We start from the raw sequence: 113,055 nt of genomic DNA, 5'->3' as shown, positions 1-113,055 counted from the left end.
GCGCGTCGGAGGCGGCGGTCACCGCGCTGCGCTTTCGGCCGAAGGGCGCGATGAAGGCGGGCAGTGCCTTTACCCTGTCGTTCCCCTACCTCGTGCGCTGATCGCTCCAGCCGAGACCCAGCGCCTTCTGGAGCGACACGAAGTCGCCGGTAAGGCTGGCGAGGCCGGATGACAGGTTCTGCTCCGCCGCCACGCGGCTGCGCTCGGCGTCGAGCGTGTCGATCAGCGTCGCGGTGCCCGCCTGGAAGCGCTGGCGCATCAGCGCGGCCGCCCGGTCGGCGCTCGCCTTGCTGCGCATCAGGCTGGCCACCGTATCGCGGCGGTGGCCGAAGCGGGACAGCGAGTCCTCGGCATCCTTGAGCGCGCCGAGCACGGCGGCGCGATATTGCGCCTCGGCTTCGTCCCGCTGCCCCTCGGCCTGTTCGATGCGCGCGCGGTTGCGGCCAAAATCGAGGAAGTTCCACTGCAACATCGGCGCACCGACCGCGAGCAGCTTGTCGGGGCTGATATCCGACAATTCGGTGCCGCCGATGCCGATCAGCCCGAGGATGTTGAGCCGCGGAAAGCGCGCCGCATCGGCGACGCCGACCTGCGCGGTACGCTGCGCCAGCTGGCGTTCGGCGGCGCGGATATCCGGCCGGCGCTGGAGCAATGCGGCGGGATCGCCCACCGCCACCTGCGCCGGCGGCAGCGGCACCGGCCCCGCCGGCGTCAGCAGCGCGTCGAGCGAGCCCGGCTCCGCGCCGGTCAGCACCGCCAGCGCATTGAGATAGCTTTCCAGTTCCGCCTGGAGCGGCACGATCTGGCCGTTGGTTGCCTCCAGCTGCCCGCTCAGCCGCTCGACATCGAGCGCCGAGGCGGCACCGCGATCGAAACGCTGCCGGGTGAGGTCGAGCATCTGCTTCTGCATGTCCGCCGACGCCCGGGCGAGGGCGATCCGCTGCTGCCTGTCGCGCAGGTTGACATAGGCCTGCGCCACCTCCGCGGTCAGGCTGACCTGTGCGTCGGCAACATTGGCCTCGGCCGCCTCCGCCTGCGCGCGGGCCGCCTCGACCTGCCGGCGGCGGCCGCCGAACAGATCGACCTCCCAGCTCGCATCGAAGCCGAGATTGTAGAGGTCGAGCGCGCTGGCGCCGCCGCCCGAGCCGCTGCTGCCCGCTTCGCTGCCGCCGCTGCCCGACCCGCCGAGGTCGAGGCCCGGCACGCGGGCATGCGCGTAGAGCGCGGAGGCATTCGCGCTCGGCGCCTGGTTGGCCCGCTCCAGCCGCAGCGATCCGCGCGCCTGCCGCAACCGCGCCTCGGCGACCGCGATGTTCGGGTTGGCCGCCAGTGCGCGCGTCTCGAGGTCGGTCAGCGTCGCATCGCCCAGCTGCGTCCACCAGGCGGCGACCCCCGGCGCGGCAGGCGTCGCGGCCGGGCCGCCGCGCGCGAAGCCCTTGGCGGGGGCGGAGAGCGTCTGCGGCGGCCCGGCATAATTTGGGCCGACGGTGCACGCCCCCAGCAGGAGCGCGAGCGAAAGAAGGGGCAGGGTACGCATCATCGCCTCAATGCATCGCCGCGACTTTGCCTTGCGGCAGCGGACGGAGGAACAGGACGAGCGGCACGACACAGCAGATGCCGACCGACAGGAGCCAGAACAGATCGTTGTAGGTCATCACCAGCGCCTCGCGCTGGATGGTACCGCCGAGTTGCTGCAACGCGGTCGCGCTGCTGCGCAGGTAATCCTGCACCACCAGCGAATTGGCGTTGACCAGATCGTCCAGCCGGCGGCTGTGCAGGTAGCTGCGCTGGTCCTGCAAGGTCGCGATGCCGGCGAGCGCGAACGATCCGCCGATGTTGCGCGCCGCGCTGAACAGGCCGGCGGCGTCTCCCGCCTCAGAAGGCTTCACCGACGCGATCGCCGCCTGGTTGAGGAACACGAAGCCGAGGATCGTGCCGACGCCCCGCAGCAGCTGCGAATCGGTGAAGGCGCTGCCGACCGAATCGGCGGTGAGCGTCGTGTCGAGGTGGCAGCTCAGCGCCATCAGCAGCAGCCCGGTCGCCACCGCCAGCCGGATATCGAGGTGCCGGATCATCAACGGCACCAGCGGCATCATCAGCAGGCTGGGGATGCCGCTCAGCAGCACCACCTTGCCCGATTGCAGCGCGTTGTAATCGGCGATCGCGGCGAGGAACTGCGGGATGACGTAGCTGCTGCCGTAGAGCACCATGCCGAGCACCAGGCCCATCGTCGCCACGCTGCCGAACTGGCGATCGAGCAGCAGCCTGAGCTTCACCACCGGATTCTTGGACAGGAACTGCCCGGCGAACAGCATCGCAAGGCCGAACAGCGTGAGCGCGGTCAGCTTGATGATGAGCGCGGACTGGAACCATTGTTCGCGCTGCCCCTCTTCCAGCACCACGGTGAGGCCGCCGAGCCCGAGCGCCAGCCCGGCGATGCCGAGCCAGTCCGCCTTCAGCAATTCGCCGAGATGCGCCTTCTGGTGCGGCAGCCCGACCAGCAGCAGCACCAGCAGCAGCGCGCCGACGGGGATGTTGAGGAAGAAGGCGTAATGCCAGCTGACGTTCTCGGTCAGATAGCCGCCGATCAGCGGCCCCAGCACCGGGCCGAGGATCGCGGTGACGCCGAACAATGCGGTGCCGATCGGCTGCTGCGATCGCGGCAGGCGCGTGGCGATGATCGTCATCGCCGTCGGGATCAGCGCGCCGCCGGTGATGCCTTGCCCGGCCCGCCCGATGATCATCATCGTCAGCGTCGTCGACAGGCCGCAGACCACCGAAAAGGCGGTGAACAGCACGGAGGCGATCAGCAGGAAGGTGCGCAGGCCCAGCACCCGCTCCAGCCAGGCGGCGAGCGGAATGATGATGATCTCGGCGACGAGGTAGGAGGTGGCGATCCACGTCCCCTCCGTGCCGCTCGCGCCGATTTCGCCCTGGATCACCGGCAGTGCCGAATTGACGATCGAGATGTCGAGCGTCGCCATCAGCGCGCCGAGGCTGCCCGCCGCCACCGCCAGCCACGCACCGAGATCGGCGCGTTCCGGCGGCGCGTCGGCCCCAGTGCCGGCTCGGGCGCCGGCCTTACCCTTCGCCGCTGCGCGGTTCGCCGCAGGTGCGGCGGCGCTCATCGGCCGCGCGCCTCGTTATGCTGGTTCTGCCCCTCGCGGATGCGCTGCAACTGGCCCTTGGCGGAGCGGGTGTCGACGGTCGCATCCACCGACATGCCCGGCACCAGCAGCGCCTTGGTCTGCGCGTCCGCGTCGATCGCGATGCGTACCGGGATACGCTGCACGATCTTGGTGAAATTGCCTGTCGCGTTCTGCGGCGGCAGCAGCGAGAATTGCGCGCCCGTTCCCGGCGACACGCTCTGCACATGGCCGTGGATCTCGACACCGGGCAGCGCGTCCACCTCCAGCGTCACCGGCTGGCCGATGCGCATCAGGCCGAGCTGCGTCTCCTTGAAATTGGCGGTGACGTAGAGCTGCTGGACGGGAACGATCGACATCAGCCGCGTGCCGGCCTGAACATATTGGCCGATCCGCACCGTCTTGTCGCCGACTCGGCCGTCGATGCTGGCGCGCAGCACGGTCGCGCCCAGGTTGACGTTGGCTGCGGTCAGCTGCGCGCGGCTGGCCTCGCCCTGCGCCTGCGCCTGCTGCACCTGCGCCTGCAACGTGCCGACCCGGCGCTGGGCGCTGGTCAGCGCGGCCCGGGCGGAGGCGACCTGCGCATCGGCCTGACGCGCCTGGTTCTGCAATTGCGACAATCGTTCGCGCGTTTCCGCGCCCGAGGCGGCGAGCGGCTGGTAACGGGCGACCTCGCTGTGCGCGAAGGCCGCATCGCTGCGAGCGGCGGCCAGATCGGCGCTCGCCTTGGTGATCGCAGCCTGCTGCTCGCGGATTTGCGCGCGCACGCCCTCGGCGTTGGCACGCGCTACGTCGATCTGCGCCTCCACCTGCGCCGCCTGCGCACGATAATCACGCGCGTCGATGCGGAGCAGCGGCTGGCCGGCCTTCACCTGCTGGTTGTCGGCGACGAACACCTGATCGACATAGCCCCACACCTTGGGCGAGATCGTCACAGCATCGGCCTGAACATAGGCATCGTCGGTGCCCTGCATGAACTTGCCGACGCTCTGATAGCGGACGTACCACAGCACGCCGCCGATCACCGCGACCGTCAGTACCAGCAGCAGCACGATGCGCACGCGCGGGTTCTTGAGCGGGGAGGGCTTGGCGGCCTCGTCCTGCGACTCGGCGTCATCCTGCTGTTCGGATGCGTCCTGCTGCTGCTCTTGCTCGGCCATTCGCTTCATCTTCATGCCATCGGAGCCGCGTAGATGCTCGCACTTGCAGCATAGTGCAAGACCATTTAATGAGGGTCCTCACTTATGGCCTGTTTCGAAGACCTTGCCTCGACCCTGTTCGGCCTGCAGCTGCGCATGCAGCGGCTGATGAATCGCCGCATGGCGGAGCAGGGCGCCTCGCTCGCGCGTACCAAGCTGTTGTTGTTCCTGCAGCGACGCGGTCCGGCGCGCGCGGCCGACATCGCCGAATTCTTCGACAACGCGCCACGCACGGTGACCGAGGCGATCGACGGGCTGGAACGCGACGGGCTGGTGATTCGCTCCCCCGACGCCCGCGATCGTCGGGTGAAGCAGGTGTCGATCACCGATCAGGGGCGCCGTGTGATCGCCGACACCGAGCCGCTGCGGCAGGGGTTGATCGACGGCGTGTTCGGCGTGCTCGATGCGACCGAGCGCGCGCAACTGGCCGCGATCCTCGACAAGCTGCTGCCCGCGCTCGATGCCGAGGAAGCGCTAAACCGCGGCTAACACAGCCTATTGCATCCGATCCGGCCTGTGTTACGCTCTCCCCCTGCCGCCAGAAGAGCGGATGATGGGAGAGGTGCTGTGGACCGGTATCAGCCGACCTTGTGCCAATGCGGTTTCGGCGTCCTGTGCTGCGCGAGCGGTGTGGCGGCGTCGATCTGCGCGATGACGTTCATGCTGCTGGGCTGATCCGCCCGCGGCCAATGCCGGTGCCCTAGCGCTGCGCCTCAGCAGCAACGCCCGCCGTTGCGCCCGCCGTACCGCGCCTCCTGCCGGTTGCGGAAGAACGCCGTCTCGCTCATCACCGGCGCGTCCGGATGCGCTTCCGCCATGTGCGCGCAATAGGTGCGGTAGGACGGCACGCCGACCATCAGCCGCCCCATGTCGGCCAGCGCCTGCCAGATGCGGCGCACCGTCATATCGTCGCCGGGATTTCGCTGACGCTCGGCCGGTCGATCCGCCGCGCGGCGCGGCAGGTGCGGATGCCATAGCCGATGATCGACACCACCACCGCCAGGAACAGCGCGCACAGCGCGGCGTCGATCCGGTCGTTGACGACGATCCGCTGCATCTCGCCCGGCGACTTGGCGGGAGCGAGCAGTTCGCCACGCGCCGCCGCCTCGGCGAAGCGGCTGGCATGCGCCAGAAAGCCGACGCGCGGATCGGCGGCGAACAGCTTCAGCAGGCTGGCGGTGACCGTGCACAGCACCAGCCACGTCGCCGGCAGGATCGTCACCCAGGCATGGCGCTCGCGCTTCATCCGGAACAGCACGGCCGTCGCCAGCACCAGCGCCACCGCGGCGAGCATCTGGTTGGAGATGCCGAACAGCGGCCACAGGGTGTTCACCCCGCCCAGCGGATCGGTGACGCCCTGGTAGAGGAAGAAGCCCCAGGCCGCGACGCACAGGCCGGTGCCGATCAGCCCCGGCACGAACGAGGTCGCGTTGCGGAACCCCGGCACGGCGAGCCCGATCAGGTCCTGCAGCATGAACCGCCCGGCCCGCGTGCCGGCATCCACCGCGGTCAGGATGAACAAGGCCTCAAACAGGATGGCGAAATGATACCAGAAGGCCATCATCGCCCGCCCGCCGATCAGGCTGCTGAAGATATGCGCCATGCCGACCGCCAGCGTCGGCGCGCCGCCGGCACGACTGATGATCGTCGTTTCGCCGACGTCCCTGGCGGTCGCCGCGATCGTCTCGGGCGTGATCGCAAAGCCCATCGCACTCACCGCGGCAGCGGCGCTGGCGGGATCGGTGCCGACTACCGCCGCCGGGCTGTTCATCGCGAAATAAACGCCGGGATCGATCACCGAGGCGCCGACCAGCGCCATGATCGCGACGAAGCTTTCCATCAGCATCGCGCCATAGCCGATGAAGCGTGCGTCGCCCTCGCTGGCGATCAGCTTGGGCGTGGTGCCGCTGGCGATCAGCGCGTGGAATCCCGACACCGCACCGCAGGCGATGGTGATGAACAGGAAGGGGAACAGCGATCCCGACCATACCGGCCCGCTGCCGTCGACGAAGCGGGTGAGGGCGGGCATCCGCATCGGCGGCGCGACGACGACGATGCCGATCGCCAGCGCGGCGATCGCGCCGATCTTGAGGAAGGTCGACAGGTAATCGCGCGGCGCGAGCAGCAGCCAGACGGGGAGCAGCGAGGCGATCGCACCATAGCCGATCAGGATCCAGCACAGCTGGACGGGCGTGTAGGTGAACCACGGCGCGAGGCTGGCCGATGCGGCGACATCCTGCCCATAGACGATCGCCAGGATCAGCCCGACGAGGCCGATCAGCGACACTTCACCGATCCGCCCCGGCCGCAGCCAGCGGGAATAGACGCCCATCAGCAGCGCGAGCGGAATGGTCGCGGCGACGGTGAACATGCCCCATGGGCTGCCGGCGAGCGCGCGCACGACGATCAGCGCCAGCACCGCGAGGATGATGACCATGATCGTGAAGGCGCCGAACAGCGCGATGGTGCCGGGCACCGGCCCCATCTCCATCCGGATCAGTTCGCCGAGCGAGCGCCCGTCGCGCCGCATCGACAGGACCAGCACCATGAAATCCTGCACCGCACCCGCCAGCACCACGCCGGCAAGGATCCACAGCATGCCCGGCAGATAGCCCATCTGCGCAGCGAGCACCGGGCCGACCAGCGGCCCCGCCCCGGCGATGGCGGCGAAATGGTGGCCGAACAGCACGCGCCGATCGGTGGCCACGAAGTCGAGCCCGTCGGGATGCCGCACCGCCGGCGTCGGCCGCGCCGGGTCGAGCCCGACGACGACTTTGGCGAGGTAGAGCGAATAGAAGCGATAGGCGATCAGGTAGACGGACACCGCAGCCACGACGATCCACACCGCGTTGACCGCCTCGCCGCGCGCCGTGGCGACGATGCCCAGCGCGGCGGCGCCGACCAGTGCGAGGACGATCCAGCCGATCCTGCCAGCGATGCTCACCCGTCGCGTCTCCTTCCAGTGGCCGTCTCGCACCTTCGGAAGGGTGAGGGCGAACGGGGTCTAGGCCGACCTCACCCCGCCCGCAACCCGAGCCGCTCCCGCCCGTTGGTGCCACCATGACCGATCCCGCGCGCCCGCTCAGATTAGGCTTTCCCGTCAAGGTGATGGGCAAGCCCGGCTTCAAGAGCAACGATACCCGCCGCTGGCAGAAGGGGCCGCACCTCAAATGCTCGCTGGAGGAGGTCGATCGCATCCTCGACTATCTCGCCGGCGTCGGCCTCGACATGTATCGCCTGTCCTCGGATCTGGCGCCCTACGCCACGCATCCCGACCTGCCGCAATTCCACGACATGGTGGCGGAAAGCGATGCCGAGCTGCGGGCGTTCGGCGTCAAGGCGCGGGCACTGGACATGCGCTTGTCCTTCCACCCGTCGCAATATGTCCTGCTCAACAGCCCCGATCCGGCGCTGACCACCAAGAGCATCTGGGATCTTGCCAGCCAGGCCGAGATGCTCGACCGCATGGGCCTCGACGACGAGGCGGTGCTGGTGACGCATGTCGGCGGCGTCTACGGCGATCACGAGGCGAGCCGCGCGCGCTGGATCGAGGGGTGGAACGCCTGCCCGGAGCATGTCCGCCGCCGGCTGGTGCTGGAGAATGACGACATCCGCTTCTCCGCCGCCGACGCGCTCTGGCTGCACGAGCGGACGGGCGTGCGGCTGATCTTCGACTATCAGCATTTCTGGTGCCTCAATCCCGAACGGCTCGACATGCGGGACACGCTGGAACGCTTCCTCGCCACCTGGCCCGACGGCGTGCGGCCGAAGATCCATTTCTCCTCCCCCCGCACCGAAATGCGCGAGCTGAAGCCAAAGGTCACCGCCAAGGACCGCGCCAGCGGCAAGGTGGTGAAGAAGGGCGAGGTCACCAAGGCACCGGTGAAGGCCAACGCGCGCGTCAAGACCGTGCTGCGCCCGCCGATCTGGACCGGCCATGCCGATTTCACCAACCCGTTCGAATTCGCCACCTTCATGCGCATGGCCGACGGGCTGGTGTTCGACGTGATGATGGAGGGCAAGGCAAAGGACGTCAGCCTGCTCAAACTGCGCCCGGACCTGCTGCGCTTCGCCCCCGATGTGGCGGCACGGTTCGGGATCGAGCCGGACGATGCCGAAGCGCTGGCGAAGGACGAGGCGGCGCTCGACCGCGGTGTGGCCACCGACGAGGAACCGGACGTCGACGAGGGCGTGCAACTCGCCGCGGAGTAACCCAAATTCCTCCCGGCACGGGGAGGGGGACCGCTCGGCGGAGCCGAGTGGTGGAGGGGCAGCCCCAAGCACATTCGCCCGTGGCTGCCCCTCCGTCACCGCTACGCGGCGCCACCTCCCCGTACCGGGGAGGATTTCAGCGTACGCGGTTCGCCAACTCACCAATCCTCCCTCGCGTCAGCGGGGGAGGGGGACCGCGCCGAAGGCGTGGTGGAGGGGGCGGCTCCGCAAGCACTACGTTCGAAGCGTATCTCTCCCTGCGCCAGCGCCGGCGCGCTGCCACCTCCCCGTGGCGGCAGGGCTATCGCATATGCGCTGTCTGATCCGGGGTAGTGTTCTTCAATCCTCCGTCATGCCCGACTTGGTCGGCATCCACCGTGCCGTACACCAACATGCTATCGATTTTGCGGCACGGTGGACCCCGGAACACGTCCGGGGTGACGAAGAATACCGGGATGGCACGCCCCGTCACCCGAAGCCGGCAGCCATTATCGCATAGGCGATAGCCCTGCCCTTTCGGGGGAAGAGTGAAGGTCAATTCACCCGGTTCGCCACCAGATCGTCCACCACCGCCGAATCGGCCAGCGTCGAGGTATCGCCCAGGCTCGACGTATCGCCCTCGGCGATCTTGCGCAGGATGCGGCGCATGATCTTGCCCGACCGCGTCTTGGGCAGTGCCGGTGCGAATTGCAGCTTGTCGGGCGTCGCGATCGGCCCGATCTCCTGTCGTACCCAGGCGACCAGGTCCTTGCGCAACGTATCCGATGCCTCGCGCCCGGCGTTGAGCGTCACATAGGCGTAGATGCCCTGGCCCTTCACGGCATGCGGCATGCCGACCACCGCGGCCTCCGCCACCGCCTCGTGCAGCACCAGCGCGCTTTCCACCTCCGCGGTCCCCATCCGATGGCCGGAGACGTTGATGACATCATCGACCCGGCCGGTGATCCAGTAATAGCCGTCGCCATCCCGGCGGCAGCCGTCGCCGGTGAAATACTTGCCTTCGTAGGTGGTGAAATAGGTCTGGAAGAACCGGTCCTGATCGCCCCACACGCCGCGCATCTGCCCCGGCCAGCTTTCGGTAATGCAAAGATTGCCCTGCGCCTCGCCGACCAGCGGCGTGCCCTTGTCGTCGACCAGCTGCGGCGTCACGCCGGGCAGCGGCTTGGCGGCGGAGCCGGGCTTCATCGGCACCGCGCCGGGCAGGGGGGCGATCATGATCCCGCCCGTCTCGGTCTGCCACCAGGCATCGACGATCGGCGCACGGCCTTCGCCGACCACATCGTGATACCAGCGCCACGCCTCCGGATTGATCGGCTCGCCTACCGATCCCAGCAGCTTGAGCGAGGCACGGCTAGTCCTGGCGACGAACGCGTCGCCCTCCTTCATCAGCGCGCGCAGCGCCGTGGGGGCGGTGAACAGCGTGTGCACCTTGTGCCGGTCGACGACCTGCCAGATGCGGCTCGCGTCGGGCCAGTTCGGCAGCCCTTCGTACATCAGCGTCGTCGCGCCGTTGGAGAGCGGGCCGTAGAGGATATAGCTGTGGCCGGTGACCCAGCCGATATCGGCCGCGCACCAGAAGATCTGCCCCGGCTTGTAGTCGAACGCGATCTTGAAGGTATAGTCCGCCCACAGCAGATAGCCGGCCGAGCTGTGCAGCACGCCCTTGGGCTTGCCGGTCGATCCACTGGTATAGAGGATGAACAGCGGGTCTTCGGCTGCCATCGGCTCTGGCGCGCAATCGGTGCCGGCCGATGCCGCCGCCTCGTGATACCAGATGTCGCGCGGCCCCATCGCCACCTCGGCGCCGGTCGCCTTGACGACGACGACCGTCTCCAGCGTCGGCGCCCGCGCCGCGGCTTCGTCGACGCAGGCCTTCAGCTTGATCCGCTTGCCGCCCCGGCGGCCCTCGTCGGCGGTGACGACGATCTTCGATCCGCAATCCTCGATCCGGCCGGCGAGCGCGTCGGCGGAGAAGCCGCCGAACACCACCGAATGGATCGCGCCGATCCGCGCGCAGGCGAGCACCGCATAGGCCGCCTCCGGGATCATCGGCATGTACAGCGTCACCCGATCGCCCTTGCCGACGCACTGGCCTTTCAGCACGTTGGCGAAGCGGCATACCTCGCCATGCAGCTCGCGATAGGTGATGTGGCGCGCCTTTTCGCCCGGCTCGTCCGGTTCCCAGATGATCGCGACGGTATCGCCGTTCCTGGCAAGGTGCCGGTCGAGGCAATTGGCCGCGACGTTCAGCCGGCCATCGGCGAACCATCGGATGTGGAAGTCGGCCTTGGCGAACGACCAGTCGCCCGCGATCGTCGGTTCGGTGATCCACTCCAGCCGCTTGGTCGCCTGGTCGAGCCAGAAGCCGCCGGGATTGCTGGACGCCGCCTCGTACAGCTCCTCATAGGTCTTCGCATCGAGGCTGGCGTTGGTCCAGTCGCCGCTGATCGGGTAGATTTCAGGATCGGTCACGAAGCGCTTCCCCGCCTAAGTATCGCGGGCGCCGAACGACACCCGCGCGCCTGATTAGTCAAGCCGCCCGGCGCATGCCAGCCGCGTCGAGTCGACGCTATCGCGTGCCGCTGGAAACCGGAAAGGCCCCCAGCGGCACCGGGACGTCTGCGTAGGGGCTATCGACCCAGGAACGTCAGCAGGTCGTTGGTGAGGCGGTCGCCATGCGTCGCGAAGAGGCCGTGCGGCGCACCGTCATATTCCACCAGCTGGCTGTTCGCGATCCCCTCGGCCGCCGCGCGGCCCGCGGCGTCGATCGGCACCGTCTGGTCGGAGGTGCCATGGATGACGAGCGTCGGCACCTTGAAGGCGGCGAGATCCGGCCGGAAGTCGGTATGCCCGAACGCTTCGGCACAGGCCAGCGTCGGCTTCAATCCCGCCTGCAGCGCCGTGGCGGTCGCCTGGTCGAGCACGTCGTCGCTGACCGGATGGCTGATGACACCGACGCCGAAGAACTGCTTGAAGAAGGTGTCGCGGAAGAAATGCGCGCGGTCCTTCTGGATATTGGCGCCGATCTCCGCCAGCTTCTCCTCGGGCGTGCCGTGGGGATTGTCGTCGGTCTTCAGCATATAGGGCACGACCGACGAGACGAGCGCCGCCGCGATCACGCCCTTGCCGCCGTGGCGGCTCATGTAGCGCGCGACCTCGCCGCCGCCCATCGAGAAGCCGACCAGCGTCGCCTCGCTGTCTGCACCCGTCGCCGCCATGACATCGGCCAGATCGTCGGCCAGCGTGTCGTAATCGTAGCCGCTCCACGGCTGGCCCGAACGGCCGAAGCCGCGGCGATCATAGGCGATGGCGCGGAAGCCCGCATCGGCCAGTGCCATCATCTGCGGGTCCCAGCTGTCCGCCGACAGGGGCCAGCCGTGCAGCAGGATCACCGGCCGGCCCTCGCCCCAATCCTTGACGTAGATGTCGGTGCCGTCGCGCGTCTTGATGTAGGGCATGGAAAAAAATCCTTCCGGTTCTTCGTGCAGGTTAACCGTGCACGGCCGCCGCTGTTCCGCCGCGCGGGCTGGCGTTGGCCGCCTGCCACTGTCAGCATCCGTACCGGAACCGAATCGAGGATAGACGGACATGCGGATCATCCTGGCGGCATCGCTGCTGGCGCTGGCGACGGCAGCCTGTTCGCCGGGTAAGCCGGCGGCGTCGAACGACACGGCACCGGCGGCCACGGCAACGCCGGCCGGCGCGACCAACTGGGGCCAGTTTCGCGACGGCTTCATCGAAGGCTGGTTCAGGCTCGATCCCGCCTTTGCCGTCTATGAAGGCGTGCACCGCTTCGACGGCCGGCTGCCCGACTGGAGCGACACCGGCCTGAAGCGCCAGGCCGCCTTCCTCCACCAGGCGATCGATCGCGCCCGCGCGTTCGGCGATGCCGACCTGTCGCCCGAGGAGCGGTTCGAGCGGGCCTATCTGATCCGCGTCGCGGAGGGTAAGCTGTTCTGGCTGGAGGATGCCGACCAGCCGCATCGCAATCCGGCCTATTATATCGGCGGCGGGCTCGACCCCAACGTCTATATCGCCCGGCCCTATGCCGATGCCCCGACGCGGATGAAGGCGCTCATCGCCTTCCTCGGCCGCGTGCCGGCGGCGGTGCAGGCGATCCGCACCAACCTCAAGACGCCGATGCCACGGTCGTTCGTCGATTACGGCGTCGCCGGCTTCAACGGCTTTGCGGACTATTATGCGGGCGACGCGATCAAGGCGTTCGCCGGGGTCGCCGACCCCGCCCTGCAACAGCAACTCGCCACCAACGCCGCCGCCGCCGCCAGGGCGATGCGCGGCCTCGGCAGCTGGCTGGCGAGCCAGCGCGCCACGGCCAACACCGATTTCGCGCTCGGCGCCGATCGCTTCCAACGGATGGTGCGATCGACCGAGGGCGTCGACACGTCGCTCGACGCGCTGGAAGCCGCCGGCCGCGCCGATCTCAAGCGCAACCAGGAAGCGCTCGCCGCCGCCTGCAAGCTCTACGCACCCGGCGGTACCATCCCGGCGTGCATCGACAAGATGAACGCCGACAAGGCGCCGGACGGCCCGGTCGCCGAGGCGCGCCGGCAGATCCCGATGCTGCGCGCCTTCGTCCAGCAGCACGACCTCGTCACCATCCCCGGCACCGAACAGGCCAAGGTGGAGGAAAGCCCGCCGTACAACCGCCAGAACTCCGCCTATATCGACCCCGCCGGTCCGTTCGAGAAGAACGTGCCCTCGATCTACTATATCTCGCCGCCAGATCCCGCCTGGGACCAGAAGACCCGCGATGCCTTCGTGCCCGGCCGCAACGACCTGCTGTTCACCTCGGTGCACGAGGTGATGCCGGGGCATTTCCTGCAATTCCTCCACAGCAACCGCGCGCCGTCGATGCTCGGCCGCGTGTTCGTCGGCTATGCCTACGCCGAGGGCTGGGCGCATTATACCGAGGAGATGATGTGGGAAGCGGGGCTGGGCGACCGTGCGCCGGGCGTCCACGTCGGCCAGCTCAGCAACGCGCTGCTGCGCGACTGCCGCTTCCTGTCGGCGATCGGCCTGCATGCCCGCGGCATGACGCAGGAACAAAGCCTCCGCATGTTCCGCGAGCAATGCTATCAGGACGAGGGCAACGCGCGTCAGCAGGCGGCGCGCGGCACCTACGATCCCGCCTACCTCAACTACACGCTTGGCAAGCTGATGATCCGCCGCCTGCGCGCCGACTGGACCGCCCCCCGCGGCGGGCGCAAGGCGTGGAAGGCGTTCCACGACCGGTTCCTCAGCTACGGCGGCCCCGCCATCCCGCTCGTCCGCCAGCAGATGATGGGCGAAGCCGAACCGCGCGCGGTGTTCTGAGCCGAAACGAAAAAGGGCTCGGCAGCCTGACGCTACCGAGCCCCTTCACCCGTCGGAACGAAGGCTTACGCCCAGTTCGCCATCTTCTGCTCCAGGTTGGAGCGCACCGCCTCGAAGAACTGCTCGGTGGTCATCCACGGCTGGTCCGGACCAATCAGGATCGCGAGATCCTTGGTCATCTGGCCGTTCTCGACGCACTCGATGCAGACGCGCTCCAGCGTCTCGGCGAAGCGGGTGACGTCCGGCGTGCCGTCGAACTTACCGCGATACTTCAGGCCGCCCGTCCAGGCGAAGATCGAGGCGATCGGATTGGTGCTGGTCGCCTTGCCCTGCTGATGCTGGCGATAGTGGCGGGTGACGGTGCCGTGCGCGGCCTCGGCTTCCACCGTCTTGCCGTCCGGCGTCAGCAGCACCGAGGTCATCAGGCCCAGGCTGCCGAACCCTTGCGCCACCTGGTCCGACTGCACGTCGCCGTCGTAGTTCTTGCAGGCCCAGACGAATTCGCCGTTCCACTTGAGCGCGGATGCGACCATGTCGTCGATCAGGCGGTGCTCGTAGACGATGCCAGCGTCCTTGAACTTGTCCTTGAACTCGGCCTCGAACACCTCGGCGAACAGGTCCTTGAAGCGGCCGTCATAGGCCTTGAGGATCGTGTTCTTGGTCGACAGGTACACCGGCCACTTGAGGTTGAGGCCATAGTGCATCGACGCCCGCGCGAAATCGCGGATCGAATCGTCCAGGTTGTACATGCCCATCGCGACGCCCGACGAGGGGAACTGGAACACTTCCTCCTCGATGACCGTGCCGTCTTCGCCTTCGAACTTCATCGTCAGCTTGCCGGCGCCCGGCACGCGGAAGTCGGTGGCGCGATACTGGTCGCCGAAGGCATGGCGGCCGACGACGATCGGGTGCGTCCAGCCCGGGATCAGGCGGGGCACGTTCTTGATGACGATCGGCTCGCGGAAGACGACGCCGCCCAAGATGTTGCGGATCGTGCCGTTGGGCGACTTCCACATCTTCTTGAGGCCGAATTCCTCGACGCGTGCCTCGTCGGGGGTGATCGTCGCGCACTTGACGGCGACACCGTACTTCTGCGTCGCCTTGGCCGCATCGACCGTCACCTTGTCCTCGGTCGCGTCGCGATGCTCGATGCCGAGGTCGTAATAATCGAGGTTGATGTCGAGATAGGGCTTGATGAGCCGTTCACGGATCCATTCCCAGATGATCCGCGTCATTTCATCGCCGTCGATCTCCACGACGGGCGTCTTCACCTGAATTTTGGCCATACGATCTTCCTACGGGGGGATTTTGCCGACGCGTCTAGGCACAAGCGGCGAGGGGATCAACCGTCGGCAGTTCCCGACGTTGTGTTGCACGAACGACACGGATACACCCTGTCCCATGTCATCGCTCGAAAAGCCTCCCCACACGCCGCTGCCGACGACAACGGTCAAGTGGCGTTTCCCCTCCGTCCATCCCGAAGGTCACAAATACGCCGCGATCGCGCTCGGCATTACCCTGCTGGGCACGCTGCTGACCAAGGTGCTGTTCTGGCCGCTGCTGGCGGTGGTCGTCTGGGTGCTGACCTTCTTTCGCGATCCGATCCGCACCACGCCAACCGGCGAAGGTCTCGTCATCGCGCCGGCCGATGGCCTGGTCACCATGATCCAGAAGGTGCCGGTGCCGCGCGAATTGGTCGGCGAGCTCGGCGACGCGCCGCTGACGCGCGTGTCGATCTTCATGTCGGTGTTCGACGTGCACATCAACCGCACGCCCATCGCCGGGACGATCCGCCAGGTCGTCTATATCAGCGGCAAGTTCCTCAACGCCGACCTCGACAAGGCGTCGGACGAGAACGAGCGCCAGCACATCGTCGTCGAAGGGCGTGATGGTCGCCGCATCGGCTTTACGCAGATCGCGGGGCTGGTCGCGCGCCGGATCGTGCCCTTCGTCAAGCCGGGTGATATGGTCGCGACCGGGCAGCGGATCGGCCTGATCCGCTTCGGCAGCCGCGTCGACGTGTTCCTGCCCGACGACATCGTGCCGCAGGTGACGCTCGGCCAGCGGTCCATCGCCGGTGAGACGGTGATCGGCCGCGTCGGCGGTGTGCCCGTCACCGGCATCGCGCAATAATGGCCTCGCTTCCCCCGCGCCGCCGCGCTCCCCGACGCCCTCGTGGCCTGCCGCTTCGCGCTGTCGCTCCCAATGCGGTCACCGCGCTGGCCTTGTGTTCGGGGCTCAGCGGCGTGCGCTTCGCGATCGGCGGAGAATGGCAGAGCGCGGTCACGATGATCATGGTCGCCGGCGTGCTGGACGGCCTCGACGGGCGCATCGCCCGGATGCTGCACGGCGAGAGCCGGTTCGGCGCCGAGCTCGATTCGTTGTCCGACGCCATCTCGTTCGGCGTGGCGCCCGCGCTCATCATGTATCTCTGGTCGCTTGCCGCGCTGCCCCGACTCGGCTGGATCAGCGCGCTGATCCTGGCGGTATTCTGCGCCTTGCGTCTCGCCCGTTTCAATGCCGCGATCGATGCCGACGACCAGCCGCACAAATCCGCCGGCTTCCTCACCGGCGTACCCGCGCCCGCCGGGGCGGGACTGGCGATGCTGCCGCTCTATTTCTGGTTCTGGACCGATCAGCCCGTCTTCGCGTCACCCTGGCTGGTCGCGCCCTGGGTGGCCTTTGTTGCGCTGCTGATGGTGTCGAGCCTCGCCACCTTCTCCTGGACGTCGCTACGCCTGCGCAGGACCGTCCGGTTCGAGGCTATTGCCGTTGTCGTATTGCTCGGCGCCGCGCTGGTATCGGCGCCCTGGCACACGCTGAGTGCGATCTGTGTCGGCTATCTGCTCACGATCCCGTTCAGCATCGCGAGCTATGCCCGCGTCAAGCGACTTCGCGCAGGCGGCGAACGCCCGCCGGCACCGGAGCCGACGCCCAGCGCCTGACGGCGATGCGGCGCTCGGCCGAGGCGAGCTGCGACAGCGGGGCGAAAGCGGGTTCGATGTTGCCGGCGGCGAGGCGGACGATCCGCTGCCATTGCGGCGCCACCGTCGCGGCGATCACGCCGATCGCGGTCAGGAACGCAGCGGCGAAAACCAGAACACTGATGAATGCAACCATCGGACCAACTCCCTGCCAGGTGCGCGAGCAGCCTGTGGATAACTCGCTTAACCATTCCTTAGTCAGTGAGTTCCGCCCGGGTTCCATTTTTCCCGTTTCGAGCGCATCGCCGCGTCGATAAACTGGGTTAGAATCCGGTCGTCCACTGTCTGGCCGCGTTATGTTCCATATTCGTTCCAGCTGTCAAGCGGCGAGGACCATCTTGCGTCCGACGCGCGCAGCCGCTAAGGGCGCGCACCTCAACCCCGCATGGGAAGCATCATAGCCCGGTGCGTGTGGCCTTTCGCCGCCGTCATCCGCTTCCCAGAGGCTCAACCGGAAGGAGTTATCCCTATGGCGGCACCCGTCGTCACCATGCAGCAGCTGATCGAGACCGGCGCGCACTTCGGCCACCAGACGCATCGCTGGAACCCGAAGATGAAGCCCTACATCTTCGGTGATCGCAACGGCGTTCACATCCTCGATCTCTCGCAGACCGTTCCCCTGTTCGCCCGCGCGCTCGAGTTCGTCTCGTCGTCGGTCGCCTCTGGCGGCAAGGTGCTGTTCGTCGGCACCAAGCGCCAAGCGCAGGACGCCGTCGCCGATGCGGCGCGCCGTTCGGGCCAGCATTTCGTCAACCACCGCTGGCTGGGCGGCATGCTCACCAACTGGAAGACGATCAGCAACTCGATCAAGCGCCTGAAGGCGCTGGAAGAGCAGCTGTCGGGCGACACGCACGGCCTCACCAAGAAGGAAGTGCTGCAGCTCACCCGCGAGCGCGACAAGCTTGAACTGTCGCTCGGCGGCATCCGCGACATGGGCGGCATCCCGGACGTGATGTTCGTGATCGACGCCAACAAGGAAGAGCTGGCGATCAAGGAAGCCAATACCCTCGGCATTCCCGTCGTCGCGATCCTCGACTCAAACGTCTCGCCCGACGGCATCGCCTTCCCGGTCCCCGCAAATGACGACGCCAGCCGGGCGATCCGCCTGTACTGCGAAGCCATCGCGATCGCCGCGACCCGCGGCAACCAGGAGCAGCAGTCGCGCCGCGGCGTCGACCTGGGTGCGCAGGACGTCGCCCCCGTCGAGGAAGCGCTGACCACGCCGGCCGCCGAGCCGGAGACGCAGGCTGCGACCAACGTCGAGGGCGCCGGCGCCGAGACCGAGCGTCAGATCGACGCGTAAGCGTCACGCACAAGTGTAACGGAGGTCCTCTAGACGGAGGGCCTCCTACACCGTTCGTGCTGAGCCTGTCGAAGCACGTGGCCGGGCGGTTCGCTCGCCCCATGTCCTTCGACAGGCTCAGGACGAACGGTCTTTAGTATCAGAGGACAAGAGCAATGGCTGATATCACCGCAGCGATGGTCAAGGACCTGCGCGAAAAGAGCGGCGCGGGCATGATGGACTGCAAGAAGGCGCTGAACGAGACGAGCGGCGACATGGACGCCGCGCTCGACTGGCTGCGGACCAAGGGTCTGGCGGCCGCGCAGAAGAAGTCGAGCCGTACCGCGGCCGAGGGCCTGGTCGGCGTCGCCACCAGCGGCACCCAGGGTGCGGCGGTCGAGGTGAATTCCGAAACCGACTTCGTCGCCAAGAACGACCAGTTCCAGCAGTTCGTCCGCGAAGTGACCCAGATCGCGCTCGCCACCGGCGGCGACGTCGAGGCGCTGAAGGCCGAGGCGATGCCCTCGGGCACGACGGTCGCCGAGGTGCTGACCAACAACATCGCGACGATCGGCGAGAACCAGTCGCTGCGCCGCGCCAAGCGCCTCGAAGTGTCGAAGGGCGCGGTGGTCAGCTACGTCCACAACCAGGCCTCGCCCGGCCTCGGCAAGATCGGCGTGCTCGTCGCGCTCGAATCGGAGGCGTCGGACGAGGTGCTGCAGGGTCTCGGCAAGCAGCTGGCGATGCACATCGCCGCGGCTTTCCCGAAGGCGCTGAACGAAGAGGACCTGGACGAGGCCGAGATCGAGCGCGAGCGCGCGATCGCGACCGAAAAGGCGTCCGAATCGGGCAAGCCTGCCGACATCATCGCCAAGATGGTCGAAGGCGGTATCGCCAAGTACCGCAAGGAGCACGCGCTGGTCAGCCAGCTGTTCGTCATGGACGGCAAGACCAAGATCAGCGACGTCGTCGCCAAGGCGGGCAAGGATGCCGGCGCCGAGATCAAGCTGGTCGACTATGTGCGCTTTCAGCTGGGCGAAGGCATCGAGAAGGAAGCGTCGGATTTCGCCGCCGAAGTCGCCGCCGCCTCGGGCGTCGCGCAGAAGTAAACGTCACCCCTCCCTCGGCGCAGCCGGGGGAGGGGCCGTTCGGGGGACCGGACGGCTGATGGCCGCGCGCCATGCCCGGCATGGGGCAGCGTGGCTTTTCCTCCCGAGCAGGGAGGATCGTGGCGGTGGACGTGCACACCGTCTGCACCGCAAATAATATCCCGTGCAGTCCGCGCCGACGCGCCGAGCCGAGGTTGCTCCTCCCGCGCGTGCCGCCTAAGGTCCGCACGCTTTTTCCCAATCGCCAGGACCTCATGACCGCCGGACCCCGTTACAAGCGTATCCTCCTCAAACTCTCGGGCGAAGTGCTGATGGGGGAGGGCGGCCTTGCCATCGACCCTGCCGTCACTGCGCGTGTCGCCGAGGAAATCGCGGATGTGAAGGCGCAGGGGTTTGAATTGTGCATCGTTGTCGGCGGTGGCAACATCTTTCGCGGCATGGCCGGCGCGGCGCGCGGCATGGAGCGGGCGACCGGCGACTATATGGGCATGCTGGCGACCGTGATGAACGCGCTCGCGGTGCAGAACGCGCTGGAGCAGATCGGCGTGGACACCCGCGTGCAATCGGCGATCCCGATGCAGTCGGTGTGCGAACCCTTCATCCGCCGCCGGGCGATGCGCCACCTGGAAAAGGGGCGCGTGGTGATCTTCGCCGCCGGTGTCGGCAGCCCGTTCTTCACCACCGATTCGGGTGCCGCGCTGCGCGCCGCCGAGATGAAGTGCGACGCGCTGTTCAAGGGCACGTCGGTAGACGGCGTCTACGATGCCGATCCCAAGAAGGTGCCGGGCGCGACCCGCTACGACACCGTCAGCTATTCCAAGGTGCTGTCCGACGACCTCAAGGTCATGGACGCGAGCGCCATCGCGCTGTGCCGCGACAACGATATCCCGATCGTCGTCTTCAACATCCGCGAACACGGCAATTTCGCCGCGGTTCTCGGCGGTGATGGCGTCTCGACGATCGTCCAGAACGAGCAGGAGTGACACATGCCCGCCTATGACAAGGCCGATCTCGAACGCCGCATGGCCGGCGCCGTCGAATCGCTGAAGCACGATCTCAACGGCCTGCGCACCGGCCGCGCCTCGACCGCGCTGCTCGATCCGGTGACCGTCGAGGTCTATGGCAGCCACATGCCGCTGGTGCAGGTCGCGACCGTCTCCGCGCCCGAGCCGCGCATGCTGTCGGTGCAGGTGTGGGACAAGTCGAACGTCGGCCCGGTCGAAAAGGCGATCCGTTCGGCCGGCCTCGGCCTCAATCCGATCAACGACGGCCAGACGCTGCGCCTGCCGATCCCCGACCTGACCGAGGAGCGTCGCAAGGAACTCGCCAAGCTCGCCGGCAAATATGCCGAGGGCGCCCGCGTAGCGGTGCGCAATGTCCGCCGCGACGGCATGGACGCGCTCAAGACCGACGAGAAGAAGGGCGTGTTCGGCGAGGACGAGCGCAAGCGCCACGAAACCGAGGTGCAGAAGCTGACCGACGCGACGATCGCCGATCTGGACGCGGCGGCGAGCGCCAAGGAAAAGGAAATCCTGGGCAAGTGACGGGCAGACAGCCAAGGCTGTTTGGCTCATGCCGGGGGCATGAGCGGCCCGGCGCTCTTGCGAGAGCGTTGCGGTGAGCAGCGCGCCGATCCTTTCCGCCGTGCCCTCGACCGCCCCGGTGCCGCGGCACGTGGCGATCATCATGGACGGCAACGGCCGCTGGGCGAAGGCGCGTCATCTGCCGCGCGTCGCCGGTCACAAGGCGGGGGTGGAGGCGGTGCGCCGCGTCACCCGTGCGGCGCGGGCGATGGGCGTCGAGGCGCTGACGCTGTATGCCTTCTCTTCGGAGAACTGGCGGCGGCCGGAGGATGAGATCGGTGCGCTGATGGGGCTGCTGCGGCTGTTCATCCGCAGCGACCTTGCCGAACTGGTCGCGGAAAATGTCCGCCTGCGCGTCATCGGCGACTATCGTCGGTTCGCGCCCGACCTCGTCGCGCTGGTCGACGATGCGGTAGCGAAGACTGCGGGCAATACCGGGCCGATCCTGGCGATCGCGCTCAACTACGGCTCGCAGGCCGAGCTGGTGGCGGCGGCGCAGCGGATCGCGGCGCGCGCGGCTGCCGGAGAGATCGATCCCGCCGCGATCGGTCCCGAACATATCGAGGCGGAGCTCGACACCGCCGACCTGCCGCCGCTCGATCTCGTCATCCGTTCGTCGGGCGAACAGCGGCTGTCCAATTTCCTGCTGTGGCAGGCGGCCTATGCCGAGCTGCTGTTCGTGGACACGCTGTGGCCGGATTTCACCGGCGACACGCTCGCCGATGCCATCGCCGCCTTCGGCCAGCGCCAGCGGCGCTACGGGGGCCTGTGAGCGACGCACCCGCCGGCCCTTCCGGGAAGACGCCCATGCCGGGCAAGCGCCCGTCCGAGCTGCTGACGCGCACGCTGACCGGGCTGGGCCTGATCGCGCTGGCGCTGGTCGCGCTGGCGTTGGGCGGCTTCCCCTTCTGGCTGCTCGCCGTCGTCGCCGGCGTGTTCATGATGGCCGAGTGGAGCGAATTGCACGGCGCGGAGCCCAAGACCAAGCGGCTCGGCCAATATGTGCTGTTCGTGCCGCTGGCGATCATGTGCCCGATCGCGGCGGGGCCGAATTTCTTCGCGCTCGGCCTGCTGGTCGGCGCCTTCTTCTTCCTGACCATCGTCACGCGCCGGCCGCAGCTGGGCATGGGCATCCTCTATTGCGGGCTGCCGATCTATGCGCTGCTGCTGATCCGGCACGAGCCGGACGGGATCCGCAATGCGCTGTGGGCGCTGAGCCTCGTCTGGGCGACGGACATCGGCGCCTATTTCGCCGGCCGGACGATCGGCGGACCGAAGCTCGCGCCGCGGGTCAGCCCGAACAAGACCTGGGCGGGCCTGATCGGCGGCATCGTGCTGGCGACGATCGTCGCCGCCGTGATGCAGGCGGCCTATCTGCTGCCGTTGCGGTTCGTGCTGGCGACGCCGCTGCTCGCCATTCTGGCGCAGGGCGGCGACCTGTTCGAAAGCCACCTCAAGCGCCGCGCGGGCGTGAAGGATTCGGGCAGCGTCATCCCCGGCCACGGCGGCTTCCTGGACCGGCTCGACGGCGTGGTGCCGGTGATGCCGGTGGCGGCGCTGCTCGTCGTCGTGCCGCTCGCCTTCTGACATGAAGACCGTCACCATCCTGGGGGCGACCGGTTCGGTCGGCACCTCCACCCTCGACCTCGTCGAACGCGAGCCGGACCGGTTCCGGGTCCGCGCGCTGACCGCCAATTGCGACGTGGCGAACCTCGCCGCGGCGGCGATCCGCACGCGGGCGGAGATCGCGGTCGTCGCCGACGAAAGCTGCCTGCCCGCGCTGCGCGAGGCGCTGGCCGGCACCACGACCGAAGCGGCGGGCGGCCGCCGCGCGATCTGCGACGCCGCGGCGGGTGCCGATTGGACGATGGGCGCGATCGTCGGCTGTGCCGGTCTGGAGCCGGTGATGGCGGCGATCGCGCATGGCGGCACGGTGGTGCTCGCCAACAAGGAGCCGTTGGTGTCGGCGGGTGAGGTGATCCTCGCCGCCGCCGCCCGATCCGGCGCGACGCTGCTGCCCGCCGACAGCGAACATAACGCCATCTATCAATGTTTCGACTTTGCGCGGCCCGAACGCGTTCGGCGCATCATTCTCACTGCCAGCGGCGGGCCCTTCCGCGACTGGTCTGCGGAGCGGATGGCCGACGTTACCGTCGAGCAGGCGGTTGCGCATCCCAATTGGTCGATGGGCGCCAAGATCAGCGTCGACAGCGCGACGATGATGAACAAGGGCCTCGAACTGATCGAGGCCGCGCGCCTGTTCCCGGTGCCGTACGAGCGGATCGAAATCGTCCTCCACCGCCAGTCGGTGATCCATTCGATGGTCGATTACGTCGACGGTTCGATGCTCGCGCAGCTCGGCCCGTCCGACATGCGCGTGCCGATCGCGCACACGCTCGCCTGGCCGGACCGGATGGCGACGCCCATGGCGCCGCTCGACCTCGTCGGGATCGGCCGGCTCGATTTCGAGGCGTGCGACCCCGTCCGCTTCCCCGCGCTGGCGCTGGCCCGCGCCGCGCTGGAGGCGGGCGGCGCGCGCCCGGCGATCCTCAATGCCGCCAATGAGGTGGCGGTGGCCGCTTTCCTCGATCGCCGGATCGGCTTCCTCGAAATTGCCGCAATCGTCGCCGATACGCTGGATGGCTACGATCCGCCGGCTCCCGATACGATGGAGGCGGTGCTCGCCGTGGACGGCGAAGCGCGACGGCAGGCGGGCGAGCTGATACGGGGGCGAGTAAAGGCGTAACGCGTGAAGGATTGCCCAGCTTGATCCAGTCCCCAGGCGTCCTGATGGCCGTGCTCGCGTTCCTCTGCGCGATCGGTCCGCTCGTCTTCATCCACGAAATGGGCCATTACCTCGCCGGCCGCCTGTTCGGCGTGAAGGCGGAGGCGTTTTCGATCGGCTTCGGGCGGGAGATCGCGGGCTTCACCGATCGCCGCGGCACGCGCTGGAAATTCGGCTGGCTGCCGCTCGGCGGCTATGTCCGCTTCGCCGGCGACATGAACCCGGCGAGCCAGCCCGATGCGGCCTGGCTGTCGCTGCCCGCCGCCGAGCGGGCCCGCACATTCCAGGCGAAGCCGCTGTGGCAGCGGGCGATCATCGTCGCCGCCGGGCCGGCGGTGAACCTGGTGCTGGCGGTGCTGATCCTGGCGGGCTTCGCCTACACCTATGGTGTCGACCGCACGCCCGCCGTCGTCGGTACGGTGATCGAGGGCGGGCCGGGGGCGAAGGCGGGGCTGCTGCCCGGTGACCGCATCGTCGCGATCGACGGCCGCGGCATCGATACCTTCACCGACGTCGCGCGCTATGCGCTGATCCGCCCCGGCGAACGCGTCACCGTGCGGGTCGAGCGGCAGGGCCGCGAAGCCGACCAGCCGCTGGCGATCGGCGTCGTCCACCAGCGCGATCGCTTCGGCAACGACTATCGCATCGGCCGGATCGGCATCGGCAGCGGCGACCCCGTGCTCGCGCCGGTTCCGCTGACCGCCGCCCCGATCGCGGGCGTGCGGATGACCGGCGAGATCATCTCCGGCACGCTGGAAACGCTGGGCCAGATCATCAGCGGCCGCCGATCGATCGACGAACTGGGCGGCCCGATCCGCATCGCCAAGATTTCCGGCGAGCAGATGGCACTCGGCCTGTCCGCCTTCGTCTGGCTGGTGGCGATGCTGTCGATCAATCTGGGGTTCATCAACCTGCTGCCAGTACCGATGCTGGATGGCGGCCACCTGTTCTTCTATGCGATCGAGGCGATCCGCCGCCGTCCGCTTGAACCCAGGGTGCAGGAATGGGCCTTTCGCGGCGGGTTGGCCGCGGTATTGGCGTTGATGCTGATCGTGACCTTCAATGATTTGTCCGCCGTGGGCCTGTGGCAGCGGCTCGCCGGGTTGATCGGCTGATCGGGTTGGGGCAGGGCGTGGTCCTGCGGATTCCGTCGACGCGTGGATATCCTGACGTATTTGGGGTGGGTTGAGTGACAGCGATGAAGAGTTCCAAGTTCGTCGGCACGGGTGCCGCGCTGCTGGCCGGCACCATGCTGTCAGGCGTGCCCGTCATGGCCCAGACCGCCCCCCGGCCTGCGGCCCAGGCCACCGCGCCCGCACCGGCTGCGACGGCACCGGCCGCCGGGCAGGTGCAGACGCCCGCACCGGTGCGCACGATCAAGACGCTCCGCGTCGAGGGATCGCAGCGCATCGAGCCGGAGACGGTGCTGTCCTACACCAAGCTGCGCGTCGGCATCCCCTATACCGCCGAAACGCTCGACCAGGCGCTGAAGGACCTGCAGGCGTCCGACCTGTTCGTCGATTTCTCGATCTCCGGCGTGGAGACGGGCGACATCGTGCTGCGCGTGCGCGAGAACCCGATCATCAACCGCGTGATCCTGGAAGGGAACAAGGCGCTCAAGAGCGACAAGATCACCAAGGAGATCAAGCTCGCCCCGCGCCAGATCTTCACGCGCACCGCCGTGCGACAGGACGTGTCGCGGATCATCGAGCTCTACCGGCGCCAAGGCCGCTTCGCCGCGGTCATCAGCCCCAAGATGGTCAGCCTCGACCAGAATCGCGTCGACGTGGTGTTCGAGATCACCGAAGGACCCAAGTCCAAGGTCCGCCAGATCAACATCATCGGCAACGAGAAGTTCAAGGACGGCCAGCTCCGCGGCGAGATGGCGACCAAGGAATCGCGCTGGTTTCGCCTGCTGTCGTCCAACACCAGCTACGATCAGGATCGCCTGAACTACGACCAGCAGAAGCTGCGGCAATTCTACCTGACGCAGGGCTATGCCGACTTCCGCGTCACCTCCGCAGTCGCCGAGCTGACGCCGGACAAGCGCGACTTCATCATCACCTACGTGGTCGAGGAAGGGAAGCGCTACAAGTTCGGCGACGTCACCGTCGACAGCGAGATCCGCGATTTCGACAACAAGAAGCTGGCGGCCTCGCTGCCGATCAAGAAGGGCGACTGGTACAACGCCAAGCTGGTCGAGGATTCGGTGACCCAGCTGGAAGAGGCCGCCGGCCTGTTCGGCTATGCCTTCACCGACGTCAGCCCCGATTTCCAGCGCGACCCCGAAACGCTGACGATGGGGATGAACTTCCACATCGGCCAGGCGCAGCGCACCTATGTCGAGCGGATCGACATCAACGGCAATACGCAGACGCAGGACAAGGTGGTCCGCCGCGAGATCCGCCTGGCGGAAGGCGATGCCTTCAACAGCTTCCAGGTCAAGCGTTCGCAGGACCGCATCAACTCGCTCGGCTTCTTCCAGGACAAGATGGAGATCAAGCAGAACCCCGGTTCGGCGCCCGATCGCATCGTCCTCGAGACCAACCTGGAAGAGCGTTCGACCGGCGAGTTGCAGCTGTCGGTTGGCTATTCCAGCCTCGAACGCTTCATCATCCAGGCGAACATCACGCAGAACAACTTCCGCGGCAAGGGCCAGGTGCTGCGCGCGGGCGTCAACTATTCGACCTATTCGAAGTCGATCGAGTTGGGCTTCACCGAGCCGTACCTGTTCGACAAGAACGTCGCGGTCGGCGTCGACGTGTTCCGGCGCGACTACAATTCGTTCAACTATGTCGGCACCGACCGCCGCACCACCTACTCGCAGGTGTCGACCGGCTTCCAGGTCCGCACCGGTGTGCCGCTGACCGAATATTGGTCGCTCGCCGGCCGGTACGGCCTGTCCTATGACGAGGTCGGGCTCGATTCGGGAACCTATTTCACCAACGGTGTCTGCGATCCGCTCAAGGCGGGCCGCTATCTGTGCGAGGCGATCGGCAATCGCTGGACCTCGTCGGTCGGCTTCTCGCTGATCTACGACAGCCTCAACAGCCGCCTGCGCCCGACGGCGGGCCAGCGCTTCAGCTTCAGCCAGGATTTCGCCGGCCTGGGCGGCGACGTGAAATACGTCCGCACCCGCGTCGAAGGGTCGAAGTTCTGGAACGTCGGTTCCGGCTTCATCGGATCGATCGTCGGCGAGGGCGGCTACATCCATTCGCTGGAAAAGAGCCGCGGTGCCGGCATCGACAGCGTCCGCATCACCGATCGCTTCTACCTGGGCGAACCGCAGTTCCGCGGTTTCGACATCCGCGGCATCGGCCCCCGCGTGCAGCGCCAATATTATCAGGCGGACCCGACCACGGGCAAGCAGGTGCTGATCACCGATCGCGACCAGCTGGTCGACGATGCGCTCGGCGGCCGGGCTTATTACCTGGTCCGTGCCGAGCTGGAGATTCCGCTGGGCGCCGGTGCGCGCGAACTGGGCCTGCGGCCGTCGATCTATGTCCAGGCGGGCAGCCTGTTCGGCCTGACCAAGCCGCTGCCGACCGCGACCTTCCCGACGATCACCGATGCCGCCGGCAACGTCACGGTGCTGCCGATCCAGCGTCTGCTGACCGACAGCTCGGGCCGGCAGCTGTATCTCAACACCTATGTGCCGGATGCGACCACCGGCGGCACTGCCACGCGCTACACCACCTGCGCGATCGGTTATGCTGCCACGCTCGGCGGCGCGTGCGCGGGCGGCGACACCAACGCCATCGCCTTCGACACGCCGGTGTCGCCGTTCAAGGAAACCTATTACGGCAGCAGCGCCACGCCACGCGTCAGCGTCGGCATCGGCGTCAACTGGACGTCGCCGTTCGGCCCGTTGCGTATCGATCTCGCCAAGGCGCTCGTCACCCAAAAGGGCGACGATCCCAAGCTCATCACCTTCAACGTAGGGACGCAGTTCTAATGAAGACCATGACCAAGACTTATGCAGCGGCCCTCGCCGGCGCTGCGGTGGCGCTGATCGCCGGTGCCGCCAATGCGCAGACCGCCGGGATCGCCACCGCGCAGCCCGATGCGGTGATCTTCAGCGCCAAGGCGTTCGATGCTGCCAACCAGCAGATCTCGACCACCTACAAGGCCCAGCTCGATCAGGCGGCGGCGGCGCAGACCGCGCTGAACACGCAGCTGCGCACGCTGCTCGACACCAACAAGGACGGCCAGATCAGCCAGGCCGAGGCCGCCGCGGCCGATGCGCCCAACAGCGCCATCGGCAATCAGGTCCGTGCCGCGCAGCAGAAGGCGCAGCCCGCCATCGAGGCGGCGCAGGGCCCCGCGATCAAGGCGCAGGCCTATGCGCTGGAGCAGGTGACGGCCAAGTACGACCCCGCGCTGCGCGCGGTCGTCAACGCCAAGAAGATCAACATCGTGCTGTCGCCGAATGCGATCCAGTACGCGCCGCCCGCGACCGACATCACGCGCGACATCATCGCCGAGATCGACCGTACCACGCCGACCGTGCCGATCACCCCGCCGGCCAACTGGCAGCCGCAGCAGCAGACGGTGGAACTGCTGCAGCAGTACCGCCAGCTCGTCTACGCGAACGCCGCCCGTCGTCAGCAGGCCGGCGCTCCGGCTCCCGCAGCCGGCACCGCTCCCGCGGCGCCTGCCACCACCACCACGCCGCGCGCGACGCCGCAGGGCCGCTGAGGCACGACGCGGGTGAGCGACGACGCATCCCAGCAGGCCGCCGGCACCGTCATCGGTCCGCTCGATATCGGGCGGGTCATGGCGGCGCTGCCGCATCGTTACCCGATGCTGTTGGTCGACCGGGTCGAGGAGATCATCCTCGACCGGTCGATCGCGGCGATCAAGGCGGTGACGATCAACGAAGGCTTCTTCCAGGGGCATTTCCCCGGTCGGCCGATCATGCCGGGCGTGCTGATCGTCGAGGCGCTGGCGCAGGCCGCCGGTATCCTCGCGGTCGAGAGCCTGGGCCTCGCCGGATCGGGCAAGCTCGTCTATTTCATGGCGATCGACGGCGCGAAGTTCAGGAAGCCCGTCGAACCCGGCGTGCTGCTGCGGCTGGAGGCCGAATTCGTGCAAAAGCGCGCCAGCGTCTGCAAGTTCGCTGGCGTTGCGAAGATCGACGGGCAAGTCGTTGCGGAAGCTAACTTTACTGCGATGATCGCCGATCCGCCCAAGGTATGAACGGGTGCGACTTTCGCTGACTTTTTGACATTCCGGCGGCGCTCCTCTAGGGGCGCCGCTTCTTGTCCGGGCTGGTCGGAACCAGCCATATCTGGAGCGTATGACGTGAAGAAAGATACCCACCCCGACTACCACACGATCAAGGTCCAGATGACGGACGGCACCGTGTTCGAAACCCGCTCCACCTGGGGCAAGGAAGGCGACACGATGCAGCTGGACATCGATCCGCTGGCGCACCCCGCCTGGACCGGCGGTCGCGGTCAGCTGCTCGATGCGGGTGGCCAGGTCGCGCGCTTCAACAAGCGCTTCGGCGGCGGTCTTACCCTGCGGAAGGGCTGATCCGGCCCGTAACGCGGCCTTAACCATCGCCTCTCTAGGCATGGGGAATGTTCGCGGCGGAGTTCGAACCAGCAGATACCCACGGCCGGCGCCGCTCCCCGCGTGCGCCGGTTTCATTGGATGCGCATATCGGCAAGGCGGCACGCACATTGTGCAAGGTCACCGATATCTCGATCCACGGCGCCCGGCTGCAAACCTATTCGGCGCTCGCCAAGGGCAGCACGATCTGGCTGACCCTGCCCGGATCGCCGCCGATCGCCGCCGACGTTAAATGGGCGGACGATTACAACGCCGGCTGCCAGTTCAAGCAGCCGCTCGATCTCGACCTGTTCGAGACGCTGGTCGAGCTCAATCGATAGTCCGCTGATCCTTCCCGCTTTTTCGTACCGAATGGTATGATTGTGGTCTTGCTGCGATGCAGCACGCACCGCTATATTCGCTGGAATGACCGATACCGAAACCGCCCCGGCTGCCCCGACCGGACCGGTGCCGACGATGTTCGAAGCCATCGTCCGCCAGCGCGCCGTCACCGCGACCTATAACAAGGGCGTCGTCACGCTCGCGCCGCACGTCCTCTATACCCGGCATGGGGAGATCTACCTCGATGCCACGACGCTGGAACGCGACGGCAAGCCGCCGCGCGAGGAAAAGGTCGGCACGTTCAAGCTGGATGGCCTGGGCGATCCGACGATGATCGATCGCCCGTTCGTCGCCAGCCCGTTGTTCGATCCCAATGCGGAAAAGTACCAGGGCGTGACGCTGATGGCGGTCGAGCGGCTCTAACCGCCCGACCGCCGGTCGGCCTATCGCGGGGCCGGGATCAGCGGCAGCGCACCTGCGCCTGGTTCTGATCGATCGCCTTGCCGGCAAGGGCACCCGCCGCCCCGCCGAGCAGCGTGCCGACGATGCGGCTGTGCCCGCCATCGATGACGTTGCCGAGGATGCCGCCCGCCGCGCCGCCGACGATCAGGCCAGTAGTGCCATCGCTGCGCTTGCAATAATACCGGCCATCGTTGCCGGCATAGACGCGCTCGTCGGGGCTCAGCACCCGCTCGCGATAGCCGCCGTCGGCGCGATAATAGCGCGAGGCGTCGTAGCCGTTCTCGTAGCGGTCGTCGGGGTAATCGTCGTAGCGCGGATCGGCGACCCGCGGATCGCCGACGCGCGGATCATTGTATGACCCCGGCACCGGCGCCTGGCGGTAACCGCCGGGCCCGACATTTCCCCGCGATGCGCGATAGCGGTCCACCTCCGCCCGGTAGCGCGCCAGTTCGGCGTCGAAGCGCTGCTGCGCGGCCGAGAAGCGTGCCTCGTCCGCCGCCGATTGCGCGATGGCGGGGGCGGCCGCGCCCAGCACGCCTGCGACCAGGGTTGCCATCAACAGGTGTTTGACCATCATCCGATCCTCGTGACGATCCGCCGATGCGGACCCGTAACGGTCATACGCTGCACCGACCTTTGCAGTTCCTGAACGCCCGCGCGCACGGGCGTTCGGGTCAGGCGATCGTCACGAAGCTGTCCATCACCCGCTTGCGGCCCGCGGCCTCGAAATCGATCTCCAGCTTGTTGCCCTCGATCTCCGCGATCGCACCATAGCCGAACTTCTGGTGGAAGACGCGCATGCCCAGCGACAGGTCGCTGCGCCCCTTGTTGCCCAGGCTGACCGCGCTCGCGCGGCTTTCGACGATACGCGTCGGTGCGGTGGTGAAGCTGGATCCCGATCCGGCGGCACGCTGCCAGCCTGGCCCCCGGCCGGTGCCGCGCGCGACATCGGCGAAGGGATCGGCCCGCTCGCTCCAATTGGCGCGCCACAGGCTTTCGCCGCCGGACATGGTCGTGTCGCTGTCGATATGCTCGCCGGGCAGTTCGCCGACGAAGCGGCTGGGAATGCTCGACGTCCACTGGCCGTAGATACGCCGATTCGCGGCATGGAGGATCACCGCACGGCGGCGCGCGCGGGTGATCGCGACATAGGCGAGGCGGCGTTCCTCCTCCAGGCTCTTGGTGCCGCCCTCGTCCAGCGACCGCTGCGAGGGGAACAGCCCCTCTTCCCAACCGACGAGGAAGACGGTGTCATATTCCAGGCCCTTGGCGGCGTGGATGGTCATGATCGTCACCTCGGGCTCGGCGACGGCGCCCTCCTTGTCCATGACCAGGCTGACGTGTTCGAGGAAGGCGCCGAGCGATTCATATTCCTCCATCGCGCGGACCAGTTCGGACAGGTTCTCCAGCCGCCCCGCCGCCTCGACCGACTTTTCCGCCTGCCACATCGCGGTGTAGCCGCTTTCGTCGAGCAGCTGCCGGGCGAGCTCGGCATGCGGCAGGTCGCGTGCCATGTCGCGCCAGCGCGCGATATCGCCGACGAAATTGCCGAGCGCGCGGCGCGCCTGCGGGGTCAGTTCGTCGGTGTCGAGGATGCGGGCCGACGCGATGGTCAGCGGCAGCCCTTCGGCGCGGGCGAGCTGATGGATCTTCGCCAGCGCCTTGTCGCCGAGGCCGCGCTTGGGGACGTTGACGATCCGTTCGAAGGCGAGATCGTCCGCCGGCTGGTTGACGATGCGCAGATAGGCGAGCGCATCGCGGATCTCGGCGCGTTCGTAGAACCGGTAGCCGCCGACGATGCGGTACGGCATGCCGATCGCGATGAAGCGGTCCTCGAACTCGCGCGTCTGGTGCTGGGCGCGGACCAGGATCGCAATATCGTCCAGCCGCTTGCCGTTGCGGCGGCAGGCTTCGATCTCTTCGCCGACGCGGCGGGCCTCTTCCGGCCCGTCCCAGACGCCGAGCACGCGCACCTTCTCCCCTGCGTCCAGTTCGGTCCACAGGGTCTTGCCGAGGCGGCCGCCGTTATTGGCGATCATGCCGGACGCGGCGCCGAGGATGTGCGGCGTCGACCGGTAATTCTGCTCCAGCTTGATGACCTTGGCACCCGGGAAGTCCTTTTCGAACTTCAGGATGTTTTCCACCTGCGCGCCGCGCCAGGAATAGATCGACTGGTCGTCGTCGCCGACGCAGGCGATGTTCTTGCGCGCCTGGGCCAGCAGCCGCAGCCAGAGGTACTGGACGACGTTGGTGTCCTGATATTCGTCGACCATGATATATTTGAACCGCTCCTGATAGGTGCGCAGCACGTCCGGATGCGTCTTCAGGATGGTCAGCATGTGGAGCAGCAGGTCGCCGAAGTCGCAGGCGTTCAGCGCCTTCAGCCGTGCCTGATATTGCGCGTACAATTCGCCGCCGCGACCGTTGGCATAGCGCTCGCTCTCGCCGGCATCGATGTCGGCGGGCACCAGGCCCTTGTTCTTCCAATCGTCGATCAGGCCCGCCAGGCTGCGGGCGGGGAAGCGCTTCTCGTCGAGGTCGGCGGCGAGGATCAGTTGCTTCAGCAGCCGCAGCTGGTCATCGGTGTCGAGGATGGTGAAGTTGGATTGCAGCCCGACCAGCTCGGCATGGCGGCGCAGCATCTTGGCGCCGATCGCGTGGAAGGTGCCGAGCCACGGCATCCCCTCCACCGCATCGCTGACGAGCCGGCCGACGCGCTCGCGCATCTCGCGCGCGGCCTTGTTGGTGAAGGTGACGCTCAGGATCTCGGATGGCCAGGCCTTGCGCGTCCAGAGGAGGTGCGCGAGTCGCGCGGTGAGCGCCGCCGTCTTGCCGGTGCCCGCGCCGGCCAGCATCAGCACCGGTCCTTCGGTGGTCAGCACCGCCTCGCGCTGCGGCGGGTTGAGGCCCTTCAGATACGGTGGGTCCTGCAGGGCGGCGGCGGGGGCATGATCGGTCACCGGCGAACAGGTAGGGAACGGCGGCGATGGGGGCAAGTCCGTGAAAAATCGGGGCAGTCGCCGGGCGACCGCCCCGTAGTTCAGGGAGATGCCGGTCGACAGGGGAGGCGACCGGCAGGTCGCCACCCACAGGGGGAGAGGAGCAGCGACACCTGAGCCTCTAGGCGCGATTTGTTGCGGTCGGATTTCACGCATGTTGCCCGTGGTGAAAAATTCGCGATGAGTGCACCGCCATGACCCAGCCGCACCCCGCCTCGTCGAGCGCGACCGCATCGCCCCGCCGCATCCTGACCGCCAGCCTGGTCGGTACCGCGGTCGAATTCTACGATTTCTACATCTACGCCACCGCCGCAGCGCTGGTGTTCGGCGCGCTGTTCTTTCCGGCGGAGAGCGGATCGGCGCAGCAGATGCTGAGCTATGCGAGCTTCGGCCTCGCCTTCGTCGCGCGGCCGGTGGGAGCGATCGTGTTCGGCCATTTCGGCGATCGCGTGGGGCGCAAGTCGACCCTGGTCGCCAGCCTGATGCTGATGGGCGGCTCGACGGTGGCCATCGCCTTCCTGCCGACCTACCAAGCGGTCGGCTGGATCGCGCCGCTGCTGCTCTGCCTGATGCGGCTGGGGCAGGGGCTGGGGCTGGGTGGCGAATGGGGCGGCGCGGCGCTGCTCGCCGTGGAGAACGCGCCGCCGCACCGCCGCAACACCTGGGGCATGTTTCCGCCGCTCGGCGCGCCGGTCGGCTTCATCATGGCAAACGGCCTGTTCCTGCTCCTGGGGCTCGCCCTTGACGATGCGCAGTTCCGCGAATGGGGCTGGCGCCTACCGTTCCTCGTCAGCGCCGTGCTGGTCGCGCTCGGCCTGTGGGTGCGCCTCAAGCTGACCGAAACGCCGGCGTTTCTCGAAGCGGCGGAGGCGGAGGCGCTGCCCAAGGTGCCGATCGCCACGCTCATCGTCCATCACGGCCGCGCCCTTGTTGCCGGGACGGGCGGGGTGATCGCCTGCTTCGCGCTCTTCTATCTCGCGACCGCCTTCACGCTGGGTTACGGCACCAAGACGCTGGGGTACGGCCGGCAGGCGATGCTGGGCGTGGAGCTTGCCGCCATCCTGTTCCTGGCCGCCGGGGTGATCGTCGCCAGCGTCATGGCCGATCGCACCGATGCGCGGCGGATGCTGATCGTCGGCTTCGTCGGCTGCATCGTCGCGGGTATCGCGATGGGACCGATGCTGGGGGCGGGCTCGCTGTTCGTGATCTTCCTCTGGCTCGCCTTCGCCCTGTTCGTGATGGGCTTTGCCTATGGTCCGCTCGGCGGCTGGCTGCCCAGCCTGTTCCCGGCCGGCGTGCGCTATACCGGCGTATCGATGACCTTCAATCTGGGCGGCATCATCGGCGGCGCGCTCGCCCCGCTCGCCGCCGAGGCGCTGGCACCGCGCGGCCTCGGCTGGGTCGGCCTGTACCTCGTCGCTGCCGGCGTGCTGAGCCTCGCCGGCCTCGCGCTGCTGCGCCGCGCCCCGGCCTGACCGCGTCAGGCGCGGCGGAGCAGGGTAAGCCGCGCCTTGCCGTGGACGCGGCTCGCATCGATGGTGAAGCCGGGCGGCGCGACCTCTTCGCCGCGCGCCGTTTCCAGGCTGATCCAGGTCGCCGGCGCGATCCAGCCCAAACGGTTGAGCTTGTCGAGCGCGACCAGCCCCGCACCGGTGTCATAGGGCGGATCCATCATGACGAGGTCGAGTGCCGCGCTCGCCGGACCGAGCGCCAGCACCGATGACGCCCGCACATCGCCGCGCGCCCCGACCCGCGCCAGATTGGCCTTCAGCGCATCCAGCGCCGCACCGTCCTGCTCCACGAACAGGCACGATCCGGCCCCGCGCGACAGCGCCTCGATCCCCAGCGCGCCCGATCCGGCGAACAGGTCGGCCACCGCCAGCCCGTCGAAGCTGCCGAGCCGGCTGGTCAGCATCGAGAACAGCGCCTCCCGCGTGCGGTCCGCGGTCGGCCGCGTGGCATCGCCCTTCGGCGCGACGAGCGGGCGGCCCCGCCATTGGCCGGCGATCACCCTCACGGCCGGCGTCCGCGCGGGCCGCGTGGGCCGGGACCGCCGGAGCGGGGCGCGCCACCCCCCGACGGGCTCCGCGCCGGACCGTCCCGGCGAGGTGGCCGACTGCCTGGCTTCGCAGGGCGAGCCGGACCGCGCTCGGCCTGCTGGCGATCGGTCCGGCCGGGCACGGCGGCACGAGGAGTGCGGGGCATGTCCTCGCGCTCCGGCCGGTTGCGCGTGCGGGCGCTGCGATCGGTGGTGGGCGCGGTGCGGAAGCCGGGGCGTGCACCCTCGGCAGGGCGCGGCTTGGCAGCGGGTGCGGCGCGGGTGCGTGCGGCGCGATCCACCGTGGGCGCAGTACGGAAGCCGTCGCGAGGCGCTTCGACGAACGGCTGATCCGGTGCGCCGCCCTTCAGCGTGCGGCGAAAAGCGACGATCTCATGCTGCTTCACCTCGCCGATCCCGCCCATCGGCAGGTCGCCGAGCACGAACGGGCCATAGCGAGTGCGGATCAGGCGGCTGACCTGCAACCCCAGATGCTCGAGCACACGGCGCACCTCGCGGTTCTTGCCCTCGGTGATGGTGATCTCGATCCAGACGTTGGCGCCGGTCCGCCGCTCGATATTGGCGTCGATCGGGCCGTAGCGGATGCCCTCGATCTCCACGCCCTCGGCCAGGTCCTCCAGCTGCGCCTGGGTGATGTTGCCATAGGCACGCGCGCGATAGCTGCGCTCGACGCCCGTGGCGGGCAGTTCCAGCTGGCGCTTGAACCCGCCGTCGGTGGTGAGCAGCAGCAGCCCCTCGGTATTGAGGTCGAGCCGCCCGACGGGCACCAGCCGCGGCAGATCGCGGGGCAGGCGATCGTAGATCGTCGGCCGCCCGCGCGGATCGCGCTCGGTGACGAGCAGGCCGGTCGGCTTGTGATAGAGGAAGAGGCGCGTTGGCTCGGGCAGCGCGACCGGTTGGCCATCCACGGTGACGCCCTTCAGAGAACGCAGCACGGTGGCCGGCGTATCGAGCGCCACGCCGTTCAGCGCCACGCGCCCCTCGGTGATCATCCGCTCGACCTCGCGGCGGCTGGCGACGCCGGCGCGGGCAAGGAGTTTCGCGATACGGTCGCCGTGGCGGGGATCTTCGGTCTGGGCCATGCCGCGCCCATAACGCGATTGCGGCCCTCACGCGAAAATATTTGCGTCCGAACCCCTTGAGGCGCGTTATGGCCCGGAGGCGTAACGATGGGTGCACGCCGGGAGCCGCGCGGATGTTGTTCGGAAGGAAGAAGCGGCTGATCGTCCGGCTCCTCGTCGTCGAGGACGAGCCGTTGATCGCGTTCGATACCGAGCATGTGCTGACGGAGGCGGGCTATGCGATCGTCGCCACCGTCGACCGGGTCGCCGGCGCGGTCGACGTGCTGCAATCGGACGCGGAGGTCGACCTGGTGCTGGTCGACGTGAACCTCGCCGACGGATCGGGCCTAGACGTGGCGCGGGCGGCGCAGGCGGCGAATGTGCCCGTGCTGTTCGTCACCGGCCGTTTGCCCCCTGAGGCGATGGCGCTCGCCACCGGCAGCCTCGCCAAACCGTACCAGCAGCGCGACCTGATCGCCGCGATCGAGGCGATCGAGGCGAAGATCGCCGGCCGCAAGCAGAAACGCCTGCCGACCGGCTTCCAGCTGTTCGAGGTGCCGGCGGGCTGACCGGCCGACAGCGGCGATCCACCTTTTCTCGCCGCCGCTTGCCGCTATGGTCGGGCGATGTCCGAAGCCCTTGCCGCGCCCCGATCGGGTGTTCTTGCCGCGCTCGCGCCGTATCTCCGCCCCCGCCCGATCGCGGCGCTGATGCTGGGCATCGCCAGCGGATTTCCGCTGACGCTGTTGCTCGGCACCATGACCTTCTGGCTGGCGCGCGTCGGCATCGACAAGAAGACGATCGGCTTCGCGGTCGGCCTCACCACACCTTACACGCTGAAGTTCCTATGGGCGCCGTTCATCGACCGCATCCGATTGCCGGTGCTGACCGGCCTGTTCGGTCAGCGGCGTGCCTGGCTGTTCCTGACCCAGGCGCTGCTGTTCGTGTCGGTCTGGATGCTGGGGGCCAGCGATCCGGCCCATCACCTCGGCATCTTCGCCTTCTGGGCGATCGTGACGGCGTTCCTGTCGGCGACGCAGGACATCGTGATCGATGCCTATCGTATCGAAATCCTGCCGCCCGACGAACTGCCGCACGGCACCGCCAACAATCAGTTCGGCTACCGCTTAGGCAATTTCATCGCCGGGGTCGGCACGATCGCCGTCGCATCGCCGCAGGGGCTGAACCTCGGCTGGGCGCTGGGCTATGGCCTGACCGGCCTGTGTATCGTGCCTGCGGTGATCGCCGCGCTGCTCGCGGGACCCGGCCTGCACGATCGTGCGCTGTCGACGATCGGCGATCGTGGTTTCGCCGCATGGCTGGGCGACACCGTCGTCGGTCCGTTCCGCGAATTCTTCGCACGGCGAGGGGCGTTGCTGATCCTGCTGTTCGTGCTGATCTACAAGCTGGGCGATGCCATGGGGCAGGTGATGCTCAATCCGATGATCGTCGATCTGGGGTTCAGCGACGCCGAATTCCTGGCGATCAACAAGCTCGTCGGCTTCTGGGGCCTGATCGTCGGCACGGCGCTCGCCGCACCGTTCATGGCGTGGCTCGGCATGGGGCGAGCGCTCTTCGTGTCGGGCGTGCTGATGATGGTCAGCAATTTCGCCTTCGTGATCCTCGCCTGGCATGGCCATTCCAACCTGTGGCTGACCATTGCCGTCGCCACCGAACAGGTGACGAGCGGCATCGGGCTGACCGTCTTCGTCACCTATCTGTCGGGTCTCTCCAACCTCGCCTACACCGCCACGCAGTTCGCACTGCTGTCGTCCTTCGCAGCGATGGGGCGGACGTGGCTGTCCACGCCATCGGGCTATGCGGCGGAAGCGCTGGGCTGGCCGGGATTCTGGATGCTGACCATGGTCGTCGCGCTGCCGGGGCTGGTGCTGTTGTGGGTCCTGTGGCGCCGCGGGTTCGTCGTCTCCTCGATCCGCCAGCCGGTCGCTGCCGACGGCTGAGTCAGGCGCAGATCGGCCGGCCGTCGTCGGCAAAGGCGGCGGCGACCGCGGCGACGCTCGCCAGCACCGCATCGACGCGCCGCACGCCGAGCAGGTCGGCCAGCAGCAGCGCGGCGGCATCGGGTGCCGTCTCGACGCGGGCGAGCACCGTCAGCATCGCCTGTTCCGCCGAGGTCATGCGCGCGCAGCAGCACGGCGCAATGGCGATCGTGCCTGCGGCGGTGCCGGCGAGCTCCGCCATCAGCGCACGCATCAGCACCAATGGCCGGCGGAAATCCTGGCCGAAAGCGGTGAATAAGGCGTGGCTCGCCCGCGCATCGTGCAGCCCCTGCGCCCCCATCCGCCGCAGCGCGAACAGCGCGATCCGCGCATTGGGGCAGGCGGGCAGGGCATGCGGCAGGGCAGCGATGGTGGTGGTGAGATCGGACATCACGGCGACTCCAGTGTTCGTCCGCGACAGTCGGTAATCCGCTATTGCAAGTCAATCGCAATCTATCGTCAGGTCGGACGCTCGTCGTTCAGCGCGAGCACTTCACCGGCGAGATAGAGCGAACCGGCGATCATCACGACGGCCGGGCCGGCCGCCGCCGCCCGCCGCAGGGCGTCGGGCAGGTCCTGCGCTGCCTGCGCCGGGGTGCCGAAGGTAGCAGCGAGAGCCGCCAGCGCTTCCGGAGCATGATGGGCATGTCCCGGCACCGGCAGCGTCACCACGCGAGACGCCACCGGCGCGAACGCGCGCAGCACGCCGGCGGCATCCTTGTTGGCAAGCATGCCGAGCACCAGTGTCACCGGCCCCCCGGCGGCGATGGTGCGCAGCGCGCGCGCGACCGGTGCGGCAGCCGAGGGGTTATGCGCCCCATCGAGCCACGCCTCGCTACCCGGCGGCAAGGACGCAAGCAGCGGCCCCGCCGACAGGCGCTGCATGCGCGCCGGCCAGTGCGCCCATTCCGCGGCGGCACGCATCGCCGCTTCGGGTACGTGGACCGCCGCCTGGTGGCGCAGCATGGCGATGGCGAGCGCCAGGTTGCGCGACTGATGCGGGCCGACCAGCCGCGGGCGTGGCGCGACGAGGGTAAAGCCCTCATCGGCATAGCGCATCGTGCTGCGCGCGGTTTCACTGTGCCAGGCCGCGCCACGGGCAAGCACCGGTGCGCCGGCGGCAGCGGCAACCGCCGCGACGCGGGCCCGCGCCGGGGCGGGATAATCCATCGTGACCAGCGGTACGCCCGCTTTCGCGATCCCCGCCTTCTCCGCGGCGATGTCGACCAGCCGGTCGCCGAGGAACGCCTGGTGATCAAGGCCGAGCGCGGCGATGCCGGTCACCGCAGGGCGGAGGATGACGTTGGTCGCATCCAGCCGGCCACCCAATCCGACCTCGACGATCACCGCCGCCGCCGGGGTGCGGGCGAAGGCGAGGAAGGCGGCGGCAGTCGTCACCTCGAAGAAGCTCGCGCCGATCGCATCGGCGCCATCGCCGGCTGCGTCGAGCACTTCGGCGAGCAGGGCCGCCAGCGTATCGTCCGCGATCAGCTGGCCGGCGATGCGGATCCGTTCGTTGAAGCGGACCAGGTGCGGGCTGGAGAAGACGTGCACGTCATAGCCCGCCGCCTCCAGTGCGGCGCGCAGAAAGGCGCAGGTCGATCCCTTGCCGTTGGTGCCGGCGACGTGGAATACCGGCGGCATGCTGTGCTGCGGATCGCCGAGCCGTGCGAGCAGCCGAGTGATCCGTTCCAGCCCGAGGACATCCGCGCCCGGCGACAGCGCCCACAGCCGATCGAGCTGCTGCTGCACCGCCGGGTCGGCGGAGGTGGCATGATCGGGCATGGCCGCTGGACCCCGGCGCCTCGCTAACTGTCAGGCGGCGGCGCGCGTCGTCGTCAGATAGCCGATCACCGTCGCCAGCCGCTCGCGCAGCTGTTTGCGGTGTACGACCATGTCGAGCATGCCGTGTTCCAGAAGATACTCTGCGCGCTGGAACCCCTCCGGCAGCTTCTCGCGAATCGTGCTTTCGATGACGCGCTGTCCTGCGAAACCGATCAACGCGCCGGGCTCCGAAATCTGGACGTCGCCCAGCATTGCGTAGCTGGCGGTGACGCCGCCCGTCGTCGGATCGGTGAGGACTACGACATAGGGCAAGCCCGCGTCGTGAAGCATCTGGATCGCCACGGTGCTGCGCGGCATCTGCATCAGGCTCAGGATGCCTTCCTGCATGCGCGCGCCGCCTGCCGCGGTGAAGATGACGTACGGCGCCTTGTCGGCGATCGCCGCCTCGACGCCGCGTACGAAGGCTTCACCCACAGCGAGGCCCATCGATCCGCCCATGAAGGCGAAATCCTGTACGCCCATCACCACCCGATGCCCCAGGATGGTGCCACGCGCGTTGATGAGCGCGTCCTGTTCCTGCGCGGAGGTGCGCGCCGCCTTCAGCCGGTCGGTATAGCGCTTCGAATCGCGGAACTTGAGCGGGTCCTCGGCGACCTTGGGGCTCGCCAGCTCGTTGCAGCTGCCTTCGTCGAGGATCTGGGCGAATCGTACCTTCGGCCCGATGCGTTCGTGATGGTCGCATTTCGGGCAGACGTAGAGGTTTTCCTCCAGCTCGCGGGTGAAGATCATCTGCCCGCAGCCCTTGCACTTGTGCCAGAGGTTCTCCTCCGACGTCTCGCGCTTGGCGACGAAGGGGAGGGCGTTGCGGACGCTGCTGATCCAGCTCATGGATTGACCTTTCGCGCGGAGGCCAGCGCTCCGCTGAGGGATTCGATATAGGTGCGCACGGCGGCGGGCGCATCGGCGCCATGGGCCGCGACGATCTCGACGATCGCCGAGCCGACGACGACGCCATCCGCTTGTGCGCCGATCGCCGCCGCCTGTTCGGGCGTGCGGACGCCGAAGCCGACCGCGACCGGCAGGTCTGTCGCCGCCTTCAACCGGGTCACCGCCTGTTCGATCGAGCCCTGCGCCGCCTGCTGCAAGCCGGTGATGCCCGCGACCGAGACGTAATAGAGGAAGCCCGATGCGCCATCGAGCACGGTGGACAGCCGCGCCGCGTCGGTGGTCGGCGTCGCCAGCCGGATCGGCGCGATGCCGCGCGCGCGCAACTGCGGCCCGAGAGCGTCATCCTCCTCGGGCGGAATGTCGACGCAGATCACGCCGTCCACCCCGGCCGCCGCGGCGGCATCGGCGAACCAGTCGGCGCCCCGCCGCAGCATCGGGTTGGCATATCCCATCAGCACCAGCGGCACGTCGGGATGGCGCGCGCGGAACTCGGTGGCGAGCGCGAGGATATCGGCGGTGCGCGTGCCGGCGGCGAGGCTGCGGATATTCGCCGCTTGGATCGCAGGCCCGTCCGCCATCGGATCGGTGAAGGGCATGCCCAGCTCGATCACATCCGCGCCGCCCGCGACGAGCGCGTCGAGGATCGCGCCCGTCGCTGCCGGCGTCGGATCGCCCGCGGTGACGAAGGTCACCAGTGCCGCGCGATCCTTGACGAAGGCGGCCGCCAGCCGCTCGCTCATATTGCCACCCCCAGCGCGGCGGCGACGGTGAAGATATCCTTGTCGCCACGCCCGCACAGGTTGGCGAGGATGATCTGGTCGTCGCGCATCGTGCGCGCGCGCTGCGCCACCGCGGCGATGGCGTGGCTCGGTTCGAGCGCGGGGATGATCCCTTCGGTCCGGCACAGCAGCTGGAAGGCGTCGAGCGCGTCCTGATCGGTCGCGCTGGCATATTCGACCCGCCCGATGTCGCGCAGCCAGGCATGTTCGGGGCCTATGCCGGGATAGTCCAGACCTGCCGAGATCGAATGACCCTCGGCGATCTGCCCGTCCTCGTCCTGCAGCAGATAGGTCTTGTTGCCGTGGAGCACGCCGGGGAAACCGCCGGCGAGGCTCGCGGCATGTTCGCTGCCCTCCAGCCCGCGCCCCGCCGCCTCGACACCGAGCATGCCGACCGACGGATCGTCGAGGAACGGGTGGAACAGCCCGATGGCGTTCGATCCGCCACCGATCGCCGCGACGAGCAGGTCGGGCAGCTTGCCCGTCCGTTCCAGCAACTGCGCGCGCGCCTCGCGGCCGATGATGCTCTGGAAGTCGCGCACCAGTTCGGGATAGGGGTGCGGTCCGGCGGCGGTGCCGATGATGTAGAAGGTGTCGTGCACGTTCGCGACCCAGTCGCGCAGGCCCTCGTTCATCGCGTCCGACAGCGTCTGCGCGCCCGACGTGACGGGGCGGACCTCCGCGCCGAGCAGCTTCATGCGGAACACATTGGGCTGCTGCCGCTCGACGTCCTTGGCGCCCATGTAGATGACGCAGGGCAGGCCGAAGCGGGCGCAGACCGCGGCGGTGGCGACGCCATGCTGGCCCGCGCCCGTCTCGGCGATGATCCGCGTCTTGCCCATTCGGATGGCAAGCAGGATCTGGCCGATGCAATTGTTGATCTTGTGCGCGCCGGTATGATTGAGCTCGTCGCGCTTGAACCACACCTGCGCGCCCATGCCCGGCGCCGCGCCCTCGCGCACCGCCGCGCTCAGCCGCTCCGCATGATAGAGCGGGCTCGGCCGGCCGACATAATGCGTCATCAGGTCGTCGAACTGCGCGGCGAAGGCGGGATCGGCCTTGGCGGCGCGATATTCACGCTCCAGGTCGAGGATCAGCGGCATCAGCGTCTCGGCGACGTAGCGGCCGCCGAACTGGCCGAAGTGACCGCGCTCATCGGGTTGCGCGCGATAGGTGTTGGGGGCGTTCATAGCCGGGTCGCTTTAAGGAAGGCGACGATCTTGTCCACATCCTTGACCCCCGGCGCCGTCTCGACCCCGGACGAGACGTCGACCAGTGGTGCGCCGGTCTGCCGGATCGCCTCGGCGACGTTGTCAGCATCGAGCCCGCCCGACAGCGCCCAAGGCAGCGGATGGCGAAAACCGTCGAGCAGCGCCCAGTCGAAGCGCAGGCCCATCCCGCCGGGCAGCCGCGCATGGTCCGGCGTCTTGGCATCGTAGAGGATGCGATCCGCCGCGCCAACGAAGCCTTGCGCCGCATCGAGGTCGCCGCGCGTCTTCACCGCCACCGCCGCCCATGTCTCGACGCCCGCGAATCGCCGCAAGTGCGCGACGCGTTCCGGTGACGTCTTGTGGAGCTGGATCGCGTCGAGCTCGCCCGCGTGCACGGCCTCGTCGACCAGCGCGTCGTCAGGATCGACGAACACGCCGACGGTCCGCACCCGGCTCGGCACACGGGCGGCGAGGCCGGTTGCCCGGTCGAACGCCAGATGACGCGGCGAGGGGGGGAAGAACACGAAGCCGACGTGGCTCGCCCCGCCCGCCACCGCAGCGTCAAGCGTATCGGTCGTCGTAAGACCGCAGATCTTGGTGTGAACCGACATGATCGGAGTCCATCGGCATTCGCCGCGGGAAACTCAACCCATGGCTGTGGCTACAACGTCGCCCCAATCGCCCGCGCCGCCATGTCGGGGTCCTCGGCCTGCGTGATCGGGCGGCCGATCACGAGGATTGAGGCGCCGGCATCCAGCGCTGCACGCGGCGTCACCACGCGCTTCTGGTCGCCTGTGGGGCCATCGGCGGGGCGGACGCCGGGGACGACGAAGAAGCCCTTGGGCCAGGCCGCCTTCGCCGCGGCGACCTCCGCGCCCGAGCACACGATGCCGTCGATGCCCGCCTCGTGCGCCAGCTCGGTGAGGCGAAGGACATGGTCGTGCGCGCTGCCGCCGACGCCGGTGGCGGCGAGATCGGCGGCGTCGAGGCTGGTCAGCATGGTCACCGCGACCACCCTGGTATGGATCGGCGCCGCCGCCTTGGCATCCTCCAGCATCGCACGGCCGCCACTGGCGTGGACGGTGAGGATCGCCGGCTCGATCGGTCCCAGCGCCTGCACCGCCTTGGCGACCGTGTTGGGAATGTCGTGCAGCTTGAGGTCGAGGAAGAGCGGCAGGCCGAGCTCCGCCATCTCGCGCACGCCATGCTGGCCGTGGGCGCAGAAGAATTCGAGCCCAAGCTTGATGCCGCCGATATGCGCGCGGGTGCGCGTCGCGATCGCCTTTGCACGGGCGATGTCGGGCGTGTCGATCGCGACGTAGATCGGGCTCATGCCGTCGGCTCCGCAAGGGGAGCATCGACGGCCGGCGGCGGCGTGGCGACGACCGCGCGATTGTCGGCCAGCATCCGCTCGCAGGTGGCGAGCCGCTGGCGCAGCCGCCAGCGCACCGTGCCGAGGTAGAGATAGGTCGGCAGGAAACCGATCAGGAAGGTGACCAGCAGCAGGAAGGGCAGGTTCACGTCGGCGATCAGGCCGCTCCACAGGTTGATCTGGACGCTGGTCCAATTGCCGTAGGTGAACAGCGCCGCGACGAACGCGAGCAGGAACCAGAACAGAATCTTGAGGAACTGCATGCGTCACTCCCGAGAGGCGCCGGAGGGTAGCGGCGCGGGGCGCGGATGGCCAGCCTGTCCGCCAGGGGACCGACGATGCTAACCGACCTCGACCCGCAGGCTGGCGATCAGCGCAGAGATCGCGGTCAGCCGCGGTTCCTCCTCGTCCAGGATGGCGCGAAAGGCGGCACGCTTGATCGCGGCGACGCGGCCGGGCTTCATGCGGACGCTCGGCGGCAACGTGGACACGCAGATATCGATCATCCGCTCGGCACCGTGCAGGCGACCCCACAGATAGTCGTTCTCGCGATAGGCACGGCTGAAGAATGCACCGAAGCTGTTGAACTGAATGCCCTTCAACGTGGCTTCGGCGCCGCCTGCGCGGATCGACACGGCGTCGTCTGGCGCGATGCGATCGACCTTGATCGGATCGAATTCGTCCAGCCCCTCGCCCTGGAGCAGCGGCAGCGTCGCGGTGTCGAAATAGGGGAAGCCGAGATAGGCGAGCAGCAGGGCGCGCCGTGTCGGCCGGTCGAGCGTCGCGAAGGCCTCGGCCAGCCGCTCGTCGGTCTGCGCATCCAGCGTCGTGAGGTCCAGCGCCTGCGCCAGCGTGTCCAGCAGCGGCCCTGCGTCTGGCGCCCGCATCCGGCGGACGAGCTGGCGCAGTTGCGGGTGATCGTCGGCGCGCTGCCGATCGAGATAGGCGGCGAGCGAGGCATAGATCGCCTCGTGCATCGCCGCCGCGTCGGCGCCGTCCGCCTCGATCTCGCTCAGCCGCCGTGCCATCAGGCGCAGGCGGCGGATGCGGAAGCCGATGTCGAACGTGCGCAGGAAATCGATCGTCGCGGCGCTTTCCTTGCCGGAGAAGAAGGGGGCCGCACCGCCGAAGCCGCGTTCCTCGATCGCCGCTTCGATCGCTGCCCGGATCCGGCGCCAGCGCTGCTGCCCCGGCTCGCCCCCGACCTGATAGAGCAGGCCGGTGATCGTCTGGACGACCCCGCTCAGCTTGAGGTGGCCGTAGGCGGCATAGCTATAGCCGGCGCGGGTGGCCGCCGCGGTCTGCGCCCGCCGCCGCCACGCGATCAGCCGCGCAGGCGTCGGCCGGTCGAGGAACAGGGTGTGGCCGAACAGTTGCTCGATCTCCTCGTCGACCGCCGGCCGCAGCGCGGTGACGATCCCCCGCATCCGGTCGATCCGCGCGGAGCGTTCGGCGATGGCGTCCAGATTGTCGCGGATCGGCTGCTGGCGCGGCAGGTCGCTCAGCGCGCCGAGGATGGTCTGGAAGAAGCCGGGCTTGGCGACGCCCGATCCCAGGCGGATCTTCACGCCCGGCGAGGGATCGATATAGACGAAGCGGCGATCGACCTCGCGGCGCGCCGGCCGTTCCTTCAGCGCGTCGATCGCCGGTCGGAACGGCGCGTTGGCGAGCACCGAACCGTCGATCAGCACCGCCTTGTCCGCCTGATTGGCCGCCGACTGGCGCGGCAGCACGCGGCGCAGGAAGTCGCCGCGCTCCGGCCAGGCGATGCCGCGGTCCTTCAGCACGCCGTCCAGTTCGCCGACGGTGAACGGCGGGAACGCGCCGGGAAAGCTGGAGGTGGCACGCGCCGCGAAGGCGAGTTCGGGGATCGCACCCAGCGCGCCGCCCGCCGCATGATCGGAGAAGCCGAGCACGATGCGATGTTCGGTTTCCAGCACCTCGGGTGGCGAATTCAGCCGCAGGCGCTCCGGATGGCCGGTGAAATCGGTGCAGGTGACGAACAGGTCGAGCGGCTGGCCCTCGGGCAGCAGCCGCGGCCCGGCTTTCTCCGCCGCCATGGCGTCGAACGCGTCGAGCAGCAGTCCGGTGAAGGTTGCGCCGCCGAACGGCGGCTCGAACCAGCGCGACCGGACGAAATGCGACAATTTGGCCCGCACCTCGTCGCGCGTCGCCTCGTCCAGCGCCTCGACCGATTCCGCGCTGCGCCCCGCGGCGACCCAGGCGAGCGGCAGCGCCCACATCTTGGAAAAGCGGCTCGACGGCGCCGCCTCGGGATCGATCAGCGCTTCGACATCGGCGGAGGTCAGCCACAGGTCGGTCAGCGGTTCCAGGCTTTGGCCGGTGGTGATCGCCTGGGCCAGGAAGATGCCGTTGATCCCGCCGGCGGATGCGCCGGCGACGATGTCCGCAAGGATGCGCAGCTTCAGCCCGGCCAGCGCCTCGATCTCCTCGATCAAGGCGCGATAAACACCCTGGCTGCCCTGCGCGGCCGCCTCGCCGGCATGATAGGCGCGGCTGGCGCGGACCAGGCGCCACACCTCCTTGGTGATGCCGTGCATGTAGACGGCAAGGCTGATGCCGCCATAGCAGACGAGGGCGAGGCGCAGTTCCTTTTCGCGCATCAACGGCTCGGGCGCGGCGGCGTCATGCCGGCGACAGCGTCGCCCAGATGGGCAGGTGGTCCGATGCCTTGCGCGCCGCGGCGCTCGCATGCACGCCGCACTCCACCACGGCGAGGTCCTGCGACACCATGATCCGGTCGAGCCGGCCGACGGGGCGGCGGGAATGGAAGCTGGGGCCGGTCGCCGCCATTACATAGTCGCGGCAGAAATCGCGCAGACAGCCCGCGGCGGCCGTCCATTCGTTGAGGTCGCCCATCAGCACGGTCGGCCGCCGGTGCGTGGACGCCTCGACATGCGCCATGATCGCCGCCGCCTGCCGCCGCCGCCACAGGCCCGACAGGTCGAGGTGCATGCCGACGACCCGGACGATGCCGGCGTCGGTCCGCACGTCGGCCATCACGGCGCCGCGCGGCTCCAATGCGGGCAGGTGGATCGGCTCGCGGTCCACCACCTGCGCCGACTTGCGCACCAGGATGACGTTGCCGTGCCAGCCCATGGAGAGTGCGCGCATGCCGAATTCCACCGGCTTCCAGTCGGTGTGTTCGTCGATCAGATGCGCGGGCAATACCGATTCGCGCGTGCCGAAGCGGCGGTCCGCCTCCTGCAAGGCGATCACGTCGGCATCGATCTCGCGCAGCACCTCCAGCACGCGTTCGGGATTGCGGCGCCGGTCGAGGCCGATCCCCTTGTGGATATTGTAGCTGACGACCTTCAGGGACGAGGCAGGCGGGGGAGGGGAAACCATTGCGGAAACGTAACGCCCGCCGTGGCATTTGGTGCCGGTCGGTGGCGACCGGCGTTGTCCCTATGCAGCCTGCCTTCGGTGCAGCAGCTGTTCCAGTGCGTCTGCCTGCAGCGGGCGGCTGATGAGATACCCCTGCGCCATGTCGCACCCGGCCTCGCGGAGGAAGGACAGACAGCCGTCGTCCTCGATTCCTTCCGCCACCACCTTGAGGCCGAGGTCGTGGGCCAGCGCGATGGTGGAGCGGACCATCAGCGCATCCGGCCGATTGAGGTGCGCGTGCTGCACGAAGCTGCGATCGATCTTGAGTTCGGTCAGCGGCAACTGGCGCAGGTAGCTGAGCGTCGACTGGCCGGTGCCGTAATCGTCCATCGAGATGCCGACGCCCTGGGCGCGGAAACCCCGCAGGGTCGCTGCGGCACGGTCCGGGTCGGCGAGGGCGGCGGATTCCGTCACCTCGAAGATCAGCCGGTCGGGCGGCACCTGCCCCTCGGCGAGCAGCGCGGCCACCGCCTCGGCGAACGCGGGCAGGGCGATCAGCGTCGCGGACAGGTTGACCGCGGCGGTGAGGTCCAGCCCCTGCGCCCGCCACCGGGCGAGGTCGCGGATCGTCCTGGTGATGACGAACAGGGTCAGCGGCCCGATGCGGTCGGACTGTTCGGCGAGCGGGATGAACACGTCGGGTCGGACGAGCCCACGCTCGGGGTGCCGCCAGCGGACGAGCGCCTCGACGCTGGTAATCCGGTCGGCGGCAAGCGACAGCTTGGGCTGGTAATGGACCTCGATCTGCTCGCTCTCGATCGCCTGGTCCAGTTCGCCCATCAGGATCAGGCGGCGCTCCATCGCCTCCACGTCGACGTCGCTGTTGCGGCGGAAGACGCCGGCCGCCTCCGCCTCGTTCGCGGCGCGGGTCGCATCGTGCAGCCGGTCGTGTACGCTCGCATCGCCCTCCGCGATGCCGATGTGCACGGCGGCATCCGCGCGTCGGCCGAGGATCTCGACCGGCTGGGTCAGCAGCGCGCGCAGGCCGTCGAAGGCATCGGGCAGGTCCTCCGCCGCTGCGCCCGGCCGGATCGCCAGCAGCCGGTCGCCGATGCGATAGACGGGCGCGTCGAGCGCGATGCCCAGCCGCTCGGCAAGGCGCCGGATCAGGTCGTGCCCGGCGCGTTCGCCGAGCAGCGTGACGACGGCATCGAAATTGCCGACCTGCGCGACCAGGATCGGTCCGGCCGCCGACGCCGAGGGATCGCGCACCATCGCGTGTCGATTGCCCAGCCCGGTCGCCTCATCGATGCAGCGCTGCTGGTCGAACCGGTCGGCAAGCCGCAGGGCGATCCAGCCCGCCTCGATCACCGCCAGCGCGATCAGCGCCGAGCCCAGCGGATAGACGATGCCGAACGCCGGCTGCGCCCAGACCACCAGCGCGAACAGGATCGCCGGCGTGGCCACCCCGATGCCGATCGCGACGGGGATGCGGCGCGGCCGCAGCATCGCAGCGCCGAGCAGCAGCGCGCATAGCAGCGGAACCGCGAAGCTGCCGGACGCCGGCACGCCGCGCAACAGCGTCTCGGCGGCCAGCGCCTGGACGATTACGCCCGGTATCACGCCCCAATGCGGCGTCGCGTAGCGATCCCCCATCTCGATCGCCGTCGCGCCGATCAGGACGTCGCGTCCGCGCACCGCATCGGCGGGGAAGCGTCCGTCGCGCACGTCGATGAAGCTCAATTGCGGCAGCGCCGCAGGGTTCACGCCGAAGTCGATCGGGAAGAAGGTGTCGGCAGCGCCCGAGCGCTTGGCGATATAGGCGGAGAGCGACGGCCGCGGCACCCCGGCGGTGATAGTGCCGAAGGGCGCGCGGCGGACTACGCCGTCGGCGTCCGGCTGCATGCTGACCGAGGCGAGCGCGACATGGCGGCGGAACAGGGGGATGGGCAGGGCGTCGATCGAGCGGAGATCGCCCGAGCGGGCGCGTTGCGCAAAGGTCGGCAAGGCGACGAGCCCGTCGGCGCGGGCGAGCGCGGCGGCCATGCTTGCGTCCCCGTCGGGCGTGTTGACCGAGGACAGATCGACATCGAAGGTGATCGACGCGGCGCCCGCGGCGCGCAATCGATCGATGACCTTGGCATAATGGTCGCGCGGCCAGGGCCATTGGCGGATCGCCGCCACGCTCGCGGCATCCATCTCCACCACGACGATCCGGCCGCTCGGCGCATGCGAGGATGCGACGGCACGCACCGGATCGATCAGCCGGTCGAGATGCACGTCCAGCCCGGCGATCGTGAGCGCGAGTCCGGCGAAGGCGCCCGCCGCAAGGACGGCGATCGTCTTGACGCGGGCGGACGCGGTGGAAAGGATCGACATCGGGGCTCCTGGCAGGGATGCCCGTCCTAGCCGGCCAAAGCTAACACTCGGTAACGGCGGCGCTTCTTGAGATAGTGGACTGCGCGCGCGCTCAGCCCAGGCGCCACCGCTCCAGCTGCGTCAGCACGTCGCCGGCGATCTGATCGACCGACAGTCCGGTGAGATCGCGGACGCGCGGGTCGCCCGTGCTCTGGGCCGCCAGCATCCACGCCATGCTGCGCCGTGCTTCCGATGCCTCCAGCGCGGTATAGGCCGCGAGCGGGCGGGACCGCGGCGCCAGCCGATAGGTGAACGGCCGGTCGCCCGCGGCGGCGATGGTCAGGACGATCCCGGTTTCCTCGATCGCGAGGTCGAGGTCCGTCCAGCCCTCTGCCTGCATCGCGTCATGGACGGAACGGAGCGCCGGCTCGCCCTGCGCGCTCATCTGCTGCACGATATCGGCGCGCCGGGCCGGGACCAGCAGGCGCTTTAGCCGCTCGCTGACCGCCGGCGCCTCGCCGGACAGCGTCACGCCGGCAAGATCGGCATTGGTCTGACGCACCAGCCCGACGGCGAGCAGCAGCATGATGAAGCAGAAGGGCAGCGCCGCGAGCAGCGTCGCCGCCTGCAATGCCCCCAGGCCGCCTGCCACCAGCAGCAGCGTCGCGGTGACGCCGAGCAGTACGCACCAATAGATGCGCTGCCAGCGCGGCGTGTCCTCCGCCCCGCCCGAGGCGAGCGTATCGATCACCAGCGCGCCGGAATCGGCGGAGGTGATGAAGAACACGCCGACCAGCACGATCGCCAGCGTCGATGTGACGCCGGCTGCCGGCAGATATTCCAGGAACTTGAACAGGGCGGTCGACAAATTGGCCTGCACCGCCTGCGCGATGCCGCCCGCCGCCGTGCCGAGGTCGAGCGAGATCGCCGTGTTGCCGAACACGGTCATCCACAGGAACGTGAACGCGGTCGGCACGAACAGCACGCCGATCACAAATTCGCGAATGGTCCGCCCGCGCGAGATACGGGCGATGAACATGCCGACGAACGGCGACCAGGCGATCCACCACGCCCAGTAGAACAGCGTCCAGTCCGCCATCCACGCGCGGGGCTCATAGGCGTAGAGGGTGAAGGTACGCTTCACGAAATGGTCGAGGTACAGGCCGAAATTCTGCACCAGCGCGCGCAGCAGGAACAGGGTGGGGCCGATCGCAAGCACGAACAGCATCAGCGCGATGGCGAGCAGCAGGTTGAGTTCCGACAGGCGGCGGATGCCGCGGTCGGCGCCGCTCAGCACGGACAGTGTGGCCGCACCCATCACCACCACGATGACGATGATCTTGACCGCTATCGTGTCCGGCACGCCGTAATTATATGCGAGCCCCGCCGTCATCTGCGACACGCCGAAGCCCAGCGAGGTCGCGACGCCGAAGACGGTGCCGCATACCGCGAACACGTCGATCGCATCGCCGAGCGGGCCGTTGATGCGCTTGCCCAGGATCGGCGACAATCCCGATCGCAAGGTGAGCGGCAGCCCCTTGCCGTAGGTGAAATAGGCGAGGCTGAGGCCGACCAGCGCGTAGATCGCCCAGGCATGCACGCCATAATGGTGAAAGGTGATCGCCATTGCCTCGCGCGCGGCGAGAATCGTGCCGCTCTCGGCCTCCGGCGGGGAGATGTAGTGCTGGATCGGCTCTGCGACCGCGAAATACATCAGGCCGATGCCCATGCCTGCGGCGAACAGCATCGCGAGCCATGAGACGTAAGGAAAATCCGGCTCCGAGTCCGCCGGTCCCAATTTCAGCCGACCCGCCGGGCCGAAGCCGAGCGCGAGCACCACGACCAGAAACACGGCGACGGCGGCGATGTAGAACCAGCCGAAGGTGTCGATCGTCCAGGCCTGCGCCGCCTTGAACGCCAGGTCGGCCCGCCCCGGCATGGCAAGCGTGGTGACGAGCAGCGCGGCGATGATCGCCGACGCGCCCCAGAAGACGCGCGGATTGATGTGACTCTTGGGCATTGCGAGCGGTTTAGTGCAGATTGGTCCGAAATGCTAACCGACCGGTGGCCGGTCGCCACGGAGCGGTTGCCGCAGCAGCGCGTTCATCGCAGCATGGCGTACGACGAAGACAGAGAGGCGCGGCACCGCGCGGTGCCGAGCGGCAGGCTGGCACGGCTCGGCGGGTTCGGGCGACTGGCGGGCGGGGTCGCCGGCGGCATGCTGGCCGAGGGTGCGCGGCGGCTGGCTGCGGGCGAACGGCCGCGGATGAGCGATCTGGTGCTGACGCCCGGCAACGCCACGCGGGTCGCCGATCGCCTGTCGCACTTACGCGGCGCGGCGATGAAGCTCGGCCAGATGATCTCGATGGATGCGGGCGACATGCTGCCGCCGGAACTGTCGGCGATCCTCGCCCGCTTGCGCAATCAGGCCTATCGCATGCCGCCGGCGCAACTCGACCGCGTGCTGCAGCAGGAATGGGGAAAGGACTGGCGACGCCGGTTCCGCCATTTCGAGGCGTCGCCGATCGCTGCCGCCTCGATCGGCCAGGTGCACCGCGCGACGCTGCCCGACGGGCGGCTGTTGGCGATCAAGGTGCAATATCCCGGCGTCGCCGAGAGCATCGATGCCGATGTCGACAATGTCGCGACGTTGCTGCGGGTATCAGGCGTCTTGCCGCCCGCGATCGACCTTGCGCCGTTATTGGTCGAGGCCAAGCGGCAGCTGGCGGATGAGGCGGATTACGTGCGCGAGGGCGCAGCGCTGCGCCGCTATGGCGAGCGGCTGGCTGGCGATCCCCGGTATGTCGTGCCGGATCTGGAAGACGCGCTGACCACGCGCCGGGTGCTGGCGATGCGCTTCGTCGAAGGCCGGCCGATCGAGGCACTGGCCGAGGCGTCGCAGCCGGAGCGCGATGCCGCGATGACCGCGTTGGTCGCCCTGGTGCTGCGTGAACTGTTCGCCTTCGGCACGATGCAGACCGATCCCAATTTCGCCAATTACCGCTGGCAGCCGGAGACGGGCGCGCTGGTGCTGCTCGATTTCGGCGCGACGCGAGAGGTGCCGCCGGAGACGAGCGCCGCCTATCGCCGGCTGATCGAGGCGGGCCTTGCCCGCGACCTGCCGCGCATCCGCGACGTGGCGGTGGAGACCGGCTTCCTGGGGAAGGCGGCCGCAGCGGCGCACCAGCCGGCGGTCGACCGGATCATCGCGGCGATTGATGCGGCGCTCAATCGACCAGGTCCGTTCGATTTCGGCGATCGCGCCTTCGTGCCGGTGGTCCGCGAGGAGGCGAAGGTGATGATCGCCGATCGGGACACCTGGCATGTGCCTCATGTCGAAACGCTGTTCGTCCAGCGCAAGGTGAGCGGCACCGCGTTGCTCGCGGCGCGGCTGAAGGCGCGGGTGGATGTGCGCGGGCTCGCCGCGGCAGCGATCGGCGCCTGACCGGGACGCCGCATCATCCCTGTTCGAGCGCGGCATACCATGCGGCATAAGGCGTGTTTCTGGCGAGGTGACGGTTGAGGTCTTCGTCGCCGGGCCACCACACGGGGCCGCGTTCGCCGAGCGACACCTTGGCTGCGTTCACCGCCGCCCGCGCCGTCGCCAGCGCCGCTGCGTCCTCGGCCGCCAGCGCCGTGCGCACGGCGCGGCGGGCCTCCATCAGCGCAGCCACATGCGCCTGGCGTTCCTCTTCGGGCAGATCGGGGTTCGCCCGCCGCCACAGCCGCCCCCGCACCACGATATAGCGGCCATCGGGCGTCACCGGCACGGGCGCCTTCATGCCCAGGCGCGCATCGCCACCCGCACCCTGCGCGCATCGGCATCGGCCTCGGCGCGCTGGATGAGTTCGAGTCGTGTCGCCTCCAGCAGATCGTCGACCACCCGGCCGAGATGCGCGCGCATCGCCGCGCGCGCGGCCTTGCTGTCATGCGCGGCCAGCGCATCGACGATCGCGCGATGTTCGTCGACCCGCGGCGCGACGCCGTTGCGGCGGGCGGCGGCGAACATGTGTATGCACAAGGGCGAGCGTTCGCGCAGGTCCCAGAGCGATTCCACCATGGTCCGGATCACGCTGTTGCCGGTCGCATCGGCAATCAGCAGGTGGAAACTCCGGTCTACGTCGACTTTGTCCGGCTGCTCCGTCTGATCCGCCATCGCCTGCAACAAGGCTTCGAGCTCCGCCAGCCGATCGTCGTCGATCGCGGTCGCGGCGAGCGCGGCCGCCTCGCCCTCGATCGCCAGCCGCGCCTCGATCAGCTCGAACGCTCCGACATCCAGGTCACCGAACTGCCGGTCCGGCGCCGCCGCCTGCGTGACGTAGATCCCCGACTTGTGCCGCGCCTCGACCAGCCCGCGCATCTCCAGCGCGATCATCGCCTCGCGAATGGTCGGGCGGCTGACCTTGAACTCCTCGGCGAGGTCCCGCTCGCCGGGCAGGCGTTCGCCGATGCCGGGCGTCCCCGAGGCGATGCGGGTCGCGAGGGCTTCGGCGACCTGTTGGTAGAGCTTGCGATGCTGAGCCGTCATGACCTGGATTGTCGCCAACCGGCGCAGTCATGTCAAACCAGATCCCCCGAAATTCCGCTTGTCCTGGCCTGACATGAGGTACAATGTGCATCAACAAGACACTATGTGGGACAAGATGATGCGCTTCCGGTTCCTCACTGCCGCCGCTGCCGCGGCCCTGCTGGCGTGCGGGGCGGCGGCGCACGACGCATCGATCGTCGCGCCGTCCGGCCGCTCGACCTTCAACCTCAATCCCGCCTGGGTGATGACGACGGGGGAGCGCCAGGGCGCGGAGCGGCCCGGCTTCGACGACAGCGGCTGGACCGCCGTCACCTTGCCCAACGCCTTCAACGAACGCGAGGCGCTCGCGCGCGACATCAAGGATCTGTCGACCGGCATCACCTGGTACCGCAAGCGCTTCACGTTGCCGCGCGGCGCACAGGCAGGAAAGGCCTTCCTGGAATTCGAAGGCGTGCGGCAGGCGGCCGAGGTGTGGGTGAACGGCGTGTCGGTGGTGCTGTCCGAACGCGGCGCCATGGCGTTCGGCGCCGACATCACCCGTGCGCTGAAGCCGGGCGAGAACCTGATCGCGGTGCGTGTCGACAACGACTGGCGCTACAAGGAGCGGGCGACCGGCAGCGGGTTCCAGTGGAACGACCGCAACTTCAACGTCAATTACGGCGGCATCACCCGCAACGTGAAGCTGCACCTGACGCCGCTCGCCCATCAGACGCTGCCGCTCTATTCCGACCTCGGCACCACCGGCCAATATGTCTGGGCGGACGGCTTCGACCTGCCGGGCCACGCCGCGCGCGTGCATGCCGAAACGCAGGTGCGTAACGACGACACGCGGTCGCGCACGCTCGGCTATCGCGTCGAGGTGCGGGATCGCGAGGGGCGGATCGTCGGCCGGATGGACGGCGGCACGGTGACGCTGGCGCCCGGCGAGACGCGGAACCTCGCCGCGGCGACGCGGATCGGCGGGCTGCATTTCTGGAGCTGGGGCTATGGTTATCTGTATCGGGTGACGACCAGCCTGATCGACGACGGCCGCGTGATCGATGCGGTCGACACGCTGACGGGTTTTCGCGCGACGGCATTCGGCGATGGCATGATCCGCCTCAACGGGCGGGTGATGCAGGTGCATGGCTATGCCCAGCGCACCTCCAACGAATGGCCCGCCGTCGGCGTCTCCATCCCGCCGTGGATCAGCGACTTCTCCAACGGGCTGATGGTGGCGAGCGGCGCCAATCTGGTGCGCTGGATGCACATCACGCCATCCAAGCAGGATATCGAATCCGCCGATCGCGTCGGCCTGCCGCAGGCGATGCCGGCGGGCGATGCCGAGCATGACGTCGAGGGGCGGCGCTGGGAACAGCGGCTGGAGCAGATGCGCGACGCCATCGTCTACAACCGCAACAATCCCTCGATCCTCTTCTACGAAAGCGGCAACGAGAGCATCAGCGAGCCGCACATGGCCGCGATGAAGGCGATCCGCGACCGATACGACCCGCATGGCGGCCGGGCGATCGGATCGCGCGAGATGCTGGACAGCCGCATCGCCGAATATGGCGGCGAGATGCTCTACATCAACAAGAGCGCTCACATCCCGATGTGGGCGATGGAATACAGCCGCGACGAGGCTGCGCGCCTGTATCAGGACGCGGATACGCCGCCGTTCCATGCCGACGCGCCGGACTATAACCGCAACCAGGACAGCCAGGCGCAGGAGGATGTGCGGCGCTGGTGGGATTATTACCGCCTCCGCCCCGGCACCGGCCGGCGGGTGAGCGCCGGCGGCGTCAACATCATCTTCTCCGACAGCAACACCCATTATCGCGGCGACAACAACTACCGCCGGTCGGGCGAGGTGGACGCGATGCGGCTGCCCAAGCAGGGCTATTATGCGCATCAGGTGATGTGGAACGGCTGGGTCGATCCGGAAACGCCGGCGACGCACATCGTCGGGCATTGGAACTACCGGCCGGGCACGCGGCGCGCGGTCAGCGTCGTGTCGAACGGCGCGTCGGTCGAGCTGTTCCTCAACGGCCGGTCATTGGGGATGGGCACGCGATCGAGCGGCTTCCTGTTCACCTGGCCCGAGATCGCCTGGCAGGCGGGGACGCTGCGAGCGGTGGCGCGGGGGGATGATGGCCGGGTGTCGGAGGATGTGGTGGCGACGGCGGGGGTGCCCGCGGCGCTGCGCCTTACCCCGCATACCGGACCGCGCGGCTTCGTGATGGACGGCGCCGATCTCGCGCTGGTCGATGTCGAGGTGGTGGACGCGGCGGGGCGGCGCGTGCCGGTCGCGCACGACCTGGTCACCTTCGCCCTCTCCGGGCCGGCGCAATGGCGTGGCGGCATTGCGCAGGGCGACAGCTCCGGCAAGCCGCGCGCCGCCGAGGCGGTACAGGGCGAGGCAATTCCCGGCACCACGCCGACCGCCGGCACGGCGCGGGGCGAGGACAATTACATCCTGTCGCAACGCCTGCCGGTGGAGGCGGGGATCAACCGCGTGCTGCTGCGCGCGGGGAATCGCGCCGGGCCGGTGCGCCTCACCGCCAGCGCGCCCGGCCTGAAAGGAGCGACCCTGACGCTGCCGGGGCTCGCCGCGCCGGCCGTGGAGGGCGGGCTGTCGCGTAGCTTTGCCGATGCGGCGCAGCCCGGATTGCTGACGCGGGGGCCGACGCCAACAGGCCCCTCCTATCGCGTGACGCGGACGACGCTGCTGCCGACCGCCATCGTCGCAGGCGCTAACCAGGCGGAGGCGGTGAGGACGACCGACGACAACGAACTGACGCGCTGGACGAGTGACGGCAAGCCGGACACGGCGTGGATCGAATATCGCTTCGCCGCGCCCGTCACCTTGAGCGAGGTGGAGCTGAAGCTCGTCGGCTGGCGCTCGCGCGCCTATCCGCTGCGGATCACGCTCGACGGGCGCGAGGTGTGGCAGGGGGAAACCGAGCGACAGCTGGGCTATGCCGCCATCGCCTTCCCGTCGGCGCGGGGCCGCGTGCTGCGCATCACCCAGGTGGCGCCGACGCAGGACCGCGACGCCTTCGGCAGAATCGTCGAGGTGAGCACGGCGCGCCAGGCGGGGGATACGGGTGCCGATGCGGTGCCGGCCGGATGGCGGCTGGGAATCGTCGAGGCGGATTTCCACGGACCGGTCCCGGCAGCGCGGCGGCGGTGAGGCAGGCCGCGCCCTCGCTCTAGGCCGGCGCGCGCTCCCCGGCGAAGGCGATGCGACGCGTACTGAGGAACGCCGCGACGACGCCGAGCGCCGCTGACAGCAGCAGCGGCGCGATCGAGGTCGGGCCGGCGACGCGGAACAGCAGGGCGATGAGCACCGCGCCGGCCGTCTGCCCGACCAGCCGCGCCGTCGCCAGCATGCCCGCGGCGGCGCCACTGCGCCGCGGCGGTGCGAGGCCGAGCATGGTGCGGTTGTTGGGCGTCTGGAACAGGCCGAAGCCGATGCCGGCGAGCAGCAGCGGCAGCCCGATCAGGGCGATCGGCACATGCACCGGCATCAGCGCCGCCAGCAGCATGCCGAGTGCGAGCAGTGCGAGCCCGATGCCGCCGAGCAGCCCCGCATCGACGCGCTCGACCAGCCGCCCCGCCACCGGCGCGGCGAGCGCGGTGCCGATCGGCAGCGGCGTGATGAGCAGCCCGGTCATCACGTGGCTGAGCCCGAACCGGCTCTGCAGATAGAAGGGCAGGGCGACCAGCGCGACCATCTGCGCGGCAAAGGAGGTGGCGGAGGTGAGATAGGACAGGCGCAGCACCGGCACGCGAATCAGGTCGACCGGGATGAGCGGCGTGTCGTCGCCCCGCGCGCGGCGGAAGACGGCGATACCCGCGCCGATCCCGACCGCGAAGCTCAGCGCGGTGCGCAGCGATTCGGTCCCGTGCGCGACATCCGAACAGCCGAGGAACAGCGCGGCGAAGGCGAGCGCGTTGAGCAGCGCCGAGCGCCAGTCGAACCGCTTGGCGAGCCGCGGCGTCACCGGCAGCGCCACCGCCGCGATGGCGAGCGACAGCAGGCCGAGCGGCACGTTGACCGCGAACAGCCAGCGCCAGGACGCGACGGCGAGCAGCCCGGCGGCGACGCTCGGCCCCGCCGCCGCCGAGACGGCGACGATCAGCGCATTGTAGCCGATGCCGCGGCCGAGCTGCGCGCGCGGATAGGTGAAGCGGACGAGCGCGCCGTTGATCGCCATGACGCAGGCGGCACCCAGCCCCTGCACGAAACGCGCGACCGCAAGGCCGGTCAGGCTCTCCGACAGGCCGCAGGCGAGCGATGCGGCAGCGAACAGGCCCAGCCCGAACAGGTAGACGCGGCGATAGCCGACGATTTCGGCCAGCGCGGCGGCGGGCAGCAGCAGCATGGTGATCGCGATCTGATAGGCATTGACCACCCAGATCGACGAGGCGGCGGTCGCCCCGAGTTCGCGGGCGATCGTCGGCAGCGCGAGGTTGGCGATCGAACTGTCGAGCACCGCCATCGCCAGCGCGAGCCAGATCGCGGCGGCGGACCAGTAGCGGCGCGGTGTCGGCAGGCCGTCGGGGAAGGCGGCGGGCGATGCGGCGGAGGATGTCGGCGGGGGTGTAGCGGTCACGGGGCAAGTCTTCATCGTCGCTGCGATCCGATCCGACCGCTTGAAACCAGATAGATAGGAAACTATCAATGTCCAGTGACAAAGTCGGATCCTCAGTTGCAGCGCCGGATGGGCGCCCTGCTCGTGCCGGTGGCGCGCGCCTATCGCCGCCAGCTCGATCGCGGCCTCGCCGACCTGTCGCTGTCGCATTCGGTGGCGCTGGCCGTGATGCTGATCGGGCGGGTGGGTGACGGCCTGCGGCAGGGGACGCTCGCCGACCAGCTGGGCATGGAGGCGCCCTCGGTGGTGCCGATCGTCGACCAGATGGAGCGCGGCGGCCTGGTCGAGCGGCGCGTCGATGCGAGCGACAAGCGCGCACGCACGCTGCACCTGACCGACGCGGGCCGCGACCTCGCCGCGCGGGCCGAGGCGCGGACTGCGGAGGTGCGCGCCGAGCTGCTCGGCAGCATCGATCCGGCGGATCTCGCCGCCGCGGTGCGCGTGCTGGAGGCACTGACCCAGGCGATCGAGGCGGCGGGGCAGGACTGACCATGCGGATCGGATGGCGGGAGGCCGTCTTTTCGGCCAACACCTTCGCGGCGGCGATGCTGGGGCTGCTGGTATCGTTCTGGGCGGGGCTGGATCGTCCCTTCTGGGCGATGGCGACGGCCTATATCACCAGCCAGCCGCTGAGCGGGGCGGTGCGATCCAAGGCGGTGTTCCGCATCACCGGCACCGTGATCGGCGCGGCGGCGACGGTGGTGCTCGTCCCCAACCTGGCCAATGCGCCGCTGCTGCTCTCGGCGGCGCTGGCGCTCTGGGTGGCGGGATGCCAATATGTCTCGCTGCTCGACCGGACGCCGCGTTCCTACGTCTTCATGCTGGCGGGCTATACCGCGGCGCTGATCGGCTTCCCCAGCGTCGCGCATCCCGAGGCGATCTTCGACACCGCGGTGCTGCGTGCCGAGGAAATCGGCATCGGCGTGCTGTGCGCGGCGGTGGTCCATTCGGTGGTGTTTCCGCGCAGCGTGTCGGGCCTGCTCGGCAACCGCGTTGCGACGATCATGCGCGAGGCGGAGGCGTGGATCGCCGATGCCCTGTCGATCGTCCCGCCGGCGCGGATCGCGGCCGAGCGGCGGCGGCTGGCGGCGGACGTCACCGAGCTGCATGCCATGGCGATCCACCTGCCGTTCGACACAGCGCGCGCGCAGCCGCGCCGCGCGACGATGGCGGCGTTGCAGGACCGGCTGGTCATGCTGCTGCCGTTGGTGTCGGCGGTGGAGGATCGCATCCGCAGCCTCGCCGCGCTGGCGCCGCTGCCGCCTGCGGTGGCGACGCTGGTCGGCGATATCCGGCAATGGGTCGCCGCCCCCGATGCGGATGCAGGCGATGCGCTGGCCGTGCGGGCGCGAGCATTGGCCGCGGCGGTGCCGGATCGCAGCTGGCAGGGATTGCTGACGCTCAACCTCGCCGAGCGATTGGGCGAACTGGTCGAGCGGTGGCGGACGACGCGCGCACTGGCGGCGGCGGTCGTCGCGCCGGATGAGGCGACGCCGCCATCGGTCCGCGCCCTGGTGCGCGAACGGAGCGCACGGCCGCTCCATCGCGACCACGGGCTGGCGCTGCTGTCCGCGTGTGCGACCTTCCTCGCGACGTTCGGCTGCTGCCTGTTCTGGATCGCCACCGCCTGGCCAGAGGGTGCGGTGGCGGCGATGATCGCGGCGGTGATCTGCTGCTTCTTCGCGACGCTCGACGATCCGGTGCCGGCGCAGCGCAACTATCTGGTCTGGACGTTGGTGTCGGTGCCGCTGGCGGCCGTGTATCTGTTCTGGATCCTGCCGGCGGTGGACGGCTTCGTGATGCTGACCCTCGTGCTGGCGCCGGCGCTGCTGGTGCTCGGCGCCTTCATGGCGCTGCCGCATTGGTACGGGCGAATGATGCCGCTGCTGATCGGCTTCATCGGCGGCCTTGCGCCGACCAACGTCTTTTCCGTCGATCCCGCCGGCTTCTTCAACGGCAATGTCGCGCAGCTGGTCGGCTGTGCGGCGGCGATCGTCGCGACGCAGCTGGTGCGCAGCATGGGCGCAGGTGCGGCGATCCGGCGGCTGCGGCTGGCCGGTTGGCGTGACCTCGCCGCGCTCGCCCGCGGAGTGCCGCGGGGCGCCGCCGACTGGACCGGACGGATGCTGGACCGCGTCGGCCTGCTCGCCGCGCGGATCGGCGAGGTGGAGGGCGAGGATCGGGACCAGGCGACGGCATGCCTTCGCGAGCTGCGCATCGGCGTCAACGTCGCGCAGCTCGACGCCGGGGATGCCGCGCTGCGCCAGGCGATCGCCGTGCATTTCGAGGAACGGGCACAGGGCGCGGAGGGCGATCCGGCACCGGCACTGCTCGACCGGATCGATGCGGCCATCGCCGCCGGCTGGCAGCTGCCGGTCGACGATCGCCATCGCACGCTGGCCGCGCTCACCGGCCTGCGCCGCAACTTCTTCCCCGCCGCCCCCGCCTGGACTCCCGAAAGGCTGGCGGCATGACCGGAGAGATCGCCATCGCGGGCGTTTTCGTCCACCCGCTCCTCATCGCCGCCTGCCTGGCGCTGCCCCTGTCGCAGCTGTTCGGCTGGGGCCTCGCGCGTGCCGGTTTCTACCGGCTGGTGTGGCACCGCGGCCTGTTTGACGTCGCGCTGCTGGTCGTGCTGTGGGCCGGCCTGGGCGCGCTCCTCACCGGCGCGCCCGTCGGCGCCGCCCTGTTCGGCTGAATCATGATGAACCGTTTGTCCTTCCGCCCCATCCTGTTGCTGCGCGTCGCCGTGACGCTGGCCATCGTCGCGCTCGCCATCCTCGCCGGGCGGCGCCTGTGGACGCATTACGAGGTCGAGCCCTGGACGCGCGACGGCCGCATCCGCGCCGACGTGGTGCAGGTCGCACCCGACGTGTCCGGCCTCGTCACCCGCGTGCTCGTCCGCGACAACCAGGCGGTGACCGCGGGCATGCCGTTGTTCGAGGTCGACCGGCCCCGCTACCAGCTGGCCGTATCGCAGGCGCAGGCCGCGGTCACCGCGCAGGCCGTGCAGCTGGCCCAGGCCCGGCGCGAGGCGGGGCGCAACGCGCAGCTCGGCGACCTGGTCGCCGGGGAGGTGCGCGAACAGGGCCTCGCCCGCGTCCAGCAACTCGTCGCGGCGCTCGATCAGGCGCGGGTCGCACTGGCCACGGCTCGGCTCAACCTGCAGCGGACGGAGGTGCGGGCGAGCGTCGCCGGCAAGGTCGCCAACCTGGGGCTGCGCCCCGGCGATTATGCCAGCTCCGGGCATCCGGAATTCGCGATCATCGACACGGGGTCGATCCACGTCATCGGCTATTTCGAGGAAACCAAGCTGCCCCGCATCCATGTCGGCGATCCGGTCGAGGTGCGGCTGATGGGCGACGAGCGGCCGATCCGCGGCCATGTCCAGAGCATCGCCGGCGGTATCGAGGATCGCGACCGGGCGCCCGGCGCGAACCTGCTCGCCAACGTCAATCCGACCTTCAGCTGGGTACGCCTCGCCCAGCGCATCCCGGTGCGCGTCGCGATCGACGCGCTGCCCGCCGGCGAGGCGCTGGTCGTCGGCCGCACCGCGACCGTCGTCGTCCAGCCGCAGGCGAAGGGAGTGCAGGCATGATCCGCCGCCTGTCCGCGCTGGCCCTTGCCGCATCGCTGCTCGCCGGCTGCGCGACGGTCGGGCCGAACTACAGCCGCCCCGCTGCGGCGGTCGCCGAGCGGCCGTCCGCCACCGCTGCCTTCGTCTCGGGGCGCGACCTCAAGCTCTTCGCACCCGCGCCGGTGCCGGCGGATTGGTGGCGGCTCTATCGCGATCCGGCGCTCGATCGGCTGGTCGCAGATGCGCTGGCCGCCAACACCGACCTGCGCGTCGCACAGGCGAACATCGCGCGGGCGCGGGCCGGCGCCGATCTCGCCCGCGACGCCACCCGGCCGCAATTGGGCATCACGGCCGCGCCCGGCTATGGCCAGCGTTCGGCCGAAGAGGAGCTGCTGCCCGGTGCCGCACTGCCCAGCGCCTTCGTCTATTCGGCGGGCGCGTCGGTGTCCTATCAGGTCGACCTCGTCGGCCAGGTGCGCCGCGCCGTCGAGGCCGCCGATGCCGATCTTGCCGCGACGCAGGCCGCCTATGACAGCGTCCGCGTGACGGTGGTCGCCGGCACGGTCGGCGCCTATGTCGATGCCTGCGCGGCGGGGCGCGAGATCGGCATCGCCCAGCAGGCGCAGGCCTTGCAGGCGCGCAGCACCGCGCTGACCCGCCGGCTCAATCAGGCCGGGCGGGGGATCTCGCTCGACGTCACCCGATCGCTGGCGCAGGAGGCGCAGGTGCGTGCGACCATGCCGGGACTGCTGGCGGCAAAGCAGCTGGCGCTCTTTCGCCTCGCGACGCTGACCGGCCGTCCGCCCGCCGAATTTGATCGCACCGTCGCCACCTGCGTGGAGGAGCCGCATCTCACCCGTCCGATCCCGATCGGCGACGGCGCCGCACTGATCCGCCGCCGTCCCGACATCCGCCGCGCCGAACTGGAGCTGCATGCCGCGACCGCGCGGATCGGCGTCGCGGAGGGCGAGCTTTACCCCAAGGTCGCGCTCGGCGCCTCGACCGGATCGGTCGGCCTGCTCGGCAACGCGCTGGGCAGCGACACCTACAAATTCTCGCTCGGTCCGCTCATCAGCTGGCAATTCCCCAATCGCACCCGCGTGCGTGCCCGCATCGCCGGGGCGCAGGCGGAGGCGGATGCGGATTACGCCCGCTTCGACGGCGCCGTGCTCGCCGCCTTGCGCGAGACGGAGAGCGCGCTCACCGTCTACGCCCATGATCTCGACCGGGCCGCCGCGCTGCGCCAGGCGCGCGATCAGGCAGCCAGGGCGTCGCGCGATGCGACCACGCTGTTCCGCGCCGGGCGCACCGGCTTCCTGCCGACGCTGGACGCGCAGCGCACGCTCATCGGCGCCGAACAGAGCCTTGCCGCCGCCGAGAGCCGGATCGCCGCCGATCAGGTGCAGCTGTTCCTGGCGCTGGGTGGCGGCTGGGGCAATCAGGGCTAACCGCAGCCGCCGCCGGCAGCCGCGCCGATCGCGGGTCGCCATGCCCGCGCCCTATTCGCATCGAAAGGCGCGGCGGACCGGGTTAAGCAGGTGTTCCTATTGCGCTGTGTTCGCGTCGGTCGCGGTGGCGGCAGCGCGCGCGAGCAATGCGTCGGCGATCTGCCGCTCGGTCGCGACATGCTCCTCAATGACGCAGCGCAGGTCGAGCCCGCTGATGCCGTGTTCGGCGCGCACCGGCGCCTGGGCGAGGTTGAGGCCGTCGGTGGCGCGGAGCGCGGGGCCATCGCCTTGGATCGGGTGCGGGTAGGGGGCGTGATAGGCATAGGTCCCGGTGGTGGCGACCACCCGTGCCATCGGGTCGACGATCGATGCGACCGCATTGGCCGCCGTGCGGTTAAGGACGTTCATGATCGCTGCCGCCTGCCCTTCGAAATCGTACTCCAGATAGCAGACGCCGATCGTCATGCCCTCCACCCGTACCGGCGCGACGTAGATCAGTACGCAGCGATCGTGCGACCAGGGGTTCTTCCACACCGCATCGGTCATCCAGTCGATGCCGGCCGGTGCCGCCATGGCCCGCTGATATTGCGCATAGCCCTTGAAGTTGACCTTGCGCACCTCCGCATTGTCGTGCGCGCACACCGCTACCTCGCCTTCGGCATCGACGATGAAGGCGTTGAGAAAATAGGGCGAACATTGCAGCAGTGTGCGCAGCCGGTGCAGCGCGCGTGCTTCGCTGCGCGCCGAGGCGCTATCGAGCATCAGCGCCTCGGACACCGAATAGTCGCTCGCCAGCATGCGGATATCGATGGACCGATCGTAGAGCGTCCGCGCCAGCGTATCGGCGATCGATTGCGCGAGATCGACCAATCGCCCGCCCTCGATGTCGCGCGCCAGTTCGTCGGCGATCAGCGATCCGTGATGGAGATGCCCCAGCACCTCGTCGCGAAAGCGGGTTGCGGAGGTACGCGCCAACCCGGCGAGGCTCTTCACCTCCTGCGCGACGACCGAAAAGCCACGTCCGGCATCGCCGGCGCGCGCCGCCTCGATCGTGGCGTTGAGCGCGAGCAGGTTGGTCTGGACGGCGATCGCTTCCGCCTTGGTGGCATGCGCGGTCACCTCGTTGCTCAGCGAGGTCAGCAATGAGCGGATGCGGCGGGGCATGGCAGGCTTTCGCGAAACGACGGGTGCCGACGGTAGCGGTGAAGGGTTAACGCCCTGTTCTGCACGGCGCATTCGCTTATCGGCGTGAGCGAGCTACAGGCGGGGCATGGACCTCGACGACCAGATGCGCCGCTATTTCGGGACTGCCGAGCTCGAGGCGGTGCCGCCTCCGGCGCTCGCCGCCGGGATCGAGCACATGCGGGTCGACCTGGGGCTGGAGACGGACCGGTCGCGCCGCTTTGCGCTGTGGACTTTGCTCTTCATGCTCGATGCGGCTCCGGCCCTCGACGTCGCCTTTGCCGACCCTGCCGATCGCGATGCCGCGCGCGACCTGATGGCGCTGTTTGAACGGATGACGCCGCCCGAAGAGTAAGGCGCTTCAGGTGCGATAGAGCGCCAGGCCCAGCGCCAGCATGCCGGCCATCGAGACGGCGAGAAGCGCGATCATGACGAGGATCGCACGGCGGACGATGGGTCGGTTTTCCATGCTTTTTCCTAGGCTGCACACGCGCCTTACGCCACCATCGGGCTCACGCTCCCCATTCGGGACCATCCTCGTCGGGGTAGAAGACGGGCGGCTCGTTGGTTTCGATCCCGGGACGCGATAAGGCGGGCTGGGATGACGGCTGCGGCAAGGTCGGGGTGCCGCCCCCGAAACGGGCGCGGATATAGGCCACGCTCCCCTCCATCCCCTGGAAGATCGCCGTTACGCCTTCCCCTCGGCCGATCCGGCCGCCGATATACGGCGCGCGTTCGGCGGTGACGTATCCCAGTTGCACGCCGCGTGGGCCGACCACCGCGATGGCGTTGCCGTCGTGGCGGTTGCGCGGTTCCGGCACGAGCGCCACGGTGTCGCCCGGCAGCGTCATCATCGCTTCCGACCGGCGGTTGCTGCCATCCGCATTGGCGAAGTCGATCCCGACCACGGCGAGGGTCAGTTCCTGCATGAACGGTTCCTCGGCGTCGGGGCTGGCAAGCGATGGCGGGCGGTTCAGGCCTGCCAGGTCCCGCCCGGCTCCGTTGCCTGCAGCTTGTCGATCGTGATCGGCAGCGCCCGGACCCGCTTGCCGGTGGCATGATAGATGGCGTTGGCGACGGCCGCGGCGGTGCCGACGATGCCGATCTCGCCGAGCCCCTTGACGCCCAGCGGCGTCACTTCGGAATCCGGTTCGTCGACGAAGATCACGTCGATCGCCTCCACGTCCGCATGGGCGGGGACGTGATATTCCGCGTAATTGTGGTTCATCCACCGGCCCAACCGGCGATCGGCGAAGGTTTCTTCATGAAGGGCCATGCCTATGCCCATCACGACACCGCCGAGAATCTGGCTGCGCGCGGTCTTGGGGCTGATGATCCGGCCGGCGGCAACCGCGTTGACGACGCGGGTGACGCGGACCTGGTTCAGTTCCTCGTCCACCCGCACCTCGCAGAAGATCGCGCTGTGGGTGTTGCGGGATTTGCGTGCCATGGAAATCATGTCGCCGATACCGGGCGAGGCGGTTTCTTCCGCCTCGATCGTGTCGAGCCCGGCTGCCGCCATGATGTCACCCATCTCCACGCGGCGCTCGGGAGCGGACTTGAGCGCGATCGTGCCGTCCGCAAAGATGAGGTCGTCGATCGAATGGGCACCGTCAAGCGGCTTGCCGTCCAGCTTGTCGGCCGCCTTCAGCAGCTGCTTCGCCACCGCCTGGCAGGCGAGCTGCACCGCCGCGCCGGTAGAGGCCGCGCCCCAGGAGCCGCCCTCGACCGGCGCGGCCGGCAGGTCGCTGTCGCCGAGCTTGGCGACGATCCGCTCCGGCGGCAGGCCGAGCGTGTCGGCCGCGACGAGGACCATCACCGTATAGGTGCCGGTGCCGATGTCCGATGAGGCGGAGGCGACCTCCAGCCGCCCGTCGGCAAAGAGCGTGGCGCGCGCCGCGGTCTTGGCGAATTGCGCATCCCACATGCCGGTGGCGACGCCCCAGCCGATCAGCTCGCGGCCGTCCTTCATCGATCGCGGTTCCGGCGTGCGCTTGTCCCAGCCGAAGCGGGCCGCGCCCTCGCTGAACGCCTCGCGCAGCGCCTTGGAGGTGAACGGCGTGCCGTTCATCGCATCCTCCTCGGAATAATTGATGAGGCGGAAGGCGAGGGGGTCGACATCGGTGGCATAGGCCATCTCGTCGATCGCGATCTCGCACAAGGTCATGCCCGTCGCCGCGCCCGGTGCGCGCATATCGGCGGAGGTATAGGTGTCGCGAGGCGCGATCGTGTAGCTGCCCGATGCGTTGGGGCAGGCATAATTCATCATGCCCCAGACGACGATGTCCTCCATGTTGTTCTCGAACCGCGACGTCGACGTCGTGGCGTCATGGATCATCGCGCTCAGCTTGCCGTCGCGATCGGCGCCGAGCTTGATCGAATAGGTACATTCGGGACGATGCGCATGGGTGAACATCTGCGCACGCGTCATCACCACGCGCACCGAGCGTTCGAGGTGGATCGCCGCCATCACCGCCACCTGCACCTGCCATTGCGGGCGCAGGCCCGAGCCGAAACCGCCGCCGACATAGGCGTTGACGACACGCACATTCTTCTTGCCGAGCCCGAACGCACTGGCGAGATAGGCTTGGTCGCCCTGCGATCCCTGGATCTTGTCGTAGACGGTGATGCTGCCGTCGCCATGCCATTCGACGGTGGAGGCATGCATCTCCATCGGATTGTGATGTTCGGTGGCGAGGTGATATTCCCCTTCCACCGTCACCTCCGCGCGGTCGAAGGCGGCTTCGGCGTCGCCGCGGTCCTTGGGCGGATGGTAGTTGTTGCGGCGCTTGAGGTAGGAGGGCAGGAATTTTTCGGCCAGCGACGCCTCGAAATCGACGTTGTGCGGCTCCTCCTCATAGGTCACCTCGACCAGGCTGGCGGCGAACCGCGCGGCTTCGAAGGTGTCGGCGACGACTACCGCGATCGGCTGTCCGGCGAACAGGATCGTGTCGTCATGGAACGCCTTGAACGGTTCGCCGGGGATCGACAGTTCGTCCTTCCAGCTGCGGTCGAGCCAGGCCTGTTTGGGCCGGTTGAGGTGACTGACGATATCGATCACCCCCGGCACCGCGCGCGCCGCATCCTCGTCCAGCGCGACGATCCGCCCCTTGGCGATGCGGGAGGAGACGGTGACGCCGTAGAGCAGGCCGGCGACATTGTATTCGGCGGCGTATTTCGCCTGGCCGGTGACCTTTTCGACCCCGTCGACGCGGGAAATGGCGGTGCCGATGCCGACCTGTGCGGGTGCGTTCATGATGATGGTCCTCAGACGATGCGCTTGTCGGTATGGGACTGCGGCGTGCCGGCCGCCGCCTGATGCAGCGCTCGGACGACCGCGCGACGGGCGAGTTCGATCTTGAAGTCGTTTTCGCCCTGTCCAACGGCGCCGGCCAGGAGTGCATCTGCCGCGGCGCGGAACGCGTCCTCCTGCGGACGCTGGCCGTGCAGCAGTTCCTCGGCCGCAGGGACCCGCCAAGGCTTGTGCGCGACACCGCCCAACGCCACGCGCGCCTGGACGATCGTCCCGTCCTCACCCATCCGCAGCGCCACGGCCACCGACACGAGCGCGAAGGCATAGGACAGCCGGTCGCGCAGCTTGAGATAGGTGTAGTGGGTGGCGAACCCCTCCGCCGGCAAGTCGATCGCGGTGACCAGTTCGCCGGGGCGCAGGCTGTTGTCGCGCCACGGTTCGTCGCCGGGCAGCCGGTGGTAATCGGCGAAGGCGATCGTGCGTTCGCCGTCCGGCCCGCTGACCTGCACCGCCGCCTCCAGTGCGGCGAGCGCGACGCACATGTCCGACGGATGCGTCGCGATACACCGATCGCTCGCGCCGAGGATGGCGTGGATGCGATTGACCCCGCCGATCGCGCCGCAGCCTTCGCCGGGCGAGCGCTTGTTGCAGGGGGTGTCGACGTCGTAGAAATAATAGCAGCGGGTGCGCTGGTTGAGATTGCCGCCATTGGTCGCGGCATTGCGCAACTGCGGCGATGCGCCCGCCAGGATGGCAGAGGACAGCAAAGGATAGCGTTGCCGCACCCGATCGTCGTGGGCGGTATCGGCATTGGTGACGAGCGCCCCCAGCCGCAGCCCGCCGCCCTCCGTGTCCGCGATCGCGCCGAGCGGCAGGCGATTGATGTCGACGACGTGCAGCGGCCGCGCGACATTCTCCTTCATCAGGTCGACGAGGTTGGTGCCGCCGGCGAGATAGGCGCCTTGCGGATCGGCACCGGCGCGGACCGCCTCCGCCACGTCGCTCGGGCGCGCATAGTCGAAGCGGATCATGCCTTCTCCTCCGTGCCCAGCACGTCCAGTACCGCGTCGGCGATGTTGGTGTAGGCGCCGCACCGGCAGATGTTGCCGCTCATCTGTTCGCGCACCTCCTCGCGGCTGCGCGCGCGCCCTTCGTTGATGAGCCCCTGCGCCGAGCAGATCTGGCCCGGGGTGCAATAGCCGCACTGGAAGGCGTCGTGTTCGATGAAGGCGGCCTGCAGCGGATGCAGCGATCCGGGCTCGCCCAGCCCCTCGATCGTGGTCACCTCGCTGCCGTCCAGCGTCACGGCGAGCTTCAGGCAGGAATTGATCCGCTTGCCGTCCACCAGCACGGTGCAGGCGCCGCATTGGCCATGGTCACAGCCCTTCTTCGTACCGGTGAGATCGAGTCCGTCGCGCAGCAGATCGAGCAGCGACGTCCAGGGTGCGACATGCAGGGCATGCGCGGTGCCGTTTACCGTCAGGTCGACCGGCACGAAGCCGATCGGATCGGCGGCGACCCGCGCGCCGGCCCCGCGATCCAGCGTGGCGGCCCAGGGTGCTTCGGCGCTGACGTCGCCCATGATCGTTTCTCCCGTCTCGGCTCCGGGGCGACGCTTTGCCCGAGCGGAGGCTCGTGGTGTTTCAAGGGGCTAGAACCACCCGGACGCCAATCGGTTCAGCCGTCCGGCGGGCTTGAGGCCGATCAGCTGGATGCCAGCGGACCGGCGAGGTCGTGCATCGGGCAGCCGTTGAACTGGGCGCGGAAATCGGCCGACATCTCATAGGCCTGGCGGCGCGACCGATTGACCGACCCCAGCGGGCGATGGGCAGCGAGGCCATGCCAGGGGCTGAAGAAGGTCTGCTCGTCGATCTGCGCGGCGAGTTCGGTGCCCAGCGCCATCTGCGGCTGCACGGTGATCCGGCCGACGGTGCGATAGGGGCTTGCCTGCTCGTCCCACTCGACCGAGGCATCCTCGATCGGCATCGCATCGAGATCGGTGTTGAGCTGGACACGCAATTCCCAGGTGCCGCCCTGTTCGATAATCGTTTCGCGAACCGCCTCGCGCAGCGCATCTGGCCGGCCCGAGGTGTTCACCGGATCACCGGTAAGGTCGGTGAGGTTCGCCGACACCGGTGCGACGGAGAATTTCGCGATGAAGTCGCCGTAGCGGTACGGCGTCTGGCTGTAATAGGTGTCGCCCAGCGGATGCGTGATCGGGGTGCCGCCCAATGTCGCGATGGTCGGGCTCTTGCCGCCGACGGCCTCCAGCGCGCTCTCGACGCCGCGCAGCGCGGCGGACAGCAGCTTCTTCGCCCATTCCGCCTTGTCCGTCGTCGCCGCCAGTTGCTTGAGGCTGCCGAGGAATGCCTTGGCATCGGCAGCGGCGAAGGCCGGCGCGCTGGCCATCACGATGTTCTGCGTGGTTTCGTCCGCCGCATCGGGCAGACGTTCACCGGCGACGTCCAGGATCTTGAGCGCGAGGCCGCGCGGCGCCGATACCGCATCGTCGAGGATGTCGCCAGGATTGGTCGAGATGCGCATGACCACCTCATGCCGGCCCGGCCGGGCGAACAGGCCCTGCGCCAGATCGGCGGGCAGCCCGTCGGCGATCACCAGTTCGCCGCGGATGATGCCGTGCGCCTTGGCATGGACGCTGCGCACCGCATGGCCATAATCCTTCGACGTGGTTTCGGTGATCGACCGCATCGTGTCGATGAGATCGCGATGCACCTGCTCTTCGTTGTCGATCGGCTGTTCGACGGCGTCGCTATAGCGGACGGGAGTGTTGGTCATGGCACGGCGCTCCGGTTCGGCGGAGGGCCGCGCCAACGGTGCGACGACGGGCGGACACACATGCTCGCTGTCGATCCGCGCGTCGTGCGGCATCCTTCCTGTGGTGATCGATCGAACCGACAAAGCGGTGCCGGAGTTTCGTGCGGTAACGCACACAACCAGCTTCGAGGCGGCACGGGCCAGCCGGGATGCGTCTTGCGGCGGCCTGACGCGTTGTCGCGCTTCGTAATCGAGGAACTGCTGTTGCCGCAATATCTTGTCGCCGAGAGCGAACTGCCCGAACAGCGCGAGGCGCGCCGCGAACGGGCGGGGAAAAGCTCCGGCGAGACCTATGCCGCCACCTTGCGACAGATGATGCCGGATGCGCGGATCGCGGTGGTGGCGCCGGCGGATGCGGATGCGCGCATCTATACGGCCGACGATCTTGCCGCATTCGACGCGGTGTTCCTGACGGGCTCGCCGATGCATGTCTACGAACGCAGCGCCGCGATCGACCGGCAGCTCGCGTTCATGCGCGCCGTCTTCGCCTCGGGCGTGCCGTCGTTCGGGTCGTGCGCCGGTTTGCAGATCGCGGTCGCCGCAGCCGGCGGGCGGGTGCGCAAGATGCCCGCCCGGATGGAAGCCGGCGTCGCCCGTCGCATTACCGCGACGGAGGCGGGGCGGACGCATCCGCTGTTGCAGGGCCGCCCGCCGGCGTGGGACGCGGCCGCGTTGCATGGCGACGAGGTCGAAACGCTGCCGCCCGCCAGCGTGCTGCTTGCGGGAAATGCCGTCACCGGCGTCCAGGCGGCGGAGATCCGCTGTGGCCGCGGCACGTTCTGGGGTGTGCAATACCACCCCGAACTGTCGCTGGAGGAGATCGCCAGCGCGTTGCGGGCAGAGGCGGCCGAGCTGGTGGAGATCGGCCTCGCCGATGATGAAGACGCCGTGCGCCGTACCGCGGGGCTGCTCGACGCCGTGCATGCCGAGCCGGGCGATCGGGCGGCGCGCTGGGTGCTGGGGATCGATGACGAACTGGCCGATGAGGACCGGCGACGGCGGGAGATCGCCAACTTCCTCGCCTGTCTCCCGACGGCGCGGTCGCCACGGTGATGCGGCGGCGGCCGGGGGGCCGCCGCGCTGCGATCAGTCCTTCTTGGCGGTCAGGTGCGCGCTCAGATGCTTGTTCATCTCGAACATGCTCGCCGATTTCTTGCCGAACACCTTTTGCAGCGCTTCGTCGGCGTTGATCTGGCGCCGGTCCTTGGCGTCCTGGAGGTCGTGCTTCTTGATATAGTCCCACACCTTGCTCACCACCTCGCTGCGCGGCAGCGGCTTGTCGCCGACGATCTCGGCGAGTTCGGGGGAGGGGGTGACGGGCGCGGTGATGCCGCCGCGGGCGCCGCCTGCGGGCTTGCCGGTCTTCTCGACCTTCTTCTCCGCGGCCTTGGTTTCGTCCTTGCCGCGCTTCTCAGCCGATCGTGCCATGATGTGCATGTCCCTTTGCCTGTGTCATCGCCGTAACGATCCAGTCGGCCGCAAGCTCCCTCGGGATCGAACCTTGCATCACCAATGGCTTACGACGGCGATGGTCACCAGCGGGATCACCCGTGCATCGCTGCCCCGCGGCGCATCAAGGGAGGCCAGCCGGGCATCGCGCACCAGTGCGACGCCCTGCACGCGCAACTGCGTCTGCTTCGCGAGCGGCGTCTCGAACGATGCGCCGAGGCTGGCGTGCAGGCGATCGCCGGTGCCGGGCGCGTAGAAGCCGCCCCATCCGATCCCCGCCGACAGCGGAAAGGCGAGCGTCGATGCGCCGATCGGCAGCTCCGGCGCCACCCCGACGAGCGTGTAGGTGCCGGCGTCGCCCTGCGTCCGCCGGGTGACGACGATCTGCGGTCGCCAGCGGCCGATGCCGTCGTCGGCGGCGTAGCGCGTCGAAACGCTTGCCTCATGGGTGGTCGCGGAGACGCCGTTCGGGCTGACCTTTACGGCATAAGCGGCCGCCGCCGTCAGCCCGTCGATCGGCTGCCAGGCGAGGGCAACGATCGTGTTGCTCTCGTACCAGCTGCGCGGGCCGCGTCGTTCGTTCGCCGCAGGGGCGTGAAAGCCGTTCGACGTCTGTCCGATGACGAACACCGTAGCCGCGCCGTCGCCGCCGCGGCGCAAGACCGCGGCGAAACCGAGTGCGACGTGTACCGGCAGCCGGGCAAGGTCCGCATCGTCGTCGTCATAGGCGGCGCGGGCGTAATCGCCGTTGCGCAGGTCGATCGTGGCGAGCCCGTGCAAGCCGCCCGACCCGACTTCCGCCGAGCCGAGCGTCGCATCCTCGGTATCGATGGTCGGCACGTCCTGCCGCTGCGCGCGCGCGGCGGCGGGGGCACCCGCTGCCAGCATCGCCAGCGCCGCGCCGACGACGGACGCGCGCGTCACGAGGCGCGGCGCACCAGCCATATCGTGTCACCCGCATCGTCGACCACGAAGATCGCGCCGTCGCTGCGCGTCTGGATGCTCACCGGCCGTCCATAGACCTCGCCCTTCCTGGCATCGGCGACGAAGCCGGTCAGGAACGGCTGTGGCGCGGCGGCAGGACGGCCTTGCGCGAAGGGGACGGCCAGTACGTCGTAGCCGGTGAACGCCGCCCGGTTCCACGATCCGTGCCGCGCGACATAGGCAAGTTGTCCGTCCGCCGGCCGATCCTTGGCGAAGGCGAGGCCGAGCGCGGCGGCATGCGGCCCCACCGCCACGTCGGGCAGCAAGGTGGTCGTCAGCAGATCGCGCCGTTCGTTGGCGTGGCGGGGATCCTGCTTGCCGTAATAGCTGTAGGGCCAGCCGTAGAAGCCGCCCTCGCGCACCCCCACGAGGTAATCGGGGGCGATGTCGTCGCCGAGATGGTCGCGTTCGTTCACCGCCGTCCACAAGGTGCCGGTGGTCGGCGCGAAATCCATCCCCATCGGATTGCGCAGGCCGCTGGCGTAGAGCCGCTCGCGTCCCGTGGCGACATCGATCGCCAGGATCGCGGCTCGGCGCTTTTCCTCGTCCATGCCATGTTCGCCGACGTTGGAGGCGGAGCCGACCGATACATAGAGCGTGCGGGAATCGGGGCTGAGCAGCAGGTTCCGCGTCCAGTGATTGTTGTAGCCGCCGGCCGGCAGCGTCGCGATCGTGCGTGGCGCGGCGGTGATGCGCGTCTGCCCGGGCTGGAAGGGGACGCTCAACACCCCGTCGGTATTGGCGACATAGAGCCGCCCGTCCGCATATTGCAGGCCGAACGGCTGGTTCAGCCCTTCGCGCAGCACGAAGCGCTGTTCCGCCACGCCGTCGCGGTCGGCGTCGCGCAGCAGGGTGATGCGGTTGGCGCTGAAGCCGGTGGTGCGCGAGAGTGCCTGGCCGCGCTGTACCTCCGGCTCGGCATCGAGCTTGGGCTTCGTGCGCGCCTCGGTGACCAGCACGTCGCCGTTGGGCAGCAGCAAGGCCTGCCGGGGGTAGTCGAGGCCGCCGGCGAACTTCACCACCGTATAGCCGCGCGGGGCGACCGGCGTGCGCCCCTCCGGCCAGCCGATCGTGCGCGGGTGATGGACGACCGACTCCGTCGCATAGGGTTCCGCCTGGGTCGGCGCACCGAGCACCGGCCGGGGGGCGGTCTGCGCGGTGGCGGTGCCCGCCAGTGCGACGAGGCTGACGGCGGCGACGATCTTCATGGCGGCTCCCGGTTCCTGGATGACAAGGGCGAAGCGCGAGGCGGGCGGTTCCGCTCCAACAGCAGCAAAACGTTACAAACAGCCATTTCGGCCATGCAGAAATCTCTTGTCAGACAATAGCCGGGCGTTACGATAGCGGGGGGCCGGTGACAGGCCCTGTGGGAGGGGCGATGATGCGACGTGTTCGATCGATGCTGGCGTTGGCACTCGCCGCCGGCGCGCTGTCGCCGATCTCGGCCGCGCCGCCGCATCGCTTCACCGTGGACGGCACGCGCTTCCTGATGGACGGCAAACCCTATCAGGTGATCTCGGCCGAGATGCACTACGTGCGCATCCCGCGCGCCTATTGGCGCGACCGGTTGCGCAAGGCGAAGGCGATGGGCCTCAACACCATCACCACCTACGCCTTCTGGAACGCGCATGAGCCGCGTCCCGGCGTCTACGACTTCGCCGGCCAGCACGACCTGGCCGCTTTCGTGCGCGCCGCGCAGGCGGAGGGGCTGAACGTCATCCTGCGGCCCGGCCCCTATGTCTGTGCGGAATGGGAACTCGGCGGCTATCCCTCCTGGCTGCTCAAGGATCGAAACCTCGTCCTGCGCTCCACCGATCCCGCCTATACCGCCGCGGTGGAGCGCTGGATCCACCGGCTGGGGCAGGAGGTGCAGCCGCTGCTGCTGCGCAACGGCGGGCCGGTGATCGCCGTGCAGCTGGAGAACGAATATGGCGCCTTCGGCAGCGACCCTGCGTATCTGAAGGGGCTGGAGGCGACCTATCGCCGCGCAGGCCTTGCCGACGGCGTGCTGTTCACCTCCAACCAGGCCGGCGATCTCGCCAAGGGATCGCTGCCCAACCTGCCGTCAGTGGTCAATTTCGGATCGGGCGGCGCCAGGGCGGCGCTCGCCAAGCTGGAGGCGTTCCGCCCCGACGGCGTGCGGATGGTCGGCGAATATTGGGCGGGATGGTTCGACAAATGGGGGGAGGCCCATCACGAGACCGACGGCCGCAAGGAGGCGGACGAGCTACGTTATATGCTGAGCCGCGGCTATTCGGTGTCGCTCTACATGTTCCACGGCGGCACCTCGTTCGGCTGGATGAACGGCGCCGATTCGCACACCGGCACGAATTACCATCCCGATACCACCAGCTACGATTACGACGCGCCGCTCGATGAAGCCGGCAACCCGCGCTACAAATACGGCCTGCTCGCCGCGGTGATCGCCGACGTGACGGGCAAGCCCGCCGCGCCTACGCCTGCGTCTCGCGCCGCCGTCACGTTTCCGGTGTCGGGGGTGCGACGCAGCGCCTCGCTCTGGCGCAACCTGCCGGCGCCGGTGCGCGCGGCGAAGCCGCTCACCTTCGAGGAACTCGGCCAGAATTATGGCTATGTCCTCTATCGCGTCGGCCTGGCGAGCGGGCAGGGCGGCCGGCTGACGCTCAAGGGCATGCACAGCTATGCACAGGTCTATGTCGACCAGCGACTGGTCGGCACGCTCGACCGCCGGTTGGGGCAGGAAACGATCGACCTGCCGCGATCGGCAGGTCCGGCGACGCTCGACGTGCTGGTCGAGAATACCGGGCGGGTGAACTATTCGCGTGCCATCCGGACCGAACAGGCGGGGTTGACCGGTGCGGTGACGCTGGACGGCGCGCCGCTGGAGCAATGGCGCATGTACCGCCTGCCGATGGACGACCTGTCGCGGCTGCGGATGACCGCCGGCCCGTGCACCGGCCCGTGCTTCTACGAACGCGAGATGACCGTCGCCGCGCCCGCCGACACCTACCTCGATCTGCGAGGTCTGCATAAGGGGCAGGTGTGGCTCGGCACGCACAATCTCGGCCGCTTCTGGTCGATCGGGCCGATCTATACGCTGTACACGCCCGCACCGTGGATGAAGCGTGGCGCCAACCGGATCACGGTGTTCGACCTGATGGGCGATGGCCGCGAGCGGCTCGCCACGGCCAGCCGCCCGATCTACGGCAAGGTCACGGCGGACCGCGAGGCGCAGTGACTTCGCGCCCGCTGGGGCCGCACCGTTACAGCAGATCTTCGTACCGCGCCGTCGCCGCCGCGATGTCGATGCCGCAGCGGGCGAGCCAGGCATCGTCGTAATAGGTGCAGCCATAGCGTTCGCCGCCGTCGCAGAGCAGGGTGACGATGCTGCCCTGCGTGCCTGCCGCCGCCATCTCCTCGGCCAGCGTCAGGCAGGCGACGAGGTTGGTGCCGGTCGACCCGCCGACCCGCCGGCCGAGTCGTGCCGACAGCGCGCGCATCGCGCCGATCGTGGCCGGATCCTCTACCGCGATCATCCGGTCGATGACCGAGGGGATGAAGCTCGGCTCGACGCGTGGGCGGCCGATCCCCTCGATCCGGCTGGCGCAGCCCTCCGGCAGCGTCGTCACGGTGCGATCGGCGAAATGGCGGTGGAACACCGAATGCACCGGGTCGGCGACGCATAATTGGGTCGCGTGCCGCTGATAGCGCAGGTAGCGCCCGATCGTCGCCGACGTGCCGCCTGTGCCGGCACCGCATACGATCCAGGCGGGCACCGGATATTCCTCCTGCGCCATCTGCGCGAAGATCGATTCGGCGATGTTGTTGTTGCCGCGCCAGTCGGTGGCGCGCTCGGCGTAGGTGAACTGGTCGAGGTAATGGCCGCCCGTCTCGCGCGCGAGCCGGTGCGACACCTCGTAGACGGTGCGCGGATCGTCGACCATGTGGATCTCACCGCCGTGGAAGCGGATCGCATCGAGCTTCGGCGCGGCGGTGCTGGCCGGCACCACGGCGATGAAGCGCAGCCCCAGCATCCTGGCGAAATAGGCCTCGCTGACCGCGGTCGAGCCCGACGAGGATTCGATCACCACCGTGTCCGGCCCGATCCAGGCATTGCACAACGCGTAAAGGAACAGCGAGCGCGCGAGCCGGTGCTTCAGGCTGCCGGTCGGATGCGAGCTTTCATCCTTCAGGTAGAGCGTGATGCCGGGGAAGCGCGGCAGCTCCAGCCGGATGAGGTGCGTATCGGCCGAGCGGTTGTAATCCGCCTCGATCCGCCGCACCGCCTCGGCGCACCAGTCCCATTGCGCGGCCATCACACCAGGCCCCGGCGGACGAGCAGCGCGTCGAGATCGGCATCGCGGCCGCGGAAGGCGCGGAAGCTGTCGGCGGCGGGGCGGGTGGCACCGCGCGCCAGCACCTCGGCGCGGAAGGCATCGCCGGTAGCGCGGTCGACGAGCCCTGCCTCGGCGAAGCGGCCGAAGCCGTCCGCAGCCAGCACCTCTGCCCACAGGTAGCTGTAATAGCCCGAGGCATAGCCGCCGGCGAAGATGTGGCTGAAGGCATGCGGGAAGCGGTGCCAGGCCGGCGGGCGGCTCACCGCCACCTCGTCGCGTACCGCCTCGATCACCGCCATCGGATCGTCACCCAGCGTGCCGAGGTGGAGGAGAAGGTCGAACAGCGCGAATTCGACCTGGCGGAGCAGCGCCATGCCCGACTGGAAATGGCGTGCCGCGACCATCCGCTCGAACAATTCGGGCGGCAGCGGCGCGCCGGTCTTGTGATGGCCCGACATGGCGGTCAGCACGCCGCGATCCCAGGCGAAATCCTCCATCAGCTGGCTCGGCAGTTCCACCGCATCCCATTCGAAGCCGTTGATCCCGCCGATGCTCGGCCGGTTTACCAGGGTGAATAGATGGTGGAGGCAATGCCCGGTCTCGTGCAGCAGCGTCTCGACCTCACCATGCGAGAGCAAGGCTGGCACGCCGTCGCTCTTGGGCGCGAAGTTGCAGACGAGATAGGCGACCGGCACAGTCTTAATATTGCCGTCGTCCAGCCGCGGCCGCGCATCCGCCATCCACGCGCCGCCGCGCTTGCCGGAACGGGCGTGGAGGTCGAGGTAGAGGCCGGCAAAGACGCTGCCGTCGGCATCCACCACATCGAAATAGCTGGCGTCACCATGCCAGAGCGGCACGTCGTCGCGCGGCACCAGCCGGATGCCGAACAGGCGCTCCAGCAGTGCATGCCAGCCCTGCATCACCCGCTCGACGGGGAAATAGCCGCGCACCTCGGCCTCGTCGATCGCGTGGCGGGCACGGCGCAGGCGGTCGGCGGCGAAGGCGACGTCCCAGGGCTGCATGTCGGCGATGCCGAGGTCGCTCGCCGCGAAATCGCGCAGGGCGGCATAGTCCCGCTGGGCGAACGGCCGCGCCCGGCGGGCGAGATCGCGCAGGAAGGCGAGCACCTCGCCGGCGTTGGGCGCCATCTTGGTGGCGAGCGACCATTCCACCGGATCGGCAAAGCCGAGCAGCCCCGCCGCCTCGCGGCGCAGCGCCAGGATGCGCGCGATCCGATCGCCATTGTCGAACCGGCCGGCATCCGGCCCCTGGTCGGACGCGCGCGTGCCGTAGGCGGTGTAGACGCGCTCGCGCAAGGCGCGATCCTCGGCAAAGGTCAGCACCGCGGTGACGCTCGGCTGTTGCAGCGTCACCACCCAGCCGTCGAGCCCCCGCGCCTGCGCCGCGGCGGCGAACATCGCGATGTCGGCATCCGACAGGCCGGCGAGTAGCGCTGCATCGGTGACGTGCTCGGTCCAGGCATCCGTCGCGTCCAGCACGGCGCTGGCAAACGCATTGGACAGTTCCGACAGCTCGACCGAGATGGCGGCGAACCGGGCGCGTGCCTCCGGCTCCAGCGCCACGCCGGACAGGGCGAAGTCGCGGATCGCGCGCTCCACCGCCACCCGGTCGGCGAGCGGCAGCGTGGCGAAGTCGGGCGAGGCGGCCAGCGCGGCGTACAGGTCGTGCAGGTCGCGGTTCTGCTGCACCGCCATCATCGCCTCGACCAGCCGCGCCTGGCCGGCGGCGTGCGCGGCGCGCAGCTCCGGCGTGTCGGCGACCGCCTGCAGGTGCGATACCACCGACCAGAGCGCATCGATGGCGGTGCCGCTGCGCTCCAGCGGCAGCCAGGCCTCGGCGAAGCGGCTCGGCCGGCTCGCGGTCAGCTGCGTGACGGTCGCCTCATGCTCGGCGATCACCGCATCCAGCGCCGGGCCGATGGCCTCGGGCACGATCGCGGGGAAGGGGGGCAGCCGGGTGGAATCATGCAGCGTGTCGATCATGACTCGGTCCTCTATCGACATTCCCGTGCCGGCCCAACCGGGGACGCGCAAATTTGATTGGCCGTTCCCCCCGAGGCGGGCCGGTCCCTTGATCCAGATCGAGCCGCAGCCGGAACAATCTCGGTCCGCAACCACTTTGGTCCGGACACCTTCCGCCGTTGCGCGGGCAGCCAAGGAAACGCATGAACCATCTCGCGATCGTCCTCGCCCTTGTCGGGCTGATCGGCATCGGGGCGCAATGGATCGCGTGGCGGACGGGCCTTCCTGCGATCGCGCTGATGCTGGCGGCGGGGTTCGCCGCCGGGCCGTTGACCGGACTGATGCGCCCGGAGGAGGATTTCGGCCACCTGCTCGAACCCGCGGTGTCGCTCGCGGTGGCGGTGATCCTGTTCGAAGGCGGCCTCAGCCTCAACCTGCGCGAATTGCGCCATGCCGAGGGGGCGGTGCACCGGCTGGTGCTGATCGGCGTGCCGGTCGGCTGGGTGCTGGGCACGCTCGCCTGCTATTATGTCGCGGGGTTGGTCTGGCCGGTGGCGATCCTGTTCGCCGGCATCCTCGTCGTCACCGGGCCGACCGTGGTGCTGCCGCTGCTGCGCCAGTCGAGCATCGCCGCGCGCCCGCGGGCGATCCTGAAATGGGAAGCGATCGTCAACGATCCGATCGGCGCGCTGTGCGCCGTCGTGACCTATGAGGTGCTGCGCCAGGCGGGCAGCGGCGCGACGATATGGCAGAGCGCGGTCAGCCTGGTCTTTGCGGCGCTGGTCGCCGGCTTGATCGGCTATGGCGTCGCGCGTCTGCTCGGCTGGGCGCTGCCGCGCGGCTATGTGCCGGAATATCTGAAGGCGCCCGTCATCCTCGTCGCGGTGATCGGCACCTTCGTCGGATCGAACACGATCCAGCAGGAAACCGGCCTGCTGGCGGTGACGGTGATGGGCATCGCGCTCGCCAACATGCGCCTTGCCTCGTTGCGCGATTTCCTCGCGTTCAAGGAGAATATGACGATCATCCTCGTGTCGGGCGTGTTCGTGCTGCTCTCCGCCTCGCTCGACTTCGCCGTGCTGCGCCAGTTCGAATGGCGGTTCGGCCTGTTCCTCGTCGCGCTGCTGTTCGTCGTGCGGCCGGCGACGGTGTTCCTCAGCCTCGCGTTCAGCCGCATTCCCTGGCGCGAGCGATTGTTCATCGGCTGGATCGCGCCGCGCGGCATCGTCGCGGTCGCGATCTCCGGCCTGTTCGCCCTGCGCCTCGACGAACTGGGCTATGGCGACGGCGGCACGCTGGTGGCCCTGTCCTTTGCCGTCGTGGTGGCGACGATCATCGCCCATGGCTTTTCGATCGCGCCGGTCGCGCGACGGCTCGGCCTCACCGCCCCCGGCGGGCGCGGGCTGCTGGTGGTCGGGGCGACCCGCTGGAGCCTCGCGCTCGCCCGCGCGCTGCGCAGCCTCGACGTACCGGTGGTGGTCAGCGACACCAGTTGGCAGCGGCTCGCACCCGCCCGCGCCGACGGCATTCCCAGCTATCACGGCGAGATCCTGGCGGAGGCGACGGAGGAGCGGCTCGATCTCCAGCAGTTCGGCGCGCTGGCGGCGACCACCGAGAACGAGGCATATAACGCGTTGGTGTGCAGCGAATTCGCGCCCGAATTGGGCCGCGACAATGTCTATCAACTGGGCGATGCGGCGGGGGACGATCCGCGCCGCCTGCCCGATGCGTTGCGCGGCCGGGCGATGTTCCGGTCCGGCCTGGGGGTGGAGGATGTCGCATTGCGCGAAGAGGCCGACTGGCTGTTCGCCGCCCTGACCGTCGAGGATGCCGCGACCTATGCCGAGGCGGTGCAGGCGCTGCCCGACGATGGCGGGCCGCTGCTGCTGTTGCGCCGGCAGGGCAGCATCCGCTTCTTCGCCCACGCCTCCAACCCCACGCCGGCGACCGGCGAGACGGTGCTCGCCTATGCACCGCGCGATCGGCTGCGCAGCGGTGGATGGCGCATCTTCGACCCTGCCGACCCGCCGCGCCTCGTTCAGGATGCCCTCGCATGATCCGATCACTGTCCTTCCTTCTGGTCCCGCTGCTGCTCGCCGGATGCGACCGGCCTGCACCCGCCCCGCGCACGCCTGAGCCTGCCGCCAACCAGGGTTTCGACAATGCCGCCGCCCCGCGCTCGATCATGCAGCCCAAGGTGATCGCGGAGAGCGAACCCGCGCCTGCGCCGAGCCCCACACCGCCGCCGCCGCCCGCCGGCACGACGGTGCTGTTCCCGCGCGGGGCGATGCTGGACGATACCGCGCGCAGCGCGATCGATGCGCTGCTCGCCGTGCCGACGCTGCCCGCCGACGCGCAATGGATCCTGCGCGGCAGCAGCGACACCGACGGCAGTCGGGCGGCCAATCTCGCGACCTCGCGCCGGCGGGCGCAGGCGGTGCGAACCTATCTGATCGGCAAGGGCGTGGCGGCGGACCGGATCACCGTCTACGCGCTGGGCGATGGCCGCCCGGTCGCACCCAACGTGACCCTCGACGGCAGCGACGATCCCGCCGGGCGTGCCCGCAACCGCCGCGTCGATATCGAGATCCTGTCGCCCGCCGCCGCCGCCGCCGCTGCACCGGCGCCCACGCCGGCAGCCACTCCGACGCCGACGCCGACGGATACGCCGACACCGACCGCGTCATGAGCGCGCGCGTGCCGCGGCGACATCGGCATCGGTCCGATCGCGCGCCCCGGCTGCGCCGCGGCGGCACGCCGGGCTGGGCGTCGCTCGCCTGGCGCGTGCTGCTGGTCGCAGGCCTGATCGGCATCGCGCTCGCCGGCCACTGGATCGAACGCGACGGCCTGCGCGACAATATCGACGGCCGGATCAGCCCGATCGATGTGATCTACTTCACGATGATCACCATCACGACCGTCGGCTATGGCGACATCGTACCGGTGACGGACGGCGCGCGCCTGTTCGACACCTTCGTCGTCACGCCGATCCGGCTGTTCGTCTGGCTGATCTTTCTGGGGTCGGCCTATCAGTTCCTGCTGCGCGGGGTTTGGGAAGGGTGGAGGATGCGGATGATCCAGCGGAACCTCAGCGGCCATACGGTGGTCGCAGGCTATGGCACCAGCGGCGAGGAGGCGGTGCGCGAGCTGGTGCGGCGCGGTGCCGATCCGCAGACGATCGTCGTCATCGATCCGCGCGCCGAGGCGGTGGCGGCGGCGGAGGCGGCCGGCACCGCGGTGATCGAGGACGACGCCACCCGCAATGCGACGCTCGCTGCGGTCCGTGCCGATCGCGCGCGCGGCATCCTCGTGTCGGCGGGACGCGACGACACGTCGATCCTGATCGTGCTCACCGCCCGCCGCGTCGCACCGGACGTGCCGATCAGCGTCGTCATCCGGTCGGAGGACAATGAGGTACTGGCCCGGCAGGCGGGGGCCGACACGGTCATCAACCCGGCAAGCTTCGCCGGCCTGCTGCTCGCCGGATCGTGCCACGGGCCGCACATCGCCGATTACCTCGCCGATCTCGCCAATGCCGACGGCCGCGTCGCGCTGACCGAGCGGCGCGTGCAGCCGGACGAGGTCGGCAAGCCGCTGTCGGCGATCACCACCGGCCTCGGCCTGCGCATCTACCGCGGCCAGACGGCGCATGGCTATTGGGACGCGGAAGCCGCCGCGCTGGAAACCGGCGACGTCATCGTCGAGGTCCAGCGTCGCTGCTGAACGCCGACGTCGGTCAGGCGTGAATCGCGACGCCGGCCGCCCGCATCTCCGCCTCGGCAGCGTCCGCGGTCGTGCCGCCGGCGATCGGCATGGCGATCGCGCGGGTGAGCGGCTTCAGCACCGTCGCGGCGAAGCCGACCCGTCGCGCATCCAGGGCCGACCAGGCGACGCAGAAGTCATAGGCGAGCCCGACGAAGATGCACCGGCTGACCCCCTTGTCCTTGAGGTAACCGGCAAGGCCGGTCGGCGTCGTCTTGTCGTTGTCGAAGAAGGCGGAATAGGAATCGACCCGCGGATCGGTGCCCTTGCGCAGGATCATGTCGGCGCGCGTCACCGCGTCGGCGATGCCGGGATGGAAGGCCGCGCCCGCACTGCCCGCCAGGCAGTGATCCGGCCAGAGCACCTGATCGCCATAGTCCATGCGCATCATCTCGAACGGCGCGCGTCCCGGATGGCTGCTGGCGAAGGAGGAATGGCCCGCCGGATGCCAGTCCTGCGTCACCACGACATGGTCGAAGCGCGCGGCGAGGGCGCAGATCGGTCGCATGATCGCATCGCCGTCCGCCACGGCCAGTGCCCCGCCGGGGCAGAAGTCGTGCTGCGGATCGATGATGATCAACGCATCGCTGCGGGTGATGTCGGTGATGCTGTCGTCCATCGCTGTTCCGTCAAACCTGCGGAGCGCGGCAGGGCGATCCTTGGCCGACGATGCTCGCAGGTGCCGCCACCCGTCAATACCGTGCGGAGGCACGCCGGACCGGTTCCGCCCGCATCGGCCGAAGATGACAAAAATGTTAGATTGATAGTGACTCGCAAAAGCGATGAGGCTAGGGCGACCGCGACAAGCGGGAGTAAGATGTGGCGTATTGGGGTTTTCTGCTGGCGAGCAGCGCGATCGTTCATGGCATGCCGGCAGCGGCGGAGACGGAAAAGGTGACCAGCGCGGCGGCGGCCGCCGTCGTCGATGCCGATGACGACGACCAGCAGCGCGACGATGACATCATGGTCGTCGGCAAGAGCTATGGGCGGGAGGTCGGCAAGACGATCACACCGCTGAAGGACACCGCCAACACGGTGACGCTGATCGAGCGCGAGCAGATCGAGGCGCAGAACCTGTTCACGCTGGAGGATGCGCTCACCGCCACCAACGGCATCACCGTGACCGGCATCGGCAGCGAGGATCCCTCGTTCGTGTCGCGCGGCTTCACGATCAACAACTATCTGATCGACGGCGTGCCGACGCTGTCCTTCGGCTTTCCGGGCGTGGTGCCCGACCTGTTCTTCTACGATCGGCTCGAGGTGTTGCGTGGGCCGGCGGGCCTGTTCACCGGCGCTGGCAACCCCGCCGGCAGCATCAACCTCATCCGCAAGCGTCCGCTGGAAGCGACGCGGGTGCAGGCATCGGCGGGATACGGCAGCTACGACAATCTGCGGCTGGAGGTCGACGCCTCGACGCGGCTGGGCGATGCGGCGGGCCTGCGCGTCGGCGCGATGGCGCAGGATCAGGACCAGTTCTTCGACGTGGCGCACCGCAAGCGCTGGGGTGCCTTCGCGGTCGGTGACGTTCGCATCGGCGAGCGCACGACCCTCACCGCCGGCATCTATTACGATCGCTTCCGCCCTGCGATCCAGTCGGGCCTGCCCGGCTATGCCGGCGGCGCGGACGGCAGCGAGGGGCGGCTGCTCGACGTGCGGCGCTCGACCTATCTGGGGGCGGACTGGAACCGCTTCGATGCCGAAAGCTGGACCGGCTTCGTCGAGCTGGCGCACCGGGTCAGCGACCGCTGGACGCTGCGCGCGACCGGCCTGCTCGCCAATGTCGATCGGATCGATACCTACAGCTACGTCGGCAATGCCGCGATCACGGCGCAGAACGCCGGCCTCACCAACCATATCGCCTTCGTCGGCGACAATCGCCAGCGGACACGCTCGTTCGACGTCAACGGAGTCGGCAGCTTTCCCGCCTTCGGGCGTGACCAGACGCTGATCCTGGGTGCGGATTACCAGGCGCAGGATTATACGTCCTATTACGCCCGCATCTCCAATTACGCGCGCATCAACGTGTTCGATCCGGTCTATCCGGCCGAGCCGCCGCTGGATCCGCGTGCGGTGCTGCCGCCCTATCCGGTGCAGGGGACGCTCGGCCGTTGCACGACCGTGCCGGCCGAATGTGTCTCGCAGGTCGCCGGCGCGACGCGAACCTATATCGAGCAATATGGCCTGTATGGGCAGCTACGCCTGTCGCCGCTGGCCGGGCTGTCGCTGGTCGGGGGCGGCCGCGCCACCTGGTGGTCGAGCGATGTCGACACGCTCAACCGGCTGACCGGCGCGCCCACCGCGCGCAGCCAATATGGCTATGACGGCCGGTTCACGCCTTATGGCGCCGTGCTGTACGACGTCACCCGCAACCTCAACGTCTACGTCAGCTATGCCGACAGCTTCACACCGCAGGCGCCGCCTGCCGGGCGCAGCCGCCCGGACGGGCAGTCGATCGAACCACTGATCGGCGATCAGATCGAGGCGGGCAGCAAGCTGTCGCTGATGGACGAGCGCCTGCTGCTGTCGGTCGCCGCCTATCAGATCCGCCAGGACAATCGGCTGGTCACCCCGGCCGAGCTGCCCACCACCGTGTTGCAGGCAGGCCGGGTCCGCGCCCGCGGCATCGAGGCGGAGGCGACCGGGCAGATCCTGCCCGGCTGGCGCATCAACGGCGGCTACAGCTACACCCGCACCAAATATCTTGAGGATACCGAGCCCCAGTTCGAAGGGATCGCGCTGACTCCGATCATCCCGCGCCACATGGCCAAGGCGTTCACCAACTATGCGCCGGAAAGCGGCGCGCTGGCCGGAGCCAGCATCGGCGGCGCGGTGACGTGGTTCTCCTCGACCTATGGCGGCAATCCGGCGCTCTACAATGCCAATGGCACGCTGCGCAGCGTCTCCACCATCGTCCGCCAGCCGTCCTATGCGGTGGTCGACCTGCGCGCAGGCTATACGTTCGACGATCGCCTGTCGCTGTCGGTCAACGTCAACAACGTCCTCGACAAGACCTATTACGCCCGCATCTCCAGCACCGGGCGCGGCAATTACTACGGGGTGCCGCGGACCGCGTTCGCGACGATCCGGTACACCTTCCAGTGACGGCGGGGGAGGCGCATGCCCGCGCCCGCTGGGCACGACGCGGCGACATCGGCTTGCGGATCGTCGCCGCGATCCCGCTCGGCTATGCCGTCGCCAGCGCGTGGGCGATGGCGCTGGCGCGGCTGCTGCCGGGTAGCCGTTCGGGGGCGACGGTGGCCGCCGCGCTCATCGCGCTCGCGTTGTGCGCCGGCTTTGCGATGTGGGCGTTCGCCGCGCGCAGCGGCTGGCGGGCGCTGTGGACGCTGGCCCTTGCCGGCGGCATCGCGGGGGCCATCGCCTGGTCCTCGATCCTCAGCGGTGGACGGGCATGAGCAAGGGCTTTCGCCAGTCGCAATCGTTTCTGCACACCTGGTCGGGGCTGCTGCTCGGCTGGGTGCTGTTCCTGGTCTTCGCTGCGGGCACCATCGCCTTCTGGCGAGAAGGGCTGAACCGCTGGGCACGCCCGGAACTCGCCCGGGTCGAACGGCCGATGCAGGTGCTGGACGGCGCGCAGCGGTTCCTGACCCGCAAGGCGCCCGATGCGAAGAGCTGGTTCATCACCCTCGCCGACGCCCATTCGCCCGGCGCGCAACTGTTTTGGGTCCCGCAACCCAAGCCGGGCGAGGCGCGCGGCCGGGGGCGGGGCGGGCGCGGCCGTCGCGATACGCAGGCGCTGATCGGCGCGGATGGCCAGCAGGCGCAGGTACGGGAAACCCGCGGCGGCGACTTCTTCTACCGCTTCCACTTCGACCTGCACTACATGCCGGTGATCTGGGCGCGCTGGCTGGTCGGTTTCGCCAGCATGATGATGCTCGTCGCGATCCTGTCCGGCATCGTCACGCATAAGAAGATCTTCCGCGATTTCTTTACCCTGCGACGCAACAAGGGCCAGCGATCGTGGCTCGACGGGCACAATGCCACTGCGGTGCTCGCGCTGCCGTTCCACCTGATGATCACCTACACCGGCCTCGTCACGCTGATGGCGCTGCTGATGCCGTGGGCGGTGGTGGCGAACTATAGCGACGAACGTGGCATGGCCGACGCGCTGTTTCCTACCGCAGGCGTGGTGACGCGGACCGGCACGCCGGCTCCGCTCGTCGACCTGACCCGCATCGCCGCCGATGCCGAACGCCGCCTGCACGCGCCGGCCGCCTTCATCGAGGTTGCCGAGCCCGGCGATGCCGCCGCCCGGATCACCGTCAGCCAGAGCCCGGGATCGCTGCTCAACACGCGCACGCCCCGGCTGGCCTATGACGGCGTCAGCGGCCGGCTGCTCTGGGCCTCGCCGATGCCGGATGCCGCGGCGGAGACGGCGGGGGCGATGATTGGCCTGCATGCCGGACGGTTCGCGGGCGACGGCCTGCGCTGGATCTACTTTCTGTGCGGTGTCGCGGGCACCGTCATGGTGGCAAGCGGGCTGGTGCTCTGGACGGTGAAGCGGCGTGCGAAGCTGCCCGATCCGGATCGTCCGCACATCGGCTTCCGTATCGTCGAGCGGTTGAACGTCGCGGTAATCGGCGGCTTCCCGCTCGGGGTGGCGGCATGGTTCTGGGCGAACCGGCTGCTCGACCCGGCGCTGCGTGGCCGCGCGGAGTGGGAGGTGCACGGGCTGTTCATCGCCTGGGCGGCTGCGGCAGCGCTCGCCTGCGCCGTGCGGCCGAAGCGGGCTTGGGCGATCCTGTTCGCCGCAACCGGCGCGCTGTTGGCGCTGTTGCCGGTGTTCGACGCCATGTTCACGCCGCGTGGACTGCCCGCGACGCTGGCGGCGGGCGACCTGATGCTGGCGGGGATCGATGCGACGCTGTTCGTCTTCGGCGCAGCATTCCTGCTCGTCGCCGTCCGGGTGGGGCGGGTGACGACGCCGGTGCGCCGGCCACGTGCGGCACGCGTCGCGATCGGTGGGGAGGCGCGGGCATGAGTATCGTCGGCATCCTCCTCGCCACCGTCTCCTTCCTCCTGTTCGGCCTCGTCAGCGACGGTCAGGTCCAGCGCCGCACCGGCAGGCCGCTGGTCGCGGCGTGGAAACCGCGGCTGAAATGGGCCGGCGGGATCGGCATCGCCGTCTCGTTCGTGCCGGCGATCGCCACGGCGGGCTGGGTGTTCGGGCCGATCGCCGGGGCAGGGGCGGTCATGCTCGGCGCGGGACTCGCCTTTATCGCGCTGAACTTCGCACCGGGCGGCGATCGTCGGGCAAAACGCCGCTAGCCACTCCGCGACCGCACGGGTACGCCCATCGGCTGAGAGTTCGGAAAGGTCGCGTCATGCTGGGTCTGTTGGGTGCCGCGATGATCGCGATCTCGGGTGGCAGCGGGCAGGCAAGCGCCGTGCCCACGCCCGGCACGGTCACCATCGCGCCTGCGGGCGGTGCGGCGGGCGATGTGTTCGACACCGCTGTGCAGCGCGCCCTGCTCGACCGCGGCTTCACGCCGCTGCCAGGCCAAGGCCATGGCCGCTACGTGGCGAAGGTGGAGGTGACGCAGCGCTCGCAGGGCGTCGTCTCGGCCGGACGGGCACCGGCGGGCAAGCCGCTCGCCAGCTTCAACGGCAGCGTCAGCCTGGGCCTGTCGCCGGGCGGGGACCGGCTGAGCGATCTGGTGGTCACCCGGCTGACCGTCACGCTGACCCGCCGCGACGGCGGACAGGTGGTCTGGTCGGGCAGCGCCACCACGGCGCGCGTCGCCGGATCGCGCACCGGCGGCGTCGATCTGGTCGCCCAGACGCTGGCCAATGCCGTGCTGTCGCAATTCCCGCACACTGTCGGCCAGACGATCTCGATCCCCTGACGTTTCGCCAGGGGTACGCCCACCCAAGCAGAACTGTTCGCGCCGGGCGCAGGTAACCTCGTCAGCGTCGCCGCTGCCAGAGCCACGCACCCGCCGCCGCCGTTGCCGCCGCGATCGTCGCGCCCGCGGCCACCGCTGCCTTGCGCCGCCGTTCGGGATGGCGTCGTCCTCCGTCCGGCCCGCTCGCCGTTGCGGGCGGCGTGAACAGCGCGCCGGACGTGTCCTCGCCCGGTTCTGCCCGATCCGACCAGACGTCCATGAACCCGTTCATCATCGCCGCGCCCAGGTTGGGCACCGCGAACTGGCCGAGCTTCAGCGCGATCGCCGGCGCTCCGACCACCGTCGTGTTGCGCGGTCGCCGCGCCAGCCGCACGACGGCACGTGCCACCGTGTCGGGAGAGAGCGATCCGGGCGGCAGCGACAGCCGGGCACCGGTATAGTTGCCCGCATGGTCGATCCCCGGCGTATCGACGAAGGTCGGATAGACGTCGCAGACATGAATGTGCGGCTTCTTCGACAACTCGCCCCGCAGCGCTTCGCTGAAACCGCGCAGCCCGAACTTGCTCGCCGCATACGCCGCGGCATAGGGCGTCGCGACGAAGCCGCCGACCGAGATCATGTTCACCCAGGTGCCGCGATCCTGCGCAAGGAAGATCGGCAGCACCGCATGCGCATCGTTCATGTGGCTGACGAGATTGGCCTCGATCACCCGGGCATGATCGGCGATCGGCACATCCTCGTATCGCCCGACCACGCCAACGCCGACGCAGCTGAACCACAGGTCGATCGCGCCCAGCGCCTTCTGCGCATAAGCGGCGAGCGCGGCGACGGCTGCCGCGTCCGTCACGTCCACCACCTGCGTCTGCGCCGTGCCACCCGCGGCGGCGCAGCGGCGGGCGATGTCCTCCAGCCCCGCCGCGCCGCGCGCCGCCAGCACCAGCTGCGCACCCGTTTTCGCAAAGGCGATGGCGGTCGCCGCGCCGATGCCGCTGGATGCGCCGGTGATGACGACGCGCGTCGGCGCGGTCACCGGCCGACCGCCGACTTGACCGCGTCGGCCGCCTTGGCGAGCAGGCCCTTCTCCGCCTCCTCGGCCTCCGCCTTGGTCCTGAAGGCGGCACCTTCGGGTTCGGCGGGCGGCGCGTAGACGGAGAAGAGCTTCAGCTCGCCATTGCCCTTGTTGATGATATTGTGTTCGGACCCCTTGGGCACGACGACCAGATGGTTGGGCGATGCCTTGGTCGCATGGCCGTCGATCACCACCTGCGCCTCGCCCGCGACGATGAAGGTCGTCTGGTCGGCGGGATGGGTTTCCATGCCGATCTCTTCGCCGGCAGGAATGCTCATCAGCACGATCTGCACCTTGGGATCGCGATACACCTCTTTCTGCCAGAGCGTGTTCTTGCTCGCGAGTTCCACCATGTCCTTGTTGAAGATCGCCATGTTCGCCTCCTTCGGTATCGGCTTGCCGGTGCCCGACGAACGAAGGGGATCGCCCGTTCCCCTTCGCCGCAGGAAACCGCTCAGCGGCCGCCGAGCTTCACGCCGACATAGAGGTACCGGCCGAGCGACGAGATCGGGTAATCGTAGGAATCGGCGTCCGGCTTCTGGTCCGACAGGTTGTTGATGCCGCCGTAGAGCGCGAAATTCCGGTCGACGGCATATTGCAGCTGGACGTCGTGCTGCCACAGATCCCTGTAGCGCAGATATTGCGGCGCCGCGTAATCCGGATTGGCATCGGTGGTCGCCCGCGGGAAGCGGCGCGTCGCATCCGCCCAGCGCAGATTGTAGCTCAGCGTCAGCCCGTCGAGCGACCAGGTCGGCGACAGCACGAAATTATACTTGGGCCGACCGGGCTGCCCCGCCTGGTTTTCCGGCTGTGCGCCCGGCGTCGCGATCTGTTTGAGGGTATGCAGATAGCCGCCGACGAAGCGCAGGTCGAACGTACCCGCAGCCGCCGTCCGCACCACATAGCTCAGATTGACGTCGAGGCCGGAGGTGCGGAACGCGGCGACGTTCTGCGGCTGCACCGAAAATCCGTTGATATAGCCCGTGCCCTGCCGCCGGCGGATCGCCGTGCAGAAGACGTTGTCGAGCGTCGGCTGGTCGACGCACAGATTGGCGATCGTGTTGGCGTCGGCGGTGTTGATCGCATCGCGCAGGCGGATGTCATACCAATCGGCCGACAGGGTGAGGTCCGGCAGGAACCGCGGCCGCAGCACCGTGCCGGCGGTCCAGGTCCGCGCCGTCTCCTCCCGCAGGTTCGGATTGCCGGTACGCGATCCGTTGATGAGCACCGCGGCATCGGGGTTGTTGTTCGCCGTGAAGTTCGCCGGGTTGCCCCCCGCCGCGGTGATGAGTGCGGTGCAATTGGCCGCGCGGCTCGACGATCCCGCATTGCGGTTTTCGAGATAGCAGGGATCGACGAAATAGGCGGTGGTCGGCCCGGTCGGCTGGAACAGCTCGCCGATATTGGGCGCGCGCACCGACTGGCCGTACGAACCGCGCAGCGTCAGGTCGCGGATCGGTGCCCAGACACCGTTGAACTGCCACGCCTGCGTGCGCCCGATCGTCGAATAATCCGAAAGCCGCCCCGCCGCGCCGACCGACAGCGTCTGCGCGAACGGCACGTCCTTCAACAGCGGCACGTTCAGCTCGCCGAACGCCTCCCATACGTCGAAGACGCCGCGGCTCGGCTGGATCTGGTAATTGGGATCGAAGCTGTCGCCCTCGTCATACTGGTACCATTGTTTGCCGGTCAGGAAGGCATTGGGGCGGAAGCGGCTCGTCTCACGTCGGTATTCGCCGCCGACCGCGAACTGCACCGGCCCGCCGGGCAGGGTGAAGAGCGCGCCAAAATCGCCGGTCAGCTGCGCGCTCGCCACCGATTGGGTGAGGCGGGCATAGCTGACGTTAGCGGTGTTCGTCGCCCAGGCGAGCGCGGCGGGATCGTAGACGCCCGACCCGAAGGTGTTGATCGGGAGGCAGCCGCTGTTCGCCCCCGGCGTGAAGCTGGTCGCCGGCACCTGCAACGCTGCGGGATTGAGGTTCGATCGGCAGGTCGGCCGCCCCGTCGCGGGATCGGTGACGACGTCGAGCGCGGCGGTATAGCGGTCGTTCCACCGGCTGTTGAGCTTGGTGATGCGCACATCGGTCTGCCCATAGGTGTAGGACACGTCATATTGCGCATGGCTGCTGATCCGGCCCGATGCGTCGATCACGCCCCGCCAGGTGCGGCGGCGATCGCTCTCCCCCAGCCGGGGAAAGTCGGTGTTGTTGCGGTTGGATACGATCGTCGTGTCGCCCGCCAGCAGCGCCGCGTTGCGCAGGGCCGCCGGGATATAGGGGTTGTCGAGCGTGAAGACCGCCGGGTAATTGCCCGAATAGCCGCCGAAGGTCGTCGCCCTGGTCTGGACGAACTTGCCTTCCAGGCTCAGCTTGAAGGCGTCCGATACGTCGTAATGGGTCAGAAGGTTGACTGCGTGCCGCTCGGTCGCGGGCAGCAGGTCGCCGACATAGCCCGCCACGGGTGTCGCGCTGCCGCCGCTGACGAAGCCGCCGCCCACCTGCGTGCCCGGATCGTAGAGCGTGCCGTCGCCATTATAGGCGCGGCCACCGATCTCGATATAGCCGCTCGGCGTGCCATAGGGATAGCGCAGGTCGCCGGCGAGGACCTGCTGGTACGATCCCGCCGCCGGCCCGGCGTAGGCGACGTTGGGGACGAGGTACTGCCGCTTCTCGCGGCGCAGATAGGCGCGGTCGTCGTTGCGCAGCGGATCGTCGGCATTGTATTCGTAGAACACGGTCACGTTGCCACGCCCGTTGGCGAAATTGCGACCCGCCCCGATCGACGCGAAGCGATTGCCGGCATCGCCCTCGTCGGAAATGCCGAATTGGGACCGTGCGGTCACGCCATCGAAGTCGCGCTTCAGGATGAAATTGACGACGCCCGATACGCCATCGGCGCCGTACACCGCCGAGGCGCCGCCCGTCAGCACGTCGACCCGTTCGATCAGATCGGTCGGGATGGCATTCACATCGACCGCGGCGGAATCGATCTGGCTGGCGACGTGGCGGCGGCCGTTGACCAGCACCAGCGTGCGCGCCGGTCCCAGCCCCCGCAGGTCGAGCAGGTTGAGCCCGGCCGCGCCATACAGCTGCCCGCCCGGCCGGTCCGATCCGGCGGACTGGCTGCTGTCGATCGAGTTGGTCAGCGCCGGCACCCGCTGAAGGAAATTGGTGACGTTGGTGTTGCCCGACTGCTGGATATTCTCCGCGCCGAACGACACGATCGGGTTGGGGGCGGCATAGTCCGGCCGGGCGATGCGCGATCCGGTGACGACGATATCGTCGGCCGCATCCGCTGGTGCCGGATCGGTGGCGGGGACGGGCGCTTCGGTCTGCGGGGCCTGCGTCTGCCCCGCCGCGGCGGACGACATGGCGGCAGATGACATCAGCGCCGCGACGAACGCGGCGGAGCGAAACGGCTTGGACGGCATCCCTGTTACCCCTTGGCGGCGCGGCGGGTTTCTTTTTTCGGTCCGCGTCGAGGGTTGGGAACGTTTCGGCCCCGAAATCGCTCCACTAACATGTGCTATTTACTTGGCTTGGCGTGAAAACCTTTCCCTCACGCCAATCCAAGTCAACGCATGGGATCCCTTCGCCAAGCCGCCGCACGTTGCTCGCGGCAGTGCCGGCGCTCGCGATCGCCGGCTGCGCCGCGCGCCGCGATCCGCAGGCCTTGTCGCTCTGGGCGATGAGCTACGAGGGCGATTATTCGCCGCTGCTGATACCTGCCTTCACCCGCGCCACCGGCATCGCGGTGGAGGTGCAGTCGCTTCCCTGGACGGCGGCGCATGAGAAATTGCTGACCGCCTTTGCCGGCGGCGCGATGCCCGATGTGCTGATGCTGCCCAACGGCTGGGTCGGCGAATTCGCGATGATCGGCGCGATCGCCCCGGTGCCCGATCCTGCGTTGCTCGCGGGCATCTTCCCGTCCGTCCTCGGCACGATGCAGCGGCATGGCGGCGACCATGCGGTGCCCTGGTCGGTCGCGCCGCAGATGCAATTCTACCGCGCCGATCTGCTCCATGCCGTCGGCTACGACGCGCCGCCGGGGGACTGGCAGGAATGGCGGCGGATGGGCCATGCCATAAAGCGCCGCTGGCCGGATCGCTATGCCATGCTGTCCTATCTCAACTGGTTCGACACGCTGTTCACCTTCGCCGGCCAGACGGGTGCGCGGTTGCTGCGCGACAATGACACACGCGGTGATTTTTCCAGCCCCGCGTTCCGCGCCGCACTCGCCTTCTACGTCTCGCTGTTCGCCGACGGCCTCGCGCCGCGCGCACTGTCGACCGAGTTGCAGGACCCGGTTGGTGCCTTCGCCCGCGACTATTTCGCGACCTATCCGAGCGGCCCGTCGCTGCTGCTCGACCTGCGCCGCCGCGCCGCGGAGATTTCGGCGGACCGATGGTCGGTGGCGCGGATGCCGGGGCCGGATGGGCCGGGCAGGGTGTCGGCGATCAGCGCCAGCCTCGCCGTCTCCACCCAGTCGCGCCGTCCGGAGGCGGCCTGGGCGCTGCTCCGCCACCTGACCTCGACGTCCAGCGAACTCACCTATCAGCGGCTGATCGGCAATCTCCCGGCGCGCACGGACGCCTGGCACGCGCCGCAACTGGCGACGCCGATCCTCGCGCCCTTCGCCGCGCAGATGCGGGCGCCCGCCACCCAGCCCGACATCGTCGAGATGGAGCGTATCCGCCTTGAGGTGCAGATCGTCGCCGAGCGCGTGGTGCGCGGGCAATATTCGGTCGAGGAGGGCACGCGCGTCATGGACCGGCGCGTCGATGCGCTGCTCGCCAAGCGGCGTGCGCTGGTCGATGCGGGCAAGATCGCATGACCCGGCAGGAGCGCACCGCCTGGCTGTTCACCGCGCCGGTGCTCGGCATCATCCTGCTCGTCTTCATCGTGCCGACGCTGCTCGCCCTCGGCCTGTCGGTGACCGACTACAGCATCTATGCGCTGGCCGACTGGTCCAACCTGAACTTCGTCGGGTTCGGCAACTTCGCCGACCTGTTCGCGACGCCGCTGTTCTGGCGGGCGCTCGCCAATACCGGCCTGTTCGCGCTGTTCGGCGTGCCGATGGCGATCGGCACCTCGCTCGCCGTCGCGCTGCTGCTGCACGACCGGACGGTGCGCTGGAAGCCGCTGTGGCGCGTGCTGTTGTTCGCCCCCTACGTTACCAGCGTCGTCGCCACCGCGGTGGTGTGGCGGTTCCTGCTCAACACGCAATTCGGGCTCATCAACTATGCGCTGCGCGGGCTCGGCGTGCCGCCGGTCGACTGGCTCGGCGACCCGCACGCCTCCATCCCCGCGATCCTGCTGTTCGTGACGTGGAAAATCTTCGGCTACAACATGATCGTCTTCACCGCGGCACTGTCGGCGGTGCCGCAGGACCTGATGGAGGCGGCAAGGCTCGACGGCGCCGGGCGCTGGCGCCGGTTCCGCCACGTCACGCTGCCGGCGATCGGCCCGACGCTGCTGCTCGCCGCGGTGATGAGCGTCGCCGGCTTCTTCCAGATCTTTGCCGAACCCTATGTGATGACGCTCGGCGGGCCGGCGCAGAGCACGACCACGGTACTCTACTTCATGTTCGACGAAGGCTTCAAATGGTGGAACCTGGGCCAGGCGTCGGCGGTCGCCTTCGTCCTGTTCGTGCTGATCCTCGCCGTCACCCTCGTCCAGACCCGCATCGGAAGGCGCTACGAATGGCTGTGACCGGATGGCGATGAAGATGCGTGGACGCTCGATCGTCGCCAATGTCGTGGTGGCGGTGGTGACGCTGGTCACCATCCTGCCGCTCGTCTGGATGGTGCTGGTGTCGTTCATGCCGCGCGGCGCCTCCAGCGCCTTTCCGCCGCCGCTCTGGCCGAGCCACTGGACGCTGGAGAATTACCACGAACTGCTCGCCCGCCGGCTGATCGACGGTGCGTGGTTCGACTATCGCATCGTGCCCGCGCTGTGGAACAGCGTCCTCGTCGCCGTCGCCTCGACGGTGCTCGGCCTGCTGCTCACCGTGCCCGCCGGCTATGCCTTCGCCAAGCTGCGCTTCCGCGGACGCGAGCGGTTGCTGCAATGGTTGATCGCCTGCCTCGTCGTGCCGGGGCAGATCGCCATGCTGCCGCTGTTCCTGATCTTCAAGGAACTGGGGCTGGTGAACAGCTATGCCGGCGTCGTCCTGCCGAGCCTCGCCGGCATCTTCGCGGTGCTGTTCGTGCGCCAAGCGACGCTGGCGATCCCGGACGAGATGATCGATGCTGCCCGGCTCGACGGCGCGGGGGAGGGGCGCATCTTCGTCACCATCGTGCTGCCGCTGCTGGCACCGATCACCGTCACGCTGGCGGTGTTCATGTTCCTGGGATCGTGGAACGATTTCCTCTGGCCATTGATCGTGCTGGCCGACCAGCACCGCTATACTCTCCCGGTCGCGGTGGCGGCGATCGGGCGCGAACATGCCGCGGACGGCGAACTGATGATGGCCGCCGCGGTGGTGACGACGCTGCCGGTGCTGCTGATCTTCCTCGCGCTGCAGCGCTATTACATCACCGGCCTGCTCGGCGGCAGCATCAAGGGCTGACGCGCGGATAGGCGCGGCCGTCGGGCGCGAACAGGTGGACATCGGCCGCCGCCGCGCCGATGCGCAACGGTTCGCCCAGCCGGACCGCGCTGTCGCCGGGCAGCTGTGCGACGATCGGCTCTCCTTGGCCGCCGAGATGCGCGAAGGAGAGGGGCCCCAGCCGCTCGAACAGCTCGATCGGCCCGGCGAAGGCGCCGTCCGCCGCCGCGCGCAGATGCTCGGGCCGGACGCCCAGCGTCACCGGGCTGCCGATCGCGCCGTCGGGCACCGCGGCATCGGCGGCGACCGTAGCGCCGTCGGGGAGCCGCAGCGTCGCACCCTGCGCATCGCGCGCGACGATCGTCGCCGGCACCAGGTTCATCCCCGGCGAACCGATCGCGCGGGCCACCGCCAGCGTGGCGGGGCGGGCATAGAGGTCCATCGGCGCGCCGACCTGCTCGATCCGCCCCTCCGCCATCACCACGATACGATTGGCGAGCGTCATCGCCTCCAGCTGATCGTGCGTCACGTAGATCATCGTGCAGCCGAGGCTCTGGTGCAGCCGCGCGAACTCATGGCGCATCCGTACCCGCAGGCCGGCATCCAGGTTCGACAGCGGTTCGTCGAGCAGCAGCACCTGCGGCTGCCGCACCACCGCCCGCGCGATCGACACGCGCTGGCGCTGCCCGCCGGAGAGCGCGCGGGGCCGGCGATCGAGCAGCGGCGTCAGGTCCAGCGTCTCGGCGACCGCGGCGACGCGCGCGGCGATCTCCGCCCGCGGCCGCCGCGCGACCTTCAGCGGAAAGGCGATGTTCTCCGCCACCGACAGATGCGGGTAGAGGGCATAGGATTGGAACACCATCGCCAGCCCGCGCTCGGCAGGGGGGCTGTGGGTGACGTCGCGCCCGTCGATCGCGATCGTGCCGGTCGATGGCTCTTCCAGCCCGGCGATCAGCCGCAGCAGCGTCGACTTGCCGCAGCCGGACGGACCGACGATCACGACGAACTCGCCCGCGTCGATATCGAGGCTGGTCGGATGAAGGACGTCGGTCGCGCCGAACCGCTTGCTCAATCCCTCGATGCCGACGCTCGCCAAACCCGGTCCTCCCGCTAGGCTGCGACTCTCGGCCGCCCGCTCCGGCATTACAAGCCGCATCCACCCGCTGCCGGTTGAAAAGGCTGCGGTTCTTGGCCGCCAGCCACCTTTCGTTAACCCTGGGATGCTAGTCCATCGCCCGACAGCCAGGTCATGCGCGACCCGGCATTCCCTATCGGTTGGTTGCGATGCGTCATTGGAAGAGCGGAATTGCGTCGGGTCTTGCCCTCGCGGTCGGGGCGTGCGGTGGAGGCGGCGGCAGCGACACGACGACCGCCAGCGTGCCCGTCGTCACCGTCCCCGCAGGCACGCCATCGCCGGCCCCTGCGCCCGCACCGACGCCATCACCGTCGCCTTCGCCCAGCCCGTCGCCGACGCCCGCACCCACCAGCTGGGCGGCGGCCGCAGCCGCGCTCTACGACGTGGCGCCGGATGTCGCCTCCTGCCGCGCCGGTACGCTGAAAGCGAGCGTCAAGGCCGATTTCCTGGCGAAGCTCAACGCCATCCGCGCGCTGCATCAACTGCCGACGGTCACCTATTCGGACTTCGAGGATTCGCAGGAAGCCGAATCGTCCCTGATGATGGCGGTCAACCGCCAGCTGAGCCACACCCCGCCGACCAGCTGGACCTGCTACACCGCGGCCGGCGCCGCCGCGGCGGGGGCGAGCAACCTGATCGGCGGCTGGGGCACCGGCCTCGGCTTCAACAGCGAGGACGATTACCTAGGCTCGTGGCTGACGGAAATCGGCAGCGCCTCGATCGGGCACCGCCGCTGGATCCTCGATCCGTTCCTCGGCAAGACGTCCTATGGCCGGGTGACGGTGGTGATGCCCGACGGCAGCCGCGCGAGCGCCGCATCGATGCGCGTCTTCAACTTCGCCGCCGGCGGTCCGGTGCCGAGCAACGTGCCCGCCTTCGTCGCCTATCCGTTCGGCGACTATCCGGCGCGCTACTTCAACACCGCGGCCTATCTCTCGTTCAGCGCCTCACCCGGCAAGACGAATGCCTTCGGCGCGAACGCCAACGTCGGCTTCGGCGGCGCCACGATCACCGTCACCGGCCCGGCCGGTGCGCTCGCCGTGTCGAACGTCAGCAGCGACAACGATGGCTATGGCCTCGCCAACAACGTGCAGTGGAAGGTCGCGGGGTTGCAGGCGGGCGTCACCTACACCGTCCGCATCACCGGTGTGACCGGCTCGACCCAGTCCGACTACAGCTACACCTTCCGGATCGTCAGCTAGGCCGATCGGCAATCACCCTTGCTCCCGTTCTATCCGGGGAGGGGCGGGAACTGATCGCCGGCTCGGAATGATGGTGGTTTGCGTCGCCACGGAACCTCCGGCGTGCCTGCGGGTCGGGCAGGGATGCCGAGCACCTCATCAGCGCCTGGGACCCTCATCATCAGCCGGGTCATGCGGCCGGGCCGCGAGAAGGACTATCGATCCTGGGTCGAGCAGGTGGTCGCCGCGGCGCAGGCGCATCCCGGTTTCGCATCCGCGGTTCGGCTCGACCAGGCGGGCGGGCTGCACCATCTGGTTCTCCATTTCGCCGATCGCGCGGCGGCGCGCGACTGGTGCGGGCAGGATCGCTATGTCGCCCTGGCCCGCCAGGCCGATGGCTTTTCGGTCGGCCTCGACCAGCATGATGACGGCAGCGTCGTCGCGTTCGACCTGCCCAGCGAAGCGGCCGCACGCAAATGGAAGACGGCGATCGTCACCTGGATCGGCGTGGTGCCGACGCTGCTCGTCGTCAGCGGCGCGATCGGCTGGGCCTTCCCCGGCCTGCCGCGTATCGGCCAGCAGATCCTGTCATCGATGTTGCTGACGGTCGCACTGACCTGGCTGATCCTGCCGCGGGTGCGCAGCTGGTCGCGCTTCTGGATGCTGCAGAACGGCGACGGCGCGTTGCGCAGGACGCCGGATTAACGCCAAGACGCCCCTGACCGCCTGATACGCGTACGATCAGGGGCGTCCTGCTGTCCGTGCGGCCGGTAGGCCACTGCCCGCCCTTAGCCCGAAAGTGGTTAACAAATGGTAACCAAAACTGACGAGGTCACATGCCCGCATCGCGGATCGTTTCCATCGCCACGAAGGTGGAGGTGCTGGCGACGTGCGGCAGGGCGGAAATCTGCTCGCCCAGCACCTCGCGATAGCGACGGATATCCGCCGTGCGCACCTTCAGCAGATAGTCGAAGCTGCTGGCGATCATGTGGCAATCCTCCACCTCCGGAATGCGCAGCACGGCCCGCCGGAATTCCTCCAGCGCCGCCTCCCGCGTGTCCGACAGCTTCACCTCCGTGAAGGCGACGTGATCGAGCCCCAGCCGCGCCGGATCGATCACCGCGCGGAAGCCCAGGATATAGCCCTGATCGATCAGCCGTCGCAGCCGCACCTGACACGGTGTCTTCGACAGGCCGACCCGCCTCGCCAGTTCGGTGACCGACAGGCGGCCGTCGCTGCGCAGCTGTTCGATGATCCGCAGGTCGAACCGGTCGATCGGACTGCCATCAGCTGATTTCAAGGCCTTTCGTCCGTTCATATCCCACAAAATCCGTTCGTTCGGCTTCGACATGGGACAATATCGGTCGGATCGCCAGCGCGAAAGTCGCTATGGGCGGCGGTCGAGAGGACCTGCACCATGACCCGCCCGCCGTTCGCCGATTTCGCGCCCCCGATTCGCCAGCAGGACCCGCTGCGGCAGGCGATCACCGCCGCCTATCGCCGGCCGGAGCCCGAATGCCTGGCGCCGCTGCTCGACGCCGCGACGCTGCCCGACGGCGTCCGCGACGCCGCTGCCGCGACGGCGACCGCGCTGGTCACCGCGCTCCGCGCCAAGCACAAGGGCACCGGCGTCGAGGGATTGGTGCAGGAATATGCCCTGTCCAGTCAGGAAGGCGTCGCGCTGATGTGCCTGGCCGAGGCGCTGTTGCGCATCCCCGACACCGCCACCCGCGACGCCCTGATCCGCGACAAGATCGCCGGTGGCGACTGGCGCGCGCATGTCGGCGATGGCCGCTCGCTGTTCGTCAACGCCGCGACCTGGGGTCTGGTGGTCACCGGCAAACTGACCGGCAGCGTCAACGACAGCGGCCTCGGCGCCGCGCTGACCCGCCTGATCGCGCGCGCCGGCGAACCGGTGATCCGTCGCGGCGTCGACATGGCGATGCGGATGATGGGCGAACAGTTCGTCACCGGCGAGACGATCGGCGAGGCGCTGAAGCGCGCCCGTCCGCTGGAGGCGCGGGGCTTCCGCTACAGCTACGACATGCTGGGCGAGGCGGCGACCACCGCCGCCGACGCCGACCGCTATTATCGCGATTACGAACAGGCGGTGCGCGCGATCGGCGAGGCGAGCGCCGGCCGCGGCATCTATGACGGGCCGGGCATCTCGATCAAATTGTCGGCGCTGCACCCGCGCTACGTCCGCGCCCAGGCCGCCCGCGTCATGGCCGAGTTGCTGCCGCGCGTGAAGGCGCTGGCGCTGCTCGCCAAGGGCTATGGCATCGGCCTCAACATCGATGCCGAGGAGGCGGACCGGCTGGAGCTGTCGCTCGACCTGCTCGAAAGCCTCGCCACCGATCCGGACCTTGCCGGCTGGAACGGCCTCGGCTTCGTGGTGCAGGCCTATGGCAAGCGCTGCCCGTTCGTCATCGACTGGATCGTCGATCTCGCCCGGCGGGCGGAGCGGCGCATCATGGTGCGGCTGGTCAAGGGCGCCTATTGGGATGCCGAGATCAAGCGCGCGCAGGTCGATGGCCTCGCCGATTTTCCGGTCTACACCCGCAAGATCCACACCGACGTCGCCTACATCGCCTGCGCCCGCAAGCTGCTCGACGCGCGCGAGGCGGTGTTCCCGCAATTCGCCACCCATAATGCGCAGACGCTGGCCACCATCTATCATCTCGCCGGCCCCGATTTCGCGGTCGGCGACTACGAATTCCAGTGCCTGCACGGCATGGGCGAGCCGCTGTACGACGAGGTGGTCGGCGCGGATAAGCTGAACCGTCCCTGCCGCATCTATGCGCCGGTCGGTACGCACGAGACGTTGCTCGCCTATCTTGTTCGGCGGCTGCTGGAAAACGGCGCCAATTCCTCCTTCGTCAACCGTATCGCCGATCCCGAGGTGTCGATCGCCGACCTCGTCGCCGATCCCGTCGCGGCGGTGCGGGCGATGGCCGGTTCGGGCGTCGGTGCCGGGCAGAAGAACCCGCAGATCGCCCTGCCACAGGGACTGTATGGCGACCGCGTCAATTCCGCCGGCCTCGATCTCAGCGACGAGGCGACCTTGGCCTCGCTGGCGGAAACCATGGCCGCGGCGGGGCCGTGGCAGGCGGGGGTGCACGGCATCGCCCGCGACGTGCTGAATCCTGCCGATCACCGCGACCGCGTCGGCACCGTGCGCGAATTGTCGGTGGAACAGGCGCAGGCGGCCGCCCGCGCTGCCGCGGCTGCCGCACCCGACTGGGCGGCGGTGCCGATCGCGGATCGTGCCGCCATGCTGGAGCGTGCCGCCGACGCGATGCAGGCGCAGATGCCGCACCTTCTCGCGCTGATCGTCCGGGAAGCGGGCAAGTCGCTGCCCAACGCCATCGCCGAGGTGCGCGAGGCGATCGACTTCCTGCGCTATTATGCCGAACAGGCGCGCACCACGCTGGCGCCCGCGCACCGCCCGCTCGGCGTCGTCACCTGCATCAGCCCGTGGAACTTCCCGCTGGCGATCTTCATCGGCCAGGTCGCCGCCGCGCTGGTGGCGGGCAATGCCGTGCTCGCCAAGCCGGCGGAGGAAACGCCGCTGATCGCCGCGCAGGGCATCGGCCTGCTCCACCAGGCCGGCGTGCCGGTGGACGCATTGCAGTTCGTGCCCGGCGACGGCGCGATCGGCGCCGCGCTGGTCGCCGCGCCCGAGACGCAGGGCGTGATGTTCACCGGCTCGACCGAGGTCGCACGCCTGATCCAGAAGGTCCTCGCCGGTCGGCTGTTGCCCGATGGCGCGCCGATCCCGTTCATCGCCGAAACCGGCGGGCAGAATGCGATGATCGTCGATTCCTCCGCGCTGGCCGAACAGGTGGTGGCGGACGTCATCGCCTCCGCCTTCGACAGCGCAGGCCAACGCTGTTCCGCGCTGCGCATCCTCTGCCTGCAGGAGGAGGTGGCGGATCGCACGCTGGCGATGATCCGGGGGGCGCTGCACGAGCTGTCGATCGGCCGCACCGACCAGCTAGCGACCGACATCGGCCCGGTCATTACCGCCGAGGCGAAGGACAACATCGACCGCCATATTGCCGCGATGCGCGCTGCCGGCCGCGCCGTGGAGCAGGTCGCGCCCGCCGGTGACACCGCCCACGGCACCTTCGTTCCGCCGACGATCATCGAGCTTGCCGATATCGCCGAACTGAAGCGCGAGGTGTTCGGCCCCGTGCTGCATGTCGTCCGCTTCCGCCGGGCCGAGCTCGACCGGCTGATCGACCGCATCAACGCCACCGGCTACGGCCTCACCTTCGGCCTGCACACCCGCCTTGACGAGACGGTGGCGCACGTCACCAGCCGGGTGAGGGCGGGCAATCTCTACATCAACCGCAACGTCATCGGCGCGGTCGTCGGCGTCCAGCCGTTCGGCGGGCGCGGGCTGTCGGGGACGGGACCCAAGGCGGGCGGGCCGCTGTATCTCGGCCGGCTGGTGACGGGTGCCGACCTGCCGCTGCCGCTCGTCTCCGACCATGCCGATCCGGCGGCACGCGATCTCGCGCTCTGGCTGGAGGAGGCGGGGGATGCCGCCGCCGCGGCACGGGTGCGCGCGGCGATCGCCGCATCGCCGGTCGGCGCCGAAGCGGAACTCGCCGGGCCGGTCGGCGAACGCAACCTTTATGCGCTCCACCCGCGCGGCCGGGTGCTGTTGCTGCCGCAGACGCGCGACGGGCTGGTCGAGCAGCTCGGCGTGGCGCTCGCCGCCGGTAACAACCCGGTGGTGGCCGCGGACGGGCTGGACGCAATCCTCGCGACGCTGCCCGCCAGCCTCGCGCATCGCGTCCGCCGCTCGGCCGACTGGCAGGCGGACGGCAGCTACGCGGGCGCCCTGATCGAAGGCGACGCGGCGCAGGTCGCCGCCGCGCTTGCCGCGCTCGCCGAGCTGCCCGGGCCGATCGTCCTGCCGCATGCGGCCTCTGCGGGCTATCGCCTCGACTGGCTGGTCGAAGAGGTATCGACCTCGATCAACACCACCGCGGCGGGCGGCAACGCCAGCCTGATGGCGGTGGCGTAACGCTAAGCCGCCCGCGCGGCCAGCGCCTCGCGCACCCGCGCGAGCGCGGCCGCCTCTGGCGCGGCTTCGCCCATCAACGCCCAGGCGCCGCTGATCGCGAAGGCGCAATGGCCGTGCACCGTCGCGATCAGCGAACGGGCGAAGGCGGCGACATCGTCGTCGATCGGCCGGCCGAGCGCCGCGGCGACTTCCTGCACGACGATCCGTGTCAGTTCGCCGCGCCCCGCTTCATCGGCCTCGGTCAGCCCGGTTTCGGCCGGCCGGCGGTGGTCGTAGATGGCGGTCCACAGATACGTATGGCAGCGGGCGAAGCCGAAGTAGCCCTCGACCAGCGCCGCGATACGATCGCCGCCATCGCCGGCCGCGTCCAGCCGCTCGCGCAGAAAGGCCGCCCAGGCGGTGAAGCTGCGGGCGTTGATCGCGGCGACCAGCCGGTCGGCGGTGCCGAAGACATTGTGGATCGTGCCGATCGAATAGCCGATCCGCCGCGCCACTTCGCGCGCGGAAAAGCCGCCAAGGCCCGCCTCCGCGACCAGCGCCGTCCCGGCATCGAGGATCAGCGCCTCGAGTTCGGCGCGGTTGTGATCGGATCGTCTGCCCATCGAACTCGGATATCCGATGAATTGAGCGCTGTCCAATTTCTATATTGAGCGGTGCTCATTTCCATGTATCATGCCTGCGAATCATCGAAGGTCCGCTGGCATGTCGCTGCTGCTGCTCATCGTCCTCGCCATCGTCCTCGCCACCTTGTGGAAGCGGATGGATCGGTTGCAGGATCGTCTCGACGCGATGGAAGAGGCGCTTGCCGCCGCCGTCCGGCCCTACACGGCACCTTTTGTGCCCCCCGAGCCGATGCCGGTGCCCGCGCCGCCACCGCCACCGCCACCGCCGCCTCCAGCCGCGCAGCCGGAGGAGGCACCGAGGCCCGCACCCGTGGTCGAGAGGCCGCGTCCGCCGGCGTCCCCATGGCTGCCACCGATCGCCGCAGCGCCCGAAGCGCGCGCGCCGATCGCGACCGGCCGCGGTGGCTTCGAGGAACTGTTCGGCCGCCGCCTGCCGATCTGGGCCGGCGGCCTGACGCTGGCGGTCGCGGGCGTGCTGATCGTGCGCTATTCGATCGAGGCGGGCTTGCTCTCGCCATGGGTTCGCGTCGTGCTGGGGCTGGTGTTCGGCATCGGGCTGATCGGCGGCGCGGAGGCGGCGCTGCGCCGCGAGGACACGGTTCGCGATCCCCGCGTGCGCCAGTCGCTGGCCGGGGCGGGGATTGCGACGCTCTATGCGGTGACGCTCGCCGCGGCCAACCTCTACGGCCTCATCGGCCCGGTCCCGGCCTTCGTCGGCATGGCGCTGGTGACGGTGCTGGCGGCCGGGCTGTCGCTGCGGTTCGGTGCGCCGAGCGCGGTTCTGGGTCTGCTCGGCGGCCTCGCCGCGCCGGCGCTGGTCGGGGCAGGGGAGCCCGACGTGCCGTTGTTGACGCTGTATCTCGCGCTGACCGTCGGCGGCCTGTGCGCGCTCGGCCGGCAGCAACGCTGGTGGTGGCTCGGTGGCGCCGCACTGATCGGCGGCTTCGGCTGGGGCGCGGTGCTGATCCTCGGCGGCGTGCTCGATCTCGCCGCCACGCTGTCGGTCGGCATCTATACGCTCGGGCTCGCCATCGGCCTGCCGCTGTTGCTCAGCGGCCAGCGCGCCGCGGCGATGCGTGTCGCGGCGAGCCTGCTCGGCTGTGCGCAACTGGCCGCGCTCGTCTCGCTCGGGGGCTTCGCGCCGCTGCATTGGGCGCTGTTCGGGCTGATCTCGCTCGCCATCCTCTGGCTATCGCGGCGCGATGCCACCTTTGCCGACCTGCCGGCGCCGGCACTGGCGGTCGCCATCCTGCTGGCGCTCGCCTGGCCCGATCCCTCGGCCGCCGCCTGCGCGCTGGTGCTCGCTGCGATCGCCGCGATCCATGCGCTGCCGGCGACGCTGCGGGTATGGCGCGCCGATGCGCGGCCGATCGATGCCCCGATGGTCGCCGGCTGCGCCATTGCGATCGGCATCGTGCCGGCGATCCGCTTCGATGGCGCGGGCTGGACGGCGCTCGTCGCCGCCGCGCTCGCCGCTGCGGTGGCGGCGAAGGGCTGGCGCGTTCCCGGCCGTCAGGACAATGGCCGCTTCGCCATATTGGCCGTCACCGCCACGGCGATGCTGGGCCTCGCCGCTGCGCTGCTGCTGCCGGTCGCCGCCTGGGCCTCTGCCGCTGCACTGCTGTGCGTCGCGACATTGGCGCTGGCCGATGCCGCGCACGATCGGCGGGTCGAAGGCGCGGCGTGGCTGTTCGGCGTCGTCACGCTGTTGCTGCTCGCCGGCGATCCGGGCGTCGAGCGCCTGTTCGGCGACGCGGTGGCGGGGCGCCCCGGCGTGTGGATCGTCGCCGCTCTGGCGGCGGTGGCGCTGGCGCTGCGTGCCACCGGGCGACGGGCCCGCGTGATGCAGCCGGCGGCGGTGCTGCTCGGCTATGGTGCGGCGGCGCAGATGGTGCCGGGATCGGCCCTGTCGCTGGTGCCGGTGGCGGCGCTGCTGGCGCTTGCGGCGTCGCGCCGTGCCGACGTGTTGCCGGCTGCGGCCACGGCGGCGGTGCTCGCCGCCGGATGGGTGCTGACGCCGCTGCTGGTCTGGACCGCCGCGGCTGCCGATGCCGCGACGGGTTCGGTGGTGCCGGTCGCCGCCTGGCCGACGCTGCATGCGGCGCTGCTCGACCTGGCGCTGCCGGGCGTTGCCGGGCTCGCGGCGGGGTGGCTGTTACCCGTGTCCCCGCTGGCCCGCCGCGCCGGCACCGCCATCGGCGGCGTGCTGCTGGCGCTCGCGGCGCATGTCGCACTGCAACATGCGGTCTGCATCGACACCGCCGCGGCGTTCCAGGCACGCACCCTCATGGAGCGCACGCTGTGGGAGGCGCTGCTGGCCGTCGCCGCCGTGGCCGCGTGGCGGCTCGGCGGGCGGCGGCCGGCGATCGTCCTCGGCGCGGCGGCGCTGCTCCACGCCGCGTGGTTCACCGGCCTCGTGCTCAATCCGCTGATCGTCATGCAACGGGCGGGGCCGTGGCTGGCGCTGTCCTATGCGGTGGCGGGCGGTCTGCTGTGGATGGCGCCGCGGCTGCTGCCGCAGGCGATCCGCTGGCGCGATGCTGCGCTGATGCTGCTCAGCGTCGCCGCCGCCTTCACGCTGCTGCGGCAGGCGAGCCATGATCCCATGCCCTTATGGACAGGCACCGGCGCCGGGGAACAGATCGCGCGATCGATCCTCGCGCTTGCCCTGGCAGGGGCCTTCCTCGGCGTCGGCATCGTTCGCCGCGCGCGCGACTGGCGCCTCACCAGCCTCGTCCTGATGCTGGTGGCGGTGGTCAAGGTGTTCCTGTTCGATGCCGCCGGCCTCGACGGGCTGGCCCGGATCGCCTCCTTCGTGGCGCTCGGCTTCAGCCTGATCGGCGTCGGCTGGCTCTACAGTCGCTATCTGCCTGATGAAGCCCGTTAAGTTTTCACCGTTACGACCCGTGATGAAGGGGAGTCACCGCCATGTCCGCACCTGATCTGTCGCTGCTCGGCAAGCGTCGCTTCGCGCCGCTGTTCGTCGTCCAGTTCCTCGGCGCGTTCAACGACAACCTGTTGAAGTACGCGCTGCTGTTCCTCGCCAATTTCACGCTGTACGCCGCCGCGCCGGACAAGGCGGCGCAGCTGGCGACGATCGCGACCGGCCTGTTCATCCTGCCCTATTTCCTGCTGTCGTCGCTGGCGGGGCAATTGGCCGACGCATGGGACAAGGCATGGCTGATCCGCGCGGTGAAGGCGGCCGAGATCGCGATCATGGCGCTGGCGCTCGCCGGCTTCTGGTTCCAGTCGGTGCCGGTGCTGCTCGGCTGCCTGTTCCTGATGGGCGTCCATTCCACGCTGTTCGGCCCGGTCAAATATTCCATCCTGCCGCAGCATCTGGGCCGGCACGAGCTGATGGGCGGCACCGGGTTGATCGAGGCGGGCACCTTCCTCGCCATCCTCGGCGGGCAGTTGCTCGGCGGGGTGATCCCGGCATGGGAGGCGGGGCTGGTCGCGACCGGCATTGCCACCCTCGGCTTCCTCGTCAGCCTCGCCGTGCCTGCGGCGCCCCCCGCCGCGCATGGCGTGCGCATCGACCGCAACATCCTGAAGGGCACGTGGCAGATCCTGTCGGTCGCCCGCGCCGGCCGCGGCGTGTGGCTGGCGATCCTCGGGATCAGCTGGTTCTTCGCGATCGGCGCCATCCTGCTGTCCGAATTCGCGCCGTTGGTCAGTGGCCGGTTGCAGGCGGGGCCGGGCGTGGTGACGCTGTTCCTGCTGGTCTTCTCCGTCTCGGTCGCGATCGGCTCGCTGGTCGTCAACAAGCTGCTCGGCGGCGAGGTGTCGGCGCGCTACGTGCCCGCCGCGGCGCTCGGCATGGCGGCATTCCTGATCGACCTGTGGGTCGCGACCCGTCGCTTCGCCGCCACGGTGCCGCACGCCGACGTCGACGCCTTTCTCGCCACCGCAGGCAGCTGGCACATCCTGTTCGCGCTCGCCGGCTTGGCGCTCTCGGGCGGCATCTTCATCGTGCCGCTTTACGCCATCCTCCAGGTGCATACCGATCCTGCCGAACGCTCGCGCGTCATCGCGGCGAACAACATCGTCAATGCCTTCGTCACCGTCGTGCTGGTCGTGGTGGTCGGCGCGATGCTGGCTGCCGGCACCACGCTGCCCGGCATCATCGGCGCGATGGGGTTCGCGACGCTGGCGGTCGCGCTGATCTCATGCTGGCTGCTCCCCGAAACGGTGCTGAAGGGGCTGGTGCGTGCGGCGCTACGCCTGCTCTACCGCGTCGACGTGCATGGGGCCGAGAACATGCCGCGCCCCGGCGAACGCGCGGTGGTCGTCGTCAACCATGTCTCCTTCCTCGACGGGCTGCTGCTCGCCGCCTTCCTGCCGGGCAAGCCGACCTTTGCGGTGGCCACGCACATCGCGAAGGCCTGGTGGGTGAAGCCGTTCCTGGGGCTGTTCGACGCCTTTCCGGTCGATCCCACCAATCCGATGGCCGCCAAGGCGATGGTGAAGGCGGTGCGCGAAGGGCGTACCCTGGTGATCTTTCCCGAAGGCCGCATCACCGTCACCGGTGCGCTGATGAAGGTGTTCGACGGGCCGGGCATGGTCGCCGACAAGGCGGACGCGCCGATCGTGCCCGTGCGCATCGCCGGGGCGCAATATACGCCCTTCTCGCGCCTGAAGGGCAAGGTCCGCCTGCGCACCTTTCCGAAGATCGACCTCACCATCCTGCCGCCCCACCGTTTCGAGGTGCAGGGCGACACCGCGCGGCAGCGTCGCGCCGCTGCGGGCGCCAAGCTGTACGACGTGATGAGCGACATGATCTTCGCCACCTCCGACACCGGGCGCACGCTGTACCAGGCGCTGATCGACGCCAAGGATATCCACGGTGCCGCGACGCCGATCGTCGAGGACGTGAAGCGCGAACCGATGAGCTATGGCCGCCTCATCACCGGCAGCATCGCGCTCGGCCGGCCGCTCGCCGCCATGACGCGGCCCGGGAAGGCGGTCGGGCTGCTGCTGCCCAACGTCAACGCCGTCGCGGCGAGCTTCTTCGCGCTTCAGGGGATCGGCCGCGTGCCGGCGATGCTCAACTATACCGCCGGGCTCACCAATCTGCGCGCCGCCTGCACCGCGGCCGAGGTGCGCACGATCGTCACCGCGCGCGCCTTCGTCACCCAGGCGAAACTGGGCGAGGTGCTGGCGGGGCTCGAAGCGGCGGGGCTGCGGATCGTCTATCTGGAGGATGTCGGCGCCGGTATCGGCGGGCTCGCCAAGCTCGGGGCGCTGGTCGCGTCCCGCTGGGCAGGGCGCCTGCACCGCCGCCACGCGGTGTCGCCCGATGCACCGGCGGTAATCCTGTTCACCAGCGGATCGGAGGGGCTGCCTAAGGGCGTTGTGCTGACCCACCGCAATCTGCTCGCCAACTGCCTCCAGCTGTCCGCCCGTATCGACTTCAATTCGTCCGACATCGTGCTCAACGCGCTGCCGGTGTTCCACAGCTTCGGGCTGACCGGGGGCACCCTGCTGCCGATCCTGTCGGGGGTGAAGACGCTGCTCTACCCCAGCCCGCTCCACTATCGCATCGTGCCCGCGCTCGCCTACGATTCCAACGCGACGATCCTGTTCGGCACCGACACGTTCCTGTCAGGCTACGCCCGCATGGCGCATGGCTACGACTTCTACGCCCTACGCCACATCTTCGCCGGCGCCGAGCGGGTGCGCGACGAGACGCGGCGGACCTATGCGGACAAGTTCGGCCTGCGCATCCTCGAAGGTTATGGCGCGACGGAGGCGGCGCCGGTGATCGCGGTCAACACGCCGATGCACTTCCGGGCGGGCAGCGTCGGTCGCCTGCTGCCGGGGATCGAGGCGAAGCTGGGTGCGGTGCCCGGGATCGAGGAGGGCGGCCGCCTGTCGATCCGCGGACCCAACATCATGGCGGGCTACCTGAAGGCCGATGCCCCCGGCGTGCTGCAACCGCCGGCCGGCGGTTGGCACGACAGCGGCGACATCGTCACGATCGATGCCGCCGGCTTCGTGACGATCAGGGGCCGGGCCAAGCGCTTCGCCAAGATCGGTGGCGAGATGGTGTCGCTGCCCGCCGTCGAAGGCTATGCCGCGGCGGTCTGGCCGGGGGCGGATCATGCCGTCGTCACCCGGCCCGATTCGCGCAAGGGCGAGCAGCTGGTGCTATTCACCACGCAAACCGACGCGACCCCGGCCGCTCTCCAGCAATGGGCGCGCGCCAACGGGATCGCCGAACTCGCCGTGCCTAGGGATATCCGCCGGGTCGATGCGCTGCCCGTGCTCGGCACCGGCAAGCTCGATTATGTGACGATGACCGAACGCGCGGCGGCCGGATCGCGGACGGAGGTGACGGAGGACGAGGACGCCTGATCGGCGTGGCAGGCGGACGATAGCTTTGATCCCCCGCCGGTTCGCGCAACCTCACCGCCGCTGCGCCGTTGGGGCTGCTCGCCGACGAGGAAAACCCGACATGACCGACCAGCAGCGTGACCCGACCTCCAAATTCCCGCAGCCGCCGTTCGAGCGGCAGACCCAGCCCTGGCCGGGCTTGGCCCGCGACATGACGCCGCGCCCCGATCATGGCGAGACGACCTATCAGGGCTCCGGCCGCCTTGCCGGGCGGCGGGCGCTGGTGACCGGCGGCGACAGCGGCATGGGCCGTGCCGCGGCCATTGCCTTCGCCCGTGAAGGCGCCGATGTCGCGATCAACTACCTGCCCGACGAACAGGCAGACGCCGACGAGGTCGTCGCGCTGATCGAACAGGCCGGCCGCAAGGCCGTCGCGATTCCGGGCGACCTCAAGGACGAGGCCTTCTGCCGCAGCCTCGTCGCCGATGCGGCGGCGGCGCTGGGCGGGCTCGATATCCTGGTCAGCAATGCCGCGCGCCAGCAGCAGGCCGACAGCATCGCCGACATCACGTCGGACAGCTTCGATGCGACGATCAAGACCAACATCTACGCGATGTTCTGGTTGACCAAGGCGGCGCTGGAGCATCTGGACGCGGGCGACACGATCATCGTGACCACGTCAGAACAGGCCTATGACCCGTCCAAGGATCTCGTCGATTATGCGATGACCAAGGCGGCGGGGATGAACTTCGTCAAATCCATGGCCAAGCAGCTCGGCCCGCGCGGCATCCGCGTCAACGGGGTGGCGCCGGGGCCGATCTGGACGCCGTTGCAGGTCTCCGGCGGCGCGACCATGGAGAAGCTGGAGCAATTCGGTGGCGAGACGCCGCTCGGCCGGCCCGGCCAGCCCGGCGAACTGGCGTCCATCTATGTGCAGCTGGCGGCCCGCGATGCCAGCTATGCCACCGGCCAGGTCTATGGCGCGGCCGGCGGCAGCGGCCAGCCCTGATCGACGGGCGGCGCTACGGCAATCCCACGCCGGTCAGCGCCGCCAGCGTTGCAAGCAGCCGATCCTGAAACGCGGGATCGGTCACTTGTACCGCCGGCTGCTGGCGGTGGAGGTCGTGCCAATAGCCGCCGCTGGTCAGCGCGGCCGGATCGTCGGTCACTGCCAGCCAGCTCTGCGTGCGTGCGCCGGTGTCGATATCCACCGGCGCACCCGCGCCGCCCATGCGCGTGCGCACCCAGCCCGGATCGACGGCGTTGCTCAGCACGTCCGGCCAGCGCCGGCCAAGCGCATACGCCAGGGCGACGATATGCAGCTTGCTTTCGGCATAGGCGCGCGCGGCGTGCCACTCGCGTGAAGTCCAGTCGATATCATCAAGCGGCCCCT

97 protein-coding genes (2 of these 97 running past the window's edge) are annotated in these 113,055 nt (G+C 69.0%); 50 read left to right on the top strand and 47 right to left on the bottom strand.

The features are described 5' to 3' along the window. A protein-coding gene (locus tag AC4GY7_RS02550; RefSeq protein WP_491111834.1) for a spore coat protein U domain-containing protein crosses the window boundary here: on the top strand, nucleotides 1-101 show its final stretch. The gene continues 934 nt to the left of window position 1, outside the view; only the last 101 of its 1,035 coding nucleotides appear in the window; its start codon lies beyond the left edge, outside the window; its stop codon occupies nucleotides 99-101. On the opposite strand, the gene AC4GY7_RS02545 is transcribed toward AC4GY7_RS02550, so the two are convergent. The 3 genes from AC4GY7_RS02545 to AC4GY7_RS02535 are packed head-to-tail and all read right to left on the bottom strand — an operon-like array spanning nucleotide 86 to nucleotide 4,306. After that, nucleotides 86-1,537 (bottom strand): efflux transporter outer membrane subunit, encoded by a 1,452-nt coding sequence (locus AC4GY7_RS02545; protein WP_491111833.1) that lies wholly within the window; start codon nucleotides 1,535-1,537, stop codon nucleotides 86-88. The two genes, AC4GY7_RS02550 and AC4GY7_RS02545, sit on opposite strands and share 16 nt — an antisense overlap. 7 nt (nucleotides 1,538-1,544) lie before the next feature. Further along, nucleotides 1,545-3,128: an MDR family MFS transporter gene (locus tag AC4GY7_RS02540; RefSeq protein WP_491111832.1), complete on the bottom strand. Its 1,584-nt coding sequence runs from the start codon at nucleotides 3,126-3,128 to the stop codon at nucleotides 1,545-1,547. Then, nucleotides 3,125-4,306, bottom strand: a complete 1,182-nt coding sequence (locus AC4GY7_RS02535; RefSeq protein ID WP_491111831.1) for an HlyD family secretion protein — start codon at nucleotides 4,304-4,306, stop codon at nucleotides 3,125-3,127. Before AC4GY7_RS02535 ends, AC4GY7_RS02540 begins: the two co-directional genes overlap by 4 nt. Before the next feature lie 84 nt (nucleotides 4,307-4,390). On the opposite strand from AC4GY7_RS02535, the gene AC4GY7_RS02530 reads away from it, so the two are divergent. Continuing rightward, nucleotides 4,391-4,834, top strand: coding sequence for a MarR family winged helix-turn-helix transcriptional regulator (locus AC4GY7_RS02530; RefSeq protein ID WP_491111830.1), 444 nt, complete (start codon nucleotides 4,391-4,393; stop codon nucleotides 4,832-4,834). Between the two features lie 224 nt (nucleotides 4,835-5,058). Here the strand turns inward: AC4GY7_RS02530 and AC4GY7_RS02525 are convergent, their stop codons facing one another. Further along, nucleotides 5,059-5,250 carry a YbdD/YjiX family protein gene (locus tag AC4GY7_RS02525; RefSeq protein ID WP_491111829.1) on the bottom strand — a complete coding sequence of 64 codons (192 nt, stop codon included), beginning with the start codon at nucleotides 5,248-5,250 and terminating at the stop codon, nucleotides 5,059-5,061. Continuing rightward, nucleotides 5,247-7,289 (bottom strand): carbon starvation CstA family protein, encoded by a 2,043-nt coding sequence (locus AC4GY7_RS02520; RefSeq protein ID WP_491111828.1) that lies wholly within the window; start codon nucleotides 7,287-7,289, stop codon nucleotides 5,247-5,249. The genes AC4GY7_RS02525 and AC4GY7_RS02520 overlap by 4 nt, the downstream gene beginning before the upstream one ends. A gap of 116 nt (nucleotides 7,290-7,405) precedes the next feature. Here AC4GY7_RS02520 and uvsE point away from each other — a divergent pair, with 116 nt between their 5' ends. Further along, entirely contained in the window at nucleotides 7,406-8,557 is a 1,152-nt protein-coding gene (gene uvsE / locus AC4GY7_RS02515; protein WP_491111827.1) for a UV DNA damage repair endonuclease UvsE, read from the top strand. Nucleotides 8,558-9,091: 534 nt separating this feature from the next. On the opposite strand, the gene acs is transcribed toward uvsE, so the two are convergent. Further along, entirely contained in the window at nucleotides 9,092-11,029 is a 1,938-nt protein-coding gene (gene acs, locus AC4GY7_RS02510; protein WP_491111826.1) for an acetate--CoA ligase, read from the bottom strand. Nucleotides 11,030-11,187: 158 nt separating this feature from the next. Further along, nucleotides 11,188-12,015 (bottom strand): alpha/beta fold hydrolase, encoded by an 828-nt coding sequence (locus tag AC4GY7_RS02505; RefSeq protein WP_491111825.1) that lies wholly within the window; start codon nucleotides 12,013-12,015, stop codon nucleotides 11,188-11,190. A gap of 130 nt (nucleotides 12,016-12,145) precedes the next feature. Between AC4GY7_RS02505 and AC4GY7_RS02500 the strand changes: the two genes are divergently transcribed. Then, on the top strand, nucleotides 12,146-13,891 hold the full coding sequence (locus AC4GY7_RS02500) for a DUF885 domain-containing protein (RefSeq protein WP_491111824.1): 1,746 nt from the start codon (nucleotides 12,146-12,148) through the stop codon (nucleotides 13,889-13,891). 65 nt (nucleotides 13,892-13,956) lie between these two features. Here the strand turns inward: AC4GY7_RS02500 and AC4GY7_RS02495 are convergent, their stop codons facing one another. After that, the gene (locus tag AC4GY7_RS02495; RefSeq protein ID WP_491111823.1) at nucleotides 13,957-15,177 is read right to left on the bottom strand and encodes an NADP-dependent isocitrate dehydrogenase; all 1,221 of its coding nucleotides are present in this window, start codon (nucleotides 15,175-15,177) and stop codon (nucleotides 13,957-13,959) included. 115 nt (nucleotides 15,178-15,292) lie between these two features. Between AC4GY7_RS02495 and AC4GY7_RS02490 the strand changes: the two genes are divergently transcribed. Both AC4GY7_RS02490 and AC4GY7_RS02485 read left to right on the top strand, forming a co-directional pair. Continuing rightward, complete coding sequence (locus AC4GY7_RS02490; RefSeq protein ID WP_491111822.1) at nucleotides 15,293-16,024, top strand: phosphatidylserine decarboxylase; 732 nt, start codon at nucleotides 15,293-15,295, stop codon at nucleotides 16,022-16,024. Further along, entirely contained in the window at nucleotides 16,024-16,836 is an 813-nt protein-coding gene (locus AC4GY7_RS02485; RefSeq protein WP_491111821.1) for a CDP-alcohol phosphatidyltransferase family protein, read from the top strand. The genes AC4GY7_RS02490 and AC4GY7_RS02485 overlap by 1 nt, the downstream gene beginning before the upstream one ends. Here AC4GY7_RS02485 and AC4GY7_RS02480 read toward each other — a convergent pair. Beyond that, nucleotides 16,775-17,011, bottom strand: a complete 237-nt coding sequence (locus AC4GY7_RS02480; RefSeq protein WP_491111820.1) for a hypothetical protein — start codon at nucleotides 17,009-17,011, stop codon at nucleotides 16,775-16,777. The genes AC4GY7_RS02485 and AC4GY7_RS02480 overlap by 62 nt on opposite strands. A gap of 333 nt (nucleotides 17,012-17,344) precedes the next feature. On the opposite strand from AC4GY7_RS02480, the gene rpsB reads away from it, so the two are divergent. The 14 genes from rpsB to AC4GY7_RS02410 all read left to right on the top strand — a co-directional run bounded on the left by rpsB (nucleotide 17,345) and on the right by AC4GY7_RS02410 (nucleotide 29,955). Next, a complete protein-coding gene (gene rpsB / locus AC4GY7_RS02475; protein ID WP_491111819.1) occupies nucleotides 17,345-18,178 on the top strand; it encodes a 30S ribosomal protein S2 in 834 nt (277 codons plus the stop codon). Nucleotides 18,179-18,333: 155 nt separating this feature from the next. Beyond that, nucleotides 18,334-19,266, top strand: coding sequence for a translation elongation factor Ts (gene tsf / locus AC4GY7_RS02470; protein WP_491111818.1), 933 nt, complete (start codon nucleotides 18,334-18,336; stop codon nucleotides 19,264-19,266). Between the two features lie 254 nt (nucleotides 19,267-19,520). Continuing rightward, nucleotides 19,521-20,249: a UMP kinase gene (pyrH, locus tag AC4GY7_RS02465; protein WP_491111817.1), complete on the top strand. Its 729-nt coding sequence runs from the start codon at nucleotides 19,521-19,523 to the stop codon at nucleotides 20,247-20,249. A gap of 3 nt (nucleotides 20,250-20,252) precedes the next feature. Continuing rightward, nucleotides 20,253-20,810 carry a ribosome recycling factor gene (gene frr, locus AC4GY7_RS02460; protein WP_491111816.1) on the top strand — a complete coding sequence of 186 codons (558 nt, stop codon included), beginning with the start codon at nucleotides 20,253-20,255 and terminating at the stop codon, nucleotides 20,808-20,810. A 73-nt stretch (nucleotides 20,811-20,883) separates the two neighbouring features. Continuing rightward, nucleotides 20,884-21,621, top strand: coding sequence for an isoprenyl transferase (locus AC4GY7_RS02455; protein ID WP_491111815.1), 738 nt, complete (start codon nucleotides 20,884-20,886; stop codon nucleotides 21,619-21,621). Nucleotides 21,622-21,656: 35 nt separating this feature from the next. After that, entirely contained in the window at nucleotides 21,657-22,436 is a 780-nt protein-coding gene (locus tag AC4GY7_RS02450) for a phosphatidate cytidylyltransferase (protein ID WP_491111814.1), read from the top strand. A 1-nt stretch (nucleotide 22,437) separates the two neighbouring features. Then, a complete protein-coding gene (gene dxr / locus AC4GY7_RS02445) occupies nucleotides 22,438-23,595 on the top strand; it encodes a 1-deoxy-D-xylulose-5-phosphate reductoisomerase (RefSeq protein ID WP_491111813.1) in 1,158 nt (385 codons plus the stop codon). 44 nt (nucleotides 23,596-23,639) lie between these two features. Continuing rightward, nucleotides 23,640-24,749: an RIP metalloprotease RseP gene (rseP, locus tag AC4GY7_RS02440; protein WP_491111812.1), complete on the top strand. Its 1,110-nt coding sequence runs from the start codon at nucleotides 23,640-23,642 to the stop codon at nucleotides 24,747-24,749. Nucleotides 24,750-24,832: 83 nt separating this feature from the next. Beyond that, entirely contained in the window at nucleotides 24,833-27,589 is a 2,757-nt protein-coding gene (gene bamA / locus AC4GY7_RS02435; RefSeq protein ID WP_491111811.1) for an outer membrane protein assembly factor BamA, read from the top strand. 8 nt (nucleotides 27,590-27,597) lie between these two features. Next, entirely contained in the window at nucleotides 27,598-28,332 is a 735-nt protein-coding gene (locus AC4GY7_RS02430; RefSeq protein WP_491111810.1) for an OmpH family outer membrane protein, read from the top strand. Nucleotides 28,333-28,383: 51 nt separating this feature from the next. Continuing rightward, on the top strand, nucleotides 28,384-28,833 hold the full coding sequence (gene fabZ, locus AC4GY7_RS02425; protein ID WP_491112079.1) for a 3-hydroxyacyl-ACP dehydratase FabZ: 450 nt from the start codon (nucleotides 28,384-28,386) through the stop codon (nucleotides 28,831-28,833). A gap of 105 nt (nucleotides 28,834-28,938) precedes the next feature. Beyond that, the gene (gene rpmE, locus AC4GY7_RS02420) at nucleotides 28,939-29,172 is read left to right on the top strand and encodes a 50S ribosomal protein L31 (RefSeq protein WP_491111809.1); all 234 of its coding nucleotides are present in this window, start codon (nucleotides 28,939-28,941) and stop codon (nucleotides 29,170-29,172) included. A gap of 47 nt (nucleotides 29,173-29,219) precedes the next feature. Next, a complete protein-coding gene (locus tag AC4GY7_RS02415) occupies nucleotides 29,220-29,531 on the top strand; it encodes a PilZ domain-containing protein (RefSeq protein ID WP_491111808.1) in 312 nt (103 codons plus the stop codon). A gap of 85 nt (nucleotides 29,532-29,616) precedes the next feature. Then, nucleotides 29,617-29,955: a hypothetical protein gene (locus AC4GY7_RS02410; RefSeq protein ID WP_491111807.1), complete on the top strand. Its 339-nt coding sequence runs from the start codon at nucleotides 29,617-29,619 to the stop codon at nucleotides 29,953-29,955. Between the two features lie 37 nt (nucleotides 29,956-29,992). Here the strand turns inward: AC4GY7_RS02410 and AC4GY7_RS02405 are convergent, their stop codons facing one another. Together AC4GY7_RS02405 and AC4GY7_RS02400 are read right to left on the bottom strand one after the other, a co-directional pair. Further along, nucleotides 29,993-30,550, bottom strand: coding sequence for a glycine zipper 2TM domain-containing protein (locus AC4GY7_RS02405; RefSeq protein WP_491111806.1), 558 nt, complete (start codon nucleotides 30,548-30,550; stop codon nucleotides 29,993-29,995). A 118-nt stretch (nucleotides 30,551-30,668) separates the two neighbouring features. Continuing rightward, nucleotides 30,669-32,954, bottom strand: coding sequence for an ATP-dependent helicase (locus AC4GY7_RS02400; protein ID WP_491111805.1), 2,286 nt, complete (start codon nucleotides 32,952-32,954; stop codon nucleotides 30,669-30,671). A gap of 233 nt (nucleotides 32,955-33,187) precedes the next feature. Between AC4GY7_RS02400 and AC4GY7_RS02395 the strand changes: the two genes are divergently transcribed. Further along, a complete protein-coding gene (locus AC4GY7_RS02395; protein ID WP_491111804.1) occupies nucleotides 33,188-34,468 on the top strand; it encodes an MFS transporter in 1,281 nt (426 codons plus the stop codon). 5 nt (nucleotides 34,469-34,473) lie between these two features. Here AC4GY7_RS02395 and rsmD read toward each other — a convergent pair whose 3' ends face one another. After that, nucleotides 34,474-35,010 (bottom strand): 16S rRNA (guanine(966)-N(2))-methyltransferase RsmD, encoded by a 537-nt coding sequence (rsmD, locus tag AC4GY7_RS02390; protein WP_491111803.1) that lies wholly within the window; start codon nucleotides 35,008-35,010, stop codon nucleotides 34,474-34,476. After that, the gene (locus AC4GY7_RS02385; protein WP_491111802.1) at nucleotides 35,007-36,134 is read right to left on the bottom strand and encodes a pseudouridine synthase; all 1,128 of its coding nucleotides are present in this window, start codon (nucleotides 36,132-36,134) and stop codon (nucleotides 35,007-35,009) included. The genes rsmD and AC4GY7_RS02385 overlap by 4 nt, the downstream gene beginning before the upstream one ends. Nucleotides 36,135-36,247: 113 nt before the next feature. On the opposite strand from AC4GY7_RS02385, the gene AC4GY7_RS02380 reads away from it, so the two are divergent. Both AC4GY7_RS02380 and AC4GY7_RS02375 read left to right on the top strand, forming a co-directional pair. Then, nucleotides 36,248-36,682, top strand: a complete 435-nt coding sequence (locus AC4GY7_RS02380) for a response regulator (RefSeq protein ID WP_491111801.1) — start codon at nucleotides 36,248-36,250, stop codon at nucleotides 36,680-36,682. Between the two features lie 57 nt (nucleotides 36,683-36,739). After that, a complete protein-coding gene (locus tag AC4GY7_RS02375) occupies nucleotides 36,740-38,074 on the top strand; it encodes an AmpG family muropeptide MFS transporter (protein WP_491111800.1) in 1,335 nt (444 codons plus the stop codon). 1 nt (nucleotide 38,075) lies between these two features. Here AC4GY7_RS02375 and AC4GY7_RS02370 read toward each other — a convergent pair whose 3' ends face one another. From AC4GY7_RS02370 to AC4GY7_RS02315, 12 genes are all read right to left on the bottom strand, one after another. After that, on the bottom strand, nucleotides 38,076-38,504 hold the full coding sequence (locus AC4GY7_RS02370; protein ID WP_491111799.1) for a DUF6628 family protein: 429 nt from the start codon (nucleotides 38,502-38,504) through the stop codon (nucleotides 38,076-38,078). A gap of 68 nt (nucleotides 38,505-38,572) precedes the next feature. Next, a complete protein-coding gene (locus tag AC4GY7_RS02365) occupies nucleotides 38,573-39,898 on the bottom strand; it encodes a bifunctional folylpolyglutamate synthase/dihydrofolate synthase (RefSeq protein ID WP_491111798.1) in 1,326 nt (441 codons plus the stop codon). Nucleotides 39,899-39,928: 30 nt separating this feature from the next. Next, the gene (gene accD / locus AC4GY7_RS02360) at nucleotides 39,929-40,786 is read right to left on the bottom strand and encodes an acetyl-CoA carboxylase, carboxyltransferase subunit beta (protein WP_491111797.1); all 858 of its coding nucleotides are present in this window, start codon (nucleotides 40,784-40,786) and stop codon (nucleotides 39,929-39,931) included. Then, complete coding sequence (gene trpA, locus AC4GY7_RS02355; protein ID WP_491111796.1) at nucleotides 40,783-41,586, bottom strand: tryptophan synthase subunit alpha; 804 nt, start codon at nucleotides 41,584-41,586, stop codon at nucleotides 40,783-40,785. Before trpA ends, accD begins: the two co-directional genes overlap by 4 nt. After that, nucleotides 41,583-42,815 carry a tryptophan synthase subunit beta gene (trpB, locus tag AC4GY7_RS02350; protein WP_491111795.1) on the bottom strand — a complete coding sequence of 411 codons (1,233 nt, stop codon included), beginning with the start codon at nucleotides 42,813-42,815 and terminating at the stop codon, nucleotides 41,583-41,585. Before trpB ends, trpA begins: the two co-directional genes overlap by 4 nt. After that, complete coding sequence (locus tag AC4GY7_RS02345) at nucleotides 42,812-43,447, bottom strand: phosphoribosylanthranilate isomerase (RefSeq protein ID WP_491111794.1); 636 nt, start codon at nucleotides 43,445-43,447, stop codon at nucleotides 42,812-42,814. Before AC4GY7_RS02345 ends, trpB begins: the two co-directional genes overlap by 4 nt. A 50-nt stretch (nucleotides 43,448-43,497) precedes the next feature. Then, on the bottom strand, nucleotides 43,498-44,169 hold the full coding sequence (gene pyrF / locus AC4GY7_RS02340) for an orotidine-5'-phosphate decarboxylase (protein WP_491111793.1): 672 nt from the start codon (nucleotides 44,167-44,169) through the stop codon (nucleotides 43,498-43,500). Continuing rightward, nucleotides 44,166-44,471: a LapA family protein gene (locus AC4GY7_RS02335; protein ID WP_491111792.1), complete on the bottom strand. Its 306-nt coding sequence runs from the start codon at nucleotides 44,469-44,471 to the stop codon at nucleotides 44,166-44,168. The genes pyrF and AC4GY7_RS02335 overlap by 4 nt, the downstream gene beginning before the upstream one ends. 78 nt (nucleotides 44,472-44,549) lie before the next feature. After that, complete coding sequence (locus AC4GY7_RS02330) at nucleotides 44,550-46,832, bottom strand: patatin-like protein (RefSeq protein ID WP_491111791.1); 2,283 nt, start codon at nucleotides 46,830-46,832, stop codon at nucleotides 44,550-44,552. A gap of 22 nt (nucleotides 46,833-46,854) precedes the next feature. Further along, nucleotides 46,855-47,577: an endonuclease/exonuclease/phosphatase family protein gene (locus AC4GY7_RS02325; protein WP_491111790.1), complete on the bottom strand. Its 723-nt coding sequence runs from the start codon at nucleotides 47,575-47,577 to the stop codon at nucleotides 46,855-46,857. Nucleotides 47,578-47,637: 60 nt separating this feature from the next. Then, nucleotides 47,638-49,935 (bottom strand): putative bifunctional diguanylate cyclase/phosphodiesterase, encoded by a 2,298-nt coding sequence (locus AC4GY7_RS02320; RefSeq protein ID WP_491111789.1) that lies wholly within the window; start codon nucleotides 49,933-49,935, stop codon nucleotides 47,638-47,640. Nucleotides 49,936-50,026: 91 nt separating this feature from the next. Continuing rightward, nucleotides 50,027-51,934 (bottom strand): BCCT family transporter, encoded by a 1,908-nt coding sequence (locus AC4GY7_RS02315; RefSeq protein ID WP_491111788.1) that lies wholly within the window; start codon nucleotides 51,932-51,934, stop codon nucleotides 50,027-50,029. 93 nt (nucleotides 51,935-52,027) lie between these two features. Between AC4GY7_RS02315 and AC4GY7_RS02310 the strand changes: the two genes are divergently transcribed. Beyond that, nucleotides 52,028-53,359 (top strand): ABC1 kinase family protein, encoded by a 1,332-nt coding sequence (locus AC4GY7_RS02310; protein WP_491112078.1) that lies wholly within the window; start codon nucleotides 52,028-52,030, stop codon nucleotides 53,357-53,359. 13 nt (nucleotides 53,360-53,372) lie between these two features. Here AC4GY7_RS02310 and AC4GY7_RS02305 read toward each other — a convergent pair whose 3' ends face one another. Together AC4GY7_RS02305 and AC4GY7_RS02300 are read right to left on the bottom strand one after the other, a co-directional pair. Beyond that, complete coding sequence (locus tag AC4GY7_RS02305; protein ID WP_491111787.1) at nucleotides 53,373-53,696, bottom strand: hypothetical protein; 324 nt, start codon at nucleotides 53,694-53,696, stop codon at nucleotides 53,373-53,375. Further along, nucleotides 53,693-54,442, bottom strand: a complete 750-nt coding sequence (locus tag AC4GY7_RS02300) for a FadR/GntR family transcriptional regulator (protein WP_491111786.1) — start codon at nucleotides 54,440-54,442, stop codon at nucleotides 53,693-53,695. Before AC4GY7_RS02300 ends, AC4GY7_RS02305 begins: the two co-directional genes overlap by 4 nt. A 115-nt stretch (nucleotides 54,443-54,557) precedes the next feature. Here AC4GY7_RS02300 and AC4GY7_RS02295 point away from each other — a divergent pair, with 115 nt between their 5' ends. After that, complete coding sequence (locus AC4GY7_RS02295) at nucleotides 54,558-57,614, top strand: glycoside hydrolase family 2 protein (RefSeq protein WP_491111785.1); 3,057 nt, start codon at nucleotides 54,558-54,560, stop codon at nucleotides 57,612-57,614. Nucleotides 57,615-57,633: 19 nt separating this feature from the next. On the opposite strand, the gene AC4GY7_RS02290 is transcribed toward AC4GY7_RS02295, so the two are convergent. Then, complete coding sequence (locus AC4GY7_RS02290) at nucleotides 57,634-59,040, bottom strand: MFS transporter (RefSeq protein ID WP_491111784.1); 1,407 nt, start codon at nucleotides 59,038-59,040, stop codon at nucleotides 57,634-57,636. A gap of 108 nt (nucleotides 59,041-59,148) precedes the next feature. On the opposite strand from AC4GY7_RS02290, the gene AC4GY7_RS02285 reads away from it, so the two are divergent. From AC4GY7_RS02285 to AC4GY7_RS02265, 5 genes are read left to right on the top strand one after another with little or no spacing between them, the layout of a single operon-like run. Then, complete coding sequence (locus tag AC4GY7_RS02285) at nucleotides 59,149-59,568, top strand: MarR family winged helix-turn-helix transcriptional regulator (RefSeq protein ID WP_491111783.1); 420 nt, start codon at nucleotides 59,149-59,151, stop codon at nucleotides 59,566-59,568. 2 nt (nucleotides 59,569-59,570) lie between these two features. Then, nucleotides 59,571-61,553 (top strand): FUSC family protein, encoded by a 1,983-nt coding sequence (locus AC4GY7_RS02280; RefSeq protein WP_491111782.1) that lies wholly within the window; start codon nucleotides 59,571-59,573, stop codon nucleotides 61,551-61,553. Continuing rightward, the gene (locus AC4GY7_RS02275) at nucleotides 61,550-61,777 is read left to right on the top strand and encodes a DUF1656 domain-containing protein (RefSeq protein WP_491111781.1); all 228 of its coding nucleotides are present in this window, start codon (nucleotides 61,550-61,552) and stop codon (nucleotides 61,775-61,777) included. The genes AC4GY7_RS02280 and AC4GY7_RS02275 overlap by 4 nt, the downstream gene beginning before the upstream one ends. 6 nt (nucleotides 61,778-61,783) lie before the next feature. After that, a complete protein-coding gene (locus AC4GY7_RS02270) occupies nucleotides 61,784-62,677 on the top strand; it encodes an efflux RND transporter periplasmic adaptor subunit (RefSeq protein ID WP_491111780.1) in 894 nt (297 codons plus the stop codon). Next, the gene (locus AC4GY7_RS02265; RefSeq protein WP_491111779.1) at nucleotides 62,674-64,104 is read left to right on the top strand and encodes an efflux transporter outer membrane subunit; all 1,431 of its coding nucleotides are present in this window, start codon (nucleotides 62,674-62,676) and stop codon (nucleotides 64,102-64,104) included. Before AC4GY7_RS02270 ends, AC4GY7_RS02265 begins: the two co-directional genes overlap by 4 nt. A gap of 96 nt (nucleotides 64,105-64,200) precedes the next feature. On the opposite strand, the gene AC4GY7_RS02260 is transcribed toward AC4GY7_RS02265, so the two are convergent. Beyond that, entirely contained in the window at nucleotides 64,201-65,268 is a 1,068-nt protein-coding gene (locus AC4GY7_RS02260) for a cache domain-containing protein (protein WP_491111778.1), read from the bottom strand. A 106-nt stretch (nucleotides 65,269-65,374) separates the two neighbouring features. On the opposite strand from AC4GY7_RS02260, the gene AC4GY7_RS02255 reads away from it, so the two are divergent. Then, nucleotides 65,375-65,641: a hypothetical protein gene (locus tag AC4GY7_RS02255; RefSeq protein WP_491111777.1), complete on the top strand. Its 267-nt coding sequence runs from the start codon at nucleotides 65,375-65,377 to the stop codon at nucleotides 65,639-65,641. A 157-nt stretch (nucleotides 65,642-65,798) separates the two neighbouring features. On the opposite strand, the gene AC4GY7_RS02250 is transcribed toward AC4GY7_RS02255, so the two are convergent. From AC4GY7_RS02250 to AC4GY7_RS02230, 5 genes are all read right to left on the bottom strand, one after another. Next, on the bottom strand, nucleotides 65,799-66,215 hold the full coding sequence (locus tag AC4GY7_RS02250) for an HIRAN domain-containing protein (RefSeq protein WP_491111776.1): 417 nt from the start codon (nucleotides 66,213-66,215) through the stop codon (nucleotides 65,799-65,801). A gap of 44 nt (nucleotides 66,216-66,259) precedes the next feature. Beyond that, nucleotides 66,260-68,542, bottom strand: coding sequence for a xanthine dehydrogenase family protein molybdopterin-binding subunit (locus tag AC4GY7_RS02245; protein ID WP_491111775.1), 2,283 nt, complete (start codon nucleotides 68,540-68,542; stop codon nucleotides 66,260-66,262). Nucleotides 68,543-68,553: 11 nt separating this feature from the next. Continuing rightward, a complete protein-coding gene (locus AC4GY7_RS02240; protein WP_491111774.1) occupies nucleotides 68,554-69,570 on the bottom strand; it encodes an FAD binding domain-containing protein in 1,017 nt (338 codons plus the stop codon). Next, nucleotides 69,567-70,121: a (2Fe-2S)-binding protein gene (locus AC4GY7_RS02235; protein ID WP_491111773.1), complete on the bottom strand. Its 555-nt coding sequence runs from the start codon at nucleotides 70,119-70,121 to the stop codon at nucleotides 69,567-69,569. Before AC4GY7_RS02235 ends, AC4GY7_RS02240 begins: the two co-directional genes overlap by 4 nt. A gap of 122 nt (nucleotides 70,122-70,243) precedes the next feature. After that, nucleotides 70,244-71,335 carry a catalase family protein gene (locus AC4GY7_RS02230; protein ID WP_491111772.1) on the bottom strand — a complete coding sequence of 364 codons (1,092 nt, stop codon included), beginning with the start codon at nucleotides 71,333-71,335 and terminating at the stop codon, nucleotides 70,244-70,246. Between the two features lie 213 nt (nucleotides 71,336-71,548). Here AC4GY7_RS02230 and AC4GY7_RS02225 point away from each other — a divergent pair, with 213 nt between their 5' ends. Then, a complete protein-coding gene (locus AC4GY7_RS02225; RefSeq protein ID WP_491111771.1) occupies nucleotides 71,549-72,427 on the top strand; it encodes a type 1 glutamine amidotransferase in 879 nt (292 codons plus the stop codon). A 33-nt stretch (nucleotides 72,428-72,460) separates the two neighbouring features. Here the strand turns inward: AC4GY7_RS02225 and AC4GY7_RS02220 are convergent, their stop codons facing one another. From AC4GY7_RS02220 to AC4GY7_RS02210, 3 genes are all read right to left on the bottom strand, one after another. Further along, nucleotides 72,461-72,802, bottom strand: coding sequence for an SWIB/MDM2 domain-containing protein (locus tag AC4GY7_RS02220; RefSeq protein ID WP_491111770.1), 342 nt, complete (start codon nucleotides 72,800-72,802; stop codon nucleotides 72,461-72,463). A gap of 78 nt (nucleotides 72,803-72,880) precedes the next feature. Next, nucleotides 72,881-73,768 (bottom strand): hypothetical protein, encoded by an 888-nt coding sequence (locus AC4GY7_RS02215; protein WP_491111769.1) that lies wholly within the window; start codon nucleotides 73,766-73,768, stop codon nucleotides 72,881-72,883. After that, nucleotides 73,744-75,015, bottom strand: coding sequence for a PQQ-dependent sugar dehydrogenase (locus tag AC4GY7_RS02210; protein WP_491111768.1), 1,272 nt, complete (start codon nucleotides 75,013-75,015; stop codon nucleotides 73,744-73,746). The genes AC4GY7_RS02215 and AC4GY7_RS02210 overlap by 25 nt, the downstream gene beginning before the upstream one ends. A 170-nt stretch (nucleotides 75,016-75,185) precedes the next feature. Here AC4GY7_RS02210 and AC4GY7_RS02205 point away from each other — a divergent pair, with 170 nt between their 5' ends. Continuing rightward, the gene (locus tag AC4GY7_RS02205) at nucleotides 75,186-77,024 is read left to right on the top strand and encodes a glycoside hydrolase family 35 protein (RefSeq protein WP_491111767.1); all 1,839 of its coding nucleotides are present in this window, start codon (nucleotides 75,186-75,188) and stop codon (nucleotides 77,022-77,024) included. Nucleotides 77,025-77,049: 25 nt separating this feature from the next. Here the strand turns inward: AC4GY7_RS02205 and AC4GY7_RS02200 are convergent, their stop codons facing one another. Both AC4GY7_RS02200 and AC4GY7_RS02195 read right to left on the bottom strand, forming a co-directional pair. After that, nucleotides 77,050-78,102: a PLP-dependent cysteine synthase family protein gene (locus AC4GY7_RS02200; protein ID WP_491111766.1), complete on the bottom strand. Its 1,053-nt coding sequence runs from the start codon at nucleotides 78,100-78,102 to the stop codon at nucleotides 77,050-77,052. Beyond that, nucleotides 78,102-80,126, bottom strand: coding sequence for a M3 family metallopeptidase (locus AC4GY7_RS02195; protein WP_491111765.1), 2,025 nt, complete (start codon nucleotides 80,124-80,126; stop codon nucleotides 78,102-78,104). Before AC4GY7_RS02195 ends, AC4GY7_RS02200 begins: the two co-directional genes overlap by 1 nt. A 182-nt stretch (nucleotides 80,127-80,308) precedes the next feature. Between AC4GY7_RS02195 and AC4GY7_RS02190 the strand changes: the two genes are divergently transcribed. From AC4GY7_RS02190 to AC4GY7_RS02180, 3 genes are read left to right on the top strand one after another with little or no spacing between them, the layout of a single operon-like run. Beyond that, nucleotides 80,309-82,162, top strand: a complete 1,854-nt coding sequence (locus tag AC4GY7_RS02190; protein WP_491111764.1) for a cation:proton antiporter — start codon at nucleotides 80,309-80,311, stop codon at nucleotides 82,160-82,162. Further along, nucleotides 82,159-82,794, top strand: coding sequence for an OmpA family protein (locus tag AC4GY7_RS02185; RefSeq protein ID WP_491111763.1), 636 nt, complete (start codon nucleotides 82,159-82,161; stop codon nucleotides 82,792-82,794). Before AC4GY7_RS02190 ends, AC4GY7_RS02185 begins: the two co-directional genes overlap by 4 nt. Further along, nucleotides 82,791-83,828, top strand: a complete 1,038-nt coding sequence (locus tag AC4GY7_RS02180) for a potassium channel family protein (protein WP_491111762.1) — start codon at nucleotides 82,791-82,793, stop codon at nucleotides 83,826-83,828. Before AC4GY7_RS02185 ends, AC4GY7_RS02180 begins: the two co-directional genes overlap by 4 nt. A gap of 13 nt (nucleotides 83,829-83,841) precedes the next feature. On the opposite strand, the gene pncA is transcribed toward AC4GY7_RS02180, so the two are convergent. Next, nucleotides 83,842-84,486 (bottom strand): bifunctional nicotinamidase/pyrazinamidase, encoded by a 645-nt coding sequence (pncA, locus tag AC4GY7_RS02175; RefSeq protein WP_491111761.1) that lies wholly within the window; start codon nucleotides 84,484-84,486, stop codon nucleotides 83,842-83,844. A gap of 200 nt (nucleotides 84,487-84,686) precedes the next feature. Between pncA and AC4GY7_RS02170 the strand changes: the two genes are divergently transcribed. Genes AC4GY7_RS02170 through AC4GY7_RS02150 form a run of 5 tightly spaced genes read left to right on the top strand, consistent with a single transcriptional unit; the run spans nucleotide 84,687 to nucleotide 89,731 of the window. Then, nucleotides 84,687-86,969 carry a TonB-dependent siderophore receptor gene (locus tag AC4GY7_RS02170; RefSeq protein WP_491111760.1) on the top strand — a complete coding sequence of 761 codons (2,283 nt, stop codon included), beginning with the start codon at nucleotides 84,687-84,689 and terminating at the stop codon, nucleotides 86,967-86,969. Further along, entirely contained in the window at nucleotides 86,966-87,280 is a 315-nt protein-coding gene (locus AC4GY7_RS02165; RefSeq protein ID WP_491111759.1) for a hypothetical protein, read from the top strand. The genes AC4GY7_RS02170 and AC4GY7_RS02165 overlap by 4 nt, the downstream gene beginning before the upstream one ends. Continuing rightward, the gene (locus tag AC4GY7_RS02160; RefSeq protein WP_491111758.1) at nucleotides 87,277-88,866 is read left to right on the top strand and encodes a PepSY-associated TM helix domain-containing protein; all 1,590 of its coding nucleotides are present in this window, start codon (nucleotides 87,277-87,279) and stop codon (nucleotides 88,864-88,866) included. Before AC4GY7_RS02165 ends, AC4GY7_RS02160 begins: the two co-directional genes overlap by 4 nt. Continuing rightward, nucleotides 88,863-89,153 (top strand): DUF3325 domain-containing protein, encoded by a 291-nt coding sequence (locus AC4GY7_RS02155; protein ID WP_491111757.1) that lies wholly within the window; start codon nucleotides 88,863-88,865, stop codon nucleotides 89,151-89,153. The genes AC4GY7_RS02160 and AC4GY7_RS02155 overlap by 4 nt, the downstream gene beginning before the upstream one ends. Nucleotides 89,154-89,209: 56 nt before the next feature. Beyond that, nucleotides 89,210-89,731 carry a DUF4136 domain-containing protein gene (locus AC4GY7_RS02150; protein WP_491111756.1) on the top strand — a complete coding sequence of 174 codons (522 nt, stop codon included), beginning with the start codon at nucleotides 89,210-89,212 and terminating at the stop codon, nucleotides 89,729-89,731. A 61-nt stretch (nucleotides 89,732-89,792) separates the two neighbouring features. On the opposite strand, the gene AC4GY7_RS02145 is transcribed toward AC4GY7_RS02150, so the two are convergent. The 3 genes from AC4GY7_RS02145 to AC4GY7_RS02135 all read right to left on the bottom strand — a co-directional run bounded on the left by AC4GY7_RS02145 (nucleotide 89,793) and on the right by AC4GY7_RS02135 (nucleotide 94,230). Next, nucleotides 89,793-90,761: an SDR family oxidoreductase gene (locus AC4GY7_RS02145; RefSeq protein ID WP_491111755.1), complete on the bottom strand. Its 969-nt coding sequence runs from the start codon at nucleotides 90,759-90,761 to the stop codon at nucleotides 89,793-89,795. Beyond that, nucleotides 90,758-91,174, bottom strand: a complete 417-nt coding sequence (locus tag AC4GY7_RS02140) for a cupin domain-containing protein (RefSeq protein WP_491111754.1) — start codon at nucleotides 91,172-91,174, stop codon at nucleotides 90,758-90,760. The genes AC4GY7_RS02145 and AC4GY7_RS02140 overlap by 4 nt, the downstream gene beginning before the upstream one ends. An 80-nt stretch (nucleotides 91,175-91,254) precedes the next feature. Beyond that, complete coding sequence (locus tag AC4GY7_RS02135; RefSeq protein ID WP_491111753.1) at nucleotides 91,255-94,230, bottom strand: TonB-dependent receptor plug domain-containing protein; 2,976 nt, start codon at nucleotides 94,228-94,230, stop codon at nucleotides 91,255-91,257. A gap of 179 nt (nucleotides 94,231-94,409) precedes the next feature. Between AC4GY7_RS02135 and AC4GY7_RS02130 the strand changes: the two genes are divergently transcribed. Genes AC4GY7_RS02130 through AC4GY7_RS02120 form a run of 3 tightly spaced genes read left to right on the top strand, consistent with a single transcriptional unit; the run spans nucleotide 94,410 to nucleotide 97,370 of the window. Next, nucleotides 94,410-95,633, top strand: coding sequence for an extracellular solute-binding protein (locus tag AC4GY7_RS02130; RefSeq protein ID WP_491111752.1), 1,224 nt, complete (start codon nucleotides 94,410-94,412; stop codon nucleotides 95,631-95,633). Further along, on the top strand, nucleotides 95,630-96,511 hold the full coding sequence (locus tag AC4GY7_RS02125) for a carbohydrate ABC transporter permease (RefSeq protein WP_491111751.1): 882 nt from the start codon (nucleotides 95,630-95,632) through the stop codon (nucleotides 96,509-96,511). The genes AC4GY7_RS02130 and AC4GY7_RS02125 overlap by 4 nt, the downstream gene beginning before the upstream one ends. 16 nt (nucleotides 96,512-96,527) lie before the next feature. Further along, entirely contained in the window at nucleotides 96,528-97,370 is an 843-nt protein-coding gene (locus tag AC4GY7_RS02120) for a carbohydrate ABC transporter permease (protein ID WP_491111750.1), read from the top strand. Here AC4GY7_RS02120 and AC4GY7_RS02115 read toward each other — a convergent pair. Beyond that, nucleotides 97,360-98,445 carry an ABC transporter ATP-binding protein gene (locus tag AC4GY7_RS02115; RefSeq protein WP_491111749.1) on the bottom strand — a complete coding sequence of 362 codons (1,086 nt, stop codon included), beginning with the start codon at nucleotides 98,443-98,445 and terminating at the stop codon, nucleotides 97,360-97,362. The two genes, AC4GY7_RS02120 and AC4GY7_RS02115, sit on opposite strands and share 11 nt — an antisense overlap. Nucleotides 98,446-98,633: 188 nt before the next feature. Here AC4GY7_RS02115 and AC4GY7_RS02110 point away from each other — a divergent pair, with 188 nt between their 5' ends. Beyond that, nucleotides 98,634-99,686 (top strand): CAP domain-containing protein, encoded by a 1,053-nt coding sequence (locus AC4GY7_RS02110; RefSeq protein ID WP_491111748.1) that lies wholly within the window; start codon nucleotides 98,634-98,636, stop codon nucleotides 99,684-99,686. A gap of 171 nt (nucleotides 99,687-99,857) precedes the next feature. Next, the gene (locus AC4GY7_RS02105; protein WP_491111747.1) at nucleotides 99,858-100,370 is read left to right on the top strand and encodes a hypothetical protein; all 513 of its coding nucleotides are present in this window, start codon (nucleotides 99,858-99,860) and stop codon (nucleotides 100,368-100,370) included. Between the two features lie 127 nt (nucleotides 100,371-100,497). On the opposite strand, the gene AC4GY7_RS02100 is transcribed toward AC4GY7_RS02105, so the two are convergent. Next, the gene (locus AC4GY7_RS02100) at nucleotides 100,498-100,965 is read right to left on the bottom strand and encodes an Lrp/AsnC family transcriptional regulator (protein WP_491111746.1); all 468 of its coding nucleotides are present in this window, start codon (nucleotides 100,963-100,965) and stop codon (nucleotides 100,498-100,500) included. A gap of 117 nt (nucleotides 100,966-101,082) precedes the next feature. Here AC4GY7_RS02100 and putA point away from each other — a divergent pair, with 117 nt between their 5' ends. Further along, nucleotides 101,083-104,703: a trifunctional transcriptional regulator/proline dehydrogenase/L-glutamate gamma-semialdehyde dehydrogenase gene (gene putA / locus AC4GY7_RS02095; protein ID WP_491111745.1), complete on the top strand. Its 3,621-nt coding sequence runs from the start codon at nucleotides 101,083-101,085 to the stop codon at nucleotides 104,701-104,703. A 2-nt stretch (nucleotides 104,704-104,705) separates the two neighbouring features. Here the strand turns inward: putA and AC4GY7_RS02090 are convergent, their stop codons facing one another. Then, nucleotides 104,706-105,305: a TetR/AcrR family transcriptional regulator gene (locus AC4GY7_RS02090; RefSeq protein ID WP_491111744.1), complete on the bottom strand. Its 600-nt coding sequence runs from the start codon at nucleotides 105,303-105,305 to the stop codon at nucleotides 104,706-104,708. Between the two features lie 100 nt (nucleotides 105,306-105,405). On the opposite strand from AC4GY7_RS02090, the gene AC4GY7_RS02085 reads away from it, so the two are divergent. From AC4GY7_RS02085 to AC4GY7_RS02075, 3 genes are all read left to right on the top strand, one after another. Further along, nucleotides 105,406-108,213 carry a DUF2339 domain-containing protein gene (locus AC4GY7_RS02085; protein WP_491111743.1) on the top strand — a complete coding sequence of 936 codons (2,808 nt, stop codon included), beginning with the start codon at nucleotides 105,406-105,408 and terminating at the stop codon, nucleotides 108,211-108,213. Nucleotides 108,214-108,254: 41 nt separating this feature from the next. Beyond that, a complete protein-coding gene (locus AC4GY7_RS02080) occupies nucleotides 108,255-111,683 on the top strand; it encodes an acyl-[ACP]--phospholipid O-acyltransferase (protein WP_491111742.1) in 3,429 nt (1,142 codons plus the stop codon). A gap of 100 nt (nucleotides 111,684-111,783) precedes the next feature. Continuing rightward, nucleotides 111,784-112,671 (top strand): SDR family oxidoreductase, encoded by an 888-nt coding sequence (locus AC4GY7_RS02075; RefSeq protein ID WP_491111741.1) that lies wholly within the window; start codon nucleotides 111,784-111,786, stop codon nucleotides 112,669-112,671. 13 nt (nucleotides 112,672-112,684) lie between these two features. Here AC4GY7_RS02075 and AC4GY7_RS02070 read toward each other — a convergent pair whose 3' ends face one another. Continuing rightward, nucleotides 112,685-113,055, bottom strand: the 3' portion of a protein-coding gene (locus AC4GY7_RS02070) for an SDR family NAD(P)-dependent oxidoreductase (RefSeq protein ID WP_491111740.1). It continues 397 nt past the right edge of the window; the window shows 371 of its 768 coding nt (coding positions 398-768); the start codon falls outside the window, past its right edge — the gene reads right to left on this strand; it ends in the stop codon at nucleotides 112,685-112,687.

The sequence above is a fragment of the Sphingomonas sp. SP5 genome, from assembly GCF_058313455.1.
Note: the sequence above shows the minus strand (reverse complement) of the source record. Positions and strands in the feature narration are given on the sequence as shown.

What these genes read in the sequence shown, in the direction of transcription:
- AC4GY7_RS02545 (WP_491111833.1), bottom strand. Translation starts at nt 1,537, where the DNA reads ATGCGTACCCTGCCCCTTCTTTCGCTCGCGCTCCTGCTGGGGGCGTGC.
- AC4GY7_RS02540 (WP_491111832.1), bottom strand. Translation starts at nt 3,128, where the DNA reads ATGAGCGCCGCCGCACCTGCGGCGAACCGCGCAGCGGCGAAGGGTAAG.
- AC4GY7_RS02535 (WP_491111831.1), bottom strand. Translation starts at nt 4,306, where the DNA reads ATGGCCGAGCAAGAGCAGCAGCAGGACGCATCCGAACAGCAGGATGAC.
- AC4GY7_RS02530 (WP_491111830.1), top strand. Translation starts at nt 4,391, where the DNA reads ATGGCCTGTTTCGAAGACCTTGCCTCGACCCTGTTCGGCCTGCAGCTG.
- AC4GY7_RS02525 (WP_491111829.1), bottom strand. Translation starts at nt 5,250, where the DNA reads ATGACGGTGCGCCGCATCTGGCAGGCGCTGGCCGACATGGGGCGGCTG.
- uvsE (WP_491111827.1), top strand. Translation starts at nt 7,406, where the DNA reads ATGACCGATCCCGCGCGCCCGCTCAGATTAGGCTTTCCCGTCAAGGTG.
- AC4GY7_RS02505 (WP_491111825.1), bottom strand. Translation starts at nt 12,015, where the DNA reads ATGCCCTACATCAAGACGCGCGACGGCACCGACATCTACGTCAAGGAT.
- AC4GY7_RS02500 (WP_491111824.1), top strand. Translation starts at nt 12,146, where the DNA reads ATGCGGATCATCCTGGCGGCATCGCTGCTGGCGCTGGCGACGGCAGCC.
- AC4GY7_RS02495 (WP_491111823.1), bottom strand. Translation starts at nt 15,177, where the DNA reads ATGGCCAAAATTCAGGTGAAGACGCCCGTCGTGGAGATCGACGGCGAT.
- AC4GY7_RS02490 (WP_491111822.1), top strand. Translation starts at nt 15,293, where the DNA reads ATGTCATCGCTCGAAAAGCCTCCCCACACGCCGCTGCCGACGACAACG.
- AC4GY7_RS02485 (WP_491111821.1), top strand. Translation starts at nt 16,024, where the DNA reads ATGGCCTCGCTTCCCCCGCGCCGCCGCGCTCCCCGACGCCCTCGTGGC.
- AC4GY7_RS02480 (WP_491111820.1), bottom strand. Translation starts at nt 17,011, where the DNA reads ATGGTTGCATTCATCAGTGTTCTGGTTTTCGCCGCTGCGTTCCTGACC.
- rpsB (WP_491111819.1), top strand. Translation starts at nt 17,345, where the DNA reads ATGGCGGCACCCGTCGTCACCATGCAGCAGCTGATCGAGACCGGCGCG.
- tsf (WP_491111818.1), top strand. Translation starts at nt 18,334, where the DNA reads ATGGCTGATATCACCGCAGCGATGGTCAAGGACCTGCGCGAAAAGAGC.
- pyrH (WP_491111817.1), top strand. Translation starts at nt 19,521, where the DNA reads ATGACCGCCGGACCCCGTTACAAGCGTATCCTCCTCAAACTCTCGGGC.
- frr (WP_491111816.1), top strand. Translation starts at nt 20,253, where the DNA reads ATGCCCGCCTATGACAAGGCCGATCTCGAACGCCGCATGGCCGGCGCC.
- AC4GY7_RS02450 (WP_491111814.1), top strand. Translation starts at nt 21,657, where the DNA reads ATGCCGGGCAAGCGCCCGTCCGAGCTGCTGACGCGCACGCTGACCGGG.
- dxr (WP_491111813.1), top strand. Translation starts at nt 22,438, where the DNA reads ATGAAGACCGTCACCATCCTGGGGGCGACCGGTTCGGTCGGCACCTCC.
- rseP (WP_491111812.1), top strand. Translation starts at nt 23,640, where the DNA reads ATGGCCGTGCTCGCGTTCCTCTGCGCGATCGGTCCGCTCGTCTTCATC.
- bamA (WP_491111811.1), top strand. Translation starts at nt 24,833, where the DNA reads ATGAAGAGTTCCAAGTTCGTCGGCACGGGTGCCGCGCTGCTGGCCGGC.
- AC4GY7_RS02430 (WP_491111810.1), top strand. Translation starts at nt 27,598, where the DNA reads ATGACCAAGACTTATGCAGCGGCCCTCGCCGGCGCTGCGGTGGCGCTG.
- AC4GY7_RS02415 (WP_491111808.1), top strand. Translation starts at nt 29,220, where the DNA reads ATGTTCGCGGCGGAGTTCGAACCAGCAGATACCCACGGCCGGCGCCGC.
- AC4GY7_RS02410 (WP_491111807.1), top strand. Translation starts at nt 29,617, where the DNA reads ATGACCGATACCGAAACCGCCCCGGCTGCCCCGACCGGACCGGTGCCG.
- AC4GY7_RS02405 (WP_491111806.1), bottom strand. Translation starts at nt 30,550, where the DNA reads ATGGCAACCCTGGTCGCAGGCGTGCTGGGCGCGGCCGCCCCCGCCATC.
- AC4GY7_RS02395 (WP_491111804.1), top strand. Translation starts at nt 33,188, where the DNA reads ATGACCCAGCCGCACCCCGCCTCGTCGAGCGCGACCGCATCGCCCCGC.
- AC4GY7_RS02385 (WP_491111802.1), bottom strand. Translation starts at nt 36,134, where the DNA reads ATGGCCCAGACCGAAGATCCCCGCCACGGCGACCGTATCGCGAAACTC.
- AC4GY7_RS02380 (WP_491111801.1), top strand. Translation starts at nt 36,248, where the DNA reads ATGTTGTTCGGAAGGAAGAAGCGGCTGATCGTCCGGCTCCTCGTCGTC.
- AC4GY7_RS02375 (WP_491111800.1), top strand. Translation starts at nt 36,740, where the DNA reads ATGTCCGAAGCCCTTGCCGCGCCCCGATCGGGTGTTCTTGCCGCGCTC.
- AC4GY7_RS02370 (WP_491111799.1), bottom strand. Translation starts at nt 38,504, where the DNA reads ATGTCCGATCTCACCACCACCATCGCTGCCCTGCCGCATGCCCTGCCC.
- AC4GY7_RS02365 (WP_491111798.1), bottom strand. Translation starts at nt 39,898, where the DNA reads ATGCCCGATCATGCCACCTCCGCCGACCCGGCGGTGCAGCAGCAGCTC.
- accD (WP_491111797.1), bottom strand. Translation starts at nt 40,786, where the DNA reads ATGAGCTGGATCAGCAGCGTCCGCAACGCCCTCCCCTTCGTCGCCAAG.
- trpA (WP_491111796.1), bottom strand. Translation starts at nt 41,586, where the DNA reads ATGAGCGAGCGGCTGGCGGCCGCCTTCGTCAAGGATCGCGCGGCACTG.
- trpB (WP_491111795.1), bottom strand. Translation starts at nt 42,815, where the DNA reads ATGAACGCCCCCAACACCTATCGCGCGCAACCCGATGAGCGCGGTCAC.
- AC4GY7_RS02345 (WP_491111794.1), bottom strand. Translation starts at nt 43,447, where the DNA reads ATGTCGGTTCACACCAAGATCTGCGGTCTTACGACGACCGATACGCTT.
- pyrF (WP_491111793.1), bottom strand. Translation starts at nt 44,169, where the DNA reads ATGAGCCCGATCTACGTCGCGATCGACACGCCCGACATCGCCCGTGCA.
- AC4GY7_RS02335 (WP_491111792.1), bottom strand. Translation starts at nt 44,471, where the DNA reads ATGCAGTTCCTCAAGATTCTGTTCTGGTTCCTGCTCGCGTTCGTCGCG.
- AC4GY7_RS02330 (WP_491111791.1), bottom strand. Translation starts at nt 46,832, where the DNA reads ATGCGCGAAAAGGAACTGCGCCTCGCCCTCGTCTGCTATGGCGGCATC.
- AC4GY7_RS02325 (WP_491111790.1), bottom strand. Translation starts at nt 47,577, where the DNA reads ATGGTTTCCCCTCCCCCGCCTGCCTCGTCCCTGAAGGTCGTCAGCTAC.
- AC4GY7_RS02320 (WP_491111789.1), bottom strand. Translation starts at nt 49,935, where the DNA reads ATGTCGATCCTTTCCACCGCGTCCGCCCGCGTCAAGACGATCGCCGTC.
- AC4GY7_RS02315 (WP_491111788.1), bottom strand. Translation starts at nt 51,934, where the DNA reads ATGCCCAAGAGTCACATCAATCCGCGCGTCTTCTGGGGCGCGTCGGCG.
- AC4GY7_RS02310 (WP_491112078.1), top strand. Translation starts at nt 52,028, where the DNA reads ATGGCGTACGACGAAGACAGAGAGGCGCGGCACCGCGCGGTGCCGAGC.
- AC4GY7_RS02305 (WP_491111787.1), bottom strand. Translation starts at nt 53,696, where the DNA reads ATGAAGGCGCCCGTGCCGGTGACGCCCGATGGCCGCTATATCGTGGTG.
- AC4GY7_RS02300 (WP_491111786.1), bottom strand. Translation starts at nt 54,442, where the DNA reads ATGACGGCTCAGCATCGCAAGCTCTACCAACAGGTCGCCGAAGCCCTC.
- AC4GY7_RS02295 (WP_491111785.1), top strand. Translation starts at nt 54,558, where the DNA reads ATGATGCGCTTCCGGTTCCTCACTGCCGCCGCTGCCGCGGCCCTGCTG.
- AC4GY7_RS02285 (WP_491111783.1), top strand. Translation starts at nt 59,149, where the DNA reads ATGGGCGCCCTGCTCGTGCCGGTGGCGCGCGCCTATCGCCGCCAGCTC.
- AC4GY7_RS02280 (WP_491111782.1), top strand. Translation starts at nt 59,571, where the DNA reads ATGCGGATCGGATGGCGGGAGGCCGTCTTTTCGGCCAACACCTTCGCG.
- AC4GY7_RS02275 (WP_491111781.1), top strand. Translation starts at nt 61,550, where the DNA reads ATGACCGGAGAGATCGCCATCGCGGGCGTTTTCGTCCACCCGCTCCTC.
- AC4GY7_RS02270 (WP_491111780.1), top strand. Translation starts at nt 61,784, where the DNA reads ATGAACCGTTTGTCCTTCCGCCCCATCCTGTTGCTGCGCGTCGCCGTG.
- AC4GY7_RS02265 (WP_491111779.1), top strand. Translation starts at nt 62,674, where the DNA reads ATGATCCGCCGCCTGTCCGCGCTGGCCCTTGCCGCATCGCTGCTCGCC.
- AC4GY7_RS02260 (WP_491111778.1), bottom strand. Translation starts at nt 65,268, where the DNA reads ATGCCCCGCCGCATCCGCTCATTGCTGACCTCGCTGAGCAACGAGGTG.
- AC4GY7_RS02255 (WP_491111777.1), top strand. Translation starts at nt 65,375, where the DNA reads ATGGACCTCGACGACCAGATGCGCCGCTATTTCGGGACTGCCGAGCTC.
- AC4GY7_RS02250 (WP_491111776.1), bottom strand. Translation starts at nt 66,215, where the DNA reads ATGCAGGAACTGACCCTCGCCGTGGTCGGGATCGACTTCGCCAATGCG.
- AC4GY7_RS02245 (WP_491111775.1), bottom strand. Translation starts at nt 68,542, where the DNA reads ATGAACGCACCCGCACAGGTCGGCATCGGCACCGCCATTTCCCGCGTC.
- AC4GY7_RS02240 (WP_491111774.1), bottom strand. Translation starts at nt 69,570, where the DNA reads ATGATCCGCTTCGACTATGCGCGCCCGAGCGACGTGGCGGAGGCGGTC.
- AC4GY7_RS02235 (WP_491111773.1), bottom strand. Translation starts at nt 70,121, where the DNA reads ATGGGCGACGTCAGCGCCGAAGCACCCTGGGCCGCCACGCTGGATCGC.
- AC4GY7_RS02230 (WP_491111772.1), bottom strand. Translation starts at nt 71,335, where the DNA reads ATGACCAACACTCCCGTCCGCTATAGCGACGCCGTCGAACAGCCGATC.
- AC4GY7_RS02220 (WP_491111770.1), bottom strand. Translation starts at nt 72,802, where the DNA reads ATGGCACGATCGGCTGAGAAGCGCGGCAAGGACGAAACCAAGGCCGCG.
- AC4GY7_RS02215 (WP_491111769.1), bottom strand. Translation starts at nt 73,768, where the DNA reads ATGGCTGGTGCGCCGCGCCTCGTGACGCGCGCGTCCGTCGTCGGCGCG.
- AC4GY7_RS02210 (WP_491111768.1), bottom strand. Translation starts at nt 75,015, where the DNA reads ATGAAGATCGTCGCCGCCGTCAGCCTCGTCGCACTGGCGGGCACCGCC.
- AC4GY7_RS02205 (WP_491111767.1), top strand. Translation starts at nt 75,186, where the DNA reads ATGATGCGACGTGTTCGATCGATGCTGGCGTTGGCACTCGCCGCCGGC.
- AC4GY7_RS02200 (WP_491111766.1), bottom strand. Translation starts at nt 78,102, where the DNA reads ATGGCCGCGCAATGGGACTGGTGCGCCGAGGCGGTGCGGCGGATCGAG.
- AC4GY7_RS02195 (WP_491111765.1), bottom strand. Translation starts at nt 80,126, where the DNA reads ATGATCGACACGCTGCATGATTCCACCCGGCTGCCCCCCTTCCCCGCG.
- AC4GY7_RS02190 (WP_491111764.1), top strand. Translation starts at nt 80,309, where the DNA reads ATGAACCATCTCGCGATCGTCCTCGCCCTTGTCGGGCTGATCGGCATC.
- AC4GY7_RS02185 (WP_491111763.1), top strand. Translation starts at nt 82,159, where the DNA reads ATGATCCGATCACTGTCCTTCCTTCTGGTCCCGCTGCTGCTCGCCGGA.
- AC4GY7_RS02180 (WP_491111762.1), top strand. Translation starts at nt 82,791, where the DNA reads ATGAGCGCGCGCGTGCCGCGGCGACATCGGCATCGGTCCGATCGCGCG.
- pncA (WP_491111761.1), bottom strand. Translation starts at nt 84,486, where the DNA reads ATGGACGACAGCATCACCGACATCACCCGCAGCGATGCGTTGATCATC.
- AC4GY7_RS02160 (WP_491111758.1), top strand. Translation starts at nt 87,277, where the DNA reads ATGAGCAAGGGCTTTCGCCAGTCGCAATCGTTTCTGCACACCTGGTCG.
- AC4GY7_RS02155 (WP_491111757.1), top strand. Translation starts at nt 88,863, where the DNA reads ATGAGTATCGTCGGCATCCTCCTCGCCACCGTCTCCTTCCTCCTGTTC.
- AC4GY7_RS02150 (WP_491111756.1), top strand. Translation starts at nt 89,210, where the DNA reads ATGCTGGGTCTGTTGGGTGCCGCGATGATCGCGATCTCGGGTGGCAGC.
- AC4GY7_RS02140 (WP_491111754.1), bottom strand. Translation starts at nt 91,174, where the DNA reads ATGGCGATCTTCAACAAGGACATGGTGGAACTCGCGAGCAAGAACACG.
- AC4GY7_RS02135 (WP_491111753.1), bottom strand. Translation starts at nt 94,230, where the DNA reads ATGCCGTCCAAGCCGTTTCGCTCCGCCGCGTTCGTCGCGGCGCTGATG.
- AC4GY7_RS02125 (WP_491111751.1), top strand. Translation starts at nt 95,630, where the DNA reads ATGACCCGGCAGGAGCGCACCGCCTGGCTGTTCACCGCGCCGGTGCTC.
- AC4GY7_RS02120 (WP_491111750.1), top strand. Translation starts at nt 96,528, where the DNA reads ATGCGTGGACGCTCGATCGTCGCCAATGTCGTGGTGGCGGTGGTGACG.
- AC4GY7_RS02110 (WP_491111748.1), top strand. Translation starts at nt 98,634, where the DNA reads ATGCGTCATTGGAAGAGCGGAATTGCGTCGGGTCTTGCCCTCGCGGTC.
- AC4GY7_RS02105 (WP_491111747.1), top strand. Translation starts at nt 99,858, where the DNA reads ATGCGGCCGGGCCGCGAGAAGGACTATCGATCCTGGGTCGAGCAGGTG.
- putA (WP_491111745.1), top strand. Translation starts at nt 101,083, where the DNA reads ATGACCCGCCCGCCGTTCGCCGATTTCGCGCCCCCGATTCGCCAGCAG.
- AC4GY7_RS02090 (WP_491111744.1), bottom strand. Translation starts at nt 105,305, where the DNA reads ATGGGCAGACGATCCGATCACAACCGCGCCGAACTCGAGGCGCTGATC.
- AC4GY7_RS02085 (WP_491111743.1), top strand. Translation starts at nt 105,406, where the DNA reads ATGTCGCTGCTGCTGCTCATCGTCCTCGCCATCGTCCTCGCCACCTTG.
- AC4GY7_RS02080 (WP_491111742.1), top strand. Translation starts at nt 108,255, where the DNA reads ATGTCCGCACCTGATCTGTCGCTGCTCGGCAAGCGTCGCTTCGCGCCG.
- AC4GY7_RS02075 (WP_491111741.1), top strand. Translation starts at nt 111,784, where the DNA reads ATGACCGACCAGCAGCGTGACCCGACCTCCAAATTCCCGCAGCCGCCG.